This window comes from Pseudomonas sp. W2I6 (assembly GCF_030815935.1).
GTDB lineage: Bacteria > Pseudomonadota > Gammaproteobacteria > Pseudomonadales > Pseudomonadaceae > Aquipseudomonas.
In genome coordinates this window covers 5153856-5269198 of the sequence record NZ_JAUSXJ010000001.1, presented here as the reverse complement: position 1 = coordinate 5269198, position 115343 = coordinate 5153856, and the positions used below count along the sequence as shown (strand labels likewise).

Sequence of the window (115343 nt, the reverse complement as noted above, 5' to 3'; positions counted from 1 at the left end):
ACTTGCGTGGCGGCCGCGGCGTATTTCGGTTCCTGTCAGGGTGTTGCGGGCCGCAACACTTGCTGTGTAGCTGGCACAGATTCCGGTCACGACCGCTTCGCTCTGGGCCGCGTTACCACGATATTCTGGTTGTCCACCTGACATCATGGATGTGTACCCCGATTAGGCTTCAGCAGATGCAGCATTCCGCTGAGTGTGTGTTTTGCGGTTTGTATCGACTCAGGGCTACGCGTCTGCGTTAGCGTCTTCGTCGGCTGCTCTGCGCCCTCTGGCGGGGCTGAAGCGTCTTGACGCTCGGGGCTCGCTTTTGCCTTGTCGTCAGGGTTCCATTGGCTGTTGAAATCGCCGCGAACGGCCATGCCGACGAGCGTCATTAAGTATCCAAGCGGGTTTCGGACCCCTCCCGAGTCACAGCGGTGGACCCATTGTTTGATGAGCGCGGTTTTCAACTCTGCTGGAACCTTTTGCAGCGCCAGGACCGCGTTCTGTTTTTGCTCGACCGGTAGTCGATGCAGTGCACCGAGCAAATCGGCAGCGATGTCGTTTGGTGTGGGCGGTACATGTACAGAGCTTTTACAAACATCTTTGTGTGTATCTGTATACGTACTATATGAGTTCGGATGCCGAACTAAGTCCGAACTCAGTGATTTACGGCTGAGTTCGGCATCCGAACTCTGCTCCAAAGCGATTCGCTCTTCGCCTTTTTCACTGAGTTCGGTATCCGAACTCAGTGGAGATAGAGCTATATTTTGCTGAGTTCGGATTCCGAACTCAGTCGCTTTAAGAACGACTGGAGCCTGCGCTTTGGTCCAGGCCTGGCTATTCATGCGGGATTCGATGATGTCCAGCCTGCTAGGTAAGCGTTGGCCAACATCAGGATCAGCTGCAAATTCCTTCCAGGCAATTTCTGCCACTTCGCGAATCACCTTGGTCTGGTGCTGCATTGACTGCGCGAGTAGCTGCAAGTAGTCCTTGTCGAACTCTATAGCTTCGGCCGGTGTGACCGGTTCGTCGTGAAGCAGGTAGACGTTGCCTTGCACTTGTCCACTCAGATCATTGCGCACCCGTCGCCCCAGGCTAAGCCAACGGGTGAGACGTAAGGTCACTAATGCTTTTGATACAGTTTCACGCGAGGCAGGCCTACCGGGTTGCATACCCAAATATGGCCGCAGTTGGTCATAGGTAGGGAACGCCGTAAGGCCGTCGTCATTGATCAGTAGGCGAAATACCTGCCAGGTGTTTCTTTCAAGCGGGGTTAAGCGATCATCCAAAAGCAATCGGCGAGGAACCGTTTCGTGTGGGTTCCCGCTGAAAATAATTCCGGAGTAGGGGGAAGACCCTTCAATCCCCGGAGGCGCCGACTCTTTTTTCTGAAGCAAATGAGCTTCAAGGTGACCCGAGGCCGAGTCTAAAAGCGTCGACAAGGGAAGCCGAGACAACCTCATAATACAGAGTCACCTTCCACCGATGTCGCTGCAGGCTGTGCAAGTCGTTGAGAAGACACAAGCTGTAGCCTTCTCGGAAGGCCAGGGTTTGCAGGAGGGTAAAGCCCTTCCTTTATCCAGGACTGAATGCGATGCCAGATGATGGCCAGGCTGAGGTTTTCGTGGGTCTCATCTGGGCTAGTATCCTGTGGAGCATTGAGTTCCTCGGCGACCAACATGGCGATGTCCAGCAACGCGAGACTGTCGCCAAGCTCTACCTGATGCTCTTGCATTAGGTGCGTCCATCGGTACCAAAGCTGAGCGTCCATCTCCTCACTGAATTCGCGCCAACGGCCACGACGTGCCGTCACGCCGATCATTAGGCGTTGAAGGGCCACATCCTGCGGAGACAGCCCGAAGAACTGTTGCAGCATTTGAGTGGTCGCGCCAAGTCGCAGCGCACGTTCAATCATGCGCACTTCTTCATCAGAACGCTGCGCGCCTGACAGTAGTTTTTTTACCATGTCCCCATCAATGGTGACGTTGCACCAAGACACGGGAGTGTTAAGCAGCAAGCTCAGTACTGAAGGTTGTTGGAGCTGAGCCAATATCTCTGGCTCCAGGCCCATTTCGATGCAGCGCCGAAGTTGGCCATTACGCATGTGATGAAGCACCTGTGACAGGATTGCTTCATTTATTGGTGTCTTGGACATGACGACTCCCCCTTGTAGAGTCCGTGTGTTAACTGGCTGAATTCGGACCGTTGTTGGCGACTGACTGGATTTCCAGGTCAATCAAACGTCTTGCGAGACGAATAATGCGGAACAGCTTCACTAGAGCGCCGTCGCTGAGACGGCATTCACTTTTCAGGGGGCTGATCTTTTGTGTGAGGCTGGCCCAGTAAGATCTGGCCCAGTCCGGCTGCGAACTCAAAGTCAGCCAACGCGTCGATTTGAAGCTTGGGTTGCTGCTGAATCATTTTCAGTACGATGGCCATCGAGCCGCTCAAAGACTGGAGCAGCGTCAAGGTATGTTGGGCTGTGGCAGTAATTTCGACTTCCGCTTCGGGGTGTCGGTAGCTGAACCCGACGCCACCATCGATATCGATAAATTGACCTGGGGCTTTGACCGAGCTGGCTATTTCGCGAGCCAATTGAGCGATGTGCTGACGCAGGGTCGCGGTATTGTCTATTTCGCGTTCGATGTACCAAAGGTCAGAAATGGGATTGAGTCCGCCAGCTTGAACAGGGATGGCCACCAAGGCATTGGAGGCGAAGTCGGGCAAGACCTCACCGTCAAGCGCAGCGAGCTCCCGTTTCATCTTGTCGACTCTGGGAGAAGTCTTCACAGGGCTCGCAACGTGCCCATCGATACGTGCTTGGCGCTCTTGTGGGCTCATTTGCTCCTGCGGAGTTGGGGCCAGTTGCTGTTGCACCCCTTGAGGTGAAGGACTCTCTTTGGAGGGCGTCGTCTTATGTGTGCTGCCCCCCGAAGTAGTAGGGGGTAGTTGTAGAGGGTTCTGATTAGCCTCAATGCCATTGTTCGAAACGTTAAGTTGAGTCCCCCCCTCAAATTGCGATGCAGGGTACTGTGGCAGCTCAAGAACCGGCGTAGACCGGCGCAATTGGTCCTGGTTCTGAGTGATTTCCAACAGTATTTGCTCGTAGCCGAGGTTCAGCGGCTTTTTAAGGTGATCTATCAGTTCGTCCTGAAATCGCTGGAATAGAAATTCTTCAGCGTCGCCCTCAAACTGGGACAGTACATCTTGGAAAAGCGTATCGAAATCAAGGTGCTGCTCCTGCTCTTGATAATTGCGATCCCAGCACTGAAGAGCTGTTTTGCGCAAAGACAGAAGCTTTATGATTCTGTCTACTCCCAGTCCAGAGTACAGCGCGCCTGGAATTGCTGGCAGTAAGTACCGAATGGTGTCGTGCATACGACTCAAGTGAGACGCGGAGACCGGGTAGCCATCCGCTGACAGCCGCCGTGAAAGCTCACGTAATGAGATAGACTCCTCTGCCTCTGTTTCATACAGCGCTCTCGCTTTGTCGACCCCAATAGCCCGCTCAATGAACAGGAGCTGGCCTTGGAGGTCGTTTTCAGCCAAGTGGCCGGTGAGCGAGATGATTTCGCCCCGAACGGCGTCCCAGGGTCGAAATAGGCAGTGAAACTTGAAGTACTTCTCGTCGCCGGTCTCACGATACAACTCGTTTAAAATTGCCAGGCGAGTGTTGCCGCCGTTGCGGATCCGGTACTTATCTTCCCCAGGTTTACGAGTGACGGGAGGTGGCGTATCGAGTCCCCGATTTCGTATCGACTCTTTAATTTCATCGTACTTCGGGTTACGAGTCGTCCTTGGGTTTTCGTCATACGGCAGCGTTTCGTCGAGAGTCAACAGCATGGGGGTATCGACGATGGGGTCGCTCATTCGCGCTGCCACCGGCGACTTCGATTCAAACGCCGGCAGCAACAGCTTATCTTTCATGGTTTGGGCCAAAGACGCTTTCATACTCTGGCTCCTGGCTGCTCATAAGCCGGGCTTGCCGCCAAAAGCTGGTCAATGATTTTCAAAGCACGATCCAGAGCAGCTTCAAGTTCGGCAGTTGTCTCCAGCCGATAAACAATTTCTGAGTTCATCGACCTGGCGTTTTCACGTGCTTCCAACGCGATGCGTTCGCGCATCCCGTCGGGCAGGCGAATAACGAATTTTTCTTCATGCAGACGCTGTGGTTTGTTACTCATGGTGGGCTCCGATGCCTAGGGTAGAAAGTGTGTTCAGCGACGTTTCAACTGATCAGTGAGTTGGGTAGGTAACCCCTTGATGACTAATGAATTGGACGCCTCGTCGTACTCGATCTTGTCCCCTAGCAGATGCGCTTCAAAACTGATGGACAAGCCTTCGGCACGGCCGGTGAACCGACGGAATTGGTTGAGAGTGCGTTTATCCAGGGGGATTTCCGGCGACAGGCCGTAGTCCTTATTGCGGATATGGTCGTAGAACGCCTTGGGGCGATCTTCATCGATCAAGCCTGACAGTTCCTCCAGGCCCATGGGTTCACCGAGCTTGGCCTGGCTGGTGGCGTAGTCCACCAGGGCCTTGGTTTTCTCGCGGGCCGATTCGTCTGGCAGGTCTTCGTTTTCAACGAAGTCGCTGAACGCCTTGAGGAGGGCGCGGGTTTCGCCCGGGCCGTCGACGCCTTCCATGCAGCCAATGAAGTCGCTGAAATACCCCGAGATCTTCTTACCGTTTTTGCCTTTGATGTACGAGATGTACTGCTTGGATTGCTTGTTGTTCTGCCACTCGGACAAGTTGATACGCGCTGCCAGGTGCAACTGGCCAACGTCCAGGTGGCGTGAAGGAGTGACGTCCAGATCGTCAGTAACCACCACGCCTTCACTGTGGTGGAGCAGGGCGACAGTTAGGTAGTCGGTCATGCCTTGCTGGTAATGGGCAAACAGTACGTGGCCACCGGTGGAGAGGTTGGACTCTTCCATCAGCTTTTGCAGATGCTCGACCGCCGTGTGGCTGAAGGCGGTGAAGTCCTGGTCACCTTCAAAGTACTGCTTTAACCAGCCGCTAAACGGGTGCGCGCCGGACTCGGCATGGAAGAAACCCCAGGCCTTGCCTTGTTTGGCGTTATAGCTCTCGTTGAGGTCGGCAAGCATGTTCTCGATGGCGACCGATTCGGATAGCTCCGAATCGCGTGCCTGGAGAACAGCAGGTGTGCCATCGGGTTTTTTGTCGATCAGGTGGACGATGCAATGACGGATAGGCATTAGATTGCCTCCTGCGAGTGTAGGGTTTGAGCTCGATCAGCACGACGAATACGGGCTTTGGCGTTGAGGCCTGAGCGGTAATCGCTTGCGGTTGATGAGGTGTAAATCGATCCAAGGCCAGATTTCGTGAACTTGATATGGCCACCTTGAGTGCGAGACACCGTCCAGCCATTCGCTTCAGCAAACTTCACGAGTACACGAAGGCTCTCGCTTTTTCCGCGTAGGAGATTGGTGGTCATAGCTCTGCATCCCTGTCTGCCAGAACGTTACCGGTCTGGATCGCGATGATTTCAGCCTGATCGCCAGGAAACTTGGTACCGAGCTCATGCAAAAAGTGACGCGTAGCCTCACGTGCTCCAGGCACGCGGAACACCACGCTGCAGTGCTGAACTTCCGCGGGGTGTTGCAGGTGAGACATGACGGCCACTTTCAGCGAGCAGCACTGGAGGTAGCGGGGCACCCAAACCGACCAGAAGTAGCTGGATAGCAAGGCGCCCGCACAGAGCAGTTCAACGGTAATTGTTGCGCTGGGCGTGTTGGTCAGCTCGACGTAGCCGAGCTTCTCAAACTCCAACAGATCCTCACGCATGCTCATTGGGACCACGGTGCTGTGGTCACGAGCAAGGCGGCCGATCGCTTGAGCTAATGCGTCGAGCTCCACCGGGTTGATCCCAGATTTATGGGCATGAGCCACAGCAGAGGCTTCGAACACGGCACCGGCATGGATACTAGGAAATAGCTCGGCGCTACTGTGCATCCGACACCTCCTGAAGCTCCTCGATGTCATAGCTATTGCAAGTAGGGCAAATAAGCTCGTCCACTTCACCGCCGGGTAAGGCTGGAGCGCCACTCACTTGATGTTTCGGGTGGTGGCTATCGCATTGAAGGCACCAGTGAGTGATGCGTACGAGAGTATTCATCGCTGAGGTGTGCTTTTTCATAGTTGAGCCCCTTGCCAGCCGGCGTTGGGACTGAGGTTGGCAAACCGGGTCTGATTGGCGATGAAGGCTGTTCGTACGGTCCCAGTTGGGCCGTTACGCGCCTTGCCGAGAATGATTTCTGCAATGCCTTTGTGTTCGCTCTGAGGGTGGTACACCTCGTCCCGGTAGACGAACATAATCAGGTCCGCGTCCTGTTCAATCGCACCGCTATCACGCAGGTCTGCGTTGATCGGACGCTTATTTGGCCGTCGCTCCAGTTCTCGGTTGAGCTGGGAAAGCGCAACCACCGGGCAATTCATCTCTTTCGCTAGGGCCTTGAGGGACTGGGATATAGCGCTGATCTCGTTGGCCCTGTTTTCCTGACCTGGGCAGCGCATGAGCTGCAGGTAATCGATCAGGATCAAGCTCGGGTGTCCGAAGCGACGAGCTGCTCGACGAGATTTAGCTCTGATTACTGCAGGCGTGAGCGCTGATGAGTCGTCGATGACCAGCCGCTCTCCATAGCCATTAATACGAGAAACCGCTGCAGTCAGCTTCGGCCAATCATCATCATCGAGCTTGCCCTTCAATAGCCTGCCCAGATCGATATGGCCTAGGATGCCCATCAATCGATACATCAGTGCTTTGGCCGGCATTTCCATGCTGAAAACCTGAACTGTACGATCAAGCTTTGCCTGCAGAGCCGTATCTATGAAGTTCAAGGCCAGAGAGGTCTTCCCCATAGACGGGCGCGCGCCGAGGATGATCAGGTCGGCTTCTTGAAAACCCGACGTCAGCTCGTCCAGGTCCTCCAGGCCTGAAGGCAGGCCGGTCACGGTGATATTGCCGTTGAAATGTTCGTCTATTTGTTCGACGACGTTCGTCAGGCATTGGTTGATATTGACGAATTCCGTTGCGCTCTTGCCTTCACCCAGAGCGAACAGTTGCTGTTCAATTGATTCTTGAACATCCTCCGCACTTGCCAACGGGTCTGTCGCCTCGCGAGAGCATTGGTATCCAAGGGACATGAGCTGTCTGAGCCGAGAGCGATTACGCACGATGGATGCGTAATGCTCGATGTTGGCTACAGACGGCGTGTTTTTGGCCAGCTCGCCCAGATAGCTCAGCCCTCCGGCTTCGTCTGGCTCCTCCAACGCGTTGTGGACGGTGACGATGTCGAACGGAATGGACTTGTCAGCAAGGCTTGCCATTGTCCGGAACAGCAACCGATGGTCGTGTCGGAAAAAATCAGAGGCATCCAGTTTGTCTGCGACGAGATCCCAGGTGTTGTTGTCGAGCAGTAGCCCACCTAACACACCTTGTTCAGCCTCTACGGAGTAGGGAGGTGAGAGGTCAAGGTGATTCATTTCCCAGACTCCTGGCCTATCTGAAGAAAACCACTCCCGTTGCGTGCCCCCAGGGCTTTGACCATGTCGACTTCAACCTTCGCTGAATTGATCATGACCTGAGCAACCTCGGCAACCGCTTTGGCCCGTTCGATTTCCATTGGTCTTTCTGGGTCCAGGAGGCTCTCGATCGCGACGAACAGGTGATTACGTAGATCTTCAATCTTGTTCTTCATGTTCAACCTCCCGGATGGTGCGTTTGAGTTTGCCGATAGCGCGTATTGCGGATTTCAGCTCTTCCGGATACCGATGAATGGTGTTCCGACGCATACGTTCTGCTCTCGTCAGCAACTCCAGGTTATTCAGGGCTATATGGGCCTTGTTGCCGTCCTTGAAGCACACGCACATGTTTATAGGGACTGGTCCGTGATGCTCCTCCCAAAGCAGTACATGCACGGCTTTCCAGTCAACGGGTGGGTAACCGGTATCGGTGATTTTCTTCTGCTGATAACCGTCAGGAGTTGTGCGCAGGCTGCCAATAGGCAGCCAGTTCCCCGGTTTATTGCCGGCCTTAAACTGCGTCTGAGTCATACGGCCAGAGGAGGGGAGCCCCTTAAGGCCCTTATTCCATGGGACGGATCCCTTGGGAAAGCGGAATTCTGCGCCCAACTTGCCGTCAAGCCGGCCACAGAGACTACTGCGAAGAAACTCGGCGCTTTTGCTCAAGCCCAGCCGTTTGGCTTTGGCATAGACCTGATAGACGCTGAGCCCCAATTCGGCGGCTAGGACCTGAGTCGGTTCATTGGGATAGCGGGCAATGAGCGAGCGCTCTTCTGCCTCACTCCAAACATGGTGTTTGTGAACCGGGGCAAGCCCAAGTTGGGATCTGGCTTGTTCCAGCGCCGCCATGGCCAAAGGTGAAAGCGAATGAGTTCTCATTGGCTCCCTCCATGCCCAAGGGCTCCTTGTGACTGCTGTCCGACACCACGATGCAGCCTGGCATGCTTGCCCTGGTCCCATCCCGCTTGCAAAGAGCGGGTGTCATGACCTTTGGCTTCGATGGGCTTGATAATGGCTAGCGTTAGTTTTGGATGATGCCATTCCAGGTAGGCTTGGATCTCCAGCGCAGTGTTTTCGTCTATCCCACCTGCAAACTGGTTCACCTTAGAGGCGACGGCATTGAGCCAGCCCTCGGCAAACAGTTGGCCGCGGTGACGTTTGGTTTTCAGTTGGCAGCGCTTCTGCTGGGCAACATGAGCTCGTCGGGCTGCGACAAGCTGGTGATGCAGCGTTGAATAGGTGTGAGCTGCCAGATCGGGTGAAATACCTTTCCCCAAGAACTTGAAGGACCAGCCAAGTAGCGGATTGAAATACGCCAAGTGGCTGCAATCGAAGGCTTGGGAACAGATTGAGGCCAGGTTGTGCAGCCAATCCTGCGGTGCCCGACGGGTTTTGGTACCCACAATGGATTCTTCGATTGTATGGGCAGCGACTTCGGTGTGTTCCAAGTTGTACTGATTCATCAAATGGCGAGCTTGACGAAGTGCAATTTCCACTTCGTTTGGGGCAGCGCCTTGTGACTTGGCCAGCGCCATGAGTTTGGCGACCTTGCTGAGGACTTTTTGCTTGTCCATCATTCACCCCCTTCCTGTTGGAGGCGGGGGGAGAGCGCCTCTGACCACAGGCGAAGTGTTTCTTCCTCATCAGCAGAGAGGTGAGTCCGGGCAAGGCAGTCCGCAACCTTCTGTTTCAGGGCATCAAGGCGGTCTTGAACACTTGACCCATCGTCGTAAGCAATCTCTTGCTCAACAGCTTGCACAACGTCATTACGAAGAGAGAGAACCGTGCTTATCCAAAAAGCACTTGGGCTGGTCCAGCCAATGAGCTTTCGAGTTCTGGCAGGCGACAGGTAATCACGGAGCCTGAGATTGAACTCCCTAGGGGAATAACCATTCCTGAAAACGTCTGCTCGATTAAGCGTCAGCGCTGTTTTAAGAATATCTAGAAGAGGGTCCAAAGCCGTTGGCTCAGGAGCAAAGGGTTCTAAATATGTTTCAGCTACCAGGCGTTTGGCTTCGGCATATCGACTTTGCTGACGGCGTTTGGCTTGGTTTTCGTCGCGGCCGCGCTTTTCCTTCGCGTGCTTAATGTTCGAGTTCACTGACTCGATAAGCTTCGCGGCGTCCTGCAAAAGCTGAAGCTGGTCAACGCTCAACTGAGCGCCAATCCGACCGGGTAATTGGTAACCGCTTGTCAGGGCTCGGATTTCTCGTGCGGTTCCACTGAGCTTGGCTTGCAAGCTGCGCAATTGCTGAGCGCTGTAGTACTTGCCAACCTCTAGGATGAGGTTTGCAGTAATACTGCGGGCGTCGGTAATGGAGGGCTTCGCCATTTCAACGACCCTCCCTCACCAAGTTAGCTACCTTTTCCTCGGTCATGGCCTCGAAGCGGTCACGCCATTCTGGAAAAAGCTCAATGGCCAATTGGCGGATCACGACAAGGGCTGCAGGGGATATGCGGTTGGAAGGCTGTCTGTATTCCAAGCGGTGTACTGGGACGCCCAGGGATGAACTGTTACGAAACACCACTGCGGAGGGGACGACGCATTCCAGAACGTTGATTTCGTCATTGTCCTGGAAAATTTCCCGTACCGACTGCTCGATCATTTGCGCGTCGGTGGTTTGGTCGAGATTGTTGACGACGATCCGCACAGGAGGGATTTTCATGCCCAGGCGCCCATAGGCGCGCAGGCCGTCCAGCATCTGCATGGATCCCCGGCTGAACTCCCGTGCAGCGAGCATATTGGGCGGAAGTGGGGATATGACCAAATCAGAGGCTAGGACCACCATTTCGAGCATTGCCGACCTGGCGCCTTGGGTGTCAATCAGTACCAGGTCGAAATGATCTTTGAAGCCCGGCATCAGGTTGGCGAGTCGCAACCGTCCGTCAGGTGCTTGCAGGATCAGGCTGTTCAGTTGGTTGTTGATGTCGTTGGAAATGACAAGCGACAGGTTTGGTATCGTGGTGCTGGATATGATCTTGGCTGATTCGGTGATATTGAATGCCAGCAGGTCGTAGATGCCTCCTTGAGCTTCATCGACCAATTGGTAATACGAGGAGAGCGAAGGCTGTGCAGGATCTAGGTCGATCATGAGCACGCGCAGGCCTGCATCCGCACAAAAAGCGCCGAGGTTGGCCTCGATGGTAGTTTTGCCTACGCCGCCTTTGGTCGAAACGACCGCAGAGATTTTCATGGTTTGGAGCCTCTAATGTGGGTTCATTAGAGGCTGCGAGGCCACGGAAACAGCTATGTGTAGCGAACACGATCCTGGGCTATGAAGCACTAAAACCAATTGTCTTTTAACCAATTGGTCGTAGGTTCGAATCCCACACGACCCACCATTTTTGAGACCAGTTAACGCTGGAATCGAATCTTAAGATCAGAGGCCAAAAGCGCTGATCGAAGAAGGCGACTGAGAGGTCGCCTTTTTTTTACCGGGGTATAGCGCAGTCCGGTAGCGCGCCTGCTTTGGGAGCAGGATGTCAGGAGTTCGAATCCCCTTACCCCGACCATATTAAAAATCCTCGTATCGAAAGATACGGGGATTTTTTTTGTGCGCGGAATCCTGTCCGCACCACAAAACAAATGTGGGAGCGGGCTTGCTCGCGAAAGCGGTGTGTCAGTCAGTGCATCTGGCACTGAACCACCGCTTTCGCGAGCAAGCCCGCTCCCACACTCACCGAGTCCTATCCCGGAACGTGCTGTCAGTGCAGTTTCAGGCGCGGCTCGGTCCCTCGCCCGATCTTGCTCCCCAGCATCAGCATCGCCGTGCGGAAGAAGCCATACAGTGCCATCTGGTGCATGCGATACAGCGACACATAGAACATCCGCGCCAGCCAGCCTTCCAGCATCACGCTGCCCGTCAGGTTGCCCATCAAGTTACCCACCGCCGAGAAGCGCGACAGCGAGATCAGCGAGCCGTAGTCGGTGTACTTGTACGACGGCAGGTCCTTGCCCTCGATCCGCAGTTTCAGCGACTTGGCCAGCAACGATGCCTGCTGGTGAGCTGCCTGGGCCCGTGGCGGCACATTGCGATCGGTGCCGGGTTGCGGGCAGGCCGCGCAGTCACCAAAGGCGAAGATGTTCTCGTCGCGGGTGGTTTGCAGGGTCGGCAGCACTTGCAGTTGGTTGATACGGTTGGTTTCCAGGCCGTCGATGTCCTTGAGGAAGCCTGGCGCACGAATCCCGGCGGCCCAGACCTTGAGACTGGCCGGGATTACCTGGCCGCTGCTGGTGATCAGGGCGTCGGCCGTCACCTCACTCACGGCGGAGTTGGTCAGGACGGTCACCCCGAGTTTCTCCAGGGTTTTATGCACAGGCCCGCCGATCCGCTCCGGCAGGGCAGGCAACACCCGTGGGCCGGCTTCGATCAGGGTGATGTGCATGTTTTCCGGCTTGATCTTGTCCAGGCCATAGGCGGCCAGTTCATGTGCGGCGTTATGCAGCTCGGCGGCCAGCTCGACGCCGGTGGCACCGGCGCCGACGATGGCGACGCTGATCTGCTCTACCACGTCCGTCTGCCCGGCATGGGCGCGCAGATAGTGATTGAGCAATTGCTGGTGGAAACGCTCAGCCTGCTTGCGGGTGTCGAGGAACAGGCAGTGTTGCGCCGCGCCTTCGGTGCCGAAGTCATTGGTGGTGCTGCCGACGGCGATCACCAGGCTGTCGTAGCCCAGCACGCGCGCGGGCACCAGTTCCCGGCCTTCCTCGTCGAGGGTGGCGGCCAGCTGGATTTTTTTCTGCTCGCGATCAAGCCCGCTCATGCGCCCCAGCTGGAACTCGAAGTGGTTCCATTTGGCTTGGGCAACATAATTGAGTTCGTCTTCCGAAGAGTTCAGCGAGCCGGCCGCCACCTCGTGGAGCAAGGGTTTCCAGATGTGGGTGAGGTTGGCATCCACCAGGGTGACGCTGGCGGTGCCGCGCTTGCCCAGAGTCTTACCCAGGCGGGTAGCCAACTCCAGGCCGCCGGCGCCGCCGCCGACGATAATAATACGATGGGTCATGGGGATATCTCGCAAGGCTAAAGGAAATCGGTGCAGTTACCCGAGCGAGCGCCAGGCAGCTCATAGCGTCAGGTAACTCAAAAGGCGGCTCAGCAAACCCAGGCCGATCACTGCAACCAGCACCACGGCAAGGAGCAGCCAGGGCCGGAAAGGCTTGCGCTCGACTTGGTTCTGGGACAGTTGCAGGTACTCTTCGACATGCTGTTGGTCGTCGGGGTTCAGGCGGCTGGTCATAAAGGCCTCGTCAGGTAGACGTTGCTGAAGGGCGCCACGTTACAGTCGGGTGATTGGTGGCATTGCCTGAAGCATAGTCGCCAACCCGATCACAGGCTGATGCCCACATCGAACACTATGCTGCGCCCCAGATTGTTGCGCAAGAAGTCCGGTGCGTCCGGGTGCGCGAACAGTACGCGGGCGAAGGTCGGCCCCACGAGGGACAGCGAGCGCCAGCCCTGGCGCAGGTACTCGGTGGGAGGAGGGAAGTGACTGTTGAGGTCCAGTACTTCGCGCTTGAGGCTGGCGAAGGCGATGAGGTCCAGCTCCCCCAGGTCCATCCCGCGCTCTTTATAGTTGTGTGCCTTCTTGCGCAGGGTGGGCGCCAGGCGCAACAGGAATTCGTGGGCGGGAATGCGCCGGGGCTTGGCTTCTCGCCGAACCAGTTGGCTCAGGGAAAACGCGCTGCGCCGCCGCAGCAGTTCGTCGCGCCATTCATCGTTCAGGCGCCGGCCTTCATCGAGTACGAAAAACACTTCGAAACTGGCGTCGCGAAACAGCACGTCCGGCGGTTCTTGCCCGGCGGCGTGGAATTCTTCGGCGCGGTAGGGCACGTTCAAGCCTTGCAACAGGCGCTGGCAGACCCAACGCTCACGCTCCCATTTGCGGGCATTGGACAGGAACGCGTTGGCTTGTTCGGCCGCTACGGTGAGCAGGCGCAAATAATCTGAGTCATCCATGTCACCAGCTTAGCGTCCAAATGATGGCCGCAGGAAGTCCTGCGTCAAAAGGTCGGTGTAGACTGGCCACTCGACAGTTTCCCGTGGCATGAGGAGTATGCAGTGAAGGGTTTTGTGGTGCTGTTCTTGAGTCTTTTGCCCGTGTGGGCCCAAGCCGTCGAAGTGGGTGAGCGCGTTGCACCCTGGACGTTGCTTGATCAGTTCGACCAGGCCTACACCCTGGATGAGCAGGCGCAAACCTTGCTCGTAGCGCGCAGCATGGACGCCGCCAAGATCGTCGATGCGGCGCTGCAAGGCCGGCCCAAGGGTTACCTGGAGACTCGGCATGCGGTGTTTCTCGCCGATATCCAGCGCATGCCCCGGCTGATCGCGAAGATGTTCGCGGTGCCGGCGATGCAGGCCTACAACTATCGCGTCATGCTCGACCGCGATGCCCGTGTAAGCCCGCGCTATCCCGCACCTGTGGATAAAGTGCTGTGGCTGCAACTGGATCACGGGACGCTGGTGGCGCAGCACGAATACGACTCCGCCGCTGAACTGCGCCAGGCCCTGGAGCAGGTGCAGCCGTGATCAGTGCAGCGGTGCTGGCGCCGGAAACCCTCAGCATCGGCTGGCTGCTGTATGCGCCGGTGGTGATGTGGGCGCTCCTGCGTTCGCCGTGGGTCGAGCTGTTTGCCGACCGCCGACGCCAGCACTTGCTGTTCGGCACCGTATTCGCACTGTTCATGTTGTGGTTGGTGCGCCGGGATTTCGACACCGGGGTGTCCTACCACTTCATCGGCATGACCGCCGTGACCTTGTTGCTCGATTGGCCCCTGGCGATCGTCGGAGGCTTTGCCGCGCAAATCGGCCTGGTGTTGCTCGGCCGCCAGGACCTGGCCGCCGTGGGGATCAACGGCATGCTGCTGATCCTGTTGCCGGTGCTGGTCACCGAAGGCTGTGCGCTGCTGGTGGAGCGGGCGAAGCCACGCAATCCCTTTGTGTATATCTTCTGTTCGGGCTTTTTCGCCGCCGCACTGTCGGCCTTGCTGTGCCTGCTGGCAGGCCTGGGGCTGCTTTGGTTCGATGGCCGTTTTGCGATGCCGGAATGGATCGAGGATTTTGTCGGCTACTTGTGGCTGATCATTTTCCCCGAGGCCTTTATCAACGGCATGGTGATCAGCGCCCTGGTGGTGTTCTGCCCCGAGTGGCTGGAGACATTCAACCGCACTCGCTACCTCTCGGCGCCCTGGAAGGATGACGATCCGCGGCCTTGATCCAGGTCAAATGCCGCACACGCAAGTGGTCGCATGCTCTGCAAAATTTCCAGGAGCACGGAATCATGAGTGTGTACGAGTGGGCACGGCAGGAGTTACGCAGAAGCCAGGACGCGGCGCAGGAAATCGGCTTTGACCCGGGCTTGACCCTGCGCGCCATGCTCAGTGCGGTGGTGCAGCAGAGCAAGGGCGTGCGCAGTTTTGAAGACCTGGCCGACGAGCTGCAGTACCTTGCAGAGAATCTCGACGACCAGCAGGACTATGGCTTTATGCGGCCTTAGTGTTTGGGCTGAAAGTCTTCGGAGAACAGGTCGTCCTCGGCGTCCGGGCTGACCGGGATCTTGTGTTCCTCGGACGCCCAGGCGCCCAGGTCGATCAGTTTGCAACGGTCCGAACAGAAGGGACGGTTGACGTTTTCTGCTTTCCATTCCACAGGTGCGCCGCAGGTTGGGCATTCGACGTTCAAGGGTTGGCTCATGATCGGCCTCCACGCAAAGTAAGGTAAAAGTGGTGCAGTCGCTCGACCTCGGCGTGCAGCCGGGCCAGGTCCTGGTCATTGACCAGCACGTCATCGGCATGGCGCAGGCGGTCTTCACGGGTGGCCTGGGCCTTGAGAATCGCCTGCACCTGCGCTTCGCTGATGCCATCGCGTTGCAGGGTACGCTGTATCTGCAACGATTGCGGCACGTCGATCACCAGCACCCGCTGGGTCATGGTGTACTGGCCGGACTCGATCAGCAGCGGTGACACCAGGATCGCGTAAGGCGATTGTGCACGCGCCAGGTGGCGGCGAATCTCCTCGGCGATCAGCGGGTGCAGCAACGCCTCCAGCCAGCGGCGCTCGTCGGGCACTTCGAAGATCAGCTTGCGCAACGCGCCGCGGTCCAGTTGCCCGTCAGGCTGCAGCACATCCGCACCGAAATGCCCGGCAATCTGCGCCAGGGCAGGGCGCCCGGGTTCGACTACCCAGCGCGCGGCGTGGTCGGCGTCAATCAAGTCCACGCCAAGCCGGACGAAGTGTTCGGCGGCCGCGCTTTTGCCACTGCCGATGCCGCCAGTGAGGCCAAGAATCCAGGGTGTTGCGACAGAAGTGGTCATCTGAAACCGACAGACTGCAAATAGAAGTCGGTTATTTGACCACCCCAGAGCAATGCAATCCAGCCGGCAATTGCCAGATACGGACCAAAAGGCATTGGAGTGGATGCGTGGGCTTTGCGCAGGCGCAATAGAATCAGGCCTCCCATCACACCCACCAGGGAAGACAGCAACAGCGTCATCGGCAGGATCTGCCAGCCGCCCCAGGCACCGAGCATGGCCAGCAGCTTGAAATCCCCGTGCCCCATCCCGTCCTTGCCGGTAATCAGCTTGAACACCCAGAACACCGACCACAGGCTCATGTAACCGGCTACCGCGCCCCACAGCGCATCGTGCAATGACACAAAAACGCCAAAGCTGTTGAGGATCAGGCCCAGCCACAGCAACGGCAGCACCAGCACATCCGGCAGCAGTTGGTGGTCTGCATCGATCAGGCTCATCGCCAGCAAGCCCCAACTCAACAACAACACCGCTCCGGCTGCCCAGCCAAAACCGAAATGCCAGGCGACAACCGCCGAGATCAGCCCGCACGCCAGTTCGGTGATGGGATAACGCGCGCCAATAGGTTGATGGCAACTTGAGCAACGTCCCTTGAGCAGTACATAACTGAGCAGCGGAATATTCTCCCAGGGGCGAATCGGGTGGCTGCAGTGTGGGCAACAGGAGTTGGGGCGCATCAGGTTATAGGGAGCCGCGATGGGCTCGGCGGGAAGCCCCAGTACTTCATGGGCCTGGGCTCGCCATTCGCGCTCCAGCATCTTCGGCAGGCGCCATACCAGCACGTTGATAAAACTGCCGACAATCAAGCCCAGCAGCAACGCGCCTGACACAAACACCCACGGCTGATAAACGAGGATCTCAGTCAATGGCGTGCTCAAAAGGCTGTACCGAGTTGAAAGATCGGCAGGTACATGGCCAGCACCAATGCCCCGACGATGCCGCCGAGTACCACCATGATCAGCGGCTCCATGAGGCTGGTAAGGTTGTCCACCAGGTTATCGACGTCAGCCTCGTAGTGGCAGGCGACTTTTTCCAGCATGTTATCGAGGGTGCCCGACTCCTCGCCGATAGCCGTCATCTGGATCGCCATGCCTGGAAACAGGCCGCTTATGGCCATGGATTCATTCAGCTGGATTCCGGTTGCAACGTCGTGCCGCATACGATTGATTGCCTGTTTGAACTGCCCGTTACCCGTGGCGCCGGCCACGGAATCCAATGCCTGCACCAATGGAACGCCCGCCGCAAAGGTGGTCGAGAGCGTGCGAGCATAGCGGGCGACCGCCGATTTTTTCAGCAGTGTGCCTGCCACGGGAGCTTTCAACAAACTGGCATCGAGCCAGTGGCGAAAGCCTGTGGACGAGCGATAGGCTTTGCGCATTCCTGCGAAACCGGCACCCGCGGCCAGGATCAGCATCCACCAGCTTTGCTGCATGAACTCCGACAGGCTGATGACGCCCAGGGTAAAGCCCGGCAGTTGTGCATCGACGCCGGCAAACAACCCCTGAAACTGCGGCACCACGTGAATCAGCAGGATTGTGCTGACAGCGGTGGCGACTGCCAGTACCGTCACGGGATAGGTCATGGCCTTCTTGATTCTGGCTTTCAGCTGTTCGCTTTTTTCCAGGTGAATGGCCACCCTTTCCAGCAGCGCTTCGAGTGCGCCCGCCTGTTCACCCGCCGCAACCAGGTTGCAGTACAGATCATCGAAGTAGCGTGGGTATTTCTGCAAGGCGACAGCCAGGCTGCTGCCGGCGGCGATCTCCTGCTTCAAGCCTTGTACCAGCGCCCCCATATGCCGGTTGTCGAAGCCCTCGGCGATGATATCCAGCGCCTGTAAAAGTGCGATACCTGCCTTCAGCAGCGTCGCCAGTTGGCGGGTGAATAGGGCGATCTCTGCCGGTTTGACCGGCAGGGCGAGGCTCGGCCAACCGGCGAATTTCTTGCGTACGCGCTCAGGATTGATACCTTGCTGGCGCAGCAGTGCCTTGATCAGGGCGGGATTGTGACCGCGGGTTTCTCCGGATACCTTGCACCCTTTGCGGTTGACGCCTTCCCAGGCGTAGATCGCTGAAACATCATTCATTTCACGGTTCCGCACACAGACAGTGGAAGATTTATAGCTTAGTCAGGTGACGGATTAGGGCAGGCTCGCCGTGAGCGAAAAATGTCAGTTTGTGCGTCTTGTTCAGCATTGGTTGCGCGGGGGTGAGTACACTGGCGCGGTTGCCGAGACGGGGTGCAGGATGCGCCTCGCGAAAGGTTTTATTCTGGAGAGTGAATGTGATGCGTCAGAAAGGTTTTACCTTGATCGAATTGTTGATCGTCGTGGCAATCATCGGCATTTTGGCCACCATCGGCCTGCCCATGTACACCAAGCACCAGGCCAAGGCCAAGTTCACCGCAGGGCTGGCCGAAGTCTCCGCGTTGAAGGCGGGCTTTGAAGACACGCTGAACCAGGGGACGCCACCGACCCTGGCGTTGATTGGCGGGACCAGCCCAACGGCCAACTGCAAGATTGACGTGACCGGCGACATCGCCACCGGTGCTGGCACGATTGCCTGTGAAATCCTCGACGCACCCGCGCCGGTCCTGGGCAAGATCATCACCTTGACCCGTAGCGCCACAACCGGCTGGAAGTGCACCACCACGGCAGAAGACCAATACGCCGCTAAAGGTTGTGCTTCCGGCGGCGCCTGATCATCAGGTCGTCTACTGTTTACGCAGCAAGGAAGAGCGTGTGTGTAAACCGCTCTACGCCCATCACAAGGAAGTAGAGGTTGCCGATGACGTCGTCTGTCCAGCAGCGGGGGAAACATATTCCTCGTCGTGGTTATGTGTCTGCTGATGCTGGCGATCTGCGCGCCTTTCAGTAGTCATGACTGGCAACGTGCGGTGCAGATATGGGTGGCGCTGTGTGCGGTGGTGTATGGGCTGTGCTTGCCGCAGGCAGAGCGATGCGTCGACAGGTCGACAGCGCTCGGGGTGTCGCTGATCGGGGGCGCGGGGCTGGTTTCGGCCCTGTTGGCCCACCAGCCACTCTGGGCGTTGACCGAGCTGGCGCTGCTCATCAGTTGTTGCGCCACTGCTGTGGCTTTCAGCCGGGCCAGGCGCAATGGGGATGAGTCCCTGGATCGTGTATTGGTCCTGTTCGTATTGCTGCTGTGCATGGTTAAAAGCATTCAATATCTGCACGCCGGGGTCCTCGCCTTCACCAGCGGCGAAGCAATCGTGAATACCGATTTGCTGTTGTCCGGGTTCTCCAATAAACGTTTCTACGGTCAGTTCCAGACCTTCACCCTGCCGCTGCTGGCGCTTCCCTTGCTGGCTTCAAACGTCGCTCGTCCAGCGCGGGGCGCAGTGTTCGCCCTGCTGTGTGTCTGGTGGCTGATCGCGATCGGTGGCGGTACCCGCGGCACCTGGCTCGGTATGGGCGCTGCCGGCTGCGTGCTGATGTTCCTGGGGCCGCAGGGGCGCCGTTGGCTGGGCTGGCAGTTGGCGGCACTGGCCTGTGGGTTAGTGTTGTATTGGTTGGTCTTCACGGTGCTGGCAGGGTACTTGGGGATTGTAATTTCCAATGGTGCCGTAGACCGACTGACCACCAGCCTCTCGGGGCGTGGGCCGATATGGTGGCAGGCCTGGAGCATGATTATCGAGCGGCCCTGGCTGGGTTTCGGGCCGATGCATTTTGCCGACATCGCCAATGACATTGCCGCTCACCCCCACCAGGCGATTCTGCAGTGGGCCAGCGAATGGGGCGTACCGTCGACGCTCTGCATGATCGCGTTGGTTGCGTGGGCGGGTTGGTCAACCTTGGGCGTGTTGCGTGAGCGTGCGTTGTCCTTGGCGCCCGTGGACCTGCTGCGCCTGTGCCTGTTTGCTTCGCTGATCGGTGCACTGGCCCAGGCACAGGTGGATGGGGTGATCGTGATGCCGGTGTCGCAACTCTGGCTGGCGCTGGTGGTTGGCTGGCTGATGGGATTGCATGTGTGGCGCGTTCCATCGGTCGCCCCGGTGCCGGCGTTGTACAGGGTGTGGATGGCCGCGAGCGTCGTGGCCGTGGGCTTGCTGGTGTTCGTCGCGATTCGTGACGTGCCCCGACTCACGGAGCGCAGCGAGCGCTACATGGGCCTGGGCAACGGTCACCTGCAGCCACGCTTTTGGGTGCAAGGTGTGATTGCCCTCGAAATGCAGTGAGTTGCCGGACGTCCAAGGCAGTGCTAGCTTTAGCCCACCGCCCGTGTAGCTCAGCCGGTAGAGCAGCGCACTCGTAACGCGAAGGTCGCAGGTTCGATTCCTGTCTCGGGCACAAAGGCAACACAGTTTTCAGATGATCCCAGAATGGTTCTGAAGGCCAGACGAACCGGTATTCATGCCTGTTCTTTTGTATCTGCGCGACCTTGATGACCCAGATGCATCCCCATTCCTCGATCTAAGAGAACGACATGACCACACAAGAAATGACCCAGGAAGCGCGGCACGAAGCAGCCCTCAAAAAGTACGTCGCGGAGTCGCCGGAACTGCTGGATGAGATCAAGGACCTGAGCGCCGATGATCAAAGGGACCAGATCCAATGGGCGTTTGAGGATGAGGCCGAGGCCCAGGGCCTGCAGCCATGGGAACTGACCCTGAAGTACACCTCCACCCCCGAAGCGTTCGAGGCGGCTCGCCTGGCTTTGCACAAGGAAGCGGCCGAGGTGTTGGGTGTCGACTGGAACGAGTATTGCGGGATGAACAATCTCGCGATCTGACACAAGTTTGATGTGGCGAGGGAGCTTGCTCCCGCTGGGTTGCCAAGCGACCCCAAAAACCTTGGGAGCGCTGCGCACTCCAGCGGGAGCAAGCTCCCTCGCCACAAAAGCAGGCGCTTACATTCAAGGGCGTTTCAGAGACTAAGCCGCATCGACAAATCCACCGCCTTCACATCCTTGGTCATCGCCCCGATGGAGATGTAGTCCACGCCGGTTTCAGCGATGGGCAGCAGGGTGCTTTCGTTGATCCCGCCACTGGCCTCCAGCTTGGCTTTGCCGTTGTTCAGGCGCACCGCTTCGCGCATGTCATCCAGGCTCAGCTCATCCAGCATGATGATGTCGGCGCCCGCCGCCAGTGCCTCACGCAGTTCCTCCAGGCTTTCCACTTCGATTTCCACCGGCTTGCCCGGGGCGATCTTGTGGGCGGCGCTGATGGCCTGGGCAATGCCGCCGCAGGCTGCGATATGGTTTTCCTTGATCAGGAACGCGTCATACAGGCCGATGCGGTGGTTGTGGCAACCACCGCAGGTCACTGCATATTTTTGCGCCAGGCGCAGGCCGGGCAGGGTCTTGCGGGTATCCAGCAGCTTGACCTGGGTGGACGCGACAAAGTCCGCCAGGTATTGGGCGCGGGTGGCAACGCCTGACAACAGTTGCAGGAAATTCAGCGCGCAACGCTCGCCACTGAGCAGCGAGCGGGCCGGGCCTTCAAGGTGAAACAGCGCCTGGTTGGGGCTGACACGTTCGCCGTCGCGCACCTGCCAATGCACCGCGACGCGTGGGTCCAATTGGCGAAACACCGCTTCCACCCAGGCCGTGCCGCTGATGACGGCGGCGTCGCGCGTGATGATCGTGGCCTTGGCCAGGCGTTCGGCGGGGATCAGTTGTGCGGTGATATCCCCGCTGCCGATGTCTTCCAGCAGTGCGCGACGCACGTTGGCTTCGATTTCGGCGGTCAGGTCGGCTAGACGAAGATTGGGCATAACAGGCTCCACAAACAAAGTGCCTGGATTATAGGGGCAGGGCGGGCCTGAACCCAAGGCAACTGGCACCACGGGTGCGGTGCGCGATGTTCATTTACACGGCAATCACAGAGTTCGCTGGCGCAACAACCCTCATTTGCAAGATAATCTCGCGCCTTGCAATTGGCGTCATAGCTTTGACGTCACGGTGATAGCCCGATTTTCGCAGTGCCCCGGCGTGCTTCGCGCCGTTGCTGCACCGATCTTTCACACAATCGAATACCGCCGTTTCAGGAGGCCAGGATGCACAATGACGGGAAGGTGGTGCCGATCAATAAGGCACGGGCGACGCCATCGCCGCTCGCCCGCCTGCCGGTGGTGTTGCTCCAGGTCCGTGACAAGGCGGCGCAGCAACTCAGGCAGGGACTGCAGGAGCTGTTTGATAACGCCGACGACACCCTGTTCGAAATGGCCGACAAGACCCGCAGTAACGTCGACCACGGTATTTTCTTTGAAGCCATGCGCGACCTGCGCCTCAAGCGCAAGAATTTCGAGCGTGGCTTCATGGAGCAACTCTACGAAGCGTTTGCCAATCTTGGCAACGTGGAGCGCGGTGAGCTGCAACTGATTCCGGTGGTGTCCTACACCGCGGCGCCCGGGGTCTCGGGCGATGAGCTGGAAAAAGCCGTCGCGCTCGAGGCCATGCTGGGCAAGGTGCTGCGCCATGACGGGCTCGCCCTTGGGCAATTGACAGCCCGGCTGAATGCCTTGCTCGACAAACGCCTGGATGATCGGGACAACCCCCTGGGCCCGGCAATGCTGTGCGCGTTTTTTCTGCAAGCAGGACGCAGCCTTGGCGTGGAAATCCGGGTCAAGCTGATCATTCTCAAGCTGTTTGAGAAATACGTGCTCAGTGACGCTGATCTGTTGTACGGCGAAGCCAATCAGTTGCTGATCGCCACCGGCGTATTGCCCGAACTCAAGGCCGTGCCATCGCGGCGCGCCGTCGCCACGGCCGAGTTGCCTGAAGACACCCCGCCGATTGCCGGACACCCGGCAGACGACAGCGGCCAGGAAGTTTTCGCGGCGTTGCAGGAATTGCTGTCGGCAGTGCGCGGCAGCGTGGCACCCACGCTGGAAGCCAGCGCCGAGACCCAGCCCATCTCCACCCGTGACTTGCTGCGCCTGCTCTCCCATTTGCAGCAATATGTGCCTGAGCCTGAGGTCGAGGACGATTTCGACCTGCGCAACCAGCTTGAACAATTGCTGACCCGGGTCAGCGTCAAGAGCGGCAAGTCTCGGGTGGTGGAGGATGCGGACGAGGATGTGATCAACCTGATCGCCATGCTGTTCGAGTTCATCCTCAATGACGGTACGGTGCCCGAGTCCCTCAAGGCGCTGATCGCGCGCCTGCAGATTCCGATGCTGAAAGTGGCGGTGCTGGACAAGAGTTTTTTCAGCCGCACCAATCACCCGGCGCGACGCTTGCTCAATGAAATCGCTTCGGCGGCCATGGGCTGGAGCCAGCGCGACGATTATCAGCGCGACAGCCTGTACCTGCACATCGAGCAGGTGGTGCAGCGGTTGTTGAATGATTTTGTGGATGATCCGGCAATCTTTTCCCAGTTACTGACCGAGTTCACCGCGTTTACCCATGACGAGCGACGCCGCAGCGAATTGCTGGAGCAACGTACCCGCGATGCGGAAGAAGGGCGCGCCCGTACCGAAATCGCTCGTCAGCGTGTAGCCGAAGCCCTCAATCTGCGGTTGTTGGGCAAAGTTCTGCCCGAGGTCGTGGTGCAGTTCCTGCAACAGGCCTGGAGCCAGGTGCTGTTGCTGGCGTGCCTGAAGCATGGCGAGCACTCGCCACAATGGCTGGCCGGGTTGCGCACCATGGACGAGTTGATCTGGAGTGTCGGCCTCAGCGAAGACACCGAAGCCGGCCGGCACCTGCTGGAGCAGTTGCCAGGCTTGCTGAAAGCCTTGCGCGATGGGTTGAGCGGCGCGGCATTCGATCCCTTCATTACCCGGGAATTTTTCACCCGCTTGCAAACCCTGCATGTCCAGTCGTTCCGGGGCAGTGCCGAGGAACAACCGTCGCTGTCGCAAGTCGAGGTGCGCGAGGCATTCGTCCTCAGTCCCGCGGCACCGGCCATCGAGGCGAGCCTGCCGGAAGATGATCCCGACCTGCTCAAGGTTCGCCAACTGCGGATCGGTTGCTGGGTGGAATTTCAGGAAGACGCCGAAAACACCCTGCGTTGCAAGCTGACGGCGATTATTGCGCCGGGCAATACCTGCATTTTCGTCAATCGAACCGGCCTCAAGGTATTGGAAAAAAATCCGCTTGAACTGGCCCTGGAGTTCAAGCGCGGCGCGGTGCGAACCCTGGATGATGCGCTGTTGTTCGACCGCGCCCTGGCTTCGGTGATTGGCAACCTGCGCCAACTTCATCGCGCCAAGTGATCGCAACCAGACAGCGGAACGCGGCATACTGAGTCACCCCAGCCTCGTTCAAGGAACCAGTATGCAGTTGGACCCCGCCAGCGGTTGGTGCCAGGGCATTCGCCATTGCCCCTCGCCCAACTTCAACGAGCGCCCCGGTGGCGAGATTTCCCTGTTGGTGGTGCACAACATCAGCCTGCCACCGGCGCAATTCGCCACCGGCAAGGTGCACGAGTTTTTCCAGAATCGCCTGGATGTCACGGAACATCCCTACTTTGAAGGTATTGCCGACCTACGGGTTTCTGCGCATTTTCTGATTGAGCGTGATGGCGCGGTGACGCAGTTTGTCTCGTGCCGGGACCGGGCCTGGCATGCCGGGGTATCGAGCTTCGAGGGGCGTGAGACGTGTAACGACTTTTCCCTGGGGATCGAGCTGGAGGGCACTGATGACCTGCCCTTCACCGATGCCCAGTATCAATCCCTGATCGCCCTGACGCGCCAGTTGCTGGCGGCGTACACGGGCATTACCCGCCAGCGCATTTGTGGCCATAGCGATATCGCCCCGGGACGCAAGACCGACCCCGGACCCGAATTTGATTGGGCGCGCTTTCGCAGCGCCTTGCAGGATGGAGGACACGCACAATGAGTTTTCTGGTGTTGGTGCTGGCGGTATGGATCGAGAAGTTCTCGGCCCTGCGTCACCGAATACAACGTGATGGCGGTTGGTTGCGGGAACTGGCCAAGCTGGAGTCGAGCGCCAGCCTGGGCAAGCAGCCGTGGCTGATCCTCACATTGCTGGTGCTGCTGCCGGTGGCTTTGCTTGCGCTGTTGTTGCTGGTGCTGGAGCCAGTGGCCTATGGCCTGTTGGCGCTGCCGGTGCACCTGCTGGTGGTGATCTACAGCCTGGGCCGTGGCGATCTCCTGGCCGGATTGGGCCCGTTCCGTGATGCCTGGCGCCGGGGTGACCTGCAGGCGGCCGAACATGTGGCCGAACGTGACTTGAGCATCAGCGCCGACAGTGGTGAGCAGTTGCTGGAGCGGGTCCAGGGCCATCTGTTGTGGCAGGCCTACCAAAGCTTCTTCGCGGTGATTTTCTGGTACTTCCTCCTCGGGCCGGTGGCCGCCCTGGCCTACCGTCTGCTGGCGCTGGCGACCGAGAACAGCAAGAACCCGCTGGTGGCCGAGCGTGCCGGGCAATTGCGCCATGCCTTCGACTGGTTGCCGGTACGTTTGCTGGCGGCGAGTTTCGCCCTGGTCGGCAACTTTGTGGCGGTCGGCCGGGTGATGCTGCATGAGCTGCTGAGCTGGGACATCAGTGCTGCGCAACTGGTGGAGAAGGTGGGCCTGGTGGCCGCGGAGATCCCGCCACCGGTGGTAGGCGCCGAGGGCATCAACAGCCTTGATCGTATCTGGGAGTTGCTGCTGCGTGCCGCCGTGCTGTGGTACGCCGGCTTTGCCATCTGGACCGTGCTGCCCTGATTTGCCCCCCCTGTAGGAGCGGGCAAGCTCGCTCCTACCTCGTTAACCTTAAGTTACAAACCTCCTTTTCGAATTGAGCTATACAGACAGAGCGCCAAATAGTGGCTATCTGCCGCCGCCCTGCGCCCTCAATAAAAATAAAAGAAAAGGGAGTTCACCTGTGAAGAGCTTGCTCTATCCCGCCGTCGCGTTCATGAACCGCCTGACCTTCGGCATGAAGTTCAGCCTTATCAGCGTGCTGTTCCTGTTGCCGATGCTGGCCACCAACTACTACCTGGTGCGCGATTCCTGGCGTGAATTCCAGGGCACTCGCATCGAGCTGCAAAGCCTCGACCTGCTGGGCAGCAGCCTGGCCCTGCGCCGCGACCTGGAAACCCTGAACAACCAGGTACAGATCAACGCAACCCTCGGCCAATCAGGCAAGGCCGGTGATATCGAAAACAAAATCACCGCCCTCGAAGACAGCCTGCTGCAGCGCCTGCAAAGCTTCCACGCCCTGTCCGCCGACCCAGAACAGGCCGCCGCCTTCGAAGCCAAGCGCGATGAAATGATCGCCGCCTTCAAGGCCCAGCAACAGGAAACTTCACTGCTCAGCAAAAGCGCGCTGATCGGCAAACTCCTCAACAAGGCGCAGATGCTCAGCCAGATCATCGCCAGCCAGTCGGGTTTGAGCCGTGACCCCCAAGGCGACCTGCGCCAACTCAGTGAACTGATCACCAGCGTCACCCCGCAAGTCACCCAGACCCTGGGGGAAGGCCGGGCCATGGGGGCTTATTCGTTGGGCCAGGGTTTTCTCAATTCGTCGTCCAGCACTCGTTTTGACGAGCTGCTGCAGCAACTGGAAAAGCTCCAGGCGGAATACGGCCTGAAACTGCAGGATGCCCTCGGCTCCAGCAAGCCCGCCCACGCAGCATTGGCGAGCCTGGCGGACGCGAGCAAGGCCAGCCTCAAGCAAGGCAGTGAGTTGTTCGAAGAGCAGGTCGTGGTGGCCGAAACCCTCGACGCCCCATGGCAAGGCTTCTACGACGACGTCAGCACGTTGATGGCCAAGACCTATCAGCTCGACGAAGCCACCCTGACCTTTCTCGAGCAGCAACTGGAGCAACGCCTGTCAGAAAACCGCACGCACATGATCGGATTGGTGGCGGCACTGGCGTCGGTGTTTTTGCTGATCTTCTATTTGTATGCCGGTTTCTACGCCTCCACCCGCACCACCTTGCGCCGCCTGGGGGCGACGATGGACAAGGTGGCGGCCGGTGACATGACCGTCACCTTCATCGCCCACAGCCGCGACGAACTGGGGGATTTGGGCCAGGTGTTCAACGCTACCGTGGCCAAGATCCATGACCTGATCGAGCGGGTAGGGCATACCGTCAACCAGGTCGAACACCAGGCCGGGCAAGTGGAGTCGGTCTCGGCCAGCAGCAACCAGGCCGTGTCCGGCCAACGCAGCCAGATCGAGCAAGTGGCGACCGCCATGAACCAGATGTCCTCCACTGCCCAGGAAGTGGCGCGCAGTGCAGCGGCGGCGGTCAGCAGCGCCCACAGCGTCAACGATGAAACCGTCAGCGGACGCGGCCTGGTGCAGTCCCAGCAAGGCAGTATCGCGGCGTTGGCTTCGGAGATCGATCAATCGGTACGGGTCATCAACCAATTGGCCATCGACAGCCAATCCATCAGTCGCGTACTGGAAGTGATCAAGAGCATTGCTGAACAGACCAATCTGCTGGCGTTGAATGCCGCCATCGAGGCCGCGCGCGCGGGTGAGCAAGGACGCGGTTTCGCCGTGGTGGCCGATGAAGTGCGCACTTTGGCCCGGCGCACCCAGCACTCCACCGAAGAGATCGAGCAGATGATTGCCAAGCTCCACAGCGGTGTCGGCGCTGCGGTGAAGGCCATGGGCACCAGCCACGAGATGGCCAATGGCACGGTGGGGCAGTCGGAAAAAGTCCAGCAGGCCCTCGAAAACATCCTCGGCGCGGTAGGCATGATCGTCGACCAGAACCAGCAGATTGCCGCCGCCGTCGAACAGCAGACTGCCGTGGCCCATGACATCGATCAGAACATCGTCGAGATCAATCGCGCCGGTGAACATGCAGCGCAGGGCGCGCACCAGACTGAAGAGGCCAGCCGGCAGTTGTCCTTGCAAGTGATCGAGCTGAAGCAGTTGATCGGGGCCTTTCGAGTGTGAGGCATGGCCAGGCATGCATCGGGGATGGGCCCCTACCAGTTGAACAGTTCGCAGGCATTGCGGGTGCTCGCCTCGGCCAGCGCTGAGGAGCTGATGCCCATGCGCTCCGCCAGGGCGGCACAGATGTCTGGCAGGTGTTCGGGGCTGTTGCGCTGGCCGGGGTACATCACGGGGGCCATGTCCGGTGAGTCGGTTTCCAGCACCACGCTTTCCAGCGGCAGCCGGGCGATCACCTTGTGCATGCGCAGGGCTTGCGGCCACGTGGCCGCGCCGCCCAGGCCCAGTTTGAAGCCGAGCTTGATGTACTCGCGGGCCTCTTCCTGGCTGCCGGCAAACGCGTGGATGATTCCGCCCCGTGGCAGCCGAATGCGCTTGAGGGTGGCGATCACGGCAGCGTGGCTGCGGCGCACATGCAGCAACGCCGGCAGTTGGAAATCCACCGCCAGCTTCAGTTGCGCTTCAAACAGGCTTTGCTGGCGTTCGCGGTCCAGCTGTTCGAGGAAATAATCCAGGCCGATTTCGCCCACCGCGCACAGTTGCCGGTGGCCGTTCAGGCGGGTCAGCCAGTCGCCCAGTTCCGTCAGGTCGGCGGGGCGATGGTCGTCGAGATACACCGGGTGCAGGCCGAAGGCGGCGAATAAATCCGCGTCGGTTTGCACCAGGTCCCACAACCGTTGCCAATTCTGCTGATAGACCCCGAGCACCACCATCCTGCGCACGCCCAGGCGGCGACTGCGGCTCAGGACTTCGCGGCGGTCCGTATCGAAGTCCGGAAAATCCAGATGGGTGTGGCTGTCGATCAGCTCCACACCGCTTACTCCGAGTGAATCCGCTGCTTGAACGTACGGCCGATGGCATGCACGCCGGGTTCGTAGTGCTGTTCTTCAATGGCCGCCAGCGCCAGGCGCAGCGCGGTGTCGGCAATCAACTGATGCTGCTGGGCCATGGCATTCACCGGCAGTGGCAGGAAATCCAGCAGTTGGGTGTCGCCAAACGTCCCCAGTCGCAGTGGCCGGGATTTGAGCGGGAAGTCATGCAGCGCGTCAAACACCCCTTGCAGCAGGACGTAGGACGTAGTCACCAGTGCGTCAGGCAAATGCCCCAGGCTTTGCAGCAACTGCTCCATCAGCTGTCGGCCACAGTCGCGGCTGAACGACTCGCCTTGTTCGATCAGCACTTCGCCGCTGAAGTCTTTCAGCGCTTGCTTGAAACCGGCGGTACGTTCCTGGCTGATGCTCAGCTCTGGCCGCGCGCCGATCAACACGATCTGCTTGGGCAGCGGGTGCAGCAGGCTGCTGGTCAATTGCTGGCAGGCCTGGCGATCATCGCTGACCACCGAGCAAAACTGCGTAGACTCCATCACCCGGTCGATGGCGATCACCGGCAAACCCTTGGCTTGCAGTTCGCGGTAACTGTCGTCGGTGGCCGGCAGGCAGCTGGCGACAAACAGCGCATCGCAACGGCGGGCGCGGAACAGTTGCAGCAGTTGCCGCTCACTGTTGGCGTCGTCGTCGGAGCTGGCGATCAGCAATTGATAGCCGCGGGCACGGGCGCCTTGTTCGAGCAGCTTGGCGATGCGTGCGTAACTGGGGTTTTCCAGGTCCGGCAGGATAAAACCCAGGGTACGGGTGTGCCGGCTGCGCAGCCCGGCGGCCTGGGGGTTGGGCGTAAAGCCATGTTCTTCAACCACGGCGCGCACCCGTTCGACGGTTGCGCTGCTGATCCGTTGCTGTTCGGCCTTGCCATTGATGACGTAGCTGGCGGTGGTCACAGACACACCGGCAATGCGCGCGATATCACTGAGTTTCAAACCGGGATTTCCTTGTTTTTTAGAGCTTGCCCCGACATTTTGTCCAATCGTAACCGATTACTGCAGGCGACCATTGTCGCAACTCAATAGCCGAGTGGCTCTTCAATCATGGGGAATTAACGCGTAATCTGCCATAAATTCTAGATTAAACGTTTCAGCAAGCGTATTTTTACGATTATCGCGACGATTGTGGTCCTGCCAACTGACCACTCAGTCAATTTTATTCGAACGCTTTTGCACTGATTTATTCAAAATAATACCTAGTGCGCCCGCCGCACTAACTAGGAGAACGGCATGCTTGAGCTCACCCACGAGCAGATATCCATGGGCCAGACGGCTGTGGATAAGTCTGCTGCCTTGCAACTGCTCGCTGAAAAACTGGTGGCCGATGGCCTGGTCGCCGAGGGTTACCTCAGTGGCTTGCAAGCGCGTGAAGCCCAAGGCTCGACCTTTCTCGGCCAGGGTATCGCCATCCCCCACGGCACCCCCGAAACACGCGACCAGGTGTTCGCCACCGGCGTGCGCCTGCTGCAATTTCCCGACGGCGTGGATTGGGGCGATGGCCAGATCGTTTACCTGGCGATCGGCATTGCCGCCAAATCCGACGAACACCTGCGCCTGCTGCAACTGCTGACCCGTGCCCTCGGCGAGACCGACCTGGGCCAGGCCCTGCGCCGCGCCAGTTCTGCCGAGGCCTTGCTGAAACTGCTGCAAGGTGCGCCGCAGGAGCTGGCGCTGGACGCACAGATGATTGGCCTGGGCGTGTCGGCTGATGATTTCGAAGAACTGGTGTGGAGAGGCGCACGCCTGCTGCGCCAGGCCGATTGCGTGAGCAATGGCTTTGCCGCCGTGCTGCAACAAGTCGACGCGCTGCCCCTGGGCGATGGCCTGTGGTGGTTGCACAGCGAGCAGACGGTGAAGCGTCCCGGCCTGGCCTTTGTCACTCCGGACAAACCCATGCGTTACCTGGGCCAGCCCTTGAGCGGCCTGTTCTGCCTGGCCAGCCTCGGCGAGGCCCACCAGACCTTGCTCGAACGCCTGTGTGCCTTGCTGATCGAAGGCCGTGGCCAGGAACTCGGCCGCGCCACCAGCAGCCGCGCCGTATTGGAAGTGCTCGGCGGTGAACTGCCCGCCGACTGGCCAAGCGTGCGCATTGCCCTGGCCAACGCCCACGGGCTGCATGCGCGCCCGGCGAAGATCCTCGCGCAATTGGCGAAAAGTTTTGCCGGTGAAATCCGTGTGCGCATCGTCGATGGAGACGTCGGCGCGGTATCGGTAAAAAGCCTGAGCAAGTTGCTCAGCCTCGGTGCGCGTCGCGGCCAGGTACTGGAGTTTGTCGCCGAGCCAACTATTGCCGGTGACGCCTTGCCCGCCTTGCTGGCGGCAGTGGAAGACGGCCTCGGCGAAGAAGTCGAGCCGCTGCCGGCAGTCAGCGCCCAACAAGCCGTGGTCGAGATCGAACCGGTGATCAGCGCGCCAGTGTCCGGCAGCCTGATCCAGGCCATCGCCGCCGCCCCCGGCATTGCGATTGGCCCGGCGCATATCCAGGTGCTGCAACCTTTCGAATACCCGCTGCGCGGCGAGTCGCCGGTGATCGAGCGCCAGCGCCTGCACGCGGCGTTGGCCGACGTGCGCCGGGACATCCAGGGCCTGATCGAGCGCAGCAAGTCCAAGGCCATCCGCGAGATCTTCATCACCCACCAGGAGATGCTCGACGACCCGGAACTGACCGACGAAGTCGAGACGCGCCTCAAGCAGGGCGAAAGCGCCGAAGCCGCGTGGATGAGCGTGATCGAAGCCGCCGCCAAACAGCAGGAGTCGCTGCAGGACGCCTTGCTCGCCGAGCGCGCTGCCGATCTGCGTGACATTGGCCGCCGTGTGCTGGCGCAACTGTGCGGCGTCGAAACCGCCCAGGAGCCGGACGAACCCTACATCCTGGTGATGGACGAAGTGGGTCCCTCGGACGTGGCGCGCCTGGACCCGGTGCGTGTCGCCGGCATCCTCACTGCCCGTGGCGGCGCCACCGCCCACAGCGCCATCGTCGCCCGTGCTTTGGGCATTCCCGCGCTGGTGGGTGCAGGCCCTGCTGTATTGCTGTTGGCTTCGGGCACGCCGTTGTTGCTGGATGGCCAGCGCGGTCGCCTGCATGTGGACGCCGACGCCGCCACCTTGCAGCGCGCCACCGTCGAACGCGACACCCGCGAACAACGTCTGCAAGCCGCCGCCGCGCAACGCCATGAACCGGCCCTGACCCGCGATGGCCATGCCGTCGAAGTGTTCGCCAATATCGGCGAAAGCGCCGGGGTTGCCGGCGCGGTGGAGCAGGGCGCCGAAGGTATCGGCCTGCTGCGCACCGAACTGATTTTCATGGCCCACAAACAAGCGCCCGACGAGGCCACCCAGGAAGCCGAATACCGCCGCGTGCTCGACGGCCTGGGCGGTCGGCCGCTGGTGGTACGCACCCTTGATGTGGGCGGTGACAAACCGCTGCCTTACTGGCCGATCGCCAAGGAAGAAAACCCCTTCCTCGGCGTGCGCGGCATCCGCCTGACCCTGCAACGCCCGCAGATCATGGAAGCGCAATTGCGCGCGCTGTTGCGTTCGGCAGACAACCGTCCACTGCGCATCATGTTCCCGATGGTTGGCAGTGTTGACGAGTGGCGCCAGGCCCGGGACATGACCGAGCGCCTGCGCCTGGAAATCCCGGTGGCCGACCTGCAACTGGGGATCATGATCGAAGTGCCGTCGGCCGCGTTGCTGGCGCCGGTACTGGCCAAGGAAGTGGACTTCTTCAGCGTCGGCACCAACGACCTGACCCAATACACCCTGGCCATCGACCGTGGCCATCCGACGCTGTCGGCCCAGGCTGACGGCCTGCATCCGGCGGTGTTGCAACTGATCGACATCACCGTGCGCGCCGCCCATGCCCATGGCAAATGGGTCGGCGTGTGCGGCGAGCTGGCAGCCGACCCGTTGGCAGTTCCGGTGCTGATCGGCCTGGGAGTGGATGAGCTGAGCGTCTCGGCGCGCAGCATCCCCGAGGTCAAGGCACGGGTGCGTGAATTCAGTCTGAGCGAGGCCCAGGGCCTGGCACGAAAAGCCCTGGCGGTGGGTTCTCCCGCCGAAGTGCGTGCGCTTGTGGAGGCCGTGTAAATGGCAAGGATTTTAAGCCTGACGCTGAACCCGGCGTTGGACCTGACGGTGCGCCTGGCGCGCCTGGAACCGGGCGAGGTCAATCGCAGCGAAGCGATGATCACCCACGCTGCCGGCAAGGGCGTGAACGTGGCCCAGGTGCTGGCCGACCTTGGTCATCAGGTGACCGTGGGCGGCTTTCTTGGTGAGGACAATCCTCAAGCGTTCGAGATGCTGATTGCCCGTCGTGGTTTTACCGATGCGTTTATTCGGGTGCCGGGAGAAACCCGCAGCAATATCAAGATCGCCGAGCAGGACGGGCGGGTCACGGATGTCAATGCGCCGGGCCCGCTGGTCAGCGAGCAGGCGCAACACGCACTGCTTGAGCAACTGGCGCGGATTGCTCCGGGCTACGACGCCGTCGTCGTGGCCGGCAGCCTGCCACGCGGCATCACCCCTCAGTGGTTCCAGGGCCTGCTGCAGCAACTGAAAAACCTCGGCTTGAAAGTCGCCCTGGACACCAGCGGCGAAGCGCTGCGCGCTGGATTGAACGCCGGCCCGTGGTTGGTCAAACCCAATACCGAAGAACTGGCCGATGCCCTCGGTCATTCCACAGATGCCATCCGCCAACTGCATCGGCAAGGTGTGGAGCATGTGGTGGTCTCCGACGGTGCCGCGGGTGTGAGCTGGTACAGCCCGGATACCGCGCTGCACGCCACGCCGCCCAAGGTAACCGTGGCCAGTACCGTAGGCGCCGGCGACTCGCTGCTGGCCGGGATGCTTCACGGTTTGCTCAGTGGCGATACGCCGGAGCAGACCCTGGGCCGCGCCACCGCCATTGCCGCGATGGCGGTCACGCAGATCGGCTTTGGCATCACCGACGAAGCGCAGCTTGAGACTTTGCAGAGCGGCGTCCACGTGCGCCCGCTGACAGAACAATAAGAGGGTTGGTCATGAAGTTAGCCATTGTTACTGCCTGCCCGAACGGCATGGTCACCAGTGTGCTGTGCGCCCGCTTGCTGGATGCCGCCGCGCAACGCCAGGGCTGGAGCACCAGCGTCGAAGTGGTCGACGTGCAGCATCCGGAACGCCAATTGTCGGCGGCCACCATTGAAGCCGCCGAGTGGGTATTGCTGGTCAGCAGCACGCCGGTGGACATGCAGCGTTTTGTCGGCAAACGCGTATTCCGCAGCACGCCAGCCCAGGCGTTGCAGGATGTGGACGCGGTGTTGCGTCGCGGAGCCGAGGAGGCCCAGGTGCAGGTAGCTGACGCGGCACCGGCGAAAAGCACGCCGCGTATCGTCGCGATCACCGCGTGCCCGACCGGCGTCGCCCACACCTTCATGGCTGCCGAAGCGTTGCAGCAAACCGCCAAGCGCCTCGGGTATGACTTGCAGGTGGAAACCCAGGGCTCCGTGGGCGCCCGCACGCCGCTGAGTCCCGAGGCGATTCGTGACGCCGACGTGGTGCTGCTCGCCGCCGACATCGAAGTCGCCACCGAGCGCTTTGCCGGCAAGAAAATCTATCGCTGCGGCACCGGGATCGCGCTCAAGCAATCCGAGGCGACCCTCAACAAGGCGCTGGCCGAAGGCAAGCAGGAATCCGCTGCCAGTGGTGCCGCTGCCAAACCGGAGAAGACCGGTGTCTACAAACACTTGCTCACCGGCGTGTCGTTCATGCTGCCGATGGTGGTGGCGGGCGGTCTGCTGATCGCCCTGTCATTCGTGTTCGGCATTCATGCCTTTGAAGAAAAAGGCACTCTTGCCGCCGCGCTGAAAACCGTCGGCGACCAGGCGTTCATGCTGATGGTGCCGCTGCTGGCGGGTTACATCGCCTACTCGATTGCCGACCGTCCTGGATTGGCCCCCGGCATGATCGGCGGTCTGCTGGCCAGCACTTTGGGCGCGGGGTTTATCGGCGGGATCTTCGCCGGCTTTCTCGCCGGCTACTGCGTCAAATTCATCAGCCGCGCGATCCGTTTGCCCCAGAGCCTGGAAGCCCTCAAGCCGATCCTGATCATCCCGTTGCTGGCGAGTCTGTTCACCGGCCTGGCGATGATTTACCTGGTAGGGCCGCCGGTGGCGAAGATGCTCACCGGGCTCACGGATTTCCTCAGCACCATGGGCACCACCAACGCCGTGCTGCTGGGCATCTTGCTGGGCGGCATGATGTGCGTCGACCTCGGTGGCCCGATCAACAAGGCGGCCTACGCGTTTTCCGTCGGCCTGCTGGCGGCGCAAAGCGGTGCCCCCATGGCCGCGACCATGGCTGCCGGCATGGTGCCGCCGATTGGCATGGGCATCGCCACCTTCCTGGCGCGGCGCAAGTTCGCCCAGACCGAGCGTGAAGCCGGCAAGGCCGCGCTGATCCTCGGCATGTGCTTTATCTCTGAAGGCGCAATTCCGTTTGCTGCCAAGGACCCGCTGCGGGTAATCCCGGCAAGCATCGCTGGCGGCGCGCTGACCGGTGCGCTGTCGATGTATTTCGGCTGCAAGCTGATGGCGCCCCATGGTGGATTGTTTGTGATGCTGATCCCGAATGCGATCAACCATGCGCTGCTGTACCTGCTGGCGATTGTGGCGGGGAGTTTGTTGACCGCTGTGGTGTATGCCTTCCTCAAACGCCCGGAGACCGTAGAGCTTTCTGTCGCACCCGCCCAGGCATAACTCGGTTCATGTGGGAGCTGGCTTGCCTGCGATGCAGGCACCTCGGTGTATCAGCGTAACGAGTTGAGGCTATCGCAGGCAAGCCAGCTCCCACATTTGACCTCCGTAAGCAATAAGGCCGATGTCATAACTCGTTCATCCCGTCATGCTTAAGTTTCCCTTTTGCTGCTCGAGAGGGAACCCGCATGAGCCACTTCAATCTCGGCCGCCGCCGCGTGATGCAAGCCGTCGGCGCCGGCCTGTTGCTGCCGGGCCTCGCGCCTGCGGTGATCGCCTCGGTCAAGGATCGCCCGCAACTCACCGACGGCGTGCAGTCCGGCGACCTGCTGGGCGACCGCGCGATGATCTGGAGCCGCAGCGACCGCCCGGCCCGGATGGTAGTGGAGTGGGACACCCGCAGCGTATTCAGCAACCCGCGCAAATTCATCTCGCCCCTGGCCGACAGCCGCACCGATTTCACCGCCCGTGTCGAACTCACCGGCCTGCCCGTCGACCAGGCGATTTTCTACCGTGTGCACTTTGAAGATGCCCAGACCGGCGTGGCCAGCGAGCCCTGGTTCGGTCACCTGCGCAGCGTGCCGCAGCAGCGCCGGGATATCCGCTTTGTGTGGAGCGGCGACACCGTCGGCCAGGGCTTCGGCATCAACCCGGACATCGGCGGCATGCGCATCTACGAAGCCATGCGCCTGCGCCTGCCGGACTTCTTCATTCACAGCGGCGACACCATCTACGCCGACGGCCCGGTGCCCGCGCAACTGACCACCGAGGACGGACGCATCTGGCGCAACATCACCACTGAAGCCAAAAGCAAAGTCGCTGAAACCCTGAATGAATACCGGGGCAACTACCGCTACAACCTGATGGACGAGAACGTACGTCGCTTCAACGCCGAAGTGCCGCAGATCTGGCAGTGGGACGACCACGAGGTGATCAACAACTGGTCGCCGAGCAAGCAACTGGATGAACGCTACAAGACTCGCGACATCAATACCCTGGTAGGCCGTGCGCGCCAGGCCTGGCTGGAATATTCACCGATGCGCCGGCAAAGCGCCGACCAGGGCGGGCGGATTTATCGCAAGCTCAGCTACGGCCCGTTGCTGGATGTGTTTGTGCTGGACATGCGCAGCTATCGCGGGCCGAACGATGACAACCTTGGCGGTGAAAAACCGTTCCTTGGGCGTGAGCAACTGGACTGGCTGAAGCGCGAATTGAAGGCCTCCCAGGCGCAGTGGAAAGTCATCGCCGCCGACATGCCCATTGGCCTGGGCGTGCCCGACGGTGAGGTCAGCCCCGGCGTGCCGCGTTGGGAAGCGATCGCCAACGGCGACCCGGGCCCGGCCCAGGGGCGCGAGTTGGAAATTGCCGAATTGCTCGCGTTTCTGCGGGCGCAGCAGGTGCGTAATCACGTGTGGCTGACGGCGGATGTGCATTACTGCGCGGCCCATCATTACCATCCGGATCGGGCGGCGTTTCAGGATTTTGAGCCGTTCTGGGAGTTTGTCGCCGGGCCGTTGAATGCCGGGAGTTTCGGGCCTAATCCGCTGGATAAAACCTTTGGCCCGGAAGTGGTGTTCGAGAAGGCGCCAACGGTGCAGAACAGCTCGCCGTTTGCCGGGTTCCAGTTTTTTGGCGAGGTGCAGATTGACGGGCAGACGGCGGAGCTGACGGTGATTTTGCGGGATCTGGATGGGGTTTCGGTGTTTGAGCAGAAGCTGGCGCCAGTGTGATTGCAATGCAATCTACCTACTGAAGAAGATCCAATGTGGGAGCGGGCTTGCTCGCGAAGGCGGTGTGTCAGTCAACAGATGTATGGACTGATCCACTGCCTTCGCGAGCAAGCCCGCTCCCACATTTTGATCGGTGTATCTTCAGGGGGTCAGTAAACATCCCGGCGATAGCGGCCCTGCTCGATCAAGCGTTCGACGGCTTCGCTGCCCAGCACATCGTGCAGCACCTGATCCACACCCGCCGCCATCCCCTGCAAACTGCCGCAGACGTAAATCGCGGCGCCATCGGCCACCCATTTACGCAGCACATCCGCTGATTCGCGCAGGCGATCCTGCACGTAGATTTTCTCTGCCTGGTCCCGGGAAAACGCCAGGTCCAGTAGCGCCAGGTCACCGCTGGCCAGCCAGCCTTGCAGCTCGTCCTGGCAGTGGTAGTCATGGGCGATATTGCGTTCGCCAAACAGCAGCCAGTTGCGCTGCTGGCCGTCGGCAACCCGCGCCTTGAGCAGGCTGCGCAACCCGGCAAGGCCGGTGCCGTTGCCCAGCAGTATCATCGGGAGCGGCTCGGTCGGCAGATGGAAACCACTGTTGCGCCGCACTCGCAGGCTGATGGTCGAACCCAGCGGTGCATGTTCGGTCAACCAGCCGGAACCCACGCCCACGCTGCCATCGGGGTGACGCTCCTGGCGCACGATCAGCTCCAGCACACCGTCGCTGGCAATCGAGGCGATGGAGTATTCGCGCATGCCCAGCGGCACCAGTGCATTGACCAGCGCCTGGGCATGCAGGCCCACCAGGTGTGCGCGATTGTCCGGCAGTTGGCGGCCGGCCAGGGCCTGGTCGAGGGTGTGTGCAAGGCCGTCGACTACCACACCTTCGCTGCCGGCCAGTCCCAGGCCTTCCAGGAAGTGTTCGATGGCCCATGGGCAATTGCGTGGCAGCACTTCCACCAGGTCGCCGGCCAGCCAGTCCCGGGGGGCTGGCGGGGTGAGCCCGAGCAAATAGACGCCGGAGCCGCTGCTGTGCGGGTTGAGCAGGGTGCGTTGCTTCAGGGTCCAGTTTTCATAGGTCGCGCTGGCCCATGCCGCAGCGGGTGCATGGCCGGTCAGTTGGCCCAGTTGTTGTTGCCAGTGCAGCAATGCATCGGTGTCGCCGCTGTCGACTTCCACCGGGGCGAACAGCGGGTTGCCGCCTTGGTTGGTCAGCCAGAAATGCAGGCGCCGGGCGAAGCCGCAGAAGTGTTGGTACTGGCGATCACCCAGGGCCAACACCGAGTAGTTCAGGCCCTTGAGGGACAGGTCCTGGCCGAGCACGCTGCGCTCGAAACCGCGGGCGCTGTCCGGTGCCTCGCCGTCGCCGAAGGTGCTGACCACGAACAGCGCATGGCTCGATTGGCGCAAATCCTCTTCGCTGACGCTGCCCAGCGACTGCACGTTCACTGGCACGCCGGCGGCCTGCAACTGCCCGGCGGTCTGCCAGGCCAGTTGCTCGGCAAAGCCGCTCTGGCTGGCAAAGCCGATCAGCCAGGCCGGCGCGTCGCTGTGGTTGCCGGTCAGGCCTTTGCGGGCATCGCGCACCTGGCGTTTCTTGCGGCGGCGGTCCAGATACAGCAGCCAGCCGGTGATGAAGAACAGCGGCATCAGCAGCGCGCTGAACGTCAGGATGATCCGGCCGGGCAGGCCGAAGTAGCTGCCGGTGTGCAGCGCATAGATACTGGTCAGGATCTGCGCCTTGAAGCTTTTGCCGGCGTAGGTGTCATGGGATTTGACTTCACCGGTGGCCGGGTCGAGGTTGATCTGGTTCAGTGCGCGGTCGTGGGGCGAGGTCTTCAGCAGGTAGTAGACGGTGGCGGGTTGGCCGGCGACCGCGGGCATGCGGATGTTGTAGCCGCTCAAGCCGGGGCCGGCGTTGCTGTAGATGCTGCTCCAGATCGCGGCGTAATTGGCCACCGGCGCAGGCCCTTCGGGGGCCGGGCCGCGCTTGCGTACGCGTTCGTTCTGCGGCGCGTCGGACAGCAGTCTGGTCATGCCGTTGCTGTACCACTCGTAGGACCAGAACAGTCCGGTGAGTGCCGCCAGAAGATAGAACAGCAGGCACCAGGTGCCGAATACCGAGTGCAGGTCCCAGTTGAAACTGCGGCCTTTCTTGCGCCAGTCCACCGCCAGCCATGCACGCCAGCTTGCCACCTGGCGCGGCCAGCGCAGGTACAGGCCCGAGAGGCAGAAGAACACCAGGATCAGCGTGCAGGCGCCGGTGATTTGCCGGCCGGTGTCGCCGATGGCGAGGAAGCGGTGCAGTTGCAGCACGAAGCCGAAGAATTCCTGGCCGACGGCATCGCCCAGGTAGTCGCCGGTGTACGGGTCGAAGTAGCGCATCTGCCCGCGGCGCTCACCGGGCGGTGGGGTGAACCAGACCTTGGCCGCGTTGGTGCTGTCGGGCTGCACCGTGAGCATCGACACGACTTTGCCTTCGCGGGCTTCCAGCAGGTGCACCAGTTCAGCGGGCGGCAGTACCCCGGCCGGACGCTTTTCCACCGTCAACACCGTCGGGTTCAGCGACTCGATGATTTCATCCTGGAACGACACCGTTGCGCCGGTGATCCCCATCAAGGCCAACACCAGCCCGGCGGTAATGCCGAAGAACCAATGCAACTGGAACAGGGTTTTCTTCAACACGTCGTACGGCCTCGTCATCAGGTTAGGTGTTTCACGGCGCGCATTATGCCGCGAGTTGTCGAGAAACATTCTTTTTTACACGCAAAAACCCCACGCATCCGATGCGTGGGGTTTCGTGCAGTCATTTGTATCGGTTTAGAAATGGAAACTGGTGGTCAGCAGGGCCGTACGACCGGCTGCCTGGTTGGCAAAATGCGAGGCATAGGCCTTGTCGTAGTAGGTCTTGTCGGTGAGGTTCTGCACGTTCAACTGCAGGTCGACGTTCTTGGTCAGCTTGTAGCTGGCCATGGCGTCGTAGCGGGTGTAGGACGGCACGTAGACGGTGTTGCCCGCATCGCCGTAGACCTCGTCGACATAGAACGCGCCGCCGCCGATGGTGAGCTTCGGTGTCACGTCATACGTCGTCCACAGGCTGAAGGTGTTCTTCGGCGTGTTGGGCATCTGGTTGCCTTTGTTCGAGCCGGCACTGACGACACCGTTACGACCGTTCAGGCCCGGGTCCACCAGTTCGCTTTTCAGGTAGCTGTAGCCGGCGAACACTTGCCATTGATCGGTCAGCTTGCCGCTGGCGGAAAGCTCCAGGCCGTCGACGCGGGATTCGCCACCGTTTTCATAGGTCAGCGCGTCCACCAGGATCCGCGTGTTTTTCTTCTCGGTGCGGAACACCGCGGCGGTCAGGGACAGGCGGTCGTGGAACATGTCCCACTTGGTGCCCAGCTCGTAGTTGACGGTCTCTTCCGGTTTCAGGTCGCTGGTGGCGGCGCCGGCAGACAGCGGGTTGCCGTCGGCGCCTTCACCTACCAGGCCGCCGGCCGGTGAGGCCGAGGTGGCGTAGGAGGCATAGATGCTGCCGTTTTCAACCGGCTTCCAGACCAGGCCCGCCTGCCAGTTGAAGAACTGGCTGTCGTTCTTGATCTTGCTGCGGGCCTTGACGGTGGCGGTCGGCACCGCATTGGTGTTGGCCACGGTGTCGAAGGTGTCGTAGCGCAGGCCGACGTTCAGCAGCCATTTCGGGTCCAGCTCGATGGTGTCGAACACATAGGCGGCACGGCTGGTGGCCTTGGTGTTGGTGCCGTTGTAGTTGCGCGCAATGCTGCCGGTCCAGGCATCGTCCGGGTTCGGGTTGGCCAGCGAGGTGCACTGGCCGCCTTTGCCGGGCGCCGGGCAACCGGGGTTGCTGTTCGGGCTGACGGTGTAGCCGCTGTAGCGGGTTTCTTCGCCGGTGAATTCCAGCCCGGTGGAGTAGGTGTTCTTGAAGCCCAGCGCCTGGAAGCTGCCAAACAGATCGGTCTGGTTGGTGGTGGTCTCGGTGGTGGACACGCGGGTGTTCGCGCGGCGCCACACGGTGCCGAACTGGTTGACGTTGTGCTGGCTGTCGTCGGGTTGGGTGACGATATAGTCCTGGCCGGTGTTGCCGTGGCGCAGGGTGTTTTTCAGCGTCATGTTGTCGTTCAGGTCGTGCTCGATGGAGAACGTGCTGATGTCGGCGCGGGTCTTGCGGAAGTCGCGATCCTTGAGGCCGTAGAAGTTGTTGCTGTCGCCGCCGTCGGTTGGCTTGTCATGCACGTGGGCGGCTCTTGCGCCGCTGTTGCTGTAGCCATACGGAATGCCCGAATCCGGCAGGTCGTTGCTTTCCATGTGGTAGTAGCTGAAGTTGACTCGGGTCGGAGTGCCCAGGCCGAAGGTCAGCGACGGCGCCACGCCCCAGCGGTCGTAGTTGACGGCATCACGCCCGGCGACGTTCTGTTCGTGGCTCATCAGGTTCAGGCGGAAGGCCGCGCTGTCGAGGAACTGACGGTTGACGTCGAGCACATAGCGGCGGGTCTGGTCGGAGCCGTAGGTGAAGCCACCGTTGGTGAAGTCCCGCGCCTGTGGCGTCTTGCTCACCAGGTTGAGACTGCCGCCGGCCGAGCCGCGGCCGCCGAATGACGAGTTGGGGCCTTTGCTGACTTCGATGGATTCGATGTCGAAGATCTCGCGGCTCTGGCCGCCCGTGTCGCGCACGCCGTCGAGGTAGGTATCGCCCTGGGCGTCGAAGCCGCGAATGAACGGACGGTCGCCCTGCGGGTTGCCGCCTTCACCGGCGCCGAAGGTAATCCCCGGCACGGTGCGCAAGGCGTCCTGCAACGAAGTGGCGGCGGTGTCCTTGAGCACTTGCTGCGGCACCACGGTGACCGAGCGCGGAGTATCTACCAGCGGCGCGGTGTACTTCTGCGAGGAGGCTTTTTCGACCTGGTAGGACGTGCTGTCCTGTTCCTGGCCGGTGATGCTGGTGGCTCCCAGGGAAATGCTGTTGCGCTCGCCTTTCTGCTCGATGTCTTCAGCAGCTTGCGCCATTTGGGCGGCAGAGCTGGCGCTGATGGCAACGCCGATGGCCGAGGCCAGCAAACGTGGTGAACTGGCAGGTGTTTTTATCGAAGTGCGCGGCATGAGTGTGTCCTTTCCCCAAGGAGGTGAGGCCGCGGAATATAGGGAGAACAAGACTTCATATCAATTGCGATACATTACTATTCGCACTGAATTTACGTTCTTTACACTTTTTGCTTACGGTTTTGACGATCTCGTTCGTCCTTTGGGCGGGAGTAGGGTTGTACACAGTCAATAAGAATCACTACCATTGGCGTCTCACTGTTTTCAGGTAATGCCTCCATGTTGCTGCACATTCCCGGCCTGTTCTCTCGCGAGGAAGTGCTGCGCATCCGCGAAGCCCTGGCGCACACCGAGTGGGCCGACGGCAAAATCACTGCCGGGCACCAATCGGCCAAGGCCAAACACAACCTGCAACTGCCGGAAGGCCACCCGCTGGCAAAGGAAATCGGCGCGGCTATCCTCGATCGCTTGTGGAAAAATCCGCTGTTCATGTCGGCGGCGTTACCGCACAAGGTCTTCCCGCCATTGCTCAACTGTTACACCGCCGGCGGCAGTTTCGACTTCCATATCGACAACGCCGTGCGCCAGTCCAAGGGCAGCCACGAGCGGGTGCGCACTGACCTTTCCTCCACCGTATTTTTCAGCGACCCCGACGACTACGACGGCGGCGAGCTGGAAATCCAGGACACCTTCGGCCTGCAGCGGGTCAAGTTGCCGGCGGGCGACATGGTGCTGTACCCCGGCTCCAGCCTGCACAAGGTCAACGCCGTGACCCGCGGCGCGCGCTACGCCTCGTTTTTCTGGACCCAAAGCCTGGTGCGCGAAGACAGCCAGCGCACCTTGCTGTTCGAGATGGACGGGGCGATCCAGCAACTGAGCCGCGACGTGCCCGACCACCCCGCGCTGATCCAGCTCACCGGCACCTATCACAACCTGCTGCGCCGCTGGGTTGAGGTCTGAGCGTGGGCTTTTTATTGCGCCGTGAAGAAGTACTCAACGTTGAGCAATTGCAGAGCATGCTCGACGACTCCCCGGTGCGCGCCGCCCAGGCGATTTTGATCGCCGCGAAAGAGGGCGTGGTGGATGCCCAGGCGCTGCTCGGGCAAATCCTGCTGGAAGGGCGCGGCATCGAGCGCGATGAAGCACTGGCAATGCGCTGGTTCCGCATCGCCGCCCAGGGCGGGCATTTGATGGCGCGCAATATGCTCGGGCGTTGCCTGGAGCATGGCTGGGGTTGCGAGGCGGATGCCGTGGCGGCGGCCCGGGAATATCGTCGGGCGGCCGAGGCCGGGCTGGATTGGGGCTTGTACAACTACGCCAACCTGCTGGCGACCGGGCGCGGGGTTGCCGAGGATCAAGCCCAGGCGCTGGCGTGTTATCGACAGGCGGCGGAACTGGGCCATGCCAAGTCGATGAACCTGCTGGGGCGTTATCTGGAAGAAGGGCAGTACTGCCCGAGGGATCTGGAGGCGGCGGTGGCGTGGTATCGCCAGTCAGCAGAAGGCGGGGATTTTCGCGGGCAGTTCAGTTATGCGGCGGTGTTGGCGGACCGGGGCGAGATAGAAACGGCACTGGAATGGTTGCGCAAGGCACTGGCGGGCGGGAATTTGAAGTTCTTGCGGGTGGCGCACAAGGCGTTGTGTGCCGCCAATGATCCGCAGATACGGGCAATGGCCGAGATCTATCAAGAGCATGCGATTGAGCTTGATCGCTCCCACGCGCTGCGTGGAAATGCCGCCCTGGATGCCCTGCGTCCGCTCTAATGGCGTGACGCAGAGCGTCACCGGATGCGTTCCCACGCAGAGCGTGGGAACGATCAGGGCGTGCGTTTACAGGTAGAACGATTTCAATGGCGGGAAGCCATTGAATTCAACTGCGCTGTAGCTGGTGGTGTACGCACCGGTGGACAACCAGTACATCCGGTCACCAATCGCCAGGTTCAGCGGCAGGCCGTACTTGTAGTTCTCGTACATGATGTCGGCGCTGTCGCAGGTCGGGCCGGCGATGACCACTTCTTCCATCTCGCCTTTCTTCTCGGTCCAGATCGGGAACTTGATGGCTTCGTCCATGGTTTCGATCAGGCCGGAGAATTTGCCCACGTCGGTGTAGACCCAACGCTCGACGGCGGTGCGGGATTTACGCGCAACCAGTACCACTTCGCTGACCAGGATCCCGGCGTTGGCGATCAACGAACGGCCCGGCTCCAGGATGATTTCCGGCAGATCGTCACCGAAGTCTTCCTTGAGGAAGCGGATGATTTCCTCGGCGTAGGTTTCCAGGCTGTTGGTGCGGGTGATGTAGTTGGCCGGGAAGCCGCCGCCCATGTTGATCAGCTTCAGGTGGATGCCGTCTTCTTCCTTCAGGCGCTCGAAGATCACTTTGACCTTGGCGATCGCCGCGTCCCACACGCTGATGTCACGCTGCTGCGAGCCGACGTGGAAGGAGATGCCGTAAGGCACCAGGCCCAGGTCGCGAGCGAGAATCAGCAGGTCCATGGCCATGTCGGTCTGGCAGCCGAATTTGCGCGACAGCGGCCAGTCGGCGGTGGTCGAGCCTTCGGTGAGGATACGTACATACACTTTCGAACCCGGGGCGGCCTTGGCGATATTGCGCAGGTCGGCTTCGGAGTCGGTGGAGAACAGGCGCACGCCCTTCTCGTAGAAGTAGCGGATGTCCTTGGATTTCTTGATGGTGTTGCCGTAGCTGATACGGTCGGGGCTGACGCCGCGGTCCATGACCTTGTCCAGCTCGTAGATCGACGCGATGTCGAAGCTCGAACCCTTGTCCTTGAGCAGGTCGATGATCTCGACGGCCGGGTTGGCCTTGACGGCGTAATACACCTTGGCGAATTCGAAACCGGCGCGCAGGTCATCGTAGGCCTGGCTGATCATCGCGGTGTCGATCACCACGAACGGGGTTTCCTGGGTGTCGGCGAACGCCTTCATTTTGTCAAAAGTGGCGCGCGCGAAATAGTCTTCGACCTGGATCGACATGCTGGGAACTCCTACTGGCAAACTAGATTGATCAATGGGTGCAAATGAACGTCCTCCGTATCCCCACTTTGGTTCGCCTACTTCCCAAGGCATGTCGCCGAAAGCAAAAAGGCCATGGGATCAACCGCTTCCCTTGGCCTTGCTGTCTCGTCGTCAGTACTTGAGCCGGATGGATCGTTTCCAGCATGGACGTTCGGCGCGAACTTTAGGACGTGAGGGGCTATAGATCAACTAAAAATGTCGCGTTTTTGCACGCGTTCGTCGTGCGGCCGTGTGCAGCTACTTATGTAACCGACCGGTATGACGGATTGATGTTCCCCGGTAGGGGCAATTTGAAGTGTTGCAGGTACAGTGAAGATCCAATGTGGGAGCGGGCTTGCTCGCGAAGGCGGTGTATCAGCCAATGCATCCGGTGACTGACACTCCGCCTTCGCGAGCAAGCCCGCTCCCACATTTTTGACCGCTGTGTGTCAGGTCAGGCCAGTGCTGTCTCGGCAGGCGACACAATGCTGGTCTTGCCCCCACGGGACTTGCCGGAACTCAGGTACTCGGCAATCGACTCCTGGGTCACTTCCCCGAGGAACACCCGCTCCGCATCCATCACCGGCAACCACGAGCGGTTGAACTCGTACATCCGCGACAGCAGGATGCGCAAATGCTCGTCATACGCCGCCGTGGCGTTGAATTCCCGCAGGTATTGGCCGCAGGTACCGGTCTGACGATGCAGGTCGCGACGTCGCACATAACCCAGCGCCTTGTTCTCGGCATCGGTGACCACCACGTAGCGACGGTCCAGCTCATCCATCTGCTCCAGGGCATCCGCCACCGGGGTTTCCGGGCTGACCGACGGCGCGTTGTCCGCCGCATCTTCAGCCTTCACCAGCAGCAGGCGCTTGAGGGTGCTGTCCTGGCCAACGAAGTTGCTGACGAACTCGTCGGCAGGGTGGGCCAGCAGGGTGTCCGGGTGGTCGATCTGCAGCAGCTTGCCGGCGCGGAAGATCGCGATCTTGTCACCCAGCTTGATGGCTTCGTCGATGTCGTGGCTGACCATGATCACGGTCTTGTTCAGCGCGCGCTGCATCTCGAAAAACTCGTTCTGGATCATCTCGCGGTTGATCGGGTCGACCGCGCCGAACGGCTCATCCATCAGCAGCAACGGTGCATCCGCCGCCAGGGCGCGGATCACGCCGATCCGCTGTTGCTGGCCGCCGGACAGCTCACGCGGGTAGCGATGCAGGTACTGCTTGGGTTCGAGCTTGATCATGCTCATCAACTCGCGGGCGCGGTCGTGGCATTTCTGCTTGTCCCAGCCCAGCAGCTTGGGCACCACCACGATGTTCTCTTCGATGGTCATGTTCGGGAACAGACCGATCTGCTGGATCACGTAGCCGATGTTGCGACGCAGGGTCACTTCGTCGAGGTCGGTGGTGTCTTCGCCGTTGATCAGGATCTTGCCGGAGGTCGGCTTGATCAGGCGGTTGATCATCTTCAGCGTGGTGCTCTTGCCGCAGCCCGAGGGGCCGAGGAATACGCAAATTTCGCCTTCGTTGACGGTCAGGCTTACGGAATCAACGGCGGTGATGGTCTTGCCGTTGCTTTGGAAGGTCTTGGTCAGGTTTTGAAGTTCGATCATTTGAGCAGTCCTTTTGGAGTCAGCGTGCGTTGCAGCCATTGCAGAAGCAGGTCGGCGAAGATGGCCAGGAGACTGACCAGCACGGCGCCAACGATCAGCATCGACATGTCGCTGCGGCTGATGGAAGCCAGAATAAGTACACCCAGGCCACCGGCGCCGATGGTGGCGGCGATGGTCATCACACCAATGTTCATGACGACGGCGGTGCGCACACCGGCGAGGATCACCGGTACGGCAATCGGCAGCTCGACCATGCGCAAGCGCTGGCCGAAGGTCATGCCGATGCCTTTGGCGGCCTCGCGAATGCCCGGCTCAACGCCGGTGAGGGCGAGGTAGGTGTTACGCATGATGGGCAACAGGGAATAGAGGAACACGGCGGTGATCGCCGGCATCGGCCCCAGGCCCTGGCCGAACTTGGAGTAGAACGGCAGCAGCAGGCCGAACAGCGCAATCGACGGCACGGTCAGCAACACCGTGGCACTGGCTTGCAATGGGCCGGCGAGCGTCGGGAAGCGGGTCATCAGCACACCCAGGGGCACGCCGACGACGATTGCGAGGATCACTGCAATGCCGACCAGGGTGATGTGCTGCCAGGTCAGGTGCAGGACTTGGGCCCAATCAAGATGGGAAAAGGCGTTCAGGAATTCCATGTCTTCTCCTCTTAGTTGATCGGATGCTGGCGCAGGAAATCTGCGGCCACGGCGGACGGGCTTTCATGGTCGACGTCGACCCTCGCATTCAGCTGGCGCATGGTTTCGTCGTCGAACAGCGCAGCCAGTGGCTTGAGATCAGCGGCCAGTTGCGGATGGGCATCGAGGTAAACCTGACGCACCACCGGCGCGGCGGTGTAGTCCGGGAAGTAATGCTTGTCGTCTTCCAGCAGCTTCAATTTGAAGGCGTTCAGGCGACCGTCGGTGGTGTAGACCAAGCCGGCAAACACCTGGCCATTACGCAGCGCGGTGTACACCAGGCCGGCGTCCATCTGCCGGGTGTTCTTGCGGGTCAGGTTCATGTCGTACAGCTTGACCATGCCGGCCATGCCGTCGGAACGGTTGGCGAACTCGGTGTCCAGGGCCACCAGGCGGTTTTCCTTGGTTTTCTCGGCCAGTGCCGCGGTCAGGTCGCTGATGCTGTTGATCTGCGGGAATTCCTTGGCCACGTTCTCTGGCAGGGCCAGGGCGTAGGTGTTGCTGAATTTCGACGGGGAGAGCCAGACCAGGCCTTTTTTCGCGTCGAGTTCTTTCACTCGGGCGTAGGACTGTTCGCTGTCGAGCTTCTCGTCGACGTGGTTGTAGGCCACCAGCGACACGCCGGTGTATTCCCAGATCAGGTCCAGTTGCCCGCTTTCCTGGGCACTGCGTGCCAGGTTGCTGCCCAGGCCGCCGGTCACACGGGTGTCGTAACCCTTGGTGCGCAGGTACTGGGAGGTGATTTCGGCGAGCAGGGTCTGTTCAGTGAACACCCGGGCACCGATGCGGATGACCGGTTTTTCAGCGGCTTGCGCAAACCCTGCGAACAGCAGGACGCAGCTCAATATCAATGTCAGTTTTTTCATGTGAATTCCTGTTTCGGGCCCAAGACGGGGCCAAAGCCTTAAGACGGACGCAACCCGCGTTCCAGCCAAAGGCGGCTGGCCATGGTCACCAGACCGTCGAGCAGCAAGGCCAGCAGCGCGGTGCATGCGGCGCCGAGCAGCAGTTGCGGCTGATTGTTCAGGGCGATGCCGGGGAAGATCAGGCTGCCCAGGCTGTTGGCGCCAATCAGGAACGCCAGGGGCGCGGTACCGACGTTGATCGCCAGGGCCACGCGCACACCGCCGATGATGATCGGCACGGCGTTGGGCAATTCCACGCGAAACAGCACCTGGCGCGGCGTCATGCCGATGCCGACGGCGGCTTCTTTCAGGGAACCTTGAACGTTTTTCAGGCCTTCATAGGTGTTGCGCACGATGGGCAGCAACGAGGCGAGGAACAGCGCGAAGATCGCGGGGCCGCTGCCGATGCCAAGGACACCGAGGGCGATGGCCAGTACGGCCAGGGGAGGGACGGTATTGCCGATGTTGAAGATCTGCATGAAGCGTTCTGCGCGCCCGACCATGTTGGGTCGGCTCAGCAGGATACCGGCGGGAATCCCTACGATCAGGGCGGCCAGCATCGAAACAAGGACGAGGATCAAGTGAGCTTGCAGGTAAAACAACAAATCGTCGCGGTACAGTTCGATCGTGTTGATGCCGATCCAGTGGACCAGCAGGGCCAGGAGAGCGACGACAACCGCTCCTCCTATCAGCCCTTTGCCATAGCGAATAGCCACAGGCGGACTCCTTTTTTCTTTTGTCGGCGAACACATTTCCGAGCGGCAATGCCATTCCTGGCTGTCGGCGAATGTGGTCGCGAATAGCAGCTCGCCCCTACCGGCAACGCGGTATGCGGTCGAGCCATGAGCGCAGCCTCGTCAGGCTAACTTGCTGATTTTTCAGCCCCTGTTACGAGTGCGATAGCAGGGGAGTGGACGTCTCTACCTTTTAAAAGGTTCCATACTTGGCAGCAATTAGCCACCCCCAATGGGGTGAACGGTGGTCCGTCACCCCGGGTTTGCGCTATACTCGCCGCCCTTTTTTGACTCACCTGCCAGGCGATTTCCCATGACCCACCAGGCCGCCGAAGTCGCGAAACGCCGCACTTTCGCCATTATTTCCCACCCCGATGCCGGTAAAACCACCATCACCGAGAAGCTGTTGCTGATGGGCAAGGCGATCGCGGTGGCCGGCACGGTGAAATCCCGTAAATCCGACCGCCATGCCACCTCCGACTGGATGGAAATGGAAAAGCAGCGTGGTATTTCCATTACCACGTCGGTCATGCAGTTCCCGTATCGCGACCACATGATCAACCTGCTCGACACCCCGGGCCACGAAGACTTCTCCGAAGACACCTACCGCACCCTGACGGCGGTGGACTCGGCGCTGATGGTCCTCGACGGCGGTAAAGGCGTCGAACCCCGCACCATCGCGCTGATGGACGTGTGCCGCCTGCGGGATACGCCGATTGTCAGCTTTATCAACAAACTCGACCGTGACATCCGCGACCCGATCGAACTGCTGGACGAAATCGAAGCCGTCCTGAAGATCAAGGCCGCGCCGATCACCTGGCCGATTGGTTGCTACCGCGACTTCAAGGGCGTGTACCACCTGGCCGACGACTACATCATTGTGTACACCGCCGGCCACGGCCACGAACGTACCGATGTGAAAATCATCGAGAAGCTTGACTCCGACGAAGCCCGCGCCCACCTGGGTGACGAGTACGACCGGTTTGTCGACCAGCTGGAACTGGTGCAGGGCGCCTGCCACGAGTTCAACCAGCAGGAATTCCTCGACGGCCAGCTGACGCCGGTGTTCTTCGGTACCGCCCTGGGCAACTTCGGTGTCGATCACGTGCTGGATGCCGTGGTCAATTGGGCCCCCAAGCCGCTGGCCCGGGTTGCCAACGAGCGTACCGTGGAGCCTGTGGAAGAGAAATTCGCCGGCTTCGTGTTCAAGATCCAGGCGAACATGGACCCCAAGCACCGCGACCGTATCGCCTTCATGCGTATCTGCTCCGGCAAATACGAAAAAGGCATGAAGATGCGCCACGTGCGTACCGGCAAGGACGTGCGCATCGGCGACGCCCTGACCTTCTTCTCCTCCGAGCGTGAGCAGCTGGAAGAAGCGTATGCCGGCGACATCATCGGCTTGCACAACCACGGCACCATCCAGATCGGTGACACCTTCACCGAAGGCGAAGTGCTGGGCTTCACCGGTATCCCGCACTTCGCCCCGGAACTGTTCCGCCGCGTACGCCTGCGTGACCCGCTGAAATCCAAGCAACTGCGCCAAGGTTTGCAGCAGTTGGCGGAAGAGGGTGCCACCCAGGTGTTCTTCCCGGAACGCAGCAACGACATCATCCTCGGCGCCGTCGGTGTGCTGCAGTTCGATGTAGTGGCCAGTCGCCTGAAAGAGGAATACAAGGTGGAATGCTCCTATGAGCCGATCACCGTGTACTCCGCGCGCTGGATCGACTGCAGCGATAAGAAGAAGCTGGAAGAGTTCAAGATCAAGGCCGTGGAAAACCTGGCGATCGACGGCGGTGGTCACCTGACCTACCTGGCCCCGACCCGGGTCAACCTGGCGCTGATGGAAGAGCGCTGGCCGGATGTGAAATTCCGCGCGACCCGTGAGCATCACTAAGGGTTAGCGATATAAGAGAGGGCGAAGCTGTGATGGCTTCGCCTTTTTCTTTGGCTGCTATTCAGGTTGTTTCATTGGCGAAAACTTCAGTTCGGGACTAGTTTGAAGCAAGGCGACGGTGGACAGCTGTCGTACGCAGTTCAACTCCTGACTGGGCGGAATTCGACCATGAGTATCTTTCAACGTGTGGTGCTGTTGCTCAAAGTGCTGGTGATGATGTCATTGGGCATGTCTGCCGCGTGGGCCAATACGGCTGTGCAAAGCCATGGCACGGGGTTTGTGGCGGCGAAGACGGTGCAGGCGGGTGGCTTGCAGTTGGCCAAGAGTGAATCCGAGCCCGGTGACGAAAACCAGGGCGGTTCCAAGGACGATGACGATGCCGAGAACCCGGACAATGATGGCGAAGACAGCGACACCTACAACGATGGCGACAGCGATACATAAGTAACGCAGGCAAAAGAAAGCCCCGCTTGCCGAACAGATGCGCTATCCGACAAGCAGGGCTGTAGAACACTGGAATGCTCTGGACTCACCCTCCAGAGCATTTTTTTTGCACGTCAGACCACAAATTGCTCCGCGTAGTGGCAAGCCACCTGGCGGTTGTCGAGTGGTCGCAGCACCGGTTCATCGGTACTGCACAGCTGGGTCGCGTACGGGCAGCGCTTGTGGAAGGCGCAGCCAGACGGCGGGTTCAATGGGTTGGGCAACTCGCCGACGATTTTGATCTTCGGTTTGTTCGGGTCCGGATGAATGGTCGGGGTCGCCGACAGCAACGCCTGGGTGTACGGGTGCAGCGGGCGCGCATAGATGTCTTCCTTCGGGCCCACTTCCACCGGGCGGCCGAGGTACATCACCATCACGTCATCGGCGACGTGCTGCACCACCGCGAGGTTGTGGGAGATGAACACGTAGGCGGTGTTGAATTCCTGCTGCAAATCCATGAACAGGTTCAGCACCTGGGCCTGGATCGATACGTCCAGCGCCGAGGTCGGTTCATCCGCCACCAGCACCTTGGGTTGCAGCATCATCGCCCGCGCCAGTGCGATCCGCTGGCGCTGGCCGCCGGAGAACATGTGCGGGTAGCGCTGATAATGCTCAGGGCGCAGGCCCACTTGCTTCATCATCGCCTGGACCTTTTCCCGGCGCTCGGCGGCAGACAGGTTGGTGTTGATCAGCAGCGGCTCGCCCAGTTGGTCGCCGACCTTCTGGCGCGGGTTCAGCGAGGCGTAAGGGCTCTGGAACACCATCTGCACGTCTTTGCGCAGTTGCTTGCGCTGGGCCTTGTCGGCACCGGCGACTTCTTGCCCGGCGATTTTCAGCGAACCGGAAGACGGCTCTTCAATCAAGGTCAGGGCGCGGGCCAGGGTGGATTTGCCGCAACCGGACTCGCCCACGACCGCGAGGGTCTTGCCGGCTTCGAGCTCGAACGACACACCGTTGAGTGCGCGCACCAGGGCATGGCCCTTGAACAGGCCACGGGACACTTCGTAGTGACGGGTCAGGTCGCGGGCGGTAAGTACGACGGCCATTACGCCACCTCCTGATTCAGCGGGTAGAAGCAGCGGGCAAGGCTGTGGCTTTTCGGGTCAAGGCCCGGGCGTTGAGCGCGGCAGGACTCCTGCACATACGGGCACCGCGGCGACAGCAGGCAACCCTGTGGGCGATCATAACGGCCGGGAACGATACCCGGCAGCGTGGCCAGGCGCGTGGCGCCCAGGCTGTGCTCGGGGATCGCCTTGAGCAACGCTTCGCTGTACGGGTGCGCCGGGATGTCGAACAACTGCGGCACCTGGCCGACTTCCACGGCCTGGCCGGCATACATCACGCACACGCGCTGGGCGGTTTCGGCCACTACCGCGAGGTCGTGGGTGATCAGCACCAGGCCCATGTTCTGCTCTTTCTGCAAGGCCAGCAGCAGGTCCATGATCTGGGCCTGGATGGTTACGTCGAGGGCGGTGGTCGGTTCATCGGCGATCAGCAGTTTCGGCTCGCCGGCAATCGCCATGGCGATGGCCACACGTTGGCTCATACCACCGGACAGCTGGTGCGGGTAGGCATCCATACGGCTGGCTGCGCCCGGGATTTCCACCTTTTCGAGCAGTTCGATGGCACGCTTGCGCGCTTGCTTGCCGGACATTTTCAAATGCAGGCGCAGCACTTCTTCGATCTGGAAACCCACGGTGTAGCTGGGGTTCAGGGCGGTCATCGGGTCCTGGAAGACCATCGCCAGGTCTTTGCCGACGATCTGCCGGCGCTGGCGGTTGCTCAGCTTGAGCATGTCCTTGCCGTCGAAGTTCAGGGCGTCGGCAGTGACGATGCCGGGGTGCTCGATCAGGCCCATCAGCGCCATCATGGTCACGGATTTACCCGAACCCGACTCGCCAACGATCGCCAGTACTTCACCTTTGTCGACGGAGATGTCGAGGCCATCGACCACCGGCACGGCGGTCTTGTCGCCGAAGCGGACATTGAGATTCTTGATTTCTAGCAGTGACATGGGAATCTCCTCAGGCGGCGTTCTTGAGTTTCGGGTCCAGCGCATCGCGCAGGCCGTCGCCCATCAGGTTGATTGCCAGCACGCTGAGCAAAATGGTCAAGCCAGGCAGGCTCACGACCCACCAGGCGCGTTCGATGTAGTCGCGGGCCGAGGCCAGCATGGTGCCCCACTCAGGGGTTGGCGGTTGTACGCCAAGGCCCAGGAAGCCCAGGGCTGCAGCATCGAGAATCGCCGAGGAGAAACTCAGGGTGGCCTGAACGATCAGCGGCGCCATGCAGTTCGGCAGCACGGTGACGAACATCAGGCGCGGCAGGCCGGCGCCGGCGAGGCGGGCGGCAGTCACGTAGTCACGGTTCAGTTCGCCCATCACCGCAGCGCGGGTCAGACGGACATAGGACGGCAGCGACACGATCGCGATCGCAATCACGGTGTTGATCAGGCCAGGGCCGAGGATCGCGACAATCGCCACAGCCAGCAGCAGCGACGGCAGGGCCAGCATGATGTCCATCAGGCGCATGATGGTCGGGCCGAGCAGGCGCGGGAAGAAACCGGCGAACAGGCCCAGCAGGATCCCCGGGATCAGCGACATCACCACCGACGATAAGCCGATCAGCAACGACAGGCGCGAACCCTGGATCAGGCGCGACAGCAGGTCACGCCCGAGTTCATCGGTGCCCAGCAGGAACTGGATCTGCCCACCTTCCAGCCAGGCCGGAGGGGTCAGCAGGAAGTCACGGTATTGCTCGCTCGGGTTATGCGGGGCCACCCAAGGGGCGAAGAGCGCGCAAAACACCACCAGCAACATGAACAGCAGGCCGGCAACGGCGCCCTTGTTCTTGGAAAAGGCTTGCCAGAATTCTTTGTACGGGGACGGGTACAGCAGGCTTTGATCGACTGCTACCGCGGGAGTAGGTGTGGTCATGGTCATGATCTCAGCGCTGGTGACGGATGCGTGGGTTGGCGAAGCCGTAGAGGATATCCACCACGAAGTTCACCAGAATCACCAGGCAGGCGATTAACAGGATGCCGTTTTGCACCACGGGATAATCCCGTGCGCCAATGGCTTCGATCAGCCATTTGCCGATGCCGGGCCACGAGAAGATGGTTTCGGTCAGGACCGCACCCGCCAGCAATGTGCCGACTTGCAGGCCGACCACGGTGAGTACCGGGATCAAGGCGTTACGCAGGCCGTGGACGAACACCACGCGCGCCGGCGACAGGCCCTTGGCCTTGGCGGTGCGGATGTAGTCTTCGCGCAGTACTTCGAGCATCGACGAACGGGTCATCCGCGCGATAACGGCCAGCGGGATGGTGCCGAGCACGATGGCTGGCAGGATCAGGTGGTGCAGCGCGTCCCAGAATGCGTCCGGCTCGTCGGCCAGCAGGGTGTCGATCAGCATGAAGCCGGTGCGCGGCTCGATGTCGTAGAGCAGGTCGATCCGTCCGGAGACTGGCGTCCAGCCCAGGCTGACGGAAAAGAACATGATCAGGATCAGGCCCCACCAGAAGATCGGCATCGAATATCCCGCCAGGGAGATGCCCATCACCCCATGGTCGAACAGGGATCCTCGCTTCAAGGCCGCGATCACCCCGGCTAACAGCCCCAGGATGCCGGCGAACAACAGGGCGGCCATGGACAGTTCCAGGGTCGCAGGGAAAAGGGCGGTGAATTCAGTCCACACGCTGGTACGGGTGCGCAGGGATTCGCCGAGGTCGCCGTGGGCGAGCTTGCCGACATAATCCAGGTATTGCGCGTAGAGCGGTTTTATTCAGACCAAGGCGTTCCATTGCCTGAGCGTGCATCTCGGGGTCGACTCGTCGTTCGCCCATCATGACTTCGACGGGGTCGCCAGGGATCATGCGAATCAACGCGAAGGTCAGCAAGGTGATGCCGAAAAACGTGGGGATCAATAACCCCAATCGGCGGGCAATAAAACTAAACATCTTGTTGTGTACCTCAATCAGCCGGTTAGGCAGGTTCGGCACCGTCAATGTCGACGGTGCCGAGCGTCTCTTATCTACTTCACCTGGGTGGTGGCGAAGTTATTTGTGGTCAGAGGGCTTTGGGTATAACCCTCGACGTTTTTACGCATGGCGGTGAACATTTTCGGGTAAGCCATGGGAATCCATGGTTGGTCCTTGTCGAAAACGTCCATTGCTTGTTCATAGAGTGCAGCGCGCTGGGTGGGTTCAGCGATGGCGCGCGCCTTGTCGATCAAGTCTTGAAACTCCTTGTTACACCAGCGGGCGTAGTTTTCGCCGTTTTTTCGCTGCATCGCAACTCAAGTTCGGGGTGAGGAAGTTATCCGGGTCCCCGTTATCCCCCGCCCAGCCGGCGGAGACCATGTCATGTTCGCCATTCTTGGCGCGCTTGAGCATTTCGCCCCATTCCATGACCTTGATGTTCACTTTCAGGCCGATCTGCGCCAGATCCGCCTGCATGCGCTGGGCGCCGAGCATCGGGTTGGGGTTGGTCGGGCCGCCGCCGTTGCGGGTGAACAGGGTGAACTCGGTGCCTTCCGGTACGCCGGCTTCCTTGAGCAGGGCGCGGGCCTTGTCGAGGTCGCGAGGCGGGTTTTTCAGCTTGTCGCTGAAACCCAGCAGGGTCGGCGGGTACGGGCCGGTGGCGTCGACCGCGTTGCCTTTGCCGTACAGGGATTCGTTGTAGCCCTTCTTGTCGAACGCGATGTTGATCGCGTGACGCACCCGCGCGTCGCTCATGTACTTGTGGGTGGTGTTCATGGCGGTGTAGGCGGTGGTCATCGCCGCCAGTTCCGCCACCTTCAGGTTCGGGTCGGCCTTCATGCTCGGCACGTCATCCGGTTTCGGATACAGCGCGATCTGGCATTCGTTGGCCTTGAGCTTTTGCAGGCGCACGTTGTTGTCGGTGGTGATGGCCAGGATCAGCGGGTCAGCCGGCGGCTTGCCACGGAAGTAGTCCGGGTTGGCCTTGAAGCGCACTTGGGCGTCTTTGGCGTAGCGGGTGAAGATGAACGGGCCGGTGCCGATGGGCTTGGCGTTCAGGTCATCGGTCTTGCCGGACTTGAGCAGCTGGTCGGCGTATTCGGCGGAGTGAATCGAGGAAAACGCCATGGCCAGGTCGGCCAGGAACGGTGCTTCAGGGCGGGTCAGGGTGAAGACCACGGTGTGGTCATCGGTCTTCTCTACGCTCTTGAGCAGTTCCTTGAAGCCCATGCTTTCAAAGTATGGGTAGCCCACGTTGGACTTGTTGTGCCACGGGTGATTCGGGTCCAGCTGGCGCTGGAAACTCCAAAGCACGTCGTCGGCGTTCATGTTGCGCGTGGGTTTGAAGTAGTCGGTGGTGTGGAACTTGATGTCGTCACGCAGGTGAAAGGTGTAGGTCAGGCCATCGGCGCTGATCTCGGGCAGGTCTTTGGCCAGCGCCGGGATCACTTCGGTGGTGCCGGGCTTGAAGTCCACCAGGCGGTTGAAGATGGTTTCGGCCGCGGCGTCGGCGGTGACAGCCGTGGTGTACAGGACCGGATCGAAGCCTTCCGGGCTGGCTTCGGTGCAGACGACCAACGGTTTGGCCGAGATGCCGACAGCAACGCTCAACAGCGCAGCGGCAATGGCGGCTTGTAACGGGAGCATTTTCATCTAAGAGCCCTCTGCAATCGATTGGACCAGACAAGCGTAGGCGGCGGGCCCGTCCTGAGCCCGCCGCCGACCTGGCGCTGATTAAAGAATGTTGAACGGGATGGTGGTCACCAGGCGGAACTCACGCAGGTTGCCGTCAGCCTGGTTGGCGCTGGCACGGTGAGTCACGTAGGTACCACGAATGGTGGTGGCCTTGAGTGCGCCGCTCTGGATCGCGTAAGCCGCGCCTACACCGTATTCCTGGTGCTTCTCGCCGTCCTGGGCCTGAATGCCGTTGTAGGCAAAGCCAGCGCGGCCGCCGTCGCCGGTGTAGTGAGTACCGTCGATACCCCAGCCACGTGCCGAGTAGACGTTGAACTTCAGGCCCGGCACGCCGTATTCGGCCATGTTGATGCCGTAGGCGATCTGGAAGGACTTCTCGTTCGGACCGTTGAAGTCGGACGTCAGGGAGTTGGCCAGGTAGATGCCGTTGGTTTCGTGCAGGTAGTCGAAGTACTCGTCGCCGTTCACGGCCTGGTAGGAGAAGGTCAGGCTGTGAGCCTGGTGGGTCAGGCCGAACGACAGCGAGTAGGTGTCGTTGTCGATCTTGCCCATCAACTTTTTGCCTTCGTCGACGGTCTTGTAGTAGTTCAGGCCCGTGGTCAGGGACAGGGTCTGGCTGTCACCCAGTTCGTGGGTAGCACCGAAGTAGTACTGGTTCCAGAAGTCTTCCACGTTAGCGGCGAACAGGCTGGTCTTCAGGCTCTTGAACGGCTGGTAGTTGACGCCCAGGGTGTTGACCTTGTCGGTTTCCTGGCGGCCGTTGCCGTATTCGGTACGGAATTTCGACAGGCTCTGCTCGGTCCGTGGCGAAACGCGGTCGAACACGCCGCCCTGGAAGGACAGGTTGCTGAACTCTTCGCTGTTGAAGCTCACACCTTCGAAGCTCGAAGGCAGCGCACGGTTACCGATGGTGTCGATGATGCCGCTGCTGAAGTTCTGGCGACCGGCGGTCAAGGTGGTGTTCGAGACACGGAACTTGACGTTGGCCAGGCCCAGTTTGCTCCACTGGTCTACAGCGTCGCCGTCGGAGTCGGCCAGGGTACGGTTGGAGCCGCCCTTGATGTCGCGCTTGCTGCGGTCCAGGACCAGAGCGTTGTAGACCGCCACTTCAGTGCTCACGCCAACGGTGCCTTGGGTGAAACCCGAGGTAGCGTTGAGGATGGTGCCTTGCACCCAGTTGGTACGGTAGTTGTCAGTACGGGCTTCGCCGTGCTTCTGGTAAGTGAACTTGCTGCCACGGAAGCGTTGTTCGTTGGAGAACCAGTTGCGGGTTGTACCGCCCAGGCTTGCGCCATCGATAAAGCCTTTGGCCTCGCTTTGGGCGCTGGTGCCGGCCAGTGTGGTTGGAACGAAGTCCTGGCTTGCAGGATCAGCGTAGGCGTTAGCCGTGATGCTGCTGATGGCCAGGGCCAGTAGCGCGGTGCTGCTCAGTTTCATGGGTGAAGCTCCTTTGGTTCTCTTTTTAATGCCGGTCTTTTTAGGTGAACCGGCTATTGGGTGTGTAACTCGTTCAAGCCTTTGCAAACGTTTGCCCATGGGTAAAACCCGAAATAAGGCTGCACGTTTGCAGCAAGGCGAATGCTCGCCCTGCGCAATCCGGTTATCTTTTTATGGGTTGATGCTGACGCCCGAGAACACGTTGCGGCCGAAGGGGCTCACTTTGAAACCTTCGACTTTGGCGCTTAACGGCTGGTTGACCGTCGAGTGGGCGACTGGCGTGATCGGCACCTGCTGCTTGAGCAGTTGCTGCGCCTGTTTGTATAGAACAGTCCTTTGTTCGCGGTCGGTGACGACCTTGGCTTGCTTGATCAGCTTGTCGTACGCCGGGTCACACCACATGGAGTAGTTGTTCCCGCCGATGGCGTCGCAGCTGTAGAGGGTGCCCAGCCAGTTGTCCGGGTCACCGTTGTCGCCGGTCCAGCCGATCAGGCTGATGTCATGCTCGCCATTCTTGGTGCGCTTGATGTACTCGCCCCATTCATAGCTGACGATCTTCACCTTGAGACCAATCTTCGCCCAATCGCTTTGCAGCATTTCGGCCATCAGCTTGGCGTTGGGGTTGTACGGCCGTTGTACCGGCATCGCCCACAGGGTGATCTCGGTACCTTCCTTCACGCCGGCAGCCTTGAGCAGTTCCTTGGCTTTTTCCGGGTTGTAGGCGGCGTCCTTGATGGTGTCGTCGTAAGACCACTGGGTCGGCGGCATGGCGTTGACCGCCAGTTGCCCCGCGCCCTGGTACACGGCGTTGAGGATGCTCTGCTTGTTCACCGCCATGTCCAGGGCCTGGCGCACTTCGAGCTGGTCGAAGGGCTTGTGCCGCACGTTATAGGCGATGTAGCCGAGGTTAAAGCCTGGCTTGGTCAGCAGTTGCAGGTTCGGGTCGGCCTTCAGGGCTTCGACGTCGGCCGGGCGCGGGTGCAGGGTGATCTGGCATTCGCCGGCCTTGAGTTTTTGTACCCGTACCGAGGCGTCGGTGTTGATCGCAAAAATCAGCTGGTCGAGCTTCACGCGGCTCGGGTCCCAGTACTGTTTGTTGCCGGTGTAGCGAATCTGCGAGTCTTTCTGGTAGCGCTGGAACACGAACGGCCCGGTGCCGATCGGCTTCTGGTTGATGTCGCTGGGCTTGCCGACCTTGAGCAAGTGGTCGGCGTATTCAGCCGACAGGATCGAGGCGAAGCTCATGGCGATGTTCTGGATAAACGCGGCGTCGACCGTGTTCAGGGTTATCACCACGGTGTGCGGGTCGGTTTTCTCGACCTTGGCGATATTCTTGTTCAGGCTCATCCCGTTGAAGTACGGAAACTCGGTGGGGTAGGCCTTGCGGAACGGGTGTTCGGGGTCAAGCATGCGATTGAAGGTGAACAGCACGTCGTCGGCGTTGAAGTCGCGCGTCGGCTTGAAGTCCTTGTTGCCGTGGAATTTCACCCCTTCACGCAGGTGGAAGGTATAGGTCAGGCCGTCTTCGGAAATATCCCAACGGGTTGCCAGGCCCGGTACGACATTGGTCGCGCCTTTTTCAAACTCGGCCAAGCGGTTGTAGATAGGCTCGGCGGCGTCGTTATCGGTGGCCGTCGTGTATTGCGCGGTGTCGAAGCCCGCCGGGCTGCCTTCGGAGCAAAACACCAGGCTCTTTTTCTCGGCAGCCTGGCCCATCGAGGCCACAGCCAGCAGGCTGGTGCCAAATATCGCGGATAGAACGGTGGTATGGCGCATAACAATCCCGATCCTTGTTTGTTGTTTTCGTCAGTGAGCAATCGCCAGGTCATTCACGACCTTGCGACAACACTGATCCCACAACGGCAGTTGCCCTACAGAGACGATGCGTCTGCCGTACCACGACGTTATGGGTCGGGAGCCGGGCAGTAAATGCAACGAATCTGACAGACCTTGTAGGTAACGGAGCCGCGATTCGCAGTTAGCTGCCGTAGGACGGCAGCGTGTGCGGAGGTGGTCTGTTTCCTACGGTCTTGGCGGATGCAATAACGGCGACGTTATGAAACGTCGCCGCCAGAGATCCTTACTTGCCGCTTACGCTCACGCCGTAGAAGGAGTTCAAGCCAAATGGGCTGATCTTGAAGTCCTGCACGTTGTTGCGCATGGGTTGATACACCGTCGAGTGCGCGATAGGTGTCATCGGGACTGCATCTTTGAGGATATGTTGCGCCTGCTTGTACAGCTCGGTGCGTTTGGCTACGTCGGAAGTCGCCTTGGCTTCTTTCACGATGCCGTCGAATTTCTTGTCGCACCACTTGGAGAAGTTGTTGCCGGCCAGGGAGTCGCAGCCGAACAGCACGTTCAGCCAGTTGTCCGGGTCACCATTGTCGCCGCTCCAGCCAATGATCATGGCCTGGTTCTCGCCGCCTTTGGAACGCTTGATGTACTCGCCCCACTCATAGCTGACGATGTTCACTTTCAGGCCGATCTGTTTCCAGTCGTTCTGCAGCATCTCGGCCATCAGCTTGGCGTTCGGGTTGTACGGACGCTGGACCGGCATCGCCCACAGGGTGATCTCGGTGCCTTCCTTGACGCCGGCTTCCTTGAGCAAAGCCTTGGCTTTGGTCACATCAAACGGCGCATCCTTGATGGTGGTGTCATAGGACCACTGGGTTGGCGGCATGGCGTTGACAGCCAGTTGGCCTGCGCCCTGGTACACCGAGTCGATGATCTGCTGCTTGTTCACCGACATGTCCAGGGCCTCACGCACGCGCAGGTCGGACAGCGGGTTAGGCGCGGTCTGGCCCTTGAGGACCGGCATTACGTTGTAGGCGATGTAGCCCAGGTTGAAACCGGCCTGGTGCGGCAGTTTCAGGTCCTTGTCTTCACCCAGCGCCTTGAGGTCGGCCGGACGTGGGAACAGGGTCACCTGGCATTCGTTTTTCTTCAGCTTCTGGATACGCACCGACGGGTCGGTGGTGATGGCGAAGATCAGGTTGTCGATCTTCACGTCTTCAGGTTTCCAGTAATCCTTGTTGCCGGTGTAACGGATGTTGGAGTCTTTCTGGTAGCTCTTGAACACGAACGGGCCAGTGCCGATTGGCTTCTGGTTGATGTCCTGTGCCTTGCCTTCCTTCAACAGCTGGGCGGCGTATTCAGCCGACTGGATGGAGGCGAAGCTCATTGCCAGGTTCTGGATGAAGGCGGCGTCCACGGTGCCAAGGGTGAACTTGACGGTGTGGTCATCGACTTTCTCGATGTTCTTGATGTTGGTGTCCATACCCATGTCCGTGAAGTACGGGAACTCGGTCGGGTAGGCTTTACGGAACGGATCGTCTTTATTGATCATCCGGTTGAAGGTGAACAGTACGTCGTCAGCCGTGAATTCACGAGTTGGCTTGAAGTACGGGGTGGTGTGGAACTTGACGCCTTCACGCAGGTGGAAGGTGTACGTCAGGCCATCCGGGGAAACGTCCCAGGTCGTGGCGAGCCCAGGAACAACAGCGGTGCCGCCGCGCTCGAACTGGGTCAGACGGTTGAACATGGTTTCGGCCGAAGCATCGAAGTCTGTTCCGGTGGTGTACTGGCCTGGATCAAAACCGGCCGGGCTCCCTTCGGAGCAGAACACCAGGTTGCTCGCCGCTTGGGCGAAAGGTGCAGCAGCCATTAAACCGGCGCTGACTAATAACGGAATGACTGCGTGTTTAAGCATGTTGGCCTCATGATTTGTTGTCATTTTTGGTAGTGAGGGCGACCTCGTGAGTCGACCTGCGGATACTTATGCAGGGCCCATACCCAATGCAAGATGTTGAGAGCCTACAACGGCTAAACAGTGGTACGAACGTACACGAATGTCGCATATGTGTAAGTTCAGACACATTTACGCACTTTTGAGGGTTTTTTTCGGTGCGAGGGCTGCACCAGGAATGCCCAACCGAGGCGTCTGGCGCACTCGGTTGGGGCGCGGCTGTTACTTATTCAGACTGACGCCGTAGAAGGGAGTGAGTCCAAAAGGACTGATCTTGAAGTCCTGCACTTCCTTTCGCAGGGGCTGGAAAACCGTCGAGTTTGCGATAGGCGTTATAGGTACTTGTTCCTTAAGGATTTTTTGTGCCTGTTGATACCACTTGATGCGCTGCTCGCGGTCGCTGCTGACCTTGGCCTGCTGCACCAGTTTGTCGTAGGCCGGGTTACACCATTTTGCATAATTGCTGCCCTTCACCGCGGCACAACTGTAGAGCACGCCGAGCCAGTTATCCGGGTCGCCGTTGTCGCCGGTCCAGCCGTAGATCATCACGTCGTGCTCGCCGGCTTTGGCGCGTTTGATGTACTCGCCCCACTCATAGCTGACGATATTGGCCTTGATGCCAATCTTTTCCCAATCCTGCTGGATCATCTGCGCCGACATCCGGGCATTGGGATTCGACGCGCGTTGTACGGTCATCGCCCACAGGTTGAGGGTGGTACCTGGTGCAACCCCTGCTTCTTTTAGTAGCGCCCGCGCCTTGGCCGGATCGTAGGGCGCGTCCTTGATTGTCGGGTCATAAGACCACTGGGCCGGAGGCAGGGCGTTCTGCGCCAATTGTCCGGCGCTCTGGTACACCGCCTTGATAATTGCCGGCTTGTCGATGGCCATGTCCAGCGCCTGGCGCACCTTGAGCTGGTCCAGGGGCGGGTGGGTCACGTTGTAGGCGAGAAAGCCCAGGTTGAAGCCGGCTTGCTGAAGAACCCGCAGGTTGGGGTCTTGCTTCATCACTTCGATGTCGGAAGGGCGCGGGTAACCGCTGACCTGGCACTCGCCGGCCTTGAGCTTTTGCAGGCGCACGGCGGCGTCTGGGGTGATCGAGAACACCAGGTTGTCGAGCTTCACATCTTCGGGCTTCCAATACTGTTTATTGGCGCTGTAGCGAATCTGCGAATCCTTCTGGTAACGCTTGAACACAAATGGCCCGGTGCCCACTGGCTTCTGATTGATGTCCTCGGCCTTGCCTTCCTTGAGCAATTGCGCGGCATATTCGGCGGACTGCACCGAGGCGAAGCTCATGGCCAGGTTCTGCACGAAGGAGGCGTCAACGTTGTTCAGGTTGAAGCGCACGGTGTGCTCGTCGAGTTTTTCGACGCTCTTGATCGTGGTGTTCAAGCCCATGTCGGTGAAGTAGGGCGACTCCGATGGATAGGCCTTGCGGAACGGGGTCTCGGGATCCAGCAGGCGCTGGAAGGTGAAGAGCACGTCGTCGGCGTTGAAATCACGGGTCGGGGTGAAATAGTCGGTGGTGTGGAACTTGACGCCATCGCGCAGGTGGAAGGTATACATCAGGCCGTCTTTGGACACGTCCCAATGGGTTGCCAGGCCGGGTTCGACTTCAGTGCCGCCACGCTTGAACTGGGTCAGGCGGTTGAACACGGTTTCGGCGGAGGCATCGAAATCGGTGCCGCTGGTGTACTGGCTGGGGTCGAAGCCGGCAGGGCTGGCTTCGGAGCAGTAGACCAGGGTGCCGGCTGCCTGGGCCATGGGCATGAATGCCAGCAGGCCGGCAGCAAGGAGCAGCGGTTTTAAGGTGATTCTTTCCATGGAGACCCCTGAAGTGGCAGGCAAATAGTGCCCGAACGAAAACGGCAGTCACCGAGGTTACCGCCGTTCTTGTCACTCAGGTAGAGATAAGCATGCGAGACCCCAGTGTCTCCGGGATTCGGCTATTCCAGGTCGCTACGATTTAGCCGGAAAGTGTTCGGGTTTATAAGTGAACGCCCACCACTTGAGCGGATTCCAGTACGGGTTGTTCTTTGACGGCTTGAATTTCTTGATCCGCGCCATTTCTTCGCTGACATACTGTTCAGCCTGAGCTCTTACTGCGGTACGGACGTTGTCGGTGATCGGGATTTTTTGTGCGGATAAGTTCTCCAGGTAGAGGTGTTCTACTTTATCAATGGCTGCTTTTACTTGCTCCGGGGACAGGTTGGCGGTCAAGGTACCGCTATAACCTTTGACAGGGCGGCCAATCAACTTCTGGAATTGAGCGGCAAACGAAGCATCCCCACCGGTTGCGGAATCACATGACAGCAGGCGCACGTTGTCGAACTCTTCAGGATGGATCCCTTTGCTGTGAAGCGTATTCAGCAATTCTTCCGGACTATTGAGCTTTCCATCGTAAGAAACTTTTGCGACCCCGGTAGTCTCATCGACTTTACCGTGTACCAGTATGTTCAATCGCTGGGCCGCACCTTGTTTGTTCACATCCACGAACGTGTAAAGTTTATCGTTGATAGTGTTCAGGCTATCTATTTCTCCACTGAGAATACTGGTTTTTTCAGCAGTAGAAAAAAGCGCCTCGCCGACCGGCAGATTTTTAACCGTTTTCAGGGGCGGCAGTTCGACGCCGTCTACGTTGATAGATGCCGGGGGGACCTCTGGTCCACTCGACTCAATTTCATTTAAAGACGGGTCCGGATGACTATCGCCGGATACTTTCGAAACGCGTGTCAGCTCAAATTCGCTCTTCTGCGAATTATAGTTCCAGCGGTAGTCTTCAGTAACGGTGGAGTTGAACGTGATCGGAGTTTCACCCAGGCTCGCCTCGACCAAACCGGGTGCAACTTCGTGTGCCAGCATCAGGCTTGAGATGACGGCCGCAGCAGTTCCCCCTGTGCGCTCGCCTGCGGTCTTGCCATAGAGGCTGTCATGCACGCCAAACACGATATTGCCTATATTGCCAACAATGGGCAGATAACCAAAGCTTTTGCCCCAGGAGTCTTTCACCGACTTCCAGGCTTGCTGCGAGGCACCAAACACATCCGTCTGGTCGGCCCACACCGCATTGTTGGCGTTCTGCTCCTGATAGTGGGGGGCGATACCTTTGTTCAGATCGCCAAATTGCAGCCCATAACCTGCTTTTCGCGATTCGGTGTAGTTGAATAGCTCTCGTACCGGCACGGATTTATCTTTGTACCAGTGTTCGTACCCCGGATATCGCGACCGATTATCCTGGATGAGGCTGTCGAGCACCGCCCAGGCCGGTGGCCAGTGGGCATTGTGTCCCCCTTGCATATCACCGGTATTGAAACGGCGCATCAATTCATCACGATTGTCTTTGGCCCAGTTCGCAAATTCTTCATCGCCTTTTATCTCGCGGACAGCGCCGTTCTTCAAGTCGATCATGACTCCCTGATTGGGGCGATTGGCGGGATTGCCATCGTAAGGCGTGTAGGGGATGAAGGCATACCCGCTCATGGGGTAGCCATAAATATTGGGGATAATCACTTGCCCATTCTTGTCCAGCGTGCGATTCACCGCTTCCTGGCCGGCAGGGCTTAACCTTGCGAAATTTTCCGTGTCACTACGAAGGCTCAGCAACGTGCCCCGTGTTACATAGGCGTCTGCTTTTCCCGATCGCTCTGCTATTGTTCCGGAGCCCTCGCGCATCGGCGCGGCTATGTCTTTCTCCCAGCGAGCTTGAAGTTGTCGGCCGAACGCTTCCAAATCATTGATTTTTGTCCGGTCTTTTTTTTCTATTTCCATTTCAGGAAAATTTAAAACCCCACCACGTGCGGGTCTGTCGTGCGCTAGAGCACCCGCTGCAATTTCCCATGCGAAATAAGTGCGTGTCTGGGTATCAGAGAGATTTTGTGCTGTGCCCATACCGACATAGGTATTGAACGTTACCGTGAACTTTTCATGCGGGTCGAACCCGGCTGCCAATAAACCCCCACTGAAGTATCCTGCGGGTTCCATGAACAGGCGCACGTTCTGGAACTTGACGTTTCGTTCGCCTTCAGTGCCACTTTCTATATTTTCGATCTGCGTCTTTACACGATTGGCATAGGCATCGATATGAGCCTCTCGCTCATTGTAGATATACCCATCGCCTGGCGCGTGAACAAAGTCGGGTCCATAAATGGTTGCCTTGTAGATATCAGACTCGTTCCTGGCGGCAGTGCCAACGTTGTCCGTTTCATAAATATCCGTACTCTTCAATGGCGTTGGCGGTATTCGTTCCAGCGCCTCGGTACGTTGTTCTTGAGTCGTACCGGGTAGCGGTGTTTTTGGGTAATGGACAATGTTAAGTTGAGCTGAGCTTGTCATTTCAGATTACCTGGCTGGATGTTGATTGCACGCATCTGCGCCGCCATAAACTGTGGATGAGGAGTACGGTGATTTACGCCATGAGTGGTGAAGCGTCCAGGCGTGTTCCGCTCGTTGAGGGTGAGGATGTAGTTGTCCATTGCACGGGTTATAAGTTGAAAAGATTTATCACCATCGCACTTCAATGTGTCCGGACCAGCACACGCCCGGCGATTAAGCATTTTCTGAAGCTGGTAACCGGTTATTACCGCTGAAACTTCTTGAATGGAGTGCCAGGCAAAAAAAATGCTGCCCGAAGGCAGCGGCATTGCAGTCCTGCTCCTTGAAATGGCAGGTGAACGTTGCGCGAGCGAAAACGGCGGTCACCGGAGTTACCGCCGTTCAGGGGGATCAGGCAGGGCAGGGAGTCAGGCGCGGTGCCTGTTAACCTGCAACCGGTTCCTGTGGGTTTTGAAGATCGGCTAAAACTGAAAATCGAAGGGTGGTCGGGGCATGTTTGTCGATAATGTAGGGATTGTTGTCCTCCCCAATTTCATTGGTCTCTCTTATGGTAAAGGTTCGCTGGGTCGTGATCTCTGCGCCGGGAACGGCGGCGATATCCTTATCCGGGTTCGAGATGGGGTTTTTAGAAATAACGGTGACCTTCGCGGTGGCATTGCCTGGGTCGTAGTCGATAGTGAACTGAGTCGTGCCTCCGCTGAGGAAATACCCCTTTTGTAACTCGGACTCCGGGTTGTTCATGTACAGGGTAGTGGGTGCCATTGAGCCTTGGTGCGCCACTTCGGAAATGCGTGCGCGCATCATCGGGTCGGGAACAATCTCCTCGAATTGCCGCAGCATTTGCGCTTTGAGTCCCTCCTCGGTTGCCGCATCACCACTGAGTACCCTGTTGAGCTCAGGGCTTTGTTTATTGGTAACCGAGTATTCGAGGCGATGTATGTCTTTTACAAAACTATCGGAGTAATCGCCTTCGCCCAGCGGCGTGGGCCTGGCTTTTTCGCTGTTCAGAACGCTGAAGTTATCCTCTTCCAGGGACCAGGTTACCTGGAATCTTTTTTCGGTGACCACACCGTCCACTTGCCGGGTGTTTTTGAAAGGAGGTGTCATATTTGACGTTGTTATCAAATATCAAATATTGATCAATCGTTTCGGCTCCGCTGGTTTCCAGGCCGGGTACCTCGAATTTTTTCGCAATGGGTGAAGCAGGAGGCGTCTGGTCGAAGGAGGACGACGAAGACGAAGAAGGAGAAGGAGAAGGAGAAGGTTGGTCGATGGAGGACGACGAAGACGAATTTCGGCTCCATGGCCATCCACCCTGGCCACCCGCCCGGATCCATTCACCACTGTCGGTAAGGTTCACCGTCATCACCGGCTTGCGGGTGAGGGGGTCAATGATCTGTACGTAGTTGTCACTGAGTTTGAAGTCCGACTTGATCTCGTACACCTTGCTGATGCCTGTGTCGTCGGTATGCCGGATTAGCCACTGGTCGACCCCGTTACCGTCCTTGACCTGATAAATACCCTTGCTGTTGGGGGTGCTATTGGCAATCAGCTGATCACCGTCCGCTACGGCATGGCCACTGATGTTGCCCGCCTGGGAAGGCTGTAGTCGGTCAGGCAAGTCACGACCCAAGCTATTGGGTGTGCCGCCCTGGCCGGGCAGCCGTGTCACGTTTTCGCCGGGTGCTGCAAACGGATCTTCGACCTTCCCGCCCGCACCCACCGAAAACAAGGTGTTGAGCGCACCATCGAAGGTTTTCCAGGCGCCATCGCTGCGTTCTGCCGGGGTGTCGCCCGATGCGGCTTTTTCCGCGCCTAGCGCCAGTTCCGTGACGCCCAAGGCCCCGATGGTGGCGGCAGCGGCCGCTCCGCCAGGCGCCATGGGGGCGAATATCTTCAGGGCAGTGGAGACGTCATTCAGCCAGGTATCCCGGGTCACTTCGCTGTTGGATTTGATCGAGATGTCCGCATCGCTGGTCATCCGCGCCTTGGCCTGGTCGCGCATCTGACTGAAGACGTCACCCTCGATGTGCACGGGGTTGCGATCAATGGTCTCGCCCTCCATCTTCGACCAATCGCCGTTGGCCAAATGCGCCAATGAGGTGTCGACCCCGGATTTGCCCAGTGGGCCGCCGTCCTGGCGGTCGAGCTTGGAGAAGTGCGAAGCCAGGGCCTCGCGCTTTTTCGGGTCCTTGGCCTGCTCGACCACCCACTCATCCATTTTGTCCAGGGAGGCGAACCTCAGGAATGCTGGCGTGGCACCGGGAATGTAGAGAATCTGCAGGCCGTCGCGCCGATTGTTCTGGTAGTTGTCCTGGCCGTCATCAAGGACGGCGAACCGGATGATGTCGCTGGAACCCCAGCCGTTGATATCGAAAGGGTAGGCGCGCAACTGGTCTTTGGCCGGTGCTTCAGCCTTCAGTTGGTCGACGGTCAGTGGCGCGTTTTCGGCCTGGGGAAGGTTGGACGCTGCCTTCATGACCAGGCGATAGTCATCCCGGGTGAACTGGTGTTCGGGCGGCATCAGTTTCTTTTCGGCGGGGGCCTTTGCCTCATAGGCGCTCAGTTGCTGGCGTGCCTGTTGGACGAATTGTCCCTTGAGGGTGGTGCGATAGGCATCCCCGTGGGTGTTCCAGAAGTTATTTATTTTGCTGGTCATGCGGCCCTGGAAGTCGGTTTTCCAGCTTTCGTGCATCAGCGTCGAAGGGGCAAGGGGGAACTGGTTGTGGGCGCCATAGCCGCCCTTGGCACTTTCTCCGGGGCCCGCCGTATAGATGCCGGCTTCAGCGTCAATTTGGCCGGGGTTCCAGTCATGCTCGGAAAAGTTATCCAGCAATGCGTCCGGCAGGCGTTTGGAATAGAACGGTTCCTCATTCATGTGCATCGCGCCCGTCGCGGTACCGGGCGAGGCGCTCTGGCCATGGCGGAAGCGGTTCAGATACAGGCTGTCGGGGTCGACGTTGGTTTGCCCGGTCGCTTTTTCGATCAGCTCCTTCGCCCACTGTTTGGCTTCGTTGTGCACACTGGGGAAGTCGTTCGCCACGCCGTTTGCCAGGTTTGAATAGGCCAGTTTCTGCGGTGCAACGCTATTGAATGCTTCGGTATTGGCCTTCTGGGCTTCCAGCGCCTCGGCCGAGCGCAGATGGGCGGGCCGCAGGCGGTCATCGGCGGCTATGGTGCCGAATGATTGGTTGCGTTCCAGTTGCCTTAGCTGCGTTCTGCCTTCCGCGAGGTTGGTAGGGAGCGGTATCCCGTAGAAGTTCGCGACCACTTTCGCACTGACCTCCACCGTATTCTCGCCTGAGCGTATGCGTAATGCCTGGCCGGGGCCGGGGGCGATAACCTGGGCGGACGCCACAAGAGGCCCGCAAACCTGCGCCCAGCCTGAACCGTCGGTCAGCGTAAAGTCTTTCATCACGCCGTTGACCTTGGCGGACATGGCGCCGGTGGAGGGCATGACCGACAGGGTGGACGGGTCTATGTTCTGCTCGCGCATCCAGCCCTGAATAATCGGGTGTTCCAACTGCGAACGATGCAGTTCAAGCCATTGGCCCAGCACCGTCTGGGTAGGGACGTTGACCAGGCCGGGCTGGTGGCCTTCGACCCTGCGCTGTATCGCCCCGCTGTAGGCCTCGACCAGGGCCGGGTCTCCCGGCGCCGGCGCTTCAACTTGCCGCGGTTGCGCGGGGCTGGAAGTGGGGGTGTCGTTAGCGCCGGGTTGTGGATTGGGCTGCGCCGGCATTGAAGCTGCCGGCTGCTGGGAAAGGGTATTTGTGCTCAGCATGGAAGGGGACAAATGAATGGACATGGATGCGGTACTCGATAGTGGTTTGGACACATACCCGCAGAGCAATCCCTGTCAACGTGTGGGGTATACATGAGTGTCGAAAACCGGAGTACCGATTCCGAAGTGAATTCAGAAGTGCGTTTCAGGATTTGTTGTCGTCTGCCCGCAACGCGGCGACGCCCTGAGGTTTCGCCGCGGTGGGCGAAGCACCTTTGCAGCGGCAAAAAAAAACGCTGCCCGTAGGCAGCGTCATTGCAACTGGGGTACCGCTCGATCAAGGCATCTGGACTTCGATCACGCCATCTGCGGTCATGTTGACCTGGCTGGTGCCGGCTTCGACTTCCGGCGTCGGTGCCGAATCCATCGCTGCGGCTTTCATCATCATCCCGCCACGTGCATACGGCTGTGGATAACCGTTGGTGTTGAAGTTCAGGTTGACGATCTTGTAGCCCTTGCCGCCCAGCGCATCGGTGGCCAGTTGGGCACGGGCCTTGAATGCGGTGACCGCTTCTTTAAGCAGGGCATCTTCGCTGGCCTTGCGGGTCGGGTTGGCGATGGCGAAGTCCATGCTGTCCATTTTCAGGTTGGTCAGCATGTCGCCGGTGAGCTTGGACAGGGCGGCGAAGTCGGCACTTTCCATACGCAGCTCAGCGCGTTCACGCCATCCGGTGATTTTCTGGTTCTTGTTGTCGTAGATCGGGTAGCTGTTGCGGCTACCCTGGCGCAGGGTCACGCCTTTGACTTCGCGGGCCTGGGCCAGCGCCTTGTTCATGGTGGTGGTGATTTCGGCGGCAAGCTTGGCCGGGTCGGTGTTCTGCGACTCGGTGTACAGGGTGACGATCATCTGGTCGCGCGCCACTTCCTGGCTGACTTCGGCACGCAGGGAAATCTGGTTGTAATGCAGTTCGTCAGCGGCCATGGCCGGCAGGCTGGCGAGAGTAGCGGCGCCGAGGGTGAGGGTGGCTGCACTGCGAATGAAACGAGACATGTAAGCTCCTTGAGATGTTCGTGTTCGGTAAGACTGTAGACGCAAGGTTTCAGTTCTTCGGGTTTACACATTCGCTACAAGTTGGCGGATGCCGACGAACGGTCATGATCCTGACCCCTGCGTCAAAGAGCCACACACGCCGTGCCAGCGCTGTCGCTTCGTTTATACTCCGTGCGATCCGCCTGCAGCGCTCATCGGGAGAGCTCATGCTCGCCGCCGTAAAACTGACTTCCGCCACCCGCCAGAACCTTTGGCGCCTGACGTTCATCCGCACCCTGGTGCTGGCCGCACAGGCCGGTTCGGTGGGGCTCGCCTATTGGTTCAAGCTGCTGCCGCTGCCCTGGTTGCAGTTGGCCGTGACCCTCGGCTTCTCCACGGTGCTGTGTGTATTTACCGTGATCCGGCTGCGCACCACGTGGCCTGTGACCGAGCTGGAATACGCCCTGCAACTGGCCTGCGACCTGTTTATCCACAGTGTGTTGCTGTACTTCTCCGGCGGCTCCACCAACCCGTTCGTGTCCTATTACCTGGTGCCACTGACCATCGCGGCGGTGACCTTGCCGTGGCGTTATTCGGTGGTGCTGTCGGGTATTGCCCTGACCCTGTACACCCTGCTGCTGGCACAGTTCTACCCGTTGCAGACCTTCCCCATCGCCCGGGAAAACCTGCAGATCTACGGCATGTGGCTGAGCTTTGCCCTGTCGGCGGCGGTCATCACCTTTTTTGCCGCACGAATGGCGGAAGAGCTGCGCCGCCAGGAAGAGCTGCGCGCCATTCGCCGTGAAGAAGGCCTGCGGGACCAGCAGTTGCTGGCCGTCGCCACCCAGGCCGCCGGCGCGGCCCACGAATTGGGGACGCCGCTGGCGACCATGAGCGTACTGCTCAAGGAAATGACCCAGGACCATCACGACCCGGCCCTGCAAGACGACCTGAGCGTGCTGCAGGAACAGGTCAAGCAGTGCAAGCTGACCTTGCAGCAGTTGGTGCGCGCCGCCGAGGCCAATCGCCGCCTGGCGGTGGAGATGCAAGACGTCACCCAGTGGCTGGACGAAGCCCTGAACCGCTGGCACCTGATGCGTCCCGAAGCCAGTTACCGGTTCCACCTGCTGGGCCAGGGCACGGTGCCGCGCATGGCGCCGCCGCCGGACCTGACCCAGGCGCTGCTGAACCTGCTGAACAACGCCGCCGATGCCTGCCCGGAAGGGTTGGAAGTGACCCTGGACTGGGATGCGGAAGACTTCACCATCAGCATTCGCGACCACGGCGCCGGTGTGCCGCTGGCGATTGCCGAGCAGATCGGCAAGCCCTTCTTTACCACCAAGGGCAAAGGCTTCGGCCTGGGCCTGTTTTTGAGCAAGGCCAGCGTGACCCGCGCGGGCGGCTCAGTGAAACTCTATAGTCATGAGGAAGGCGGCACGCTCACCGAGCTGCGCCTGCCCCGTGTCGCACGAGGAGACATCGATGAGTGACGAGATCCAAGTCGAAGGCGAAGAACTGCCGCACCTGCTGCTGGTAGATGACGACGCCACCTTTACCCGCGTGATGGCCCGCGCCATGAGCCGTCGTGGCTTTCGCGTCAGCACCGCAGGTTCCGCCGAGGAAGGCCTGGCCATCGCCACGGCCGACCTGCCGGAATACGCGGCCCTGGACCTGAAAATGGACGGCGACTCCGGCCTGGTGCTGCTGCCCAAGCTGCTGGAGCTGGACCCGGAAATGCGCGTGGTGATCCTCACCGGCTATTCCAGCATTGCCACCGCCGTCGAGGCGATCAAGCGTGGCGCCTGCAACTACCTGTGCAAGCCGGCAGACGCCGACGACGTGCTGGCCGCCTTGCTCTCCGAGCACGCCGACCTCGACACCCTGGTGCCGGAAAACCCGATGTCGGTGGACCGCCTGCAGTGGGAACACATCCAGCGGGTGTTGACCGAGCACGAAGGCAACATCTCCGCCACGGCCCGCGCCCTGGGCATGCATCGTCGAACGTTGCAGCGCAAGTTGCAGAAACGCCCGGTTCGACGTTGAACGGCGACTGAACAATCTGCTTCAGGCCGCACGGAGCCCTGAACCGATCGTTTATGATCGGTTCAAACGCCTGTTATTTTTTTCCTACCGAGCCTGAACAATGAATCAGAACGCTGAGTATTCCGCGGTCAATGACGCGGTGCGTGGGCAATTTTTAAGGAAAGTCTGGGCGCTGATCACCCCCTACTGGCGCAGTGAGGAGAAGTTCAAGGCCTGGCTGTTGTTGCTGGTGGTGCTGGGGCTTTCGCTGTTCAGTGTGGCCGTGTCGGTGTGGTTCAACAGCTGGAACCGCGACTTCTATAACGCCCTGGAAAAGAAGGACTACGACGCCTTCACCCACCTGCTGATGTATTTCAGCGTGATCGCCGTGGTGGCGATCGTCACCGGGGTGTTCACTTCCTATTTGCAGCAAATGCTCACCATCCGCTGGCGGCGCTGGCTGACTGAAACCTACTTCGCCAAGTGGCTGAGCGAGAAGAACTACTACCACCTGGAATATGGCGGCTACACCGATAACCCCGACCAACGTATCTCCGAAGACCTCAACGCCTTTACCAGCAGCACCCTGAGCCTGGGCCTGGGGTTTATCAGTAACCTGGTGAGCCTGGTGTCGTTCTCGGTGATCCTGTGGGGCGTGTCCGGCAGTATCGAGGTTTGGGGCATCACCATTCCCGGCTATATGTTCTGGGCGGCACTGGTATATGCCGTGCTGGGCAGTTGGTTGACCCACTTGATTGGTCGAAAACTGATCGGCTTGAGCAACCGCCAGCAACGCTTCGAGGCCGACTTGCGTTTCAGCCTGGTGCGGGTGCGCGAGAACGCGGAAAGCATCGCGCTGTTCAATGGCGAGCCGAATGAACACCAGCAACTGAGTGCACGTTTCGGGCGGGTGTGGAGCAACTTCTGGAGCATCATGCAGCTCAAGAAGCGCCTGAACTTCTTCACCAGTGGTTACTCGCAGATCGCGATCATCTTCCCGTTTGTGGTGGCAGCGCCGCGTTACTTTTCCGGCCAGATAGAGCTGGGCGTGCTGATGCAAGTGGCCAGTGCGTTTGGCAGCGTGCAGGGCAGCCTGAGCTGGTTTGTCGACGCGTACACCGTGTTGGCCAGCTGGCGTGCGACCTGTGATCGTCTGCTGAGCTTTGGCGAGGCGATGGAAGAAAACGAAGGCCGCAACACGGGCATCGAGTTGCAACGCCAGGGCGGCGATTTGCAGATGAGCAACCTCAGCCTCGATCTGGCGGATGGTCGTCACCTGCTGGATGGCGCCAACCTGACGGTTGCCGAGGGTGAGCGATTGATGCTCAGCGGGCGTTCCGGCAGCGGCAAGTCAACCTTGCTGCGGGCCATGGGCAATCTCTGGCCAAACGGCCACGGCAACATCCGCTTGCCGGCCGAGCGTTATCTGTTCCTGCCGCAAAAGCCGTACCTGCCGATTGGTACCTTGCGGGGTGTGTTGAGTTATCCACAGGAGGAGGGCGCGTACCCGGCGCAACGTTATGCACAGGTCCTGGAAACCTGCCGCCTGGCGCACCTGATTCCACGCTTGGACGAGGCCAATCACTGGCAGCGCATGCTGTCGCCGGGTGAGCAACAGCGCCTGGCGTTTGCGCGGGCGTTGTTGTTTGAACCGCAATGGCTGTACATGGACGAGGCCACCTCGGCGATGGACGAGGAAGATGAGGCGGCGCTGTATCAGGCGTTGATCGATGAATTGCCGGGGTTGAGCATCGTCAGCGTCGGGCACCGCAGCAGCCTCAAGCGTTTCCATGGGCGGCATGTGCGGATACAGGACGGGCAGCTACAAGAACAGCCAGTGTCCTGAAGTCGGACTCGGGCAATGTGGGAGCGAGCTTGCTCGCGAATACGGTGGGTCAGTTAATACATAGGGTGACTGATAGACCGCATTCGCGAGCAAGCCCGCTCGCACATTGGATCAGTGTCGTCTGGTCGACCTGGTTCCAACAAAAAAGCCCGGCTGATCATCGATCAGCCGGGCTTTTTCATGCCGCTTGAAAAGCTATTACTTCTTCAAGCCGTAATGCTCATCCAGCATCCCCGGGGCGTTTGGCGTTTTTGGCGCGTAATCCCGTGGCGGTTCCTGATTTTCCCGCGGAGGGGTCAGGCGTTCCCGTGGAGCGTGCGGTGCATCGGAATGCAGCGCGGCCAGCAGGCGCTGGCGGGTGATGTCGTCCAGGGCCAGGCGGTTGGCACCCTCGGCGAGATGATCCTGTACTTCCTGATAGCTCTGAGTGAGCTTTTTCACCAGGGTCGCGGTGCTGTTGAAGTGGGTAACAACCTCGTTCTGATAACTGTCAAAACGTTCCTGAATGTCATCCAGCTGACGCTGCGTGCGGTTAGGCGCGGCATTCGGCAGCAGGCGGGCAACCAGGAATCCAATGGCGACACCGGCAACCAAGGCGAGAGTCGGCAACAACCAAACTAAGAGCGAGTGTTCCACGAGTCCTTCCTCTATAAACGGCTTTGCTTTACGTTAACGGCTCGGACCTGCGCTGTATACCGCGATTAAGCTCGCAATGATGCCATGCACAGACTTTTAGCTAGACGAGTCGACCCCTTGAGAGGTCACGGAGTTCCTTCCTTGCTGATGCGTGAAACCCCCGTTTTGATCGATGGCCCGGTAGGCCAACTGGAAGCCCTGTATCTGGATCACCCCGAGCCACGTGGCCTGGCGCTGATCTGTCACCCGAACCCGGTGCAGGGCGGCACCATGCTCAACAAAGTCGTATCGACCCTGCAACGCACCGCGCGCGATGCCGGCTTGATCACGTTACGTTTCAATTATCGCGGTGTCGGCACCAGTGCCGGTACGCACGATATGGGCACCGGTGAAGTCGACGACGCCGAAGCGGCAGCCACCTGGCTGCGTGAAAAGCATCCCGACCTGCCGATCACCCTGCTGGGTTTTTCCTTCGGCGGGTTTGTCGCGGCCACCCTCGGCGGCCGCCTGGAAACCAAGGGCGAAAAACTCGCGCACCTGTTCATGGTGGCTGCGGCCGTAATGCGCCTGCGGGATAACGACGTGTTGCCACAAGGCTGCCCATTGACCGTGATCCAGCCGGAAACCGACGAAGTGGTCGACCCGCAACTCGTCTACGACTGGTCCGCGGCCCTGAATCGCCCCCATGAGCTGCTGAAAGTGGCAGAATGCGGACACTTTTTTCATGGCAAGCTGACCGATCTCAAGGATCTTGTGCTGCCACGTCTTTCGAATTGATGACAAGCGATCACCCATGACGACCCGTACCCGCATCCTCACCGGCATCACCACCACCGGCACGCCGCACCTGGGCAACTACGCCGGCGCGATCCGCCCGGCGATCCTTGCCAGCCAGGACGCCAACGCCGACTCCTTCTACTTCCTGGCCGACTACCACGCCCTGATCAAGTGCGATGACCCGCAGCGCATCCAGCGCTCGCGCATGGAAATTGCCGCGACCTGGCTGGCCGGTGGCCTGGATGTGAACCGGGTAACCTTCTACCGCCAGTCCGATATCCCGGAAATCCCCGAGCTGACCTGGTTGCTGACCTGCGTGGCGGCCAAGGGCCTGCTCAACCGTGCGCACGCCTACAAGGCCTCGGTGGACAAGAACCTGGAGAACGGCGAAGACCCGGATGCGGGGATCACCATGGGCCTGTACAGCTACCCGGTGCTGATGGCCGCGGACATCCTGATGTTCAACGCCCACAAGGTGCCGGTCGGTCGTGACCAGATCCAGCACGTGGAAATGGCTCGCGACATCGGCCAGCGCTTCAACCACCTGTTCGGCAAGGGTAAAGAATTCTTCACCATGCCCGAAGCGCTGATCGAAGAAAGCGTCGCCACCTTGCCGGGCCTGGATGGCCGCAAGATGTCGAAGAGCTACGACAACACCATCCCGTTGTTCACCAGCGCCAAGGACATGAAGGACGCGATCTCGCGGATCGTCACCGACTCCCGCGCGCCGGGCGAAGCCAAGGATCCGGACAACTCGCACCTGTTCACCCTGTACCAGGCATTTGCCACCCAGGCCCAGGAAGAAGAGTTCCGCGGCGATCTGCTGCAGGGCCTGGGCTGGGGCGAGGCGAAGAACCGTCTGTTCCAACTGCTGGACGGCCAGTTGGGTGAAGCGCGCGAGCGTTATCACCAACTGATGTCGCGCCCGTCGGACATGGAAGACCTGCTGCTGGTCGGCGCCCGCAAAGCCCGCGCCGTGGCTGCACCGTTCCTGGCCGAACTGCGTGAAGCGGTGGGCCTGCGCTCGTTCGTCAACCCGGTCGCCGTGGCTGCCACCACCAAGAAGAAAGCTGCGAAAGCCGCGCGCTTTGTCAGCTTCCGCGAAGACGACGGCAGCTTCCGCTTCCGTTTGCTGGCGGCCGAAGGCGAGCAACTGCTGCTGTCGCGCAACTTTGCCGACGGTAAAACCGCAGGCGCCGTAACCAAGCAGCTGCAATCGGGTCAGGCGCTGGATGTACGCAGTGAAGCCTCGAGCTTCAGCGTGTGGCTGGACGGTGAAGTCGTCGCCGATAGCCCGGCGTTCGCCGACAGCGCCTCGCGGGATGCGGCGATCGAAGCCTTGCGCGTTGCGTTGACCCCAATCGAGGATTGACCCGACCAAGGGTTGATTGCCATTCTTCAGGGCCGTCGTTACAGTGGCGGCCCGTTTTTGTTGCCTTGCTAACGAATTATGACGCCCCTAGAACGATATCAAGCTGATCTGAAACGCCCTGAATTCTTCCATGACGCTGCCCAGGAAACTGCGGTGCGCCATTTGCAGCGCCTGTACGACGATCTGGTCCAGGCCTCGCAGAACAAGCCGGGCATGTTCAGCAAGCTGTTTGGCAAGAAAGACCACACGCCGGTCAAGGGCCTGTATTTCTGGGGTGGTGTTGGCCGGGGCAAGACTTACCTGGTGGACACCTTCTTCGAAGCGCTGCCGTTCAAGGAAAAGGTCCGCACCCACTTCCACCGCTTCATGAAGCGCGTGCATGAAGAGATGAAGACCCTGCCGGGCGAAAAGAACCCGCTGACCATCATCGCCAAGCGCTTCTCGGAAGAAGCCCGGGTGATCTGTTTCGATGAGTTCTTCGTGTCCGACATCACCGACGCGATGATCCTCGGCACCCTGATGGAAGAGTTGTTCAAGAACGGCGTGACCCTGGTCGCCACCTCGAACATCGTGCCCGACGGCCTGTACAAGGACGGTTTGCAACGCGCGCGTTTCCTGCCGGCCATCGCCCTGATCAAGCAGAACACCGACATCGTCAACGTCGACAGCGGCGTCGACTACCGCCTGCGTCACCTTGAACAAGCCGAACTGTTCCACTACCCGCTCAACGAAGTGGCCCAGGAAAGCCTGCGCAAGAGCTTCCGCGCGCTGACGCCGGAATGCACCCAGGCGATTGAAAACGACAAGCTGATCATCGAAAACCGCGAAATCATCGCACTGCGTACCTGCGATGACGTGGCCTGGTTCGAATTCCGCGAACTGTGCGACGGCCCTCGCAGCCAGAACGACTACATCGAACTGGGCAAGATCTTCCACGCGGTGATCCTGAGCGGTGTCGAGCAGATGAGCGTCACCACCGACGACATCGCGCGGCGCTTTATCAACATGGTCGACGAATTCTACGACCGCAACGTCAAGCTGATCATCTCGGCGGAAGTCGAGCTCAAGGACCTCTACACCGGCGGCCGCTTGAACTTCGAATTCCAGCGCACCTTGAGCCGCTTGCTGGAAATGCAGTCCCACGAGTTCCTGTCGCGGGCGCACAAGCCGTAAGCGATGTGCTTGAAATGAAAAAGGCCCGCAGCGATGCGGGCCTTTTTTTATGCAAAATTTCCAGGTCAACAGAAAGCAACTGTGGGAGCCGGGCTTGCCCGCGATAGCGGTCTGTCAGCTGATGCCGCTGGTGCCTGGCACGCTGCCATCGCAGGCAAGCCAGCTCCCACATTTTTACTGCGTATACCCTTTGGTTACGCGGCCTGCTGGAACTGCTGGCGATACTGGTTGGGCGACAGCTCGGTATGCTGGCGGAACAGCCTCGCAAAGAAGCTCGCGTCGTCGTAGCCCACCTCGTAACTGATGGTCTTGATGCTTTTGCGGCTGCCGGACAGCAGGCCCTTGGCTGTCTCGATGCGCAACCGTTGCAGGTAGTGCAGCGGCTTGTCACCGGTGGCGGTCTGGAAGCGGCGCATGAAGTTGCGGATGCTCATGCCGTGTTCCCGGGCCACGTCTTCGAAGCGGAACTTGTCGGCGAAGTGCTCTTCGAGCCAATGCTGGATCTGCAGGATGATCACGTCCTGGTGCAGCTTCTGCCCGCCAAAACCGATGCGCCCGGGGGCGTAGCTGCGTTGCACTTCGTAGAGGATGTCGCGGGCCACGGCCTGGGCGATGTTGGCGCCGCAGAAGCGTTCGATCAGGTAGATGTAGAGGTCGCAGGCTGAAGTGGTGCCGCCGGCGCAGTAGAGGTTGTCGGCGTCGGTCAGGTGCTTGTCCTGGTTCAGTTGCACCTTGGGAAAGCGTTCGGTGAAAGCGTTGAAGAAGCGCCAATAGGTGGTCGCTTCCTTGCCATCCAGCAGGCCGGCTTCGGCGAGCCAGAACACCCCGGTGGCTTCGCCGCACAGCACCGCGCCACGGGCGTGTTGTTCGCGCAGCCAGGGCAGCACTTGGGGGTAGCGTTGGCACAACGAGTCGAAATCGTCCCAGAAGGCCGGGAGCACGATGATGTCGGCGTTTTCGAGGCCGCCGTCCACCGGCATGATCACATCGCTGAAGCTGCGCACCGACTGCCCGTCGGGGCTGACCAGGCGGGTTTCGAAGGCGGGAGTGAGGCCCTGGCCCAGCTGTTTGCCGTAGCGCAGGCTCGCGAGGTGGAAGAAATCCTTGGCTTGCATGAGGGTTGAAGCGAATACCCGATCAATGGCCAAAATGCTGACGCGCCGCAAGGGCGTGGAGATTTGGTTAGACATAATTTCATTTATTCTTATAGGGGAAAGTGGTCACCAGACGGCTGGATCGTCTTATTTTTTGTCGCATGTGTCCAGTGTCCTGTGACGCCTTCGCGGCTTAGGCTCTGTGATCCCGGTCTTGTCCGACAATTCACACAGGTGACCCATGATTCCCAGAACCTTGTTCAGCTCGGAGCACGAACTCTTCCGCCAGAGCGTGCGCACCTTCCTCGAAAAAGACGCGGCGCCGTTCCACGGGCAATGGGAAAAGCAGGGGTACATCGACCGCAACCTGTGGAACAAGGCGGGGGAGGCGGGGATGCTCTGCTCGCATTTGCCGGAAGAGTACGGCGGCCTCGGGGCGGACTTTCTCTACAGCGCGGTGGTGATCGAGGAGATCAGCCGCCTGGGATTGACCGGGATTGGTTTCTCCCTGCATTCGGACATTGTTGCGCCCTACATCCTGCATTACGGCAGTGAGGCGCTGAAGCACAAGTACCTGCCCAAGCTGATCTCCGGGGAAATGGTCACGGCGATTGCCATGACCGAGCCGGGGGCCGGGTCCGACCTGCAAGGGGTCAAGACCACGGCGGTGCTGGATGGCGATGAATACGTGATTAACGGCTCCAAGACGTTCATCACCAATGGCTTCCTGGCTGATCTGGTGATCGTCGTGGCCAAGACCGATCCCAAGGCCGGCGCCAAGGGCACCAGCCTGTTCCTGGTGGAGGCCAATACGCCGGGTTTCGACAAGGGCAAGCGCCTGGAGAAGGTCGGGATGAAGGCCCAGGATACATCGGAGCTGTTCTTCCAGGATGTGCGGGTGCCCAAGGAGAATCTGCTGGGCCAGGCGGGGATGGGCTTTGCCTACCTGATGCAGGAGTTGCCGCAGGAGCGTTTGACGGTGGCGATTGGCGCGTTGTCGTCAGCCGAGGCGGCGTTGCAATGGACGCTGGAATACACCCGGGACCGCAAGGCGTTCGGCAAGGCGATCATCGACTTCCAGAACACCCGATTCAAACTGGCGGAGATTGCCACTGAAACCCAGATCGGCCGGGTGTTTGTCGACAAGTGCATGGAGTTGCACCTGGAAGGCAAGCTCGATGTGCCCACGGCCGCGATGGCCAAATACTGGGCCACGGACCTGCAGTGCAAGGTGCTGGATGAGTGTGTGCAACTGCACGGCGGGTATGGGTTTATGTGGGAATACCCGATTGCGCGGGCGTGGGCAGATGCGCGGGTGCAGCGGATTTATGCGGGGACGAATGAGATCATGAAGGAGATTATTGCGCGGGCGCTTTGAATCTTCTGTGTTGCTGATGGCGCCATCGCGGGCAAGCCCGGCTCCCACAGAAATACTCGGTCAACTGTGGGAGCTGGCTTGCCTGCGATAGCGGCCTAGAGATCAATCAAGGCGCAGGATTCGGATGATCCTTCTGAATCGCCTCAATCCCTGCCAGCACCTCATCCGACAGTTTCAGGTCGGCACTGGCGATGTTGCTGTCCAGCTGCTCCAGGGTCGTGGCGCCAATGATGTTGCTGGTCACGAACGGTTGTTGGGTAACAAACGCCAATGCCATCTGCGCCGGGTCCAGGCCGTGCTCACGGGCCAGTGCCACGTAACGGCTGCATGCAGCCTCCGACTGCGGGTTGAAGTAGCGGCTGAAGCGGCTATAGAGGCTCAGGCGGCCCTTGGCCGGGCGTGCGCCACCTTCGTACTTGCCGCTGAGCATGCCGAACGCCAGCGGTGAATACGCCAGCAAACCGCACTGTTCACGGATGGCGATCTCCGCCAGGCCCACTTCAAAGCTGCGGTTGAGCAGGTTGTAGGGGTTCTGGATCGACACCGCGCGGGTCCAGCCGCGGGCTTCGGCCAGGGCCAGGAACTTCATGGTGCCCCACGGGGTTTCGTTGGACAGGCCGATGTGGCGGATCTTGCCGGCCTTGACCTGCTCATCCAGGGCTTCGAGGGTTTCCTCCAGCGGCGTCAGGTCTTCGTCGGCCTTGTGCTTGTAGCCCAGTTGGCCGAAAAAGTTGGTGCTGCGTTCCGGCCAGTGCAGCTGGTAGAGGTCGATCCAGTCGGTTTGCAGGCGCTTGAGGCTCGCGTCCAGGGCTTCGGCGATGTGCTTGCGGTTGTGCTTGAGGCTGCCATCGCGGATGTAGTCGATGGTGTTGCCGGGGCCGGCGATCTTGCTGGCGAGGATCCAGTCGGCACGGTCGCCGCGGCTTTTGAAGTAATTACCGATGTAGCGCTCGGTGGTGGCGTAGGTGTCGGCCTTGGGCGGCACCGGGTACATTTCCGCGGTGTCGAGGAAGTTGATCCCCGCGGCCTTGGCCCGTTCGATCTGTGCGAAGGCCTCTGCCTCGCTGTTCTGCTCGCCCCAGGTCATGGTGCCCAAGGCTATCGCGCTCACGTTCAGATCGGTTCGGCCCAGCTGTCGATAGTCCATCGGGTACTCCTTCGAGGAAAACAATCATAAAAGCAGGTTGAAATTTTTTTGGCAATCTGCATAATTGCCCACCTCTTTCTGCAGTGGAAGTGATGCGCCGCCTGCCGAAGAATCTTGCCGTTGAACGGACGCGCCGACCCGAGCCCCCGATAGCGTCTGTATCCGGCTGCCTTTGACTTGTCAAAGTACGCACTATTCAGTAAGATCCGCCGTCTAATTTACAGGGCGGCCCCTGAGGCTATTAAAGAATGACAACTTTTACTGCAAAACCAGAAACAGTTCAGCGCGACTGGTTTGTCGTCGACGCCGCTGGTCAGACCCTGGGTCGTCTGGCCACTGAAGTCGCCAGCCGTCTGCGTGGCAAGCACAAGCCTGAGTACACCCCTCACGTTGATACCGGTGACTACATTGTCATCATCAACGCCGAGCAGGTACGTGTTACCGGCAACAAAGCGCAAGACAAAATGTACTACCGTCACTCCGGTTTCCCAGGCGGTATCAAGTCTTCGAACTTCGAAGGCCTGATCTCCAAAAAGCCTGAAGCCCCGATTGAAATCGCGGTCAAAGGTATGCTGCCGAAGGGCCCACTGGGTCGCGACATGTATCGCAAGCTGAAAGTCTATGCGGGCGCTGCTCACCCTCATGCTGCTCAGCAGCCCCAAGAACTGAAGTTTTAACGGAATAGTTCATTATGTCGGCGACTCAAAATTACGGCACTGGCCGTCGCAAAACCGCTACCGCTCGCGTTTTCCTGCGTCCGGGTACTGGTAACATCTCGATCAACAACCGCACTCTGGAAAATTTCTTCGGTCGCGAAACTGCCCGCATGGTAGTTCGTCAGCCGCTGGAATTGACCGAGACCGTTGAAAAGTTCGACATCTACGTCACCGTTATCGGTGGCGGTGTAAGTGGTCAAGCTGGCGCAATCCGCCACGGTATCACTCGCGCTCTGATGCAGTACGACGAAACCCTGCGTGGCGCTCTGCGCAAAGCTGGCTTCGTGACTCGCGATGCTCGTGAAGTTGAACGTAAGAAAGTTGGTCTGCGTAAAGCGCGTAAGCGTCCGCAGTACTCGAAGCGTTAATTCGCTTTTACGTTCCAGAAAACGCCCAGCCTCCTCACGGAGCTGGGCGTTTTTTATTGCCTGCTATTTATGTAAAAAAATCTGTGTGACAACTTGCCACATCCGTAGAGCCCCTATACTCAAAGGCTTGGAGCCAGTGCTGGGGGTAATTACCTTGTCAGACGTGGGGCTTTTCATTACCATTCGGCAAAATTTTTATAAGTTCAGATTTAACACTTAGTAGACGCCTGATTTAACAGGCCACAAAGCTGATGGGAGAGGACTGAATGAGCAATGACGGCGTGAATGCAGGCCGGCGTCGCTTCTTGGTAGCAGCCACATCCGTGGTGGGTGCTGCAGGAGCGGTGGGGGCTGCGGTCCCGTTCGTGGGGTCATGGTTTCCCAGTGCCAAGGCGAAAGCCGCAGGTGCACCGGTGAAGGTGAATGTCAGCAAGATCGATCCAGGCCAGCAAATGATTGCTGAATGGCGCGGTCAGCCAGTGTTCATCGTTCGTCGTACCGAGGAAATCCTGGGAAATCTGAAGAAGATCGAGGGCCAGCTGTCCGACCCCGACTCGAAGAATTCCGATCAACCCGCTTACGTCGATAAGGAAATTCGCTCGATCAAGCCGGAAATTCTGCTGCTGATCGGTATCTGCACCCACTTGGGTTGTTCTCCCACCTTCCGCCCGGAAGTGGCGCCTGCGGACCTGGGCAAGGACTGGGTCGGAGGCTATTTCTGCCCGTGCCACGGTTCTCACTACGACCTCGCTGGCCGCGTCTACAAGTCACAACCTGCACCACTGAACCTGCCAGTTCCGCCACATCACTACGAGACTGACAGTGTCATTGTCATTGGCGTCGACGAGGGGGAGAAAGCCTGATGAGCAAGTTCATGGATTGGGTGGATGCGCGCTTCCCCGCGACCAAGATGTGGGAAGACCACCTCAGCAAGTACTACGCACCGAAGAATTTCAACTTCTTCTATTTCTTTGGCTCCCTGGCACTTCTGGTACTGGTCAATCAGATCGTTACCGGTGTCTGGCTGACGATGAGCTACACGCCGTCGGCCGAAGAAGCCTTCGCCTCCGTCGAATACATCATGCGCGACGTCGAGTACGGCTCGATCCTGCGTCTGCTGCACTCCACCGGCGCCTCGGCGTTCTTCATCGTCGTCTACATGCACATGTTCCGTGGCCTGCTCTACGGCTCGTACCAGAAGCCTCGCGAGCTGGTGTGGGTGTTTGGCATGCTGATCTACCTGGCGCTGATGGCCGAGGCCTTCATGGGCTACCTGCTGCCGTGGGGCCAGATGTCCTATTGGGGCGCCCAGGTGATCATCTCGCTGTTCGGTGCGATCCCGGTCATCGGCAACGACCTGACCCAGTGGATTCGCGGTGACTACCTGATCTCCGGGATCACCCTGAACCGCTTCTTCGCCTTGCACGTGGTGGCCTTGCCGATCGTGATCCTGGGCCTGGTAGTGCTGCACATCCTGGCGTTGCACGAAGTGGGTTCGAACAACCCCGACGGCGTGGATATCAAGAAGCACAAGGACGAAAACGGCGTACCACTGGACGGCATTCCGTTCCACCCGTACTACACCGTGAAAGATATCGTCGGTGTGGTGGTGTTCCTGTTCATCTTCTGCTCGATCGTGTTCTTTTTCCCGGAGATGGGCGGTTATTTCCTCGAGAAACCGAACTTCGAACAGGCGAACGCCTTCAAGACCCCGGAACACATTGCCCCGGTCTGGTACTTCACTCCGTTCTACGCGATCTTGCGGGCGATTCCCGACAAACTCATGGGCGTTATCGCCATGGGCGCGGCGATTGCGGTGCTGTTCGTGCTGCCGTGGCTCGACCGTAGCCCGGTCAAGTCCATGCGCTACAAGGGCTGGCTGAGCAAGATCTGGCTGTGGGTGTTCTGCATTGCGTTCGTGATCCTGGGTGTACTGGGCGTACTGGCGCCGACCCCGGAGCGTACGTTGCTGTCGCAGGTCTGCACCTTCCTGTACTTCGCCTACTTCATTCTGATGCCGTTCTACACCCGGCTCGAGAAGACCAAACCGGTACCGGAAAGGGTGACTGGCTGATGAAAAAATTATTCGTTGCATTCATTCTTGCGGCCCTGCCGCTGCTGTCTTTCGCCGCTGAACACGGCCCAGAGCTGGAAAAAGTCGACATCGACGTGTCGGACAAAGCCGCAATGCAGGACGGGCTGCGTACGTTCACCAACTACTGCATGGGCTGCCACAGCGCCAAGTTCCAGCGTTACGAGCGAGTGGCCGACGACCTGGGCATTCCCCATGACGTGATGCTGAGCCACTCGGTGTTCACCGGGGCGAAGATCGGCGACCACATGACCATAGGCATGCAACCGGCCGACGCCAAGACCTGGTTCGGGGCTGCACCGCCCGACCTGACCCTGGTGGCCCGTGTGCGTGGCACCGATTGGCTCTATGGCTACCTGAAATCCTTCTATGAAGACCCGACGCGTCCCTACGGCGTGAACAACAAAGTGTTCCCGAACGTCGGTATGCCTAACGTTCTGGTCGGCCTGCAAGGCCGCCAAGTGGTAGGATGCAAGCAAGTACAAATCGTCGAAGACGGCAAGAAGCAGTATGATCCGCTCACCGGTACGCCTTTGACTCATGAAGCGTGCGATCAGCTGACCATAGTGCCGAAGACCGGCACGCTGAACGAAGAGCAGTTCGACGAGAAGGTCAAGAATCTGGTGACCTTCCTGGCCTACTCGGCCAACCCAGTGAAGCTGCAGCATCAGCGCATTGGTACCTATGTGTTGCTGTACCTGGCCTTCTTCTTCGTGTTCGCCTATCTGCTGAAACGCGAATACTGGAAGGATGTGCATTGATCCAACCGTAAGTAATTGCTGTTAATCTTGCGCGCCCAGCGGCATCTCTGAAGGTAAGTCTGGTTTATCCAGGCGTCACGGAGATGCTCACTGGGCGCGCTCGTTTTTGAGCTTCCGATAATTTCAACAAGCGAGGAGGACCGCCATGGGCGTGACCAATCGGTTGGCCTGTTACTCCGACCCCGCCGACCACTATTCCCACCGAGTACGCATCGTGCTCGCAGAGAAGGGTGTCAGCGCAGAGATCATCAGTGTGGAGGTGGGACGTCACCCGCCGAAACTGATCGAAGTGAACCCTTACGGCAGCTTGCCCACCCTGGTCGATCGTGACCTGGCGTTGTGGGAGTCAACCGTGGTGATGGAATACCTGGATGAGCGTTATCCCCATCCACCGTTGCTGCCGGTGTATCCGGTGGCGCGTGCCAACAGCCGCCTGCTGATCCATCGGATCCAGCGTGACTGGTGTGGCCTGGTGGACCTGATTCTGGATTCACGCAGCAAGGAAGCGGCCCGGGTTCAGGCGCGCAAGGAATTGCGCGAGAGCCTGACCGGTGTTTCGCCGTTGTTTGCCGACAAACCTTTTTTCCTCAGCGAGGAACAAAGTCTGGTGGATTGCTGCCTATTACCCATACTCTGGCGCTTGCCGATTTTGGGCATAGAACTGCCGCGGCCTGCCAAGCCGCTGCTTGACTACATGGAGCGCCAGTTTGCGCGTGAGGCTTTCCAGGCGAGTCTGTCTGGTGTCGAACGCGATATGCGCTAAGGCTTAAGGAGCCGTTGATGAACTCCAGTCGACCTTACCTGGTCCGCGCGCTCTATGAGTGGATAGTGGACAACGATTGCACCCCGCACATGCTGGTCAATTCCGAGTTTCCCGCGGTTCAGGTACCGCAAGGTTTTGCCAGTGACGGACAAATCGTCCTGAACGTTTCACCCAGTGCCGTGCGACACCTGCACATGGACAATGAAGCGGTCAGCTTTGAAGGGCGTTTCGGCGGTGTGCCGCATACGCTGTTCGTGCCCATCGGTGCCATCCTCGGGATCTACGCCCGGGAAAATGGCCAGGGCATGGTGTTTGATCTGGAGTCTTCCCTTGAGGATGACGAAGCGATCGAGCTCGAAGGCGAAGATGATGTGCCGCCGCCGGATTCCGAGCCGCCGCGTCCAAGCGGTCGGCCGAGTCTGAAAGTGGTGAAGTAACAAGGCGCGGGCCCTCGGGCCAGCGTTGAAAATGCCTCGGCGATGCCGGGGCATTTTTTTGCCTGGCGAAAACCCCGGCGGTTATAGATGAAAGTCATGACAGGACGGTGATCGTACAACCGCCATGGGCTATCATGCGTGCTTCAGATCGCCGAGATAGATGATTCATCATGGAAAACTCCAGCGCCGCCCCTCGTCTTCCCCGCAAGCGCCGCAGCCTTGCCCAGGAATTGGTCACGGTGTTGTCCGAGCAGATCCGCGACGGCCAACTCAAACGTGGCGACAAACTGCCCACCGAGTCGGCGATCATGGACGCCCATGGGGTCAGCCGCACCGTGGTGCGTGAAGCCATCTCGCGATTGCAGGCCGCCGGGCAGGTAGAAACCCGCCATGGCATCGGCACTTTTGTACTGGATACGCCAAGCCCCAGCGGTTTCCGGATTGATCCGGCCACTGTCGTCACCCTGCGTGATGTGCTGGCCATCCTTGAACTGCGGATCAGCCTGGAAGTGGAGTCTGCCGGGCTCGCCGCCCAGCGCCGTAGCGACGAGCAATTGGCCGGCATGCGTGCTGCCCTCGATGCCCTTAACGAAAGTGCGGCCCACGCCGGTGATGCGGTGGCGTCGGACTTCCAGTTCCACCTGCAGATTGCCCTGTCCACCGGCAACCGCTACTTCACCGACATCATGACCCACCTGGGGACCAGCATCATTCCGCGCACGCGGCTGAATTCAGCGCGCCTGGCCCATGATGACCAGCAGCACTACATGAGCCGCCTGAGCCGCGAACACGAAGAGATCTATGAGGCGATCGCGCGCCAGGACTCGGACGCGGCGCGGGCGGCCATGCGGTTGCACCTGACCAACAGCCGTGAGCGGCTGCGCCATGCCCATGAAGAGGCGGAAGCGCAGCGCGGTTGATTCCAGGCTGGACGTAAGCGTGTGGCTTGAAAGCCCATTGTGGCGAGGGAGCTTGCTCCCGTTGGGCCGCGCAGCGGCCCCAAATCCATTGCCCCGAGTTCTGTCTGAAAGAACCCCGTGTTCTTGCCGGGGCTGCTTCGCAGCCCAACGGGAGCAAGCTCCCTCGCCACAGGTTAGTGCGCGAGGCTTAACTCACGTCTTTCAGGCCGGCTGATTCGGCGTGTAGTCCTTGAGCAGCAGATACGTGCTCCAACCCCACCAGTCATTGGTCCACTGCTTGTCGTTCAGGTTGTTGACGTCCTTGCGTCGCAGCACCTTGTCGCCTTCAGCCTTGAACAGCGGTGAGAAGTTGTTCGCCGGGTTCTGCGCGGCGTTCAGGTCCGGCACATACAGCGGTGCCTTGAAGTTGGCCGGGGAGGGCGCCATGCCGCTGATAAACGTTTCGAAGATCTCATCGGCCGAGGCCTGCACGGCGCGTTTGACCATGGCGCGGTTGGCCGCATCGTTGCTGTCGAAATAGCGTTTATCACCGTAGGCATGCCACTGCTCGCCCAGGGCGTTGCGCACATTGAGCCCGAACTTGCTGTCTTCATCGTGCATGAAGCGGCTGATCAGCGAGCCCAGTTCACCCGGTGTTACCACCGCCGCCAGTTGCTTGCGCGGTACCCGCAGGTGCCCGGCGGAAAATAGATCGGTCAAAAAGTGATCAGCAAAGCTGTTCATGGCATAGGCCAGTTCCAGCGCCTGGTCGGTGCCGGTCTGATGCGCCACGACGGCTTGTTGCAAGGCTGCCGTATGCCCCGCCAGATAGGCCGCCAAAGCCCATTCGCCAAAGTGGTCGGCATTGTCTGCCGCCAGTTTCAGGTAGCGCCCCAGTGGAATCAGTGCCGAGACAGCACTGCCGCCGCCGGTGATGCGGTTCCATTCCTCGGACAAGGTGTCACCCAGCGCGTCATAGGCTTCATGGGGTTGCTTGCCGTCCTTGATCGCCTGGTTGACCGCATTGATCTCCTTTTGCATCACCGCCAGGATCTTGCCCGCTTCTTCCCGTGATGCTGGCAATACCGCCAGCGAGTTGAATGCATCGGTAAAGCGCTGCACACGATCAGCGGGCGATGTGCCTTCGTTGATGGGGCGCCCGGGGATGCCATAGAAATCACCGCCCAGGGCGATGATCTGGCCGTAGCTCAGCGCCAGGCCATTGGGCAGGTGCAATTCGACCTGCCGGGCGGGAATCGGCGGGGCGTCCTTGACGAAACGCAACAGGGTGTCGTCGCCGATGGCGGTGTGTTCGCCGCCTTCAAAACGCAGGGTTGGCGGGGTTTTCACAGGTGTGGCGAGTTCAAGATCTGACATGTTAGCTCCTTGCTATGTCGTAGGATTCTTCCGTAATAACTGTACGTATATACAGTTATCCCGAGCATAGAGGAAAAACTTCCTACGTCAAGAAAGCAGCAATCTAGAAGGGCGGCGATGAATTGCAGTTGACGAATATTTTTATAGTTGTACGATGACGTACGACATCAAGATAACCATCCGTAATCTCACAACAGAAAGTCTTCGCCCAGGGTGTTCGAATAATGAATCCACAAGAACTGAAGTCCATCCTCTCTCACGGTCTGCTGTCTTTCCCGGTGACCGATTTCAATGCCCAGGGTGATTTCCACCAGGCGGGCTACATCAAGCGTCTGGAATGGCTGGCCCCTTACGGCGCTACCGCCTTGTTCGCCGCTGGCGGCACCGGTGAGTTTTTCTCCCTGGCGGCCAGCGAATATTCGCAAGTGGTGAAAACCGCCGTTGATACCTGCGCCACCAGCGTGCCGATTCTTGCCGGTGTCGGCGGTGCCACCCGCCAGGCCATCGAGTACGCCCAGGAAGCCGAGCGTCTGGGCGCCAAAGGCCTGTTGCTGCTGCCGCACTACCTGACCGAAGCCAGCCAGGACGGGGTTGCCGCCCACGTTGAAGCGGTGTGCAAGTCGGTCAAGATCGGTGTAGTGGTCTACAACCGCAACGTCTGCCGCCTGACCGCGCCGCTGCTGGAACGCCTGGCCGAGCGCTGCCCGAACCTGATCGGTTACAAGGACGGCCTGGGTGACATTGAATTGATGGTGTCGATCCGTCGTCGCCTCGGTGACCGTTTCAGCTACCTGGGCGGCTTGCCGACTGCAGAGGTTTACGCCGCTGCCTACAAGGCCCTGGGCGTGCCGGTGTACTCCTCGGCGGTGTTCAACTTCATTCCAAAAACCGCGATGGATTTCTACCACGCCATTGCCCGGGAAGATCACGCCACCGTCGGCAAGATCATCGACGACTTCTTCCTGCCGTACCTCGACATCCGTAACCGCAAGGCCGGTTACGCGGTGAGCATCGTCAAGGCCGGGGCGAAAATCGTCGGTTACGACGCTGGCCCCGTGCGTACGCCGCTGACCGATCTGCTGCCGGAAGAATACGAAGCCCTGGCCGCGTTGATCGACAAGCAAGGCGCGCAATAACCCATCACCAAGGCCGCTGAGTAATCAGCGGCTTTTTGCGTCAGGAGAGAATTCGTGTCCCAAGCCAAGCGTTTTGAAAACTACATCGGTGGCCAGTGGGTTGCCGGCGCCGACTACTCGGCCAACATCAATCCGTCGGAGTTGTCTGATGTCATTGGCGAATACGCCAAGGCTGACCTCGCCCAGGTCCACGCGGCCATCGACGCTGCGCGCGCTGCTTTTCCGGCGTGGTCCACTTCCGGGATCCAGGCGCGTCATGATTCGCTGGATAAAGTCGGCACCGAAATCCTCGCCCGTCGTGAAGAACTCGGCACCCTGCTGGCCCGGGAAGAGGGCAAGACCCTGCCGGAAGCCATCGGCGAAGTGACCCGCGCCGGTAACATCTTCAAATTCTTCGCCGGTGAATGCCTGCGCCTGTCCGGCGACTACCTGCCGTCGGTGCGTCCGGGCGTCAACGTTGAAGTGACCCGTGAGGCGTTGGGCGTGGTTGGCCTGATCACGCCGTGGAACTTCCCGATTGCCATCCCGGCCTGGAAGATCGCCCCGGCCCTGGCCTACGGCAACTGCGTGGTGCTCAAACCGGCTGAACTGGTACCGGGCTGCGCCTGGGCCCTGGCCGAAATCATCTCCCGCGCCGGCTTCCCTGCCGGTGTGTTCAACCTGGTGATGGGCAGCGGCCGTGTGGTCGGCGATGCCATGGTCAACAGCCCGAAAGTCGACGGCATCAGCTTCACCGGCTCGGTGGGCGTGGGTCGTCAGATCGCCGTCAGCTGCGTGTCGCGCCAGGCCAAGGTGCAGTTGGAAATGGGCGGCAAGAACCCGCAGATCATTCTCGACGACGCCGACCTCAAGCAAGCCGTCGAGCTGTCGGTGCAGAGCGCGTTCTACTCCACCGGCCAACGTTGCACCGCGTCCAGCCGCTTTATCGTCACCGCCGGGATTCACGACCAGTTCGTCGCGGCCATGGCCGAGCGGATGAAGTCGATCAAGGTCGGCCACGCCCTGAAAACCGGCACCGACATCGGCCCGGTGGTTTCCCAGGCCCAGCTGGACCAGGACTTGAAGTACATCGACATCGGCCAGAGCGAAGGCGCCCGGCTGGTCAGCGGCGGTGAGCTGGTGACCTGCGACACCGAAGGCTACTTCCTCGCGCCGACGCTGTTTGCCGACAGCGAAGCCGCGATGCGCATCAGCCGTGAAGAGATCTTCGGCCCGGTGGCCAACGTGGTGCGCGTGGCGGATTACGAGGCGGCGCTGGCGATGGCCAACGACACCGAGTTCGGCCTCTCGGCCGGTATCGCCACCACCTCGCTGAAATACGCCAACCACTTCAAGCGTCATTCCCAGGCCGGGATGGTGATGGTCAATCTGCCGACTGCCGGTGTGGATTACCACGTTCCATTCGGCGGCCGTAAGGGTTCATCCTACGGTTCGCGTGAGCAGGGTCGCTATGCGCAAGAGTTCTACACCGTGGTGAAAACCAGCTACATCGGTTCGTAACGGCAACATCCTGTGGCGGGTCCGTGCCCGCCACAGGCTTACAATTTGATTACCCGCAAAAAAAATAATTAGTGGGAGTACATCTTCATGCAAGCGACCAAGCCGACCCATGTCCGCTATTTGATTCTGCTCATGCTGTTTCTGGTGACCACGATCAACTACGCTGACCGGGCCACCATCGCCATCGCCGGCTCCAGCCTGCAAAAAGACCTCGGTATCGACGCGGTCACCCTCGGCTATATTTTCTCCGCATTCGGTTGGGCCTACGTGGCCGGGCAAATTCCCGGCGGCTGGCTGCTGGACCGATTCGGTTCGAAAAAAGTCTACGCCCTGAGTATTTTCACCTGGTCACTGTTCACCGTGCTGCAAGGCTATGTCGGTGAGTTCGGTGTTTCCACGGCCATCGTTGCGCTGTTCATGTTGCGCTTCCTGGTGGGCCTGGCTGAAGCGCCATCCTTCCCCGGAAATGCGCGCATCGTGGCGGCGTGGTTTCCTACGGCTGAACGCGGCACCGCCTCGGCGATCTTCAACTCGGCGCAGTACTTCGCCACCGTGTTGTTCGCACCGCTGATGGGTTGGATCGTCTACACCTTCGGCTGGCAGCACGTGTTCGTGGTGATGGGCGGCATCGGTATCGTATTCTCGCTGATCTGGCTGAAAGTTATCCACAGCCCGCGCCAGCACCCGATGATCAACGAGGCCGAGTTCCAGCACATCGCTGCCAACGGGGCCATGGTCGACATGGACCAGGACAAGGGCAGAGGCAAGAAAACCGACGGCCCGAAGTGGGATTACATCCGTCAGTTGCTGACCAACCGAATGATGCTCGGCGTGTACCTGGGCCAGTACTGCATCAATGGCATCACCTATTTCTTCCTGACGTGGTTCCCGGTGTACCTGGTTCAAGAACGCGGCATGACGATTCTCAAGGCCGGCTTCATCGCGTCCTTGCCGGCGATCTGCGGCTTTATCGGCGGCGTGTTGGGCGGGGTGATTTCCGACTACCTGCTGCGCAAGGGCCATTCGCTGACCTTCGCCCGCAAGGCGCCGATCATTGGTGGCTTGCTGATTTCCAGCAGCATTGTCGCGTGCAACTACGTGGACATCGAATGGATGGTGGTGGGCTTCATGGCCTTGGCCTTCTTCGGTAAAGGCGTTGGCGCACTGGGCTGGGCGGTGGTGTCCGACACCTCGCCGAAACAAATCGCTGGCTTGAGTGGCGGCTTGTTCAACATGTTCGGCAACCTGGCCTCCATCAGCACCCCGATCGTGATCGGCTACATCATCAGCACCACAGGCTCCTTCAAGTGGGCGCTGGTGTTTGTCGGTGCCAACGCATTGCTGGCGGTGTTCAGCTATCTGGTAATCGTTGGCCCGATCAAGCGTGTAGTGCTCAAGGAGCCGCCGGCCAAAGGCCCCGAGCTGACTAAACTTTCCCAAGCGCATTCCTGAAGGGGCCCGCGTCATGCAGTTGATTGAACATGCCGATTCGCCACGCTCCATCCGTTTGCACGCGCTGGATAACGTGGTGATTGTGGTCAACGACCAGGGCGTACCGGCGGGGACCGAGTTTCCCGACGGCCTGGTGACGGTGGATTTCATTCCCCAAAGCCACAAGGTGACGCTGGAAGACATCCCCGAAGGCGGCCGCATCATTCGCTACGGCCAGACCATCGGTTATGCCCTGCGCCCGATTCCCCGCGGCAGTTGGGTGCAGGAAGATCAACTGCGCATGCCCACGGCGCCGCCGCTGGACAGCTTGCCGCTGTCCACTGAAGTGCCCGAGACCCAGGCGCCGCTGGAAGGCTTTACCTTCGAGGGTTATCGCAATGCCGACGGCACCGTGGGCACACGCAATATCCTCGGGATTACCACCACGGTGCAGTGCGTCACGGGCGTGCTGGACCATGCGGTGAAGCGCATCAAGGACGAGTTGCTGCCCAAGTACCCGAACGTCGATGACGTGGTGGCGCTGACCCACAGCTACGGCTGCGGCGTGGCGATCACGGCCACCGACGCCTACATCCCGATCCGCACCGTGCGTAACCTGGCGCGCAATCCGAACCTGGGCGGTGAAGCCCTGGTGATCAGCCTGGGTTGCGAGAAGTTGCAGGCCGGGCAGGTGATGCATGAAAACGACAGCTCGGTAGACCTGAGTGAGCCATGGCTGTATCGGTTGCAGGACTCCAGCCACGGCTTTACCGAAATGATCGAACAGATTATGGAACTGGCCGAAACCCGCCTGAAGAAACTCGACCTGCGCCGGCGGGAAACCGTACCGGCGTCGGAGTTGATCCTCGGCATGCAGTGTGGCGGCAGTGATGCGTTCTCGGGGATTACCGCCAACCCGGCGCTGGGTTATGCCTCGGATTTGCTGCTGCGGGCGGGCGCGACGGTGATGTTTTCCGAAGTGACCGAAGTCCGCGATGCGATCTACCTGCTGACTTCCCGTGCCGAGAACCAGGACGTGGCCCGGGAACTGGTGCGGGAAATGGACTGGTACGACCGCTACCTGGCCAAGGGCGAGGCGGATCGCAGCGCCAATACCACGCCGGGCAACAAGAAGGGCGGGTTGTCGAATATTGTCGAGAAGTCGTTGGGTTCCATCGTCAAGTCGGGCAGCAGTGCGATCAATGGCGTGCTTGGCCCGGGCGAGCGGTTCAATCGCAAGGGCCTGATCTTTTGTGCCACGCCGGCGAGTGATTTTGTGTGCGGCACGTTGCAGTTGGCGGCGGGGATGAACCTGCACGTGTTCACCACCGGGCGTGGCACGCCGTATGGGCTGGCGATGGCGCCGGTGGTGAAGGTCTCGACCCGGACGGAGCTGGCGCAGCGTTGGCCTGACCTGATTGATATCGACGCCGGGCGGATCGCCACCGGCCGGGCGACGATTGAGGAGCTGGGTTGGGAGTTGTTCCACTTCTACCTGGATGTGGCCAGCGGCAAGAAGCAGACATGGGCGGAGCAGCACAAGCTGCATAACGACATTACGTTGTTCAATCCGGCGCCGATTACTTAAGACCGAGTCGCCTGCTTCGCGAGCAAGCCCGCTCCCACATTTGACTGCATTCCAAAGGTAGAACTCGGTCAAATGTGGGAGCGGGCTTGCTCGCGAAAGCGGTAGTCCAGACGAAGCTGGCCATGCTGGCTTATCATTAGCCACCTACCGACGCCCACCCAAGGTTCTCCCCGGCATGCTGGCAATCTTCCTACAAACCCTGAACATCACCGCGCCGGTGTTTGCCATGCTGTTCCTGGGCGTCCTGCTCAAGCGCATCAACTGGATCAACGACAACTTTATCCACATCGCTTCGGCCCTGGTGTTCAACGTCACCATGCCGGCGTTGCTGTTCCTCGGGATTCTCCATGCCGACCTGCATTCAGCCCTCAAGCCGGGCCTGCTGATCTACTTCGCCGTCGCTACGCTGCTGAGCTTCGCCCTGGCCTGGGGCTGGGCGATCTTTCGATGCCCGCGGGAAGATCGCGGCATCTATGCCCAAGGCGCGTTTCGCGGTAACAACGGGGTGATCGGCCTGGCCCTGGCGGCCAGCATGTACGGTGACTACGGGATTTCCCTTGGCGCGGTGCTCGCGGCGCTGGTGATCCTGTTCTACAACACCCTGTCGACCATTGTGCTGGCGGTGTACAGCCCGGTGATCAAGTCCGACCCGTGGAGCATTTTCAAAAGCGTGCTGGCCAACCCGTTGATCATCAGCGTGATCGCGGCGGCGCCGTTCGCGTACTTCCAGATTGGCTTGCCTGGCTGGCTGGAATCCTCCGGGCAGTACCTGGCGGACATGACGTTACCATTGGCGTTGATCTGTATCGGTGGCACGTTGTCGTTGGCGGCGCTGCGTAAAAGCGGCGACATGGCCCTGAGTGCCAGCCTGATGAAGATGGTCTGGCTGCCGGTGATCGCGACCCTGGGGGCGTGGCTGCTGGGGTTTCGCGGGCCGGAGTTGGGGATTCTGTTCCTGTACTTCGGCGCGCCCACGGCGGCGGCCAGTTTTGTCATGGCGCGGGCGGCGGAGGGCAATCATGAACTGGCGGCCGCGATTATCGTGATCACCACCCTGATGGCGGCGGTGACCACGAATATCGGGATTTTCGTGTTGCAGGCGGGTGGCTGGATCTAGGCGTCTTTCTGGTAGCTGTCGATCACTTCCTGCGCGGCGCGGAAGGCGTCAATCGCCGCCGGCACACCGGCATACACCGCACAATGCAGCAGCGCCTCGCGAATCTCCTCCACGGTGCAACCGTTGTTCAGCGCGCCGCGCACGTGGCCCTTGAGTTCCTGCGGGCACTTGAGGGCGGTCAACGCGGCGAGGGTGATCAGGCTGCGGGTTTTCAGCGGCAACCCTTCGCGATTCCACACGCTGCCCCAGGCATGCTCGTTGACGAAATCCTGCAGCGGCTGGCTGAACTCCGTGGCATTGCCCAGCGCCCGATCGACAAACACATCACCCATCACCTGGCGGCGCATTTCAACGCCGGGCTTTTTCTGTTCGGTCATTGCGATTCCCTCTTGTGTTGGCGGCGCCAGGCTTGCAGCGAGGTGAACAACAGGAAAGCCACCAGCGCTGGCAGGACGTAATACAGCATCAGTTGTTCAAGCTTGTTGGCCAGCGGCATGCCGAAGGTGAACGACACCACGTGCAGTCCGTACACCAGGTACAGGCCCAGGAATACCAGGCCTTCGGCCCGGGTGACGCGGTAGCCCGAATAAAACACCGGCAGGCACAGGGCGACCACGCCGAGCATTACCGGCAGGTCGAAATCCAGGGCATTGGGCGACACCGACAACGGCGAGGGCGCCACCAGGGCGGTAAAGCCCAGCACCCCAAGCAGGTTGAACAGGTTGCTGCCGATCACATTGCCCACGGCAATTTCCCGCTGGCCGCGCAGGGCGGCGATCAGCGAGGTGGCCAGGCAGGGCAGGGAAGTGCCGACGCCAATCAGCGTCAGACCGATGATGCGTTCCGACAGGCCCAGGTCAGAGGCCACGTCCACCGCCGCGCCCAGCAGCAGGTGCCCGGCCAGTACGAGGATCAACAGCCCACCGAGCATCAGCAGCACGCTGCTCAGCCACGGTGCCTGCACCACAGTGTCCCGGGTGCGCGGGCGGCGGGAGTGGCGGGTCTGGTAGAGCAGCACGCCGAGGTAGGCCACCAGGGCCACCAGCAGTAACAGGCCATCGATCGGCGTGAGTTCTTCATTGGCGGCTAGCACAAACACCAGCAGGCTGGCGATGATCATCATCGGGATATCCAGGCGTACCAGTTGCCGGGAGACCCGCAGCGGAATGATCAGGGCTGCCAGGCCAAGGGTCACGAGGGTGTTGAAGATGCTGCTGCCGATCACACTGCCCACGGCGATGTCGGTGTTGTCCGCCAGGGTCGCTTGCAAGCTGATCGCCATCTGCGGCGCGCTGCTGCCGAAGGCGACGATGCTCAGGCCGATGATCAGCGGGCGCACCTTGAGGCTGGCGGCCAGGCGCACGGCGGCGCGCACTAATACTTCTGCGCCGAAGATCAACAGCAGCAGGCCGCTGATCAGTTCGATCAGGCTAAAGGGCGAGAGGGCGGTTAATGCGGAAATGGCCTGGGCTCCGTCGGTCAGTTGCTGAGGGCTTGCACGCGAACGCGCGCGGTGCCGCTGCCGATCATACCGATCTGTTCGGCGGCCTTGCGTGAAAGGTCGATCAGGCGCCCACGGGTATGCGGGCCGCGATCATTGATGCGGACAACGACGCTTTTGTTGTTGTTGAGATTGGTGACCTTCACCTGCGTGCCGAAGGGCAGGCGACGATGGGCGGCGGTCAGGGCATTCTGGTTGAACGGTTCACCGCTGGCAGTGCGGTTGCCGTGGTGTTTGGCGCCGTAGTAGGAAGCGGAGCCGGTTTCGTCATAGCCGTTGGGGTCGATGAGGCCGCTGGCGCAGCCGGCGAGCAGAGAGAACAGGGCCAACAGGCCGAGTAGACGCTTCATTCAAGGTGTCCCCAAAAGTGATGTGGAAACCGGCTTATGTGGGAGCCGGGCTTGCCCGCGATGCAAGCGCCTCGGTCTTGCAGGTGCACCGAGGTGATGCTATCGCAGGCAAGCCAGCTCCCACACAAGCCGGCTCCCGCAGTGAGACGACCGCGTTTAGCCTTCGAGTTTGCTTTTCAGCAGTTCGTTGACCTGTTGCGGGTTGGCCTTGCCTTTGGAGGCTTTCATCGCCTGGCCGACAAAGAAGCCGAACATCTTGCCCCGCTTGGCTTCATCCGCCGCACGGTATTGTTCAACCTGCTCGGCATTGGCTGCCAGCATCTCGTCGAGCACGGCCGAAATCGCGCCGCTGTCGGTGACTTGTTTCAGGCCGCGCTTCTCGATGATCTCGTCAGCGTTGCCTTCGCCGGCGGCCATGGCTTCAAACACGGTCTTGGCGATTTTGCCGGAGATGGTGTTGTCCTTGATCCGCAGCAACATGCCGCCCAGTTGCTCGGCCGACACCGGTGCTTCGTCGATTTCCAGGCCCTGTTTGTTCAACAGGCTGCCCAGCTCAACCATCACCCAGTTGGCCGCCAGTTTGGCGTCGCCGGCAATGCTCACGACTTTTTCGAAGTAGTTGGCTTGCTCGCGGCTCGACGCCAGCACGCTTGCGTCATACCCCGAAAGACCGAACTGCGCCTGGAAACGCTCGCGTTTCTGCGGTGGCAGTTCCGGCAGCGTGGCGCGCACGTCAGCCAGGAACGAGTCCTCGATGACCACCGGCAACAGGTCCGGATCGGGGAAGTAACGGTAGTCGTTGGCTTCCTCCTTGCTGCGCATGGCGCGGGTTTCGTCTTTGTTCGGGTCGTACAGGCGGGTCTGCTGGATCACCTTGCCGCCGTCTTCGATTAGCTCGATCTGGCGACGTACTTCGGTGTTGATCGCCTTCTCGATGAAACGGAACGAGTTGACGTTCTTGATCTCGCAGCGGGTGCCGTACTCGGCCTGGCCTTTTGGCCGCACCGACACGTTGCAGTCGCAACGCAGGGAGCCTTCGGCCATGTTGCCGTCGCAGATCCCGAGGTAACGCACCAGCGCGTGGATCGTCTTGACGTAGGCCACGGCTTCCTTGGCGCTGCGCATGTCCGGCTCGGAAACGATCTCCAGCAGCGGGGTGCCGGCGCGGTTCAGGTCGATGCCGGTGGCGCCGTTGAATTCTTCATGCAGGCTCTTGCCGGCATCTTCTTCCAGGTGCGCACGGGTCACGCCGACACGTTTGATGGTGCCGTCTTCCAGCGGGATGTCCAGGTAGCCCTTGCCGACGATCGGCAATTCCATCTGGCTGATCTGGTAGCCCTTGGGCAGGTCCGGGTAGAAGTAGTTCTTGCGGGCGAACACGTTGTGCTGGCCGATCTCGGCATCGATGGCGAGGCCGAACATCACCGCCATGCGCACCGCTTCCTGGTTCAGCACCGGCAGCACGCCGGGCATGCCCAGGTCTACCAGGCTGGCCTGGGTGTTGGGTTCTGCGCCGAACGTGGTGGCGCTACCGGAGAAAATCTTCGATTGGGTGGCGAGCTGGGTATGAATCTCCAGCCCGATCACGACTTCCCATTGCATAGTGTTCTCCTCAGAAGCCGGTAGGGGGGCGAGTGTGCCAGTCAGTGTTCAACTGGTACTGGTGCGCCACATTGAGCAGGCGGCCTTCCTGGAAATACGGGGCGAGCAGTTGCACGCCCACCGGCAAGCCATCGACGAAACCTGCAGGCATGGACAAGCCCGGCAGACCGGCGAGGTTGGCGGTGATGGTGTACAGGTCTTCCAGGTACTCGGCGATCGGGTCGCCGGTCTTGGCGCCGATCTTCCAGGCCGGGTTCGGCGTGGTTGGGCCGAGGATCACGTCGACTTCATTAAAGGCAGCCATGAAGTCGTTCTTGATCAGGCGACGGATCTTTTGCGCCTTGAGGTAGTACGCGTCGTAGTAGCCGGCCGACAGGGCGTAGGCACCGACCATGATCCGGCGTTGTACTTCCGCGCCGAAACCTTCGCCACGGGAGCGCTTGTACAGGTCGGTGAGGTCTTTCGGGTTTTCGCAGCGGTAGCCGAAGCGCACGCCGTCGAACCGCGACAGGTTGGAGGACGCTTCTGCCGGCGCGATCACGTAGTAGGCCGGAATCGCGTGCTGGTTGTTCGGCAGGCTGATTTCCTTGATCACGGCGCCGAGCTTTTCCAGCTCCTTGACGCTGTTGTGCACCAGTTCGGCGATGCGCGGGTCGAGGCCGGCGCTGAAATACTCTTTCGGCACGCCGATGCGCAGGCCTTTGATCGAGGTATTCAGGCTGGCGCTGTAGTCCGGCACGGGTTCATCAATGCTGGTGGAGTCCTGCGGATCGAAGCCTGCCATGCCTTGTAACAAAATTGCGCAGTCTTCAGCGGTGCGTGCCAGGGGGCCGCCCTGGTCGAGACTGGAGGCATAGGCAATCATGCCCCAGCGGGATACGCGACCGTAGGTCGGTTTCAGACCGGTGAGGTTGGTGAAAGCGGCCGGTTGGCGGATCGAGCCGCCAGTGTCGGTGGCCGTGGCGGCAGGTAACAGACGAGCGGCAACCGCGGCTGCCGAACCACCGGACGAACCGCCTGGCACGTGCTCGAGGTTCCACGGGTTTTTCACCGCGCCGTAGTGGCTCGACTCGTTGGCCGAGCCCATGGCGAATTCGTCCATGTTGGTCTTGCCCAGGGTCACGGCCCCGGCAGCGGCCAGCTTGGCGACCACAGTAGCGTCGTAGGGCGCCTTGAAATTGTCGAGCATCTTCGAGCCGCAGCTGGTGCGAATGCCCTGGGTGCAGAACAGGTCCTTGTGGGCAATCGGCGCACCCAACAGGGCGCCGTTCTCACCGTTGGCGCGACGTGTGTCGGCGGCCTTGGCCTGGCTCAGGGCCAGCTCTTCGGTGATGCTGATGAAGCTGTTGACCTTAGGGTCCAGCTCGGCGATACGCGCCAGCAGGGTCGTGGTCAGCTCTTCGGAAGAAAACTTTTTGTCGGCGAGACCGCGGGCGATCTCGGCCAGAGTCAATTGATGCATTGCAGGCTCTTTCCCTTTAGTCGATGACTTTCGGAACCAGGTACAGGCCGTTTTCGACCGCTGGCGCGATGGACTGGTAAGCCTCGCGATTATTGCGCTCGGTCACGACGTCGGCGCGCAGGCGCTGGCTGGCTTCCAGCGGGTGAGCCAGGGGCTCGATGCCGTCGGTATTCACGGCTTGCATTTGGTCGACCAGCCCGAGAATGCTGTTCAGGGCTGCGGTGGTCTGTGGAAGATCGGCTTCATTGAGGCCCAGGCAGGCCAAATGAGCGATTTTTTCCACGTCGGAGCGTTCAAGCGCCATGGGATTCTCCAGTGGAAAACAGAACGGAAGCTATCCGTGTGTTAGATTGTAGGAACACTACCGCATTTCTACGGTCATATGGCCGCGATTGTGGGGGTTGGTGCACAGAAAGTCGGCCAATTTAGCACATTGGCGCCTTGCCCAAAATCCCTGTCGTTGTTAGAGTTTGCCGCACTTTTTTACCCACGCGTTGCCTAGGGTCCCTTTCCCATGTTCAAGAAACTGCGTGGCATGTTTTCCAGCGATCTTTCCATCGACCTGGGCACTGCCAACACCCTTATTTACGTGCGCGAGCGCGGTATCGTCCTGAATGAGCCATCGGTTGTGGCCATTCGGACCCATGGTAATCAGAAAAGTGTCGTTGCCGTTGGCACCGAGGCCAAGCGCATGTTGGGCCGAACACCGGGCAACATTGCTGCCATTCGTCCGATGAAGGATGGCGTGATTGCTGACTTCAGTGTCTGCGAAAAGATGCTGCAGTACTTCATCAACAAGGTTCACGAAAACAGTTTCCTGCAGCCCAGCCCTCGTGTGCTGATCTGCGTTCCGTGCAAGTCCACCCAGGTGGAACGTCGTGCCATCCGTGAGTCGGCCCTTGGCGCCGGTGCCCGTGAAGTGTTCCTGATTGAAGAGCCAATGGCCGCTGCGATCGGTGCCGGCCTGCCGGTTGAAGAAGCGCGCGGTTCGATGGTGGTGGATATCGGTGGTGGTACCACTGAAATCGCCCTGATCTCCCTCAATGGTGTGGTGTATGCCGAATCCGTACGGGTTGGCGGCGACCGCTTCGACGAAGCGATCATCACCTACGTGCGTCGCAACTACGGCAGCCTGATCGGCGAATCCACCGCCGAGCGCATCAAGCAGGAAATCGGTACCGCTTACCCGGGCGGCGAAGTTCGCGAAGTCGATGTTCGCGGTCGCAACCTGGCCGAAGGCGTCCCACGTGCCTTCACCCTGAACTCCAATGAAGTGCTGGAAGCTCTGCAAGAGTCCCTGGCCACCATCGTTCAGGCGGTGAAGAGCGCCCTGGAGCAATCGCCTCCGGAACTGGCTTCCGATATCGCCGAGCGTGGCCTGGTACTGACCGGTGGTGGCGCCTTGCTGCGCGACCTCGACAAGTTGCTGGCCCAGGAAACCGGTTTGCCAGTGATCGTCGCTGAAGACCCGTTGACCTGCGTCGCCCGCGGCGGTGGCCGTGCACTGGAAATGATGGATAAACACACCATGGACCTGCTCTCCAGCGAATAAGAATTTGCTGGTTTGCCCATGTTTCGCTCACAGGCAGCACTTTGCAGTGCTGCCTGTTGGCGTTTATCTTCTTCAATCTGCATCCAGGCCGGTTTGATGCCGTATGAATAAAGAAAACATTTGCCTGGGAGGAGCGGCTTATTAAACCGCTTTTTTCCAAAGGCCCCTCATTGGGCGTGCGCCTGTTGGTGCTGGTTGTGCTATCGGTTGCGCTGATGGTGGTCGATGCCCGCTTCACACTGCTCAAGCCAGTGCGTAGCCAGATGTCGCTGGTCCTGATGCAGACGTACTGGATCACTGACCTGCCGCAGCGTCTCTATCAGGGTGTCGCCAGTCAATTTGGCAGCCGCACCGAACTGGTGGCGGAGAACGAAAAACTCAAGACTGAAAACCTGCTGCTGCAGGGGCGCATGCAAAAGCTGGCGGCCCTCACCGAGCAGAACGTTCGGCTGCGCGAGTTGCTCAATTCCTCTGCGCTGGTCAATGAGAAGGTCGAAGTGGCCGAGTTGATCGGTATGGATCCGAACCCCTTCACCCATCGCATCATCATCAACAAGGGTGAGCGCGACGGCGTAGTCCTCGGCCAGCCGGTGCTCGATGCCCGTGGCTTGATGGGCCAGGTGGTGGAGTTGATGCCTTATACCTCTCGCGTACTGTTGCTGACCGACACCACCCACAGCATCCCGGTGCAAGTCAACCGCAACGGCCTGCGGGCGATTGCCAGCGGTACCGGTAACCCGGAACGCCTGGAGTTGCGTCACGTCGCAGACACCGCCGACATCAAGGAAGGCGACCTGCTGGTCAGCTCCGGCCTGGGTCAGCGGTTCCCGGCAGGCTACCCGGTCGCGACGGTCAAGGAAGTGATCCACGATTCCGGCCAGCCGTTCGCCATTGTGCGTGCCGTGCCGACCGCCGCATTGAACCGCAGCCGTTACCTGTTGCTGGTGTTCAGTGACAACCGCACCCCGGAAGAGCGTGCCAACGAAGCCGCCCAGGCCCAGGAAGCGGAAGACAAGCAAAACGGCACCGCGCCGATCATTCCGGCCACCGTGCCAAAACCGGCGGCACCTGCTGCCCCGGCAGCCGCTCCGGCAACGCCAGCCGCGCCGGTTGCGACACCGGTCAAGCCTGTGGCCCATAGCGCGCGTCCGGCCAAGCCTGCGGCTGCAACACCTGCCGCTGCCAAACCGCCCGCCGCCGCCAAACCACCGGCTGCGGCCCCGGCAACCACTCGGCAGAGGGAAGAATAATGGCCGGTACTCATTCGCGTAACGGCTGGATCGTCTGGCTGACCTTTGCCATCGGCTTGCTGCTCAGCGTTTCGCCGCTGCCGCAATTCATGGAGATCCTGCGCCCGCTGTGGCTCGCCTTACTGCTGGCGTTCTGGGCCCTGGCGCTGCCGCACAAGGTCGGGATGGTCACGGCCATGTGCCTGGGGCTGATGGAGGATGTGCTCTACGGCACCCTGCTCGGGCAGAACGCGTTGATCCTGACCCTGATTACCTTCCTGGTGCTGTCATTGCAGCAGCGCCTGCGGATGTTCCCGATGTGGCAACAGTGCCTGGTGATCCTGGTGATCTTCGGCCTGGCGCAGTTGGTACAGCTGTGGCTCAGCGCCTTGACCGGCAACCGCCAACCGACCCTGGCGCTGGTGTTGCCCGCGCTGGTCAGCGCGCTGTTGTGGCCCTGGGTCAGTTTTGGCCTGCGTGGATTGCGTCGTCGCTATAAAATCAATTGAATGGATCGCGAGGCTCTGCCTGGTTATCGAACCCTACAGGGAGAGTCTGCATGAATTCGCTTTATCTGGCCTCGGGCTCCCCGAGGCGGCGTGAGCTGCTGACACAGATCGGCGTGCCGTTCACCGTCGTCAGCGCCGCCATTGATGAAACTCCCCTTACAAATGAATCGCCCGCGTCCTACGTAGAACGCCTGGCGCGCGGCAAGGCTGCGGCCGGTCGAGCGACCTTGGCCGATGCCACCGGCGCCTGTGTGCTGGGCGCGGACACAGCCGTGATCCTCGACGGCCGGATCCTCGGTAAACCCGTGGATCAAGCCGACGCCCTGGCCATGTTGCTGGCCCTTTCCGAGCGTGAACACGAAGTCTTGACGGCCATTGCCCTGATTGACGGCCAGCGTTGCGAAACGCAGCTGGTCAGCAGTCGTGTGCGCTTTCGCAGGATTTCAGCGGACGAAGCCACCACTTATTGGCACAGCGGCGAGCCCCAGGACAAAGCGGGCGGCTATGCTATCCAAGGCTTGGCGGCGGTGTTCGTCGCCGGACTCAATGGCAGCTACTCTGCCGTCGTTGGCCTGCCGGTCTGCGAAACCGCAGAACTGCTGGGCCAATTCGGCATACCCTGTTGGCAAAACCTTACCGTGCGCTAAACGCCTTATTCCAGCGCCAAGCCTTAAGCGATCGGTCACTATTGTGAAAACGCCTGAACGAGACCCAGCCATGAGTGAAGAGATTCTGATCAATATCACGCCGATGGAATCGCGCGTGGCGGTGGTAGAGAACGGTGTTCTGCAAGAAGTGCACGTCGAGCGCACCCAAAAGCGCGGGATCGTCGGCAATATTTATAAAGGCAAGGTCGTGCGTGTGTTACCGGGGATGCAAGCGGCGTTCGTCGACATCGGCCTGGACCGCGCTGCGTTTATCCATGCTTCGGAAATCTCCCTGCGCGAAGGCCCTGCGGTTGAAAGCATCAGCGCCCTGGTGCACGAAGGGCAGAGCCTGGTGGTGCAAGTCACCAAGGATCCGATTGGCTCAAAGGGCGCACGCCTGACCACGCAACTGTCGATTCCTTCGCGCTACCTGGTGTACATGCCGCGCACGGCCCACGTCGGTATTTCCCTGAAAATCGAAGACGAAGCCGAGCGCGAGCGCCTGAAAAAGGTGGTCAGTGACTGCGTGGCGCTGGAAGGTATCAAGGAGGCCGGCGGCTTTATCCTGCGTACTGCCGCAGAAGGTGCCGGTGCCGATGAAATCCTCATGGATATCCGCTACCTGCGTCGCCTGTGGGACCAGATCGGCGCGCAGATCAAGACCATCGGCGCCCCCAGCGTGATCTACGAAGACCTCGGCCTGGCCCTGCGCACCTTGCGCGACCTGGTCAGCCCGAAGATCGAGAAAATTCGCATCGACTCGCGGGAAACCTTCCAGCGCACTACGCAATTTGTTGCCGAGCTGATGCCGGAAATCGCCGATCGCCTGGAGCATTACCCGGGCGAGCGGCCGATTTTCGACCTGTATGGCGTCGAAGACGAAATCCAGAAAGCCCTTGAGCGCAAAGTGCCGCTCAAGTCCGGCGGTTACCTGGTGGTGGACCCGGCGGAAGCCATGAGCACTATAGACGTGAATACCGGTGCCTTTGTGGGCCATCGCAATCTCGAAGAAACCATCTTCAAGACCAACCTCGAAGCGGCCACCGCGATCGCCCGCCAGCTGCGCCTGCGCAACCTGGGCGGGATCATCATCATCGACTTCATCGACATGGAAGACGAAGAGCACCAGCGCCAGGTGCTGCGTACTCTGGAGAAGCAACTGGAGCGCGATCACGCCAAGACCAACATCATCGGCATCACCGAGCTGGGCCTGGTGCAGATGACCCGCAAGCGCACCCGCGAAAGCCTGGAGCAAGTGCTGTGCGAGCCGTGCAGCAGTTGCCAGGGGCGCGGAAAGTTGAAGACCCCGGAAACGGTTTGCTACGAGATTTTCCGGGAAATCTTACGGGAGGCACGCGCCTACCAGGCCGAGGGCTATAGAGTCCTGGCTAACCAGAAGGTGGTCGACCGTTTGCTGGATGAAGAATCCGGCAACGTAGCCGAGCTGGAGGGTTTTATCGGGCGCACCATTCGCTTCCAGGTCGAAACCATGTATTCCCAGGAACAATATGACGTGGTGCTGCTCTGATTCGCGTTAGTTCTTATCAACGAGACGGGCAGGCCTTGATCTGCCGTCCGACTATTGCCTTTGAGGGTCGCCTGACATGGAGCGTCTGATACGCTTTTTTGCCGCATTGACCCGCTGGGGCCTCGGCCTGTGCGCCTTGCTGCTGGTATTGGCGGCGGTGTACGTGAGCCTGGGCCGTGAATTGACGCCGTTGGTGGCGGAGTACCGTGGCGAAATCGAGGCCAAGGCGCGTACTGCGCTGGATATGCCCGTGAACATCGGCAGCCTGGAAGGGCGCTGGAGTGGCTTCGCGCCGGTATTGTTGGCTCACGACGTGATGGTCGGCGAGGGCAGCAGCGCCCTGCGCCTGGACCAGGTGCAAGTGGTGCCGGATATCTGGGCCAGCCTGCTGGCGCGTGAAGTGCGCATTGCCCACCTGGAAGTCAGCGGCCTGCAAGTCAGCGTGAAGGAAGACCAGGACGGCCACTGGGCGCTGCAAGGCCTGCCGGTGCAGGATGACCAGCCGCTGGATCCCGAACAACTGCTGACGCGCCTGCAAATGGTCGGGCAGGTTTCATTGCTCGACAGCCAGGTGACGCTGCAGCCGTTCGACCAGGCTCCGCTGACCTTGACCTATGTCGGCGTGAGCCTGCAGACCGGCGCCAACCGCCAGCGCCTGGACGCGCGCCTGACCCTGCCCGACGGCCAGCCCCTGGCGTTGAACCTGCGCACCCGAATCCGCGCCAGCCAGTGGAAAGACGGCGAAGCCGAGGCTTACCTGAGCTTGCCCCAGAGTGACTGGGCAAAATGGATCCCGGCAAAACTGACCCAGCAATGGAAACTTTCCGAACTCAAGGCTGGCGGCGAATTCTGGCTGACCTGGGCCAAGGGCACCGTGCAAAGCGCCGCCGTGCGCCTCAACGCCCCGCAGCTCAAGGGCAGCTATGCCGATCGCAAGCCGACGCACATCGAGAACCTGGCCCTCACTGCGTACCTGCAACGCAGTGACAGCGGCCTCAAGGTGCTGTTTGACTCGCTCGCAATGAACCTCGGCGACACCCGCTGGGAATCGCGCCTGCAACTGCAGCAAACCCTGGCCACCGACAAGGCCCAGGAAGTCTGGAACCTGCAGGCCGATCGCCTCGACCTGACGCCGATCACGCCATTGCTGCACGCCTTGGCACCCTTGCCGGAAGCCGTGGCCACCACCCTGGATCATCTGAAGGCCACCGGCACGCTGCGGAACGTGTTGCTGGATTATCGGCCTCAAGACACCACCGACCAGCGCGTGAGCTTCGCGGCCAACCTCGACCGTATTGGTTTCGACGCTTACTTCGGCGCACCGGCAGCCCGCAATGTCAGCGGCAGCATCAGCGGTGACCTGGGCAAGGGTGAGCTGCGCATGGACAGCAAGGATTTCTCCTTGCACCTGTTTCCGATCTTCGCCAAGCCCTGGCAGTACATCCAGGCCAACGCCCGCCTGACGTGGAAGCTCGACAAGCAAGGCTTCACCCTGATCGCGCCGTATATCAAGGTGCTGGGCGAGGAGGGCAAGGTCGCCGCCGACTTCCTGATTCGCCTGCATTTCGACCATAGCCAGGAAGACTACATGGACCTGCGGGTCGGTATGGTCGACGGCGATGGCCGCTTCACCCCCAAATACCTGCCGGCGGTGTTGAGCCCGGCACTCGATGAGTGGCTGCGCACTGCGATTCTCAAGGGGGCAGTGGACGAGGGCTTCTTCCAGTACCAAGGCTCGCTGAACCACGACGCACTGCCTGCCTCGCGCAATATCAGCCTGTTCTTCAAGGTGCATGATGCCGAGCTGGCATTCCAGCCGGGCTGGCCGCACGTGAGCAAGGTCAAGGGTGAAGTGTTTGTCGAGGAAAGCGGCGTGCGCATCCTGGCCAGCAAGGGCCAGTTGCTCGACACCAAGGTCAATGATATCTACGTCAACATTCCCCACGCCCCCGAAGGCAAGGACAGCCACCTGCTGCTCACCGGCAACTTTGCCGGTGGCCTGGGCGATGGCCTGAAAATCCTTCAGGAAGCGCCGATCGGCACCGCCTCGACCTTCGCCGGCTGGAAAGGCGAGGGCGACCTGCAAGGCAAGCTGGACCTGGATATTCCCCTGGCCAAGGGCGCCGATCCCAAGATCGTGGTGGATTTCAAGACCGACAAGTCGCGCCTGCAACTGGCCGAGCCTACGCTGGACCTGAGCCAGCTCAAGGGTGATTTCCGCTTCGACAGCGCCAAGGGCCTGAGTGGCCAGAACATCAGCGCCCAGGCCTTCGACCGACCGATCACCGCGCAGATTTTCGCCGATGGCAAGCCAGGCGACCTCAACACCCGCGTCACCGCGAAAGGGCAGGTGACCGTCAAGCGGCTGACTGACTGGCTGAAGGTCAGCCAGCCGTTGCCGGTGTCCGGCGATATCCCCTACCAATTGCAGCTCAACCTCGATGGCGCCGACAGCCAGTTGATGGTCAGCTCCAACCTCAAGGGCGTGGCCGTGGACCTGCCGGCGCCGTTCGGTATGCCGGCGAGCCAGGGCCGCGACAGTGTGTTCCGCATGACCTTGCAGGGTAAGGAGCGCCGTTACTGGTTCGATTATGGCGAGTTGGGCAGCTTCACCTTCGCCGCCCCGGCGGACAATTTCGCCGAAGGTCGTGGCGAGCTGTTCCTGGGAGATGGCGATGCGGTGTTGCCGGCCGGCAAGGGCTTGCGAATCCGCGGCGTGTTGTCGGAGCTGGATATCGACCCCTGGAAAAAGCTCGTGGACCGCTACGCCGGCAACGACCCGGGTGGCAGTGCCAAGCAGTTGTTGAGCGGGGCCGATTTCAAGGTCGGCAAGCTGACCGGTTTCGGCACCCAGTTCGACCAGGTCAGCTTGCAGCTGGACCGCAAACCCGCTGCCTGGGGCTTGCAGTTCGACAGCCAGCAGGCCAAGGGTACCGTGGGGTTGCCGGACGCCAAGGGCGCGCCGATTGCAGTCAACCTGCAGTACGTGAAGCTGCCTGCGGTGGATCCGACCGTGCAGGCGGATGAAAATGCGCCGGACCCATTGGCTGATGTTGATCCCAAGGATATTCCCGCGCTGGATATCTCGATTGCCCAGTTGTTCCAGGGCCCGGACCTGGTAGGTGCCTGGTCTCTGAAAGTTCGCCCGACCACCAGGGGCATGGCGTTCAACAGCCTGAACCTGGGGCTCAAGGGCATGGTGCTCCAGGGCGCCGGCGGTTGGGAAGGTGCACCCGGTGCCAGCAGCAGTTGGTACAAGGGCCGCCTCGATGGCAAGAACATTGGCGACGTGCTCAAGGGCTGGGGATTTGCGCCGAGCGTGACCAGCGAAGATTTTCACGTGGACGTGGACGGCCGCTGGCCGGGTTCGCCGGCCTGGGTAGGTCCCAAGCGTTTCTCCGGCAGCCTGGACGCCAGTTTCCGCAAAGGCCAGTTTGTTGAAGTGGACGGCGGTGCGCAGGCCCTGCGGGTGTTTGGCTTGCTGAACTTCAACTCCATCGGTCGCCGGCTGCGCCTGGACTTCTCGGACTTGCTTGGCAAGGGCTTGAGTTATGACCGGGTCAAGGGCTTGCTGGCCGCCAGTAACGGCGTGTTTGTAACCCGTGAGCCGATCACCATGACGGGCCCGTCGAGTAATCTGGAGATCAACGGCACCCTGGACCTGGTGGCAGACCGCGTCGATGCCAAGTTGCTGGTGACGCTGCCGGTCACCAACAACCTGCCGATTGCTGCATTGATCGTCGGCGCGCCGGCCATTGGCGGGGCGCTGTTCCTGATCGACAAGCTGATTGGCGACCGTGTTTCGCGTTTCGCCAGCGTGCAGTACAAGGTAGAAGGCCCGTGGAAGGACCCGAAAATCACCTTCGACAAGCCATTTGAAAAGCCAAACTGAGTACCTGTGGAGTAGCATGGCCGCATGCCTTTTCTGGAGTGTGGGCCCATGTCCTTTGCGGTAATTCAAATGGTCAGCCAAAGCGATGTGCTGGCCAACCTGGCTCAGGCTCGGCGCCTGCTGGAGCAAGCGGCGGCGGGCGGTGCAAGGCTTGCGGTACTCCCGGAAAACTTCGCCGCCATGGGCCGTCGCGATGTGGCCGATATCGGTCGCGCCGAGGCCTTGGGCGAAGGTCCGATCCTGCCATGGTTGAAACAGACCGCCCGCGACCTCACCTTATGGATAGTGGCCGGCACTTTGCCGCTGCCCCCAAAGGATCAGCCGAACGCCAAGTCCAATGCCTGCTCGCTGCTGATCGATGATCAGGGCGAAATCGTTGCCCGCTACGACAAGCTGCACCTGTTCGATGTCGATGTGGCCGATGCCCGGGGTCGTTATCGTGAATCCGATGACTATGCTCATGGTAGCCAGGTGGTCGTCGCGGATACGCCGGTCGGCCGCCTGGGGCTGACGGTGTGTTACGACTTGCGCTTCCCGGAGCTATACAGCGAATTGCGCGCTGCGGGTGCCGAGTTGATCACCGCGCCCTCGGCCTTTACAGCGGTAACCGGCGCCGCGCACTGGGATGTGCTGATCCGTGCGCGTGCCATCGAGACCCAGTGCTACCTGCTGGCGGCCGCCCAGGGTGGCGTGCATCCGGGGCCCAGGGAAACCTTCGGGCATGCAGCGATCATCGACCCATGGGGGCGGGTGCTGGCACAACAGGATCAAGGCGAGGCGGTGTTGTTGGCCGAACGCGATAGCAGCGAACAGGCGTCGATACGGACGCGCATGCCGGTGGCGGGCCACCGGCGCTTTTTCTCGCAGGGCGCACAGCGACCTGCTTCAGAACGATGAATTTAAGGCCAAACCTATGAGCGAGTTGTTGTCCTCAGTCAGTGAACACCTCCTGGCGCCTGGTGGCGTGACCATCGAAAGCTTGCAAACGGTCCTCGGCGATCTGGCCGGGCCAGGCATCGACGCGGCCGACCTGTATTTCCAGGGGCAGATTTCCGAGTCCTGGGCCCTGGAAGACGGGATCGTCAAGGAAGGCAGCTTCAACCTCGACCAAGGCGTGGGTGTGCGTGCGCAGTCCGGTGAAAAAACCGGCTTTGCCTACAGCAACGCCATCACCCTGGAAGCCCTGGGGCTGGCGGCTCGTGCAGCGCGTTCGATCTCCCGTGCCGGGCAAAACGGCACGGTGCAGGCGTTCAGCACCCAGGACGTGGCCCAGCTGTATGCCCCGGATAACCCATTGGAAGTGATCAGCCGCGCCGAAAAGGTCGAGCTGCTCAAGCGTGTTGACGCGGCGACCCGCGCCCTGGATCCGCGTATCCAGCAAGTCACCGTAAGCATGGCCGGGGTGTGGGAACGCATCCTCGTGGCCTCCACCGATGGCGGCCTGGCGGCGGATGTGCGGCCGCTGGTGCGCTTCAATGTCAGCGTGATCGTCGAACAGAATGGCCGTCGCGAGCGCGGTGGCCATGGCGGCGGTGGGCGTACCGACTACCGTTATTTCCTCACCGAAGACCGCGCCATGGGGTATGCCCGTGAAGCGTTGCGCCAGGCCCTGGTCAATCTGGAAGCAATTCCGGCCCCGGCGGGTACGTTGCCGGTGGTATTGGGCTCTGGCTGGTCCGGCGTGCTGCTGCATGAAGCGGTGGGCCACGGCCTGGAAGGTGATTTCAACCGCAAGGGCAGTTCCGCCTACAGCGGGCGCATGGGCGAGATGGTTGCGTCCAGGCTCTGCACCATCGTCGATGACGGTACCCTGGCCGGGCGTCGCGGTTCGTTGAGCGTCGATGACGAAGGCACCCCGACCGAGTGCACCACGCTGATCGAAAACGGTGTGCTCAAGGGCTACATGCAAGACAAGCTCAACGCGCGCCTGATGGGCGTGGCCCGCACCGGTAACGGTCGTCGCGAGTCCTACGCGCACCTGCCGATGCCGCGCATGACCAACACCTACATGCTCGGCGGCGAAAGCGATCCGGCCGAAATCATCGCCTCGGTGAAACGCGGCATCTACTGCGCCAACCTCGGTGGTGGGCAGGTGGATATCACCAGCGGCAAGTTCGTGTTCTCCACCAGCGAGGCGTATTTGATCGAAGACGGCAAGATCACCGCGCCGGTCAAGGGTGCAACGTTGATTGGCAACGGCCCGGAAGCCATGAGCAAGGTGTCGATGGTCGGTAACGACCTGTCGCTGGACAGCGGTGTGGGGACGTGCGGCAAGGATGGTCAGTCGGTGCCGGTGGGTGTCGGCCAGCCAACCTTGAAAATCGATGCGATCACCGTGGGTGGCACGGGGTCGTAAGAACGGGAGCTTCGGGTGGCGAAGGCCGCCACCCGGGGAAGAGGGTCAGCGCAGGCCGCGTTGACTATCGTCCAGCTCACGGATGTATTTGAAGATTTTTCGGCTGGAGGCCGGTGGCTTGCTTTGCGCCAGTTCGTGCTGGGCCTGACGGATCAGGGAGCGCAATTGTTGGCGATCGGCATCCGGGTACTCGATGACGAACTTCTCCAGTACCGCGTCATCGCCAGCGATCAGGCGATCACGCCAGCGTTCCAGGTTATGGAAGCGCTCGTTGTACTGGCGAGTGGAGGCATCGAGTTGATCGAGCAACGTCAGAATGGCGTCAGTGTCCTGGTCGCGCATCAGTTTGCCGATGAACATGAGGTGCCGTTTACGCGCGATATTCGCGGTGTGCTTGGGCGCATCGTTCAGAGCCCGGCGCAGGGCGTCGGTCAATGGCAGTTTTGCACACAAGTCAGGCTTGAGTGTTGTAAGGCGCTCGCCGAGGTCAACCAGAGCATGCAGCTCGCGTTTGACCTGAGATTTGCTTTTCTCCCCATCGAGGGAGTCGTCGTAAGAATCAACCATGGTGGCAGTCCGCAAAGAAACGCCGCCATGATAACCAGTCGGGGGCCGCTTGTCCGGCCCGGTCGCTAGAAGGCCTTAACCGAAAGCAGAATTTGAGTGGAGAAAACCATGAGTGCAGCCCAAAGCGTCGGTCCGCAAGCGTTACCGGCACTGCAGGAACAAGTCGAGCAGATCATTGCCGAGGCCAAGCGCCAGGGGGCCAGTGCCTGTGAAGTGGCGGTGTCCCTGGAGCAGGGGTTGTCGACATCGGTGCGCCAGCGGGAAGTGGAAACCGTCGAATTCAACCGCGACCAGGGGTTTGGCATCACCTTGTACGTGGGCCAGCGCAAGGGCTCGGCCAGCACTTCTGCCAGCGGCCCGGAAGCGATTCGCGAAACCGTTGCAGCAGCACTGGCGATTGCCAAGCACACCTCCGAAGATGAAAGCTCCGGCCTGGCTGATGCAGCCCTGATGGCTCGGGACTTGAAGGATTTTGACCTGTTCCATGCCTGGGACATCACCCCGGAACAGGCTATTGAACAGGCTTTGACCTGTGAAGCGGCGGCATTCGATGCCGACAGCCGGATCAAGAACGCCGATGGCACCACCTTGAGTACTCATCAGGGTTGCCGCGTATACGGCAACAGCCACGGTTTTATCGGCGGTTATGCCTCGACGCGTCACAGCCTGAGTTGCGTGATGATCGCCGAAGCCAACGGCCAGATGCAGCGTGATTACTGGTACGACGTGAACCGCCAGGGCGAATTGCTGATGGACCCGGTACTCATCGGCCAGCGTGCCGCGCAGCGTGCTGCCAGCCGCCTGGGCGCGCGCCCGGTGCCGACCTGTGAAGTGCCGGTGTTGTTCTCGGCGGAACTGGCCGGTGGTTTGTTCGGCAGTTTCCTTGGGGCGATTTCCGGTGGCAACCTGTACCGCAAGTCGTCGTTCCTGGAAGGTGCGATTGGCCAGAAGCTGTTCCCGGAATGGCTGACCATCGATGAGCGCCCGCACCTGATGCGCGCCATGGGCAGTTCGTCGTTTGACGGTGATGGCCTGGCCACCTATGCCAAGCCGTTCGTCGAGAACGGTGAGCTGGTGTCCTATGTGCTGGGCACCTACGCCGGTCGCAAACTCGGCCTGCCAAGCACCGCCAACTCCGGTGGCGTACACAACCTGTTCATCACCCATGGCGATGAAGACCAGGCGGCGCTGTTGCGGCGCATGGG

General features: G+C 60.2%; 100 protein-coding genes, 2 tRNA genes and 4 pseudogenes (2 of these 106 cut by a window edge). 50 read left to right on the top strand and 56 right to left on the bottom strand.

Annotation, left to right across the window (positions count from 1 at the left end; translation table 11 throughout):
- The 14 genes and pseudogenes from QF039_RS24295 to QF039_RS24230 all read right to left on the bottom strand — a co-directional run.
- Positions 1-90 carry the beginning of a hypothetical protein gene (locus QF039_RS24295; RefSeq protein WP_138183495.1) on the bottom strand. 651 nt of this gene lie to the left of the window's left edge, so 90 of the gene's 741 nt are visible here — the first part of the coding sequence; its start codon is at positions 88-90; its stop codon lies beyond the left edge, outside the window.
- 53 nt (positions 91-143) lie between these two features.
- Positions 144-1445: an STY4528 family pathogenicity island replication protein gene (locus QF039_RS24290; RefSeq protein WP_019816979.1), complete on the bottom strand. Its 1302-nt coding sequence runs from the start codon at positions 1443-1445 to the stop codon at positions 144-146.
- Positions 1442-2137 (bottom strand): DUF2857 domain-containing protein, encoded by a 696-nt coding sequence (locus QF039_RS24285; protein WP_008437329.1) that lies wholly within the window; start codon positions 2135-2137, stop codon positions 1442-1444. Before QF039_RS24285 ends, QF039_RS24290 begins: the two co-directional genes overlap by 4 nt.
- A 28-nt stretch (positions 2138-2165) precedes the next feature.
- Positions 2166-3933 (bottom strand): annotated as a pseudogene (locus QF039_RS24280) (ParB family protein).
- Positions 3930-4166 carry an Arc family DNA-binding protein gene (locus QF039_RS24275; protein WP_008437327.1) on the bottom strand — a complete coding sequence of 79 codons (237 nt, stop codon included), beginning with the start codon at positions 4164-4166 and terminating at the stop codon, positions 3930-3932. The pseudogene QF039_RS24280 and the gene QF039_RS24275 overlap by 4 nt, the downstream one beginning before the upstream one ends.
- 33 nt (positions 4167-4199) lie before the next feature.
- A complete protein-coding gene (yejK, locus tag QF039_RS24270) occupies positions 4200-5201 on the bottom strand; it encodes a nucleoid-associated protein YejK (protein WP_008437326.1) in 1002 nt (333 codons plus the stop codon).
- On the bottom strand, positions 5201-5440 hold the full coding sequence (locus tag QF039_RS24265) for a type II toxin-antitoxin system HicA family toxin (RefSeq protein ID WP_008437325.1): 240 nt from the start codon (positions 5438-5440) through the stop codon (positions 5201-5203). Before QF039_RS24265 ends, yejK begins: the two co-directional genes overlap by 1 nt.
- Positions 5437-5958, bottom strand: a complete 522-nt coding sequence (locus QF039_RS24260) for a hypothetical protein (RefSeq protein WP_008437321.1) — start codon at positions 5956-5958, stop codon at positions 5437-5439. The genes QF039_RS24265 and QF039_RS24260 overlap by 4 nt, the downstream gene beginning before the upstream one ends.
- Positions 5959-6138: 180 nt before the next feature.
- A complete protein-coding gene (gene dnaB, locus QF039_RS24255; protein ID WP_008437319.1) occupies positions 6139-7488 on the bottom strand; it encodes a replicative DNA helicase in 1350 nt (449 codons plus the stop codon).
- The gene (locus tag QF039_RS24250; protein WP_008437317.1) at positions 7485-7703 is read right to left on the bottom strand and encodes a hypothetical protein; all 219 of its coding nucleotides are present in this window, start codon (positions 7701-7703) and stop codon (positions 7485-7487) included. The genes dnaB and QF039_RS24250 overlap by 4 nt, the downstream gene beginning before the upstream one ends.
- On the bottom strand, positions 7687-8406 hold the full coding sequence (locus QF039_RS24245) for an HNH endonuclease signature motif containing protein (protein ID WP_020301295.1): 720 nt from the start codon (positions 8404-8406) through the stop codon (positions 7687-7689). The genes QF039_RS24250 and QF039_RS24245 overlap by 17 nt, the downstream gene beginning before the upstream one ends.
- Positions 8403-9104, bottom strand: a complete 702-nt coding sequence (locus QF039_RS24240) for a DUF2786 domain-containing protein (RefSeq protein WP_008437315.1) — start codon at positions 9102-9104, stop codon at positions 8403-8405. Before QF039_RS24240 ends, QF039_RS24245 begins: the two co-directional genes overlap by 4 nt.
- Positions 9101-9859 (bottom strand): hypothetical protein, encoded by a 759-nt coding sequence (locus QF039_RS24235; protein ID WP_008437314.1) that lies wholly within the window; start codon positions 9857-9859, stop codon positions 9101-9103. The genes QF039_RS24240 and QF039_RS24235 overlap by 4 nt, the downstream gene beginning before the upstream one ends.
- 1 nt (position 9860) lies before the next feature.
- Positions 9861-10721, bottom strand: coding sequence for a ParA family protein (locus QF039_RS24230; RefSeq protein ID WP_008437313.1), 861 nt, complete (start codon positions 10719-10721; stop codon positions 9861-9863).
- A 242-nt stretch (positions 10722-10963) separates the two neighbouring features.
- Here QF039_RS24230 and QF039_RS24225 point away from each other — a divergent pair.
- Positions 10964-11040: transfer RNA gene (locus QF039_RS24225), tRNA-Pro, on the top strand.
- Between the two features lie 192 nt (positions 11041-11232).
- Here the strand turns inward: QF039_RS24225 and QF039_RS24220 are convergent.
- From QF039_RS24220 to QF039_RS24210, 3 genes are all read right to left on the bottom strand, one after another.
- A complete protein-coding gene (locus tag QF039_RS24220; RefSeq protein WP_307521110.1) occupies positions 11233-12531 on the bottom strand; it encodes an NAD(P)/FAD-dependent oxidoreductase in 1299 nt (432 codons plus the stop codon).
- A gap of 60 nt (positions 12532-12591) precedes the next feature.
- Positions 12592-12765: a DUF3094 family protein gene (locus QF039_RS24215; RefSeq protein WP_010174986.1), complete on the bottom strand. Its 174-nt coding sequence runs from the start codon at positions 12763-12765 to the stop codon at positions 12592-12594.
- 89 nt (positions 12766-12854) lie between these two features.
- A complete protein-coding gene (locus QF039_RS24210) occupies positions 12855-13484 on the bottom strand; it encodes a DUF1780 domain-containing protein (protein ID WP_008437312.1) in 630 nt (209 codons plus the stop codon).
- A 102-nt stretch (positions 13485-13586) separates the two neighbouring features.
- Between QF039_RS24210 and QF039_RS24205 the strand changes: the two genes are divergently transcribed.
- The 3 genes from QF039_RS24205 to QF039_RS24195 all read left to right on the top strand — a co-directional run bounded on the left by QF039_RS24205 (position 13587) and on the right by QF039_RS24195 (position 15021).
- Positions 13587-14054, top strand: a complete 468-nt coding sequence (locus tag QF039_RS24205) for an FAD/FMN-containing dehydrogenase (RefSeq protein WP_307521105.1) — start codon at positions 13587-13589, stop codon at positions 14052-14054.
- Positions 14051-14740, top strand: a complete 690-nt coding sequence (locus QF039_RS24200; RefSeq protein ID WP_003215915.1) for an energy-coupling factor ABC transporter permease — start codon at positions 14051-14053, stop codon at positions 14738-14740. Before QF039_RS24205 ends, QF039_RS24200 begins: the two co-directional genes overlap by 4 nt.
- A 65-nt stretch (positions 14741-14805) precedes the next feature.
- Positions 14806-15021 carry a hypothetical protein gene (locus QF039_RS24195; protein ID WP_003215917.1) on the top strand — a complete coding sequence of 72 codons (216 nt, stop codon included), beginning with the start codon at positions 14806-14808 and terminating at the stop codon, positions 15019-15021.
- Here the strand turns inward: QF039_RS24195 and yacG are convergent.
- Genes yacG through QF039_RS24175 form a run of 4 tightly spaced genes read right to left on the bottom strand, consistent with a single transcriptional unit; the run spans position 15018 to position 17918 of the window.
- A complete protein-coding gene (gene yacG / locus QF039_RS24190) occupies positions 15018-15218 on the bottom strand; it encodes a DNA gyrase inhibitor YacG (RefSeq protein WP_003215918.1) in 201 nt (66 codons plus the stop codon). The genes QF039_RS24195 and yacG overlap by 4 nt on opposite strands.
- Positions 15215-15838: a dephospho-CoA kinase gene (gene coaE / locus QF039_RS24185; protein ID WP_307521101.1), complete on the bottom strand. Its 624-nt coding sequence runs from the start codon at positions 15836-15838 to the stop codon at positions 15215-15217. Before coaE ends, yacG begins: the two co-directional genes overlap by 4 nt.
- Positions 15835-16713: an A24 family peptidase gene (locus QF039_RS24180; protein WP_371916596.1), complete on the bottom strand. Its 879-nt coding sequence runs from the start codon at positions 16711-16713 to the stop codon at positions 15835-15837. Before QF039_RS24180 ends, coaE begins: the two co-directional genes overlap by 4 nt.
- Positions 16710-17918 carry a type II secretion system F family protein gene (locus QF039_RS24175; protein WP_307521098.1) on the bottom strand — a complete coding sequence of 403 codons (1209 nt, stop codon included), beginning with the start codon at positions 17916-17918 and terminating at the stop codon, positions 16710-16712. The genes QF039_RS24180 and QF039_RS24175 overlap by 4 nt, the downstream gene beginning before the upstream one ends.
- 200 nt (positions 17919-18118) lie before the next feature.
- Here QF039_RS24175 and QF039_RS24170 point away from each other — a divergent pair, with 200 nt between their 5' ends.
- The 4 genes from QF039_RS24170 (at position 18119) to QF039_RS24155 (ending at position 20583) form a co-directional block, all read left to right on the top strand.
- Positions 18119-18532 carry a pilin gene (locus QF039_RS24170; protein ID WP_087694624.1) on the top strand — a complete coding sequence of 138 codons (414 nt, stop codon included), beginning with the start codon at positions 18119-18121 and terminating at the stop codon, positions 18530-18532.
- A 135-nt stretch (positions 18533-18667) separates the two neighbouring features.
- Positions 18668-20029 carry an O-antigen ligase gene (locus QF039_RS24165; RefSeq protein WP_307521095.1) on the top strand — a complete coding sequence of 454 codons (1362 nt, stop codon included), beginning with the start codon at positions 18668-18670 and terminating at the stop codon, positions 20027-20029.
- A gap of 39 nt (positions 20030-20068) precedes the next feature.
- Positions 20069-20141 (top strand) — tRNA-Thr (locus QF039_RS24160).
- A gap of 136 nt (positions 20142-20277) precedes the next feature.
- Complete coding sequence (locus QF039_RS24155) at positions 20278-20583, top strand: DUF6388 family protein (RefSeq protein WP_008437299.1); 306 nt, start codon at positions 20278-20280, stop codon at positions 20581-20583.
- Between the two features lie 134 nt (positions 20584-20717).
- Here QF039_RS24155 and nadC read toward each other — a convergent pair whose 3' ends face one another.
- Positions 20718-21566 carry a carboxylating nicotinate-nucleotide diphosphorylase gene (nadC, locus tag QF039_RS24150; protein WP_008437288.1) on the bottom strand — a complete coding sequence of 283 codons (849 nt, stop codon included), beginning with the start codon at positions 21564-21566 and terminating at the stop codon, positions 20718-20720.
- Between the two features lie 282 nt (positions 21567-21848).
- Between nadC and QF039_RS24145 the strand changes: the two genes are divergently transcribed.
- The 5 genes and pseudogenes from QF039_RS24145 (at position 21849) to QF039_RS33835 (ending at position 27657) form a co-directional block, all read left to right on the top strand.
- Positions 21849-24008 (top strand): DUF1631 domain-containing protein, encoded by a 2160-nt coding sequence (locus QF039_RS24145; protein ID WP_307521092.1) that lies wholly within the window; start codon positions 21849-21851, stop codon positions 24006-24008.
- A 61-nt stretch (positions 24009-24069) separates the two neighbouring features.
- Positions 24070-24633 carry a 1,6-anhydro-N-acetylmuramyl-L-alanine amidase AmpD gene (gene ampD, locus QF039_RS24140; protein WP_003215934.1) on the top strand — a complete coding sequence of 188 codons (564 nt, stop codon included), beginning with the start codon at positions 24070-24072 and terminating at the stop codon, positions 24631-24633.
- The gene (ampE, locus tag QF039_RS24135) at positions 24630-25466 is read left to right on the top strand and encodes a regulatory signaling modulator protein AmpE (protein WP_003215936.1); all 837 of its coding nucleotides are present in this window, start codon (positions 24630-24632) and stop codon (positions 25464-25466) included. Before ampD ends, ampE begins: the two co-directional genes overlap by 4 nt.
- 193 nt (positions 25467-25659) lie before the next feature.
- Positions 25660-26751, top strand: a pseudogene (locus QF039_RS33840) (methyl-accepting chemotaxis protein); the annotation flags it as partial.
- Complete coding sequence (locus QF039_RS33835; RefSeq protein WP_371135982.1) at positions 26728-27657, top strand: methyl-accepting chemotaxis protein; 930 nt, start codon at positions 26728-26730, stop codon at positions 27655-27657. The pseudogene QF039_RS33840 and the gene QF039_RS33835, both read left to right, overlap by 24 nt.
- 32 nt (positions 27658-27689) lie before the next feature.
- Here the strand turns inward: QF039_RS33835 and QF039_RS24125 are convergent, their stop codons facing one another.
- Together QF039_RS24125 and cra are read right to left on the bottom strand one after the other, a co-directional pair.
- Complete coding sequence (locus QF039_RS24125) at positions 27690-28466, bottom strand: TatD family hydrolase (RefSeq protein WP_134327328.1); 777 nt, start codon at positions 28464-28466, stop codon at positions 27690-27692.
- Between the two features lie 5 nt (positions 28467-28471).
- Entirely contained in the window at positions 28472-29467 is a 996-nt protein-coding gene (gene cra / locus QF039_RS24120) for a catabolite repressor/activator (RefSeq protein ID WP_003215943.1), read from the bottom strand.
- 294 nt (positions 29468-29761) lie between these two features.
- Here cra and ptsP point away from each other — a divergent pair, with 294 nt between their 5' ends.
- The 4 genes from ptsP (at position 29762) to QF039_RS24100 (ending at position 36992) form a co-directional block, all read left to right on the top strand.
- Complete coding sequence (ptsP, locus tag QF039_RS24115; RefSeq protein WP_307521086.1) at positions 29762-32620, top strand: phosphoenolpyruvate--protein phosphotransferase; 2859 nt, start codon at positions 29762-29764, stop codon at positions 32618-32620.
- Positions 32621-33541: a 1-phosphofructokinase gene (pfkB, locus tag QF039_RS24110; protein ID WP_087694617.1), complete on the top strand. Its 921-nt coding sequence runs from the start codon at positions 32621-32623 to the stop codon at positions 33539-33541.
- Between the two features lie 11 nt (positions 33542-33552).
- Entirely contained in the window at positions 33553-35265 is a 1713-nt protein-coding gene (locus tag QF039_RS24105; protein ID WP_008437280.1) for a PTS fructose-like transporter subunit IIB, read from the top strand.
- Positions 35266-35450: 185 nt separating this feature from the next.
- The gene (locus QF039_RS24100; protein ID WP_307521083.1) at positions 35451-36992 is read left to right on the top strand and encodes an alkaline phosphatase; all 1542 of its coding nucleotides are present in this window, start codon (positions 35451-35453) and stop codon (positions 36990-36992) included.
- Positions 36993-37141: 149 nt separating this feature from the next.
- Here QF039_RS24100 and QF039_RS24095 read toward each other — a convergent pair whose 3' ends face one another.
- On the bottom strand, positions 37142-39667 hold the full coding sequence (locus tag QF039_RS24095) for a sulfite reductase flavoprotein subunit alpha (protein ID WP_307521081.1): 2526 nt from the start codon (positions 39665-39667) through the stop codon (positions 37142-37144).
- Positions 39668-39802: 135 nt separating this feature from the next.
- Positions 39803-42097, bottom strand: a complete 2295-nt coding sequence (locus QF039_RS24090) for a TonB-dependent siderophore receptor (RefSeq protein ID WP_307521079.1) — start codon at positions 42095-42097, stop codon at positions 39803-39805.
- 219 nt (positions 42098-42316) lie between these two features.
- On the opposite strand from QF039_RS24090, the gene QF039_RS24085 reads away from it, so the two are divergent.
- A complete protein-coding gene (locus QF039_RS24085; RefSeq protein ID WP_008437276.1) occupies positions 42317-42997 on the top strand; it encodes a Fe2+-dependent dioxygenase in 681 nt (226 codons plus the stop codon).
- A 2-nt stretch (positions 42998-42999) separates the two neighbouring features.
- Positions 43000-43800 (top strand): tetratricopeptide repeat protein, encoded by an 801-nt coding sequence (locus tag QF039_RS24080; protein ID WP_177068777.1) that lies wholly within the window; start codon positions 43000-43002, stop codon positions 43798-43800.
- A 66-nt stretch (positions 43801-43866) separates the two neighbouring features.
- On the opposite strand, the gene QF039_RS24075 is transcribed toward QF039_RS24080, so the two are convergent.
- From QF039_RS24075 to QF039_RS24055, 5 genes are all read right to left on the bottom strand, one after another.
- On the bottom strand, positions 43867-45030 hold the full coding sequence (locus tag QF039_RS24075; protein WP_003215969.1) for a type III PLP-dependent enzyme: 1164 nt from the start codon (positions 45028-45030) through the stop codon (positions 43867-43869).
- A 475-nt stretch (positions 45031-45505) separates the two neighbouring features.
- Positions 45506-46663 (bottom strand): betaine/proline/choline family ABC transporter ATP-binding protein, encoded by a 1158-nt coding sequence (locus tag QF039_RS24070; RefSeq protein WP_008437274.1) that lies wholly within the window; start codon positions 46661-46663, stop codon positions 45506-45508.
- Positions 46660-47313 carry an ABC transporter permease gene (locus tag QF039_RS24065; protein WP_003215973.1) on the bottom strand — a complete coding sequence of 218 codons (654 nt, stop codon included), beginning with the start codon at positions 47311-47313 and terminating at the stop codon, positions 46660-46662. Before QF039_RS24065 ends, QF039_RS24070 begins: the two co-directional genes overlap by 4 nt.
- 11 nt (positions 47314-47324) lie before the next feature.
- Positions 47325-48218, bottom strand: coding sequence for a glycine betaine ABC transporter substrate-binding protein (locus QF039_RS24060; protein ID WP_003215975.1), 894 nt, complete (start codon positions 48216-48218; stop codon positions 47325-47327).
- Between the two features lie 38 nt (positions 48219-48256).
- On the bottom strand, positions 48257-49009 hold the full coding sequence (locus QF039_RS24055; protein WP_233092015.1) for an ABC transporter permease: 753 nt from the start codon (positions 49007-49009) through the stop codon (positions 48257-48259).
- 295 nt (positions 49010-49304) lie between these two features.
- Between QF039_RS24055 and QF039_RS24050 the strand changes: the two genes are divergently transcribed.
- Complete coding sequence (locus QF039_RS24050; protein WP_003215978.1) at positions 49305-50888, top strand: peptide chain release factor 3; 1584 nt, start codon at positions 49305-49307, stop codon at positions 50886-50888.
- A gap of 168 nt (positions 50889-51056) precedes the next feature.
- Positions 51057-51332, top strand: coding sequence for a hypothetical protein (locus tag QF039_RS24045; protein WP_003215984.1), 276 nt, complete (start codon positions 51057-51059; stop codon positions 51330-51332).
- 113 nt (positions 51333-51445) lie between these two features.
- Here QF039_RS24045 and QF039_RS24040 read toward each other — a convergent pair whose 3' ends face one another.
- From QF039_RS24040 to QF039_RS23975, 14 genes and pseudogenes are all read right to left on the bottom strand, one after another.
- Positions 51446-52417 (bottom strand): peptide ABC transporter ATP-binding protein, encoded by a 972-nt coding sequence (locus QF039_RS24040; protein ID WP_003215987.1) that lies wholly within the window; start codon positions 52415-52417, stop codon positions 51446-51448.
- The gene (locus tag QF039_RS24035) at positions 52417-53385 is read right to left on the bottom strand and encodes an ABC transporter ATP-binding protein (RefSeq protein WP_003215989.1); all 969 of its coding nucleotides are present in this window, start codon (positions 53383-53385) and stop codon (positions 52417-52419) included. Before QF039_RS24035 ends, QF039_RS24040 begins: the two co-directional genes overlap by 1 nt.
- 10 nt (positions 53386-53395) lie before the next feature.
- Complete coding sequence (locus QF039_RS24030; protein WP_003215991.1) at positions 53396-54307, bottom strand: ABC transporter permease subunit; 912 nt, start codon at positions 54305-54307, stop codon at positions 53396-53398.
- A 10-nt stretch (positions 54308-54317) separates the two neighbouring features.
- Positions 54318-55329 (bottom strand): annotated as a pseudogene (locus QF039_RS24025) (ABC transporter permease subunit).
- A gap of 74 nt (positions 55330-55403) precedes the next feature.
- Positions 55404-57003, bottom strand: a pseudogene (locus QF039_RS24020) (ABC transporter substrate-binding protein).
- Between the two features lie 81 nt (positions 57004-57084).
- Positions 57085-58482 carry an OprD family porin gene (locus QF039_RS24015; RefSeq protein ID WP_003215995.1) on the bottom strand — a complete coding sequence of 466 codons (1398 nt, stop codon included), beginning with the start codon at positions 58480-58482 and terminating at the stop codon, positions 57085-57087.
- A 171-nt stretch (positions 58483-58653) separates the two neighbouring features.
- Positions 58654-60198, bottom strand: a complete 1545-nt coding sequence (locus QF039_RS24010; protein ID WP_373462083.1) for an ABC transporter substrate-binding protein — start codon at positions 60196-60198, stop codon at positions 58654-58656.
- Between the two features lie 364 nt (positions 60199-60562).
- On the bottom strand, positions 60563-62191 hold the full coding sequence (locus QF039_RS24005; RefSeq protein ID WP_003216000.1) for an ABC transporter substrate-binding protein: 1629 nt from the start codon (positions 62189-62191) through the stop codon (positions 60563-60565).
- Between the two features lie 258 nt (positions 62192-62449).
- Complete coding sequence (locus QF039_RS24000; protein ID WP_177020448.1) at positions 62450-64051, bottom strand: ABC transporter substrate-binding protein; 1602 nt, start codon at positions 64049-64051, stop codon at positions 62450-62452.
- Between the two features lie 135 nt (positions 64052-64186).
- The gene (locus tag QF039_RS23995) at positions 64187-66559 is read right to left on the bottom strand and encodes a hypothetical protein (RefSeq protein ID WP_307521064.1); all 2373 of its coding nucleotides are present in this window, start codon (positions 66557-66559) and stop codon (positions 64187-64189) included.
- On the bottom strand, positions 66556-66867 hold the full coding sequence (locus tag QF039_RS23990) for a hypothetical protein (protein ID WP_307521062.1): 312 nt from the start codon (positions 66865-66867) through the stop codon (positions 66556-66558). Before QF039_RS23990 ends, QF039_RS23995 begins: the two co-directional genes overlap by 4 nt.
- Positions 66868-66982: 115 nt before the next feature.
- Positions 66983-67627 carry a hypothetical protein gene (locus tag QF039_RS23985; protein ID WP_307521061.1) on the bottom strand — a complete coding sequence of 215 codons (645 nt, stop codon included), beginning with the start codon at positions 67625-67627 and terminating at the stop codon, positions 66983-66985.
- Positions 67578-70301 carry a dermonecrotic toxin domain-containing protein gene (locus tag QF039_RS23980; protein WP_307521059.1) on the bottom strand — a complete coding sequence of 908 codons (2724 nt, stop codon included), beginning with the start codon at positions 70299-70301 and terminating at the stop codon, positions 67578-67580. The genes QF039_RS23985 and QF039_RS23980 overlap by 50 nt, the downstream gene beginning before the upstream one ends.
- Before the next feature lie 319 nt (positions 70302-70620).
- Positions 70621-71334, bottom strand: coding sequence for an SIMPL domain-containing protein (locus tag QF039_RS23975; protein ID WP_003216012.1), 714 nt, complete (start codon positions 71332-71334; stop codon positions 70621-70623).
- 206 nt (positions 71335-71540) lie between these two features.
- Here QF039_RS23975 and QF039_RS23970 point away from each other — a divergent pair, with 206 nt between their 5' ends.
- From QF039_RS23970 to QF039_RS23960, 3 genes are all read left to right on the top strand, one after another.
- Positions 71541-72803, top strand: coding sequence for an ATP-binding protein (locus tag QF039_RS23970; protein ID WP_003216013.1), 1263 nt, complete (start codon positions 71541-71543; stop codon positions 72801-72803).
- On the top strand, positions 72796-73356 hold the full coding sequence (locus QF039_RS23965; protein ID WP_003216016.1) for a response regulator transcription factor: 561 nt from the start codon (positions 72796-72798) through the stop codon (positions 73354-73356). The genes QF039_RS23970 and QF039_RS23965 overlap by 8 nt, the downstream gene beginning before the upstream one ends.
- A 100-nt stretch (positions 73357-73456) precedes the next feature.
- Positions 73457-75181, top strand: coding sequence for an ABC transporter ATP-binding protein/permease (locus QF039_RS23960; RefSeq protein ID WP_219406154.1), 1725 nt, complete (start codon positions 73457-73459; stop codon positions 75179-75181).
- A 198-nt stretch (positions 75182-75379) separates the two neighbouring features.
- Here the strand turns inward: QF039_RS23960 and QF039_RS23955 are convergent, their stop codons facing one another.
- Positions 75380-75817 carry a YhcB family protein gene (locus tag QF039_RS23955; RefSeq protein WP_003216019.1) on the bottom strand — a complete coding sequence of 146 codons (438 nt, stop codon included), beginning with the start codon at positions 75815-75817 and terminating at the stop codon, positions 75380-75382.
- Between the two features lie 147 nt (positions 75818-75964).
- On the opposite strand from QF039_RS23955, the gene QF039_RS23950 reads away from it, so the two are divergent.
- The 3 genes from QF039_RS23950 to zapE all read left to right on the top strand — a co-directional run bounded on the left by QF039_RS23950 (position 75965) and on the right by zapE (position 79139).
- Positions 75965-76594: an alpha/beta hydrolase gene (locus tag QF039_RS23950; RefSeq protein WP_307521052.1), complete on the top strand. Its 630-nt coding sequence runs from the start codon at positions 75965-75967 to the stop codon at positions 76592-76594.
- 16 nt (positions 76595-76610) lie between these two features.
- Positions 76611-77966, top strand: coding sequence for a tryptophan--tRNA ligase (locus QF039_RS23945; RefSeq protein ID WP_177020450.1), 1356 nt, complete (start codon positions 76611-76613; stop codon positions 77964-77966).
- A gap of 78 nt (positions 77967-78044) precedes the next feature.
- The gene (zapE, locus tag QF039_RS23940; RefSeq protein ID WP_003216025.1) at positions 78045-79139 is read left to right on the top strand and encodes a cell division protein ZapE; all 1095 of its coding nucleotides are present in this window, start codon (positions 78045-78047) and stop codon (positions 79137-79139) included.
- A 194-nt stretch (positions 79140-79333) separates the two neighbouring features.
- Here the strand turns inward: zapE and QF039_RS23935 are convergent, their stop codons facing one another.
- On the bottom strand, positions 79334-80254 hold the full coding sequence (locus QF039_RS23935) for a GlxA family transcriptional regulator (protein ID WP_173406101.1): 921 nt from the start codon (positions 80252-80254) through the stop codon (positions 79334-79336).
- A 220-nt stretch (positions 80255-80474) separates the two neighbouring features.
- Between QF039_RS23935 and QF039_RS23930 the strand changes: the two genes are divergently transcribed.
- The gene (locus QF039_RS23930; RefSeq protein ID WP_003216028.1) at positions 80475-81611 is read left to right on the top strand and encodes an acyl-CoA dehydrogenase family protein; all 1137 of its coding nucleotides are present in this window, start codon (positions 80475-80477) and stop codon (positions 81609-81611) included.
- A 106-nt stretch (positions 81612-81717) separates the two neighbouring features.
- On the opposite strand, the gene QF039_RS23925 is transcribed toward QF039_RS23930, so the two are convergent.
- Complete coding sequence (locus QF039_RS23925; protein WP_177021839.1) at positions 81718-82758, bottom strand: NADP(H)-dependent aldo-keto reductase; 1041 nt, start codon at positions 82756-82758, stop codon at positions 81718-81720.
- 248 nt (positions 82759-83006) lie between these two features.
- Here QF039_RS23925 and rplM point away from each other — a divergent pair, with 248 nt between their 5' ends.
- The 8 genes from rplM to QF039_RS23885 all read left to right on the top strand — a co-directional run bounded on the left by rplM (position 83007) and on the right by QF039_RS23885 (position 88815).
- A complete protein-coding gene (gene rplM, locus QF039_RS23920; RefSeq protein ID WP_003216032.1) occupies positions 83007-83435 on the top strand; it encodes a 50S ribosomal protein L13 in 429 nt (142 codons plus the stop codon).
- Between the two features lie 14 nt (positions 83436-83449).
- Positions 83450-83842, top strand: a complete 393-nt coding sequence (gene rpsI, locus QF039_RS23915) for a 30S ribosomal protein S9 (protein ID WP_003216038.1) — start codon at positions 83450-83452, stop codon at positions 83840-83842.
- A 266-nt stretch (positions 83843-84108) separates the two neighbouring features.
- A complete protein-coding gene (gene petA, locus QF039_RS23910) occupies positions 84109-84705 on the top strand; it encodes a ubiquinol-cytochrome c reductase iron-sulfur subunit (protein ID WP_003216040.1) in 597 nt (198 codons plus the stop codon).
- On the top strand, positions 84705-85916 hold the full coding sequence (locus tag QF039_RS23905; protein ID WP_003216042.1) for a cytochrome bc complex cytochrome b subunit: 1212 nt from the start codon (positions 84705-84707) through the stop codon (positions 85914-85916). The genes petA and QF039_RS23905 overlap by 1 nt, the downstream gene beginning before the upstream one ends.
- Entirely contained in the window at positions 85916-86695 is a 780-nt protein-coding gene (locus tag QF039_RS23900; RefSeq protein ID WP_003216044.1) for a cytochrome c1, read from the top strand. Before QF039_RS23905 ends, QF039_RS23900 begins: the two co-directional genes overlap by 1 nt.
- A 145-nt stretch (positions 86696-86840) precedes the next feature.
- Positions 86841-87458 (top strand): glutathione S-transferase N-terminal domain-containing protein, encoded by a 618-nt coding sequence (locus tag QF039_RS23895; protein WP_003216049.1) that lies wholly within the window; start codon positions 86841-86843, stop codon positions 87456-87458.
- Between the two features lie 17 nt (positions 87459-87475).
- Positions 87476-87895, top strand: a complete 420-nt coding sequence (locus QF039_RS23890) for a ClpXP protease specificity-enhancing factor (RefSeq protein ID WP_003216051.1) — start codon at positions 87476-87478, stop codon at positions 87893-87895.
- Positions 87896-88065: 170 nt separating this feature from the next.
- The gene (locus QF039_RS23885; RefSeq protein ID WP_008437251.1) at positions 88066-88815 is read left to right on the top strand and encodes a FadR/GntR family transcriptional regulator; all 750 of its coding nucleotides are present in this window, start codon (positions 88066-88068) and stop codon (positions 88813-88815) included.
- A 201-nt stretch (positions 88816-89016) separates the two neighbouring features.
- Here QF039_RS23885 and QF039_RS23880 read toward each other — a convergent pair whose 3' ends face one another.
- Positions 89017-90171: a phospholipase gene (locus QF039_RS23880; RefSeq protein WP_102369912.1), complete on the bottom strand. Its 1155-nt coding sequence runs from the start codon at positions 90169-90171 to the stop codon at positions 89017-89019.
- A 224-nt stretch (positions 90172-90395) separates the two neighbouring features.
- Between QF039_RS23880 and kdgD the strand changes: the two genes are divergently transcribed.
- From kdgD to QF039_RS23855, 5 genes are all read left to right on the top strand, one after another.
- The gene (gene kdgD, locus QF039_RS23875) at positions 90396-91307 is read left to right on the top strand and encodes a 5-dehydro-4-deoxyglucarate dehydratase (protein ID WP_003216058.1); all 912 of its coding nucleotides are present in this window, start codon (positions 90396-90398) and stop codon (positions 91305-91307) included.
- 54 nt (positions 91308-91361) lie between these two features.
- Positions 91362-92807: an aldehyde dehydrogenase family protein gene (locus QF039_RS23870; protein WP_003216060.1), complete on the top strand. Its 1446-nt coding sequence runs from the start codon at positions 91362-91364 to the stop codon at positions 92805-92807.
- An 87-nt stretch (positions 92808-92894) separates the two neighbouring features.
- On the top strand, positions 92895-94259 hold the full coding sequence (locus QF039_RS23865; RefSeq protein ID WP_167662905.1) for an MFS transporter: 1365 nt from the start codon (positions 92895-92897) through the stop codon (positions 94257-94259).
- Positions 94260-94272: 13 nt separating this feature from the next.
- A complete protein-coding gene (gene garD / locus QF039_RS23860; protein WP_177020453.1) occupies positions 94273-95826 on the top strand; it encodes a galactarate dehydratase in 1554 nt (517 codons plus the stop codon).
- A 175-nt stretch (positions 95827-96001) separates the two neighbouring features.
- Positions 96002-96943 (top strand): AEC family transporter, encoded by a 942-nt coding sequence (locus tag QF039_RS23855; protein WP_003216066.1) that lies wholly within the window; start codon positions 96002-96004, stop codon positions 96941-96943.
- Here the strand turns inward: QF039_RS23855 and QF039_RS23850 are convergent.
- From QF039_RS23850 to gatC, 6 genes are all read right to left on the bottom strand, one after another.
- Positions 96940-97320, bottom strand: coding sequence for a carboxymuconolactone decarboxylase family protein (locus QF039_RS23850; protein ID WP_003216068.1), 381 nt, complete (start codon positions 97318-97320; stop codon positions 96940-96942). The two genes, QF039_RS23855 and QF039_RS23850, sit on opposite strands and share 4 nt — an antisense overlap.
- The gene (locus tag QF039_RS23845) at positions 97317-98363 is read right to left on the bottom strand and encodes a calcium/sodium antiporter (RefSeq protein WP_032899620.1); all 1047 of its coding nucleotides are present in this window, start codon (positions 98361-98363) and stop codon (positions 97317-97319) included. Before QF039_RS23845 ends, QF039_RS23850 begins: the two co-directional genes overlap by 4 nt.
- Before the next feature lie 59 nt (positions 98364-98422).
- Positions 98423-98794, bottom strand: a complete 372-nt coding sequence (locus QF039_RS23840; RefSeq protein ID WP_307521036.1) for a septal ring lytic transglycosylase RlpA family protein — start codon at positions 98792-98794, stop codon at positions 98423-98425.
- Between the two features lie 156 nt (positions 98795-98950).
- Positions 98951-100396 carry an Asp-tRNA(Asn)/Glu-tRNA(Gln) amidotransferase subunit GatB gene (gene gatB, locus QF039_RS23835; protein ID WP_307521032.1) on the bottom strand — a complete coding sequence of 482 codons (1446 nt, stop codon included), beginning with the start codon at positions 100394-100396 and terminating at the stop codon, positions 98951-98953.
- 10 nt (positions 100397-100406) lie between these two features.
- Complete coding sequence (gene gatA / locus QF039_RS23830) at positions 100407-101858, bottom strand: Asp-tRNA(Asn)/Glu-tRNA(Gln) amidotransferase subunit GatA (RefSeq protein ID WP_307521030.1); 1452 nt, start codon at positions 101856-101858, stop codon at positions 100407-100409.
- A 16-nt stretch (positions 101859-101874) separates the two neighbouring features.
- Positions 101875-102162 (bottom strand): Asp-tRNA(Asn)/Glu-tRNA(Gln) amidotransferase subunit GatC, encoded by a 288-nt coding sequence (gene gatC, locus QF039_RS23825; RefSeq protein WP_003216077.1) that lies wholly within the window; start codon positions 102160-102162, stop codon positions 101875-101877.
- Positions 102163-102372: 210 nt separating this feature from the next.
- Between gatC and mreB the strand changes: the two genes are divergently transcribed.
- The 8 genes from mreB to tldD all read left to right on the top strand — a co-directional run bounded on the left by mreB (position 102373) and on the right by tldD (position 113571).
- Complete coding sequence (gene mreB / locus QF039_RS23820) at positions 102373-103410, top strand: rod shape-determining protein MreB (protein WP_002555108.1); 1038 nt, start codon at positions 102373-102375, stop codon at positions 103408-103410.
- Between the two features lie 140 nt (positions 103411-103550).
- Complete coding sequence (gene mreC, locus QF039_RS23815; protein ID WP_080673268.1) at positions 103551-104660, top strand: rod shape-determining protein MreC; 1110 nt, start codon at positions 103551-103553, stop codon at positions 104658-104660.
- The gene (gene mreD / locus QF039_RS23810) at positions 104660-105148 is read left to right on the top strand and encodes a rod shape-determining protein MreD (protein ID WP_003216081.1); all 489 of its coding nucleotides are present in this window, start codon (positions 104660-104662) and stop codon (positions 105146-105148) included. Before mreC ends, mreD begins: the two co-directional genes overlap by 1 nt.
- A 50-nt stretch (positions 105149-105198) precedes the next feature.
- The gene (locus QF039_RS23805; protein WP_003216083.1) at positions 105199-105795 is read left to right on the top strand and encodes a nucleoside triphosphate pyrophosphatase; all 597 of its coding nucleotides are present in this window, start codon (positions 105199-105201) and stop codon (positions 105793-105795) included.
- A gap of 70 nt (positions 105796-105865) precedes the next feature.
- Complete coding sequence (gene rng / locus QF039_RS23800; protein ID WP_003216085.1) at positions 105866-107323, top strand: ribonuclease G; 1458 nt, start codon at positions 105866-105868, stop codon at positions 107321-107323.
- 76 nt (positions 107324-107399) lie between these two features.
- Positions 107400-111215 (top strand): YhdP family protein, encoded by a 3816-nt coding sequence (locus tag QF039_RS23795; protein WP_307521025.1) that lies wholly within the window; start codon positions 107400-107402, stop codon positions 111213-111215.
- 48 nt (positions 111216-111263) lie between these two features.
- Positions 111264-112112, top strand: a complete 849-nt coding sequence (locus QF039_RS23790; protein WP_008437218.1) for a carbon-nitrogen hydrolase family protein — start codon at positions 111264-111266, stop codon at positions 112110-112112.
- Positions 112113-112128: 16 nt separating this feature from the next.
- Positions 112129-113571 (top strand): metalloprotease TldD, encoded by a 1443-nt coding sequence (gene tldD, locus QF039_RS23785; protein WP_003216090.1) that lies wholly within the window; start codon positions 112129-112131, stop codon positions 113569-113571.
- Between the two features lie 45 nt (positions 113572-113616).
- Here the strand turns inward: tldD and yjgA are convergent, their stop codons facing one another.
- Positions 113617-114138 carry a ribosome biogenesis factor YjgA gene (yjgA, locus tag QF039_RS23780; protein ID WP_003216092.1) on the bottom strand — a complete coding sequence of 174 codons (522 nt, stop codon included), beginning with the start codon at positions 114136-114138 and terminating at the stop codon, positions 113617-113619.
- A 108-nt stretch (positions 114139-114246) separates the two neighbouring features.
- On the opposite strand from yjgA, the gene pmbA reads away from it, so the two are divergent.
- Positions 114247-115343, top strand: the 5' portion of a protein-coding gene (gene pmbA / locus QF039_RS23775; RefSeq protein WP_003216094.1) for a metalloprotease PmbA. It continues 250 nt past the right edge of the window; the window shows 1097 of its 1347 coding nt (coding positions 1-1097); it begins with the start codon at positions 114247-114249; its stop codon lies off the right edge, out of view.

Excerpts from the sequence above, each read along its gene's own strand:
- QF039_RS24260 (WP_008437321.1), bottom strand. The coding sequence starts at position 5,958 with ATGCACAGTAGCGCCGAGCTATTTCCTAGTATCCATGCCGGTGCCGTG.
- QF039_RS33835 (WP_371135982.1), top strand. The coding sequence starts at position 26,728 with ATGACCGTCACCTTCATCGCCCACAGCCGCGACGAACTGGGGGATTTG.
- QF039_RS24105 (WP_008437280.1), top strand. The coding sequence starts at position 33,553 with ATGAAGTTAGCCATTGTTACTGCCTGCCCGAACGGCATGGTCACCAGT.
- gatA (WP_307521030.1), bottom strand. The coding sequence starts at position 101,858 with ATGCATCAATTGACTCTGGCCGAGATCGCCCGCGGTCTCGCCGACAAA.
- QF039_RS24055 (WP_233092015.1), bottom strand. The coding sequence starts at position 49,009 with ATGTGTTCGCCGACAAAAGAAAAAAGGAGTCCGCCTGTGGCTATTCGC.
- ptsP (WP_307521086.1), top strand. The coding sequence starts at position 29,762 with ATGCTTGAGCTCACCCACGAGCAGATATCCATGGGCCAGACGGCTGTG.
- QF039_RS24145 (WP_307521092.1), top strand. The coding sequence starts at position 21,849 with ATGCACAATGACGGGAAGGTGGTGCCGATCAATAAGGCACGGGCGACG.
- rplM (WP_003216032.1), top strand. The coding sequence starts at position 83,007 with ATGACAACTTTTACTGCAAAACCAGAAACAGTTCAGCGCGACTGGTTT.
- QF039_RS23850 (WP_003216068.1), bottom strand. The coding sequence starts at position 97,320 with ATGACCGAACAGAAAAAGCCCGGCGTTGAAATGCGCCGCCAGGTGATG.
- QF039_RS24005 (WP_003216000.1), bottom strand. The coding sequence starts at position 62,191 with ATGCTTAAACACGCAGTCATTCCGTTATTAGTCAGCGCCGGTTTAATG.
- QF039_RS24065 (WP_003215973.1), bottom strand. The coding sequence starts at position 47,313 with ATGGAATTCCTGAACGCCTTTTCCCATCTTGATTGGGCCCAAGTCCTG.
- rng (WP_003216085.1), top strand. The coding sequence starts at position 105,866 with ATGAGTGAAGAGATTCTGATCAATATCACGCCGATGGAATCGCGCGTG.
- QF039_RS24215 (WP_010174986.1), bottom strand. The coding sequence starts at position 12,765 with ATGACCAGCCGCCTGAACCCCGACGACCAACAGCATGTCGAAGAGTAC.
- QF039_RS24070 (WP_008437274.1), bottom strand. The coding sequence starts at position 46,663 with ATGATCGAACTTCAAAACCTGACCAAGACCTTCCAAAGCAACGGCAAG.
- QF039_RS23950 (WP_307521052.1), top strand. The coding sequence starts at position 75,965 with ATGCGTGAAACCCCCGTTTTGATCGATGGCCCGGTAGGCCAACTGGAA.
- QF039_RS24040 (WP_003215987.1), bottom strand. The coding sequence starts at position 52,417 with ATGGCCGTCGTACTTACCGCCCGCGACCTGACCCGTCACTACGAAGTG.
- QF039_RS24230 (WP_008437313.1), bottom strand. The coding sequence starts at position 10,721 with ATGAAAATCTCTGCGGTCGTTTCGACCAAAGGCGGCGTAGGCAAAACT.
- QF039_RS24090 (WP_307521079.1), bottom strand. The coding sequence starts at position 42,097 with ATGCCGCGCACTTCGATAAAAACACCTGCCAGTTCACCACGTTTGCTG.
- QF039_RS23795 (WP_307521025.1), top strand. The coding sequence starts at position 107,400 with ATGGAGCGTCTGATACGCTTTTTTGCCGCATTGACCCGCTGGGGCCTC.
- pfkB (WP_087694617.1), top strand. The coding sequence starts at position 32,621 with ATGGCAAGGATTTTAAGCCTGACGCTGAACCCGGCGTTGGACCTGACG.
- QF039_RS24175 (WP_307521098.1), bottom strand. The coding sequence starts at position 17,918 with ATGAATGATGTTTCAGCGATCTACGCCTGGGAAGGCGTCAACCGCAAA.
- QF039_RS24100 (WP_307521083.1), top strand. The coding sequence starts at position 35,451 with ATGAGCCACTTCAATCTCGGCCGCCGCCGCGTGATGCAAGCCGTCGGC.
- QF039_RS24235 (WP_008437314.1), bottom strand. The coding sequence starts at position 9,859 with ATGGCGAAGCCCTCCATTACCGACGCCCGCAGTATTACTGCAAACCTC.
- QF039_RS23805 (WP_003216083.1), top strand. The coding sequence starts at position 105,199 with ATGAATTCGCTTTATCTGGCCTCGGGCTCCCCGAGGCGGCGTGAGCTG.
- QF039_RS23980 (WP_307521059.1), bottom strand. The coding sequence starts at position 70,301 with ATGCCGGCGCAGCCCAATCCACAACCCGGCGCTAACGACACCCCCACT.
- QF039_RS23970 (WP_003216013.1), top strand. The coding sequence starts at position 71,541 with ATGCTCGCCGCCGTAAAACTGACTTCCGCCACCCGCCAGAACCTTTGG.
- mreD (WP_003216081.1), top strand. The coding sequence starts at position 104,660 with ATGGCCGGTACTCATTCGCGTAACGGCTGGATCGTCTGGCTGACCTTT.
- QF039_RS23790 (WP_008437218.1), top strand. The coding sequence starts at position 111,264 with ATGTCCTTTGCGGTAATTCAAATGGTCAGCCAAAGCGATGTGCTGGCC.
- QF039_RS23840 (WP_307521036.1), bottom strand. The coding sequence starts at position 98,794 with ATGAAGCGTCTACTCGGCCTGTTGGCCCTGTTCTCTCTGCTCGCCGGC.
- QF039_RS24030 (WP_003215991.1), bottom strand. The coding sequence starts at position 54,307 with ATGACCACACCTACTCCCGCGGTAGCAGTCGATCAAAGCCTGCTGTAC.
- QF039_RS23855 (WP_003216066.1), top strand. The coding sequence starts at position 96,002 with ATGCTGGCAATCTTCCTACAAACCCTGAACATCACCGCGCCGGTGTTT.
- QF039_RS24050 (WP_003215978.1), top strand. The coding sequence starts at position 49,305 with ATGACCCACCAGGCCGCCGAAGTCGCGAAACGCCGCACTTTCGCCATT.
- QF039_RS23975 (WP_003216012.1), bottom strand. The coding sequence starts at position 71,334 with ATGTCTCGTTTCATTCGCAGTGCAGCCACCCTCACCCTCGGCGCCGCT.
- QF039_RS23905 (WP_003216042.1), top strand. The coding sequence starts at position 84,705 with ATGAGCAAGTTCATGGATTGGGTGGATGCGCGCTTCCCCGCGACCAAG.
- yejK (WP_008437326.1), bottom strand. The coding sequence starts at position 5,201 with ATGCCTATCCGTCATTGCATCGTCCACCTGATCGACAAAAAACCCGAT.
- QF039_RS23945 (WP_177020450.1), top strand. The coding sequence starts at position 76,611 with ATGACGACCCGTACCCGCATCCTCACCGGCATCACCACCACCGGCACG.
- QF039_RS24035 (WP_003215989.1), bottom strand. The coding sequence starts at position 53,385 with ATGTCACTGCTAGAAATCAAGAATCTCAATGTCCGCTTCGGCGACAAG.
- QF039_RS24240 (WP_008437315.1), bottom strand. The coding sequence starts at position 9,104 with ATGATGGACAAGCAAAAAGTCCTCAGCAAGGTCGCCAAACTCATGGCG.
- QF039_RS23895 (WP_003216049.1), top strand. The coding sequence starts at position 86,841 with ATGGGCGTGACCAATCGGTTGGCCTGTTACTCCGACCCCGCCGACCAC.
- ampD (WP_003215934.1), top strand. The coding sequence starts at position 24,070 with ATGCAGTTGGACCCCGCCAGCGGTTGGTGCCAGGGCATTCGCCATTGC.
- QF039_RS24245 (WP_020301295.1), bottom strand. The coding sequence starts at position 8,406 with ATGAGAACTCATTCGCTTTCACCTTTGGCCATGGCGGCGCTGGAACAA.
- QF039_RS23965 (WP_003216016.1), top strand. The coding sequence starts at position 72,796 with ATGAGTGACGAGATCCAAGTCGAAGGCGAAGAACTGCCGCACCTGCTG.
- QF039_RS24010 (WP_373462083.1), bottom strand. The coding sequence starts at position 60,198 with ATGGGCCAGGCTGCCGAGAAAAAGAGCCTGGTGTTTTGCTCCGAAGGC.
- QF039_RS24165 (WP_307521095.1), top strand. The coding sequence starts at position 18,668 with ATGTGTCTGCTGATGCTGGCGATCTGCGCGCCTTTCAGTAGTCATGAC.
- QF039_RS23890 (WP_003216051.1), top strand. The coding sequence starts at position 87,476 with ATGAACTCCAGTCGACCTTACCTGGTCCGCGCGCTCTATGAGTGGATA.
- gatC (WP_003216077.1), bottom strand. The coding sequence starts at position 102,162 with ATGGCGCTTGAACGCTCCGACGTGGAAAAAATCGCTCATTTGGCCTGC.
- QF039_RS23880 (WP_102369912.1), bottom strand. The coding sequence starts at position 90,171 with ATGTCAGATCTTGAACTCGCCACACCTGTGAAAACCCCGCCAACCCTG.
- QF039_RS23925 (WP_177021839.1), bottom strand. The coding sequence starts at position 82,758 with ATGGACTATCGACAGCTGGGCCGAACCGATCTGAACGTGAGCGCGATA.
- petA (WP_003216040.1), top strand. The coding sequence starts at position 84,109 with ATGAGCAATGACGGCGTGAATGCAGGCCGGCGTCGCTTCTTGGTAGCA.
- coaE (WP_307521101.1), bottom strand. The coding sequence starts at position 15,838 with ATGACCACTTCTGTCGCAACACCCTGGATTCTTGGCCTCACTGGCGGC.
- QF039_RS23995 (WP_307521064.1), bottom strand. The coding sequence starts at position 66,559 with ATGACAAGCTCAGCTCAACTTAACATTGTCCATTACCCAAAAACACCG.
- QF039_RS24210 (WP_008437312.1), bottom strand. The coding sequence starts at position 13,484 with ATGGATGACTCAGATTATTTGCGCCTGCTCACCGTAGCGGCCGAACAA.
- QF039_RS24250 (WP_008437317.1), bottom strand. The coding sequence starts at position 7,703 with ATGAAGAACAAGATTGAAGATCTACGTAATCACCTGTTCGTCGCGATC.
- QF039_RS23900 (WP_003216044.1), top strand. The coding sequence starts at position 85,916 with ATGAAAAAATTATTCGTTGCATTCATTCTTGCGGCCCTGCCGCTGCTG.
- QF039_RS24285 (WP_008437329.1), bottom strand. The coding sequence starts at position 2,137 with ATGTCCAAGACACCAATAAATGAAGCAATCCTGTCACAGGTGCTTCAT.
- kdgD (WP_003216058.1), top strand. The coding sequence starts at position 90,396 with ATGAATCCACAAGAACTGAAGTCCATCCTCTCTCACGGTCTGCTGTCT.
- ampE (WP_003215936.1), top strand. The coding sequence starts at position 24,630 with ATGAGTTTTCTGGTGTTGGTGCTGGCGGTATGGATCGAGAAGTTCTCG.
- QF039_RS24220 (WP_307521110.1), bottom strand. The coding sequence starts at position 12,531 with ATGACCCATCGTATTATTATCGTCGGCGGCGGCGCCGGCGGCCTGGAG.
- QF039_RS24290 (WP_019816979.1), bottom strand. The coding sequence starts at position 1,445 with ATGAGGTTGTCTCGGCTTCCCTTGTCGACGCTTTTAGACTCGGCCTCG.
- QF039_RS23885 (WP_008437251.1), top strand. The coding sequence starts at position 88,066 with ATGGAAAACTCCAGCGCCGCCCCTCGTCTTCCCCGCAAGCGCCGCAGC.
- QF039_RS24195 (WP_003215917.1), top strand. The coding sequence starts at position 14,806 with ATGAGTGTGTACGAGTGGGCACGGCAGGAGTTACGCAGAAGCCAGGAC.
- QF039_RS24015 (WP_003215995.1), bottom strand. The coding sequence starts at position 58,482 with ATGAAACTGAGCAGCACCGCGCTACTGGCCCTGGCCATCAGCAGCATC.
- rpsI (WP_003216038.1), top strand. The coding sequence starts at position 83,450 with ATGTCGGCGACTCAAAATTACGGCACTGGCCGTCGCAAAACCGCTACC.
- gatB (WP_307521032.1), bottom strand. The coding sequence starts at position 100,396 with ATGCAATGGGAAGTCGTGATCGGGCTGGAGATTCATACCCAGCTCGCC.
- QF039_RS23935 (WP_173406101.1), bottom strand. The coding sequence starts at position 80,254 with ATGCAAGCCAAGGATTTCTTCCACCTCGCGAGCCTGCGCTACGGCAAA.
- QF039_RS23930 (WP_003216028.1), top strand. The coding sequence starts at position 80,475 with ATGATTCCCAGAACCTTGTTCAGCTCGGAGCACGAACTCTTCCGCCAG.
- QF039_RS24060 (WP_003215975.1), bottom strand. The coding sequence starts at position 48,218 with ATGAAAAAACTGACATTGATATTGAGCTGCGTCCTGCTGTTCGCAGGG.
- zapE (WP_003216025.1), top strand. The coding sequence starts at position 78,045 with ATGACGCCCCTAGAACGATATCAAGCTGATCTGAAACGCCCTGAATTC.
- QF039_RS23865 (WP_167662905.1), top strand. The coding sequence starts at position 92,895 with ATGCAAGCGACCAAGCCGACCCATGTCCGCTATTTGATTCTGCTCATG.
- nadC (WP_008437288.1), bottom strand. The coding sequence starts at position 21,566 with ATGCCCAATCTTCGTCTAGCCGACCTGACCGCCGAAATCGAAGCCAAC.
- QF039_RS24085 (WP_008437276.1), top strand. The coding sequence starts at position 42,317 with ATGTTGCTGCACATTCCCGGCCTGTTCTCTCGCGAGGAAGTGCTGCGC.
- QF039_RS24075 (WP_003215969.1), bottom strand. The coding sequence starts at position 45,030 with ATGTCGATCCAGGTCGAAGACTATTTCGCGCGCGCCACTTTTGACAAA.
- dnaB (WP_008437319.1), bottom strand. The coding sequence starts at position 7,488 with ATGAATCACCTTGACCTCTCACCTCCCTACTCCGTAGAGGCTGAACAA.
- garD (WP_177020453.1), top strand. The coding sequence starts at position 94,273 with ATGCAGTTGATTGAACATGCCGATTCGCCACGCTCCATCCGTTTGCAC.
- yjgA (WP_003216092.1), bottom strand. The coding sequence starts at position 114,138 with ATGGTTGATTCTTACGACGACTCCCTCGATGGGGAGAAAAGCAAATCT.
- QF039_RS24170 (WP_087694624.1), top strand. The coding sequence starts at position 18,119 with ATGCGTCAGAAAGGTTTTACCTTGATCGAATTGTTGATCGTCGTGGCA.
- QF039_RS24000 (WP_177020448.1), bottom strand. The coding sequence starts at position 64,051 with ATGGAAAGAATCACCTTAAAACCGCTGCTCCTTGCTGCCGGCCTGCTG.
- yacG (WP_003215918.1), bottom strand. The coding sequence starts at position 15,218 with ATGAGCCAACCCTTGAACGTCGAATGCCCAACCTGCGGCGCACCTGTG.
- QF039_RS24155 (WP_008437299.1), top strand. The coding sequence starts at position 20,278 with ATGACCACACAAGAAATGACCCAGGAAGCGCGGCACGAAGCAGCCCTC.
- tldD (WP_003216090.1), top strand. The coding sequence starts at position 112,129 with ATGAGCGAGTTGTTGTCCTCAGTCAGTGAACACCTCCTGGCGCCTGGT.
- QF039_RS24045 (WP_003215984.1), top strand. The coding sequence starts at position 51,057 with ATGAGTATCTTTCAACGTGTGGTGCTGTTGCTCAAAGTGCTGGTGATG.
- QF039_RS24275 (WP_008437327.1), bottom strand. The coding sequence starts at position 4,166 with ATGAGTAACAAACCACAGCGTCTGCATGAAGAAAAATTCGTTATTCGC.
- mreB (WP_002555108.1), top strand. The coding sequence starts at position 102,373 with ATGTTCAAGAAACTGCGTGGCATGTTTTCCAGCGATCTTTCCATCGAC.
- QF039_RS23960 (WP_219406154.1), top strand. The coding sequence starts at position 73,457 with ATGAATCAGAACGCTGAGTATTCCGCGGTCAATGACGCGGTGCGTGGG.
- QF039_RS23990 (WP_307521062.1), bottom strand. The coding sequence starts at position 66,867 with ATGCCGCTGCCTTCGGGCAGCATTTTTTTTGCCTGGCACTCCATTCAA.
- QF039_RS24265 (WP_008437325.1), bottom strand. The coding sequence starts at position 5,440 with ATGACCACCAATCTCCTACGCGGAAAAAGCGAGAGCCTTCGTGTACTC.